Origin of the sequence: Nocardia jiangxiensis NBRC 101359, from assembly GCF_000308615.1 — a bacterium.
GTDB classification, from domain to species: Bacteria; Actinomycetota; Actinomycetes; order Mycobacteriales; family Mycobacteriaceae; genus Nocardia; species Nocardia jiangxiensis.
This window is the reverse complement of record NZ_BAGB01000041.1, coordinates 801,187-916,529: the sequence shown is the minus strand read 5'-3', so window position 1 is coordinate 916,529 and position 115,343 is coordinate 801,187. Positions and strand designations below refer to the sequence as shown.

Here is a 115,343-nt window from a genome sequence, read left to right as displayed (position 1 = left end):
GCCGTGGCCCGGTATGCCGACCCGGTTCCTCGACCGGAAGTCCGCCGCCGCTACCGACTGACCGCTCGCCGCCAGTGCGAGCTGTTGGTCGGTTCGTCACGGGTGAGAGCTGCTGGTAGGCCCGCCACGGGTGAGCTGCTGATCGGCCCGACACCGGTGAGAGCTGGTGGCCGGTCCACCACCGGTCGTCGCCGATCGCACGGTCGCAGCAGGTCCCGGCCGACCGCGCCCGCTGCGCCGGTGCGTGCGTTTCGGGCGAGGCGGATGTCGGACCCTGCTGCAATGATGTGGGCGTGTTGCAGCGCGAGATCGATGCGTACCTCGACCATCTGGCGGTCGAGCGCGGGGCCGCGCGCAACACGCTCAGCGCATACCGGCGTGACCTGGGGCGATACCGAGAATTCCTGACCACCAGGGGGATTGCCGGTCTCGGCGAGGTGACCGAGAGCGACATCGGCGATTTCACGGTATCGCTGCGGGCGGGTGCACACGGGTATCCGCCATTGGCGGCCAGCTCCGCGGCGCGAGGACTGGTGGCCGTGCGCGGACTGCATCGATTCGCCGCTGCCGAGGGCATCACCGCCGGAGATGTCGCCCACGCGGTCAAACCGCCTACGCCCGCCCGACGTCTCCCCAAAGCCCTTCCCTACGAACAGGTTTCGCGGCTGCTGGAGGCGGCGGGCGGTTCCGGTGCGGCCGACGGCGGCCCGCGTGGACTGCGCGATCGGGCATTGCTCGAGTTGCTGTACTCGACCGGTGCGCGCATCTCCGAGGCGATCGATCTGGACGTGGACGATATCGATGCCGCCGCCCGCGCGGTCGTCCTGCGCGGCAAGGGCGGTAAACAACGCATCGTCCCGATCGGCCGTCCCGCCCTGGAGGCGCTGGAGGGTTACCTCGTGCGCGGCCGCCCCGCACTCACCATGCGCGGCACCGGAAATCCCGCCCTGTTCTGTAATGCCCGCGGCGGCAGACTCTCTCGCCAGAGCGCCTGGCAGGTCCTACAGGACGCCGCCGAACGCGCAGGCATAGGCGCCGCGGTCTCCCCGCACACCCTGCGCCACTCCTTCGCCACCCACCTGCTCGACGGCGGCGCAGACGTCCGCGTCGTCCAGGAACTACTGGGCCACGCCTCGGTCACCACCACCCAGATCTACACCCTGGTCACCGTCAACACCCTCCACGAAGTCTGGGCCACAGCCCACCCCCGCGCCCGCTGACCACAACCCGGAAATAGCAGCTCATCGCCGATAACTCACATTCGATCACCCGAATCGGTCGTCGCAGCCCGCCCCCTCTGCAACAGTGGGCCTCTTGATCGAGTCGTTCACCCCACGCTGTCGCTCCGAGCGCGGCCAACCCGCAAACCACCTGCCGCCACAGGCTTCTCGGCGACGCCAACTTGCGTCGGCTCACCATTGCAGCAACGGCAATGCCAGCGCAACCGCCGATTTCGCAAGAACATCGGCAACTCACCGGGCACGCCCGAAAGGCGATCGGCCCCCAACCGCAGCCCCGAAGCTCGAGCCTCCGAGCACCCAACGGCCCGCGAACGCCTCGGAGAGGCCGACGTACCAACTGATTTCGCAAGAACATGGGTAACTCCCCGGGCACGCCCGAAAGGTGATCGGCTCCCAACTGCCGGCCCGAAGCCCGAGTCTTGGAGCACCCAACGACACGCTGAAGTCCCGGGGAGGCGGAACAGCGGTGTTGTGCTACGAGGCGGTAGCGTCTATGGAAGTGCTTAACGCGGCACACCCTGATGAAGATCGGCCCCGCAGCGCTGGGTGGGGCAATGCAGGACTTGTAAGGAGCAGCGGATATGACGACAGCCGGTGCGGGAGAACCGCATAGGGGAGCTGCGACAGACCCGCTTTCATACAACCGATCAGGATCGCGGATAGAGCATGCGGCCCGAACATTATGGGAGGCGAAGGATATCGTGGCGGACGGCACGGAAGTGGGACCGACCGGACGCCCGTTGCGCGACATACCGGAACCGCCGCCGGTGTCCCGCCACGGAGACGCGCTGGTCATCGCGATGTGCAACCAGAAGGGGGGCGTCGGCAAGACCACCTCGACGATCAATCTCGGCGCCGCGCTGGCCGAATACGGTCGCAAGGTGCTGCTGGTGGATCTGGATCCGCAGGGGGCGCTGTCCGCGGGTCTGGGCGTCGCGCACCACGATCTGGATCTGACCGTGCACAATCTGCTGGTCGGTGGCCGGGCCGGGGTCGACGACGTACTGATGTCCACGAAGGTCGAGGGGATGGATCTGCTGCCCAGCAACATCGATCTGTCCGCCGCGGAGATCCAGTTGGTCAACGAGGTCGGCCGGGAGCAGACCCTGGGTCGTGCGCTGGCGCCGTTGAACGATCGGTACGACTACGTCCTCATCGACTGCCAGCCGTCGCTGGGTCTGCTCACCGTCAATGCGCTGGCCTGCGCCGATGGTGTGGTCATTCCGATGGAGTGCGAATACTTCTCGCTGCGTGGCCTGGCCCTGCTCACCGACACCGTGGACAAGGTGCGGGACCGGCTGAACCAGCGGTTGAGCCTGTACGGCATCGTAGTGACCATGTTCGATGCGCGATTGCTGCACTCGCGGCAGGTGATGGCCCGAGTGGTGGAGGTCTTCGGGGATCTGGTGTACGACACGGTGATCAATCGGACCGTGCGGTTCCCGGACGCGAGTGTGGCCGGTGAACCGATCACCACCTGGGCGCCGAAATCCGGTGGCGCGGAGGCGTATCGGGCGATGGCACGGGAAGTCATTCACCGGTCGGGCCGGTGACCGCGGAACTGCCCACTGTTACGGATCCACCCGCTTCCGCTCAGGCGGGCCCCGAAGACGCCGGGGCCGCCGACAATCCGGACAGAACGAACGTCTTCCATCTGCGCCTGACCAATTTCGAGGGTCCCTTCGATCTGCTCCTGCAGCTGATCAGCCAGCGGCGGCTCGATGTCACCGAGGTCGCGCTGCACAAGGTCACCGACGAATTCATCGCGTACACCAAGGCGTTGACCTCGACGCTGAATGAGGATCGCACCCTGCGCGCGGACAAGATTCTCGATCTGACCACCGAGTTCCTCGTCGTGGCCGCCACTTTGCTGGATCTGAAGGCGGCGCGGTTGCTGCCCTCGGGAGAGGTCACCGACGCCGACGATCTGGAGCTGCTCGAGGCACGCGATCTGCTGTTCGCGCGGTTGCTGCAGTATCGGGCGTTCAAACAGGTCGCCGAGTTGCTGGGGGAGTTGGAAGCCGCAGCACTGCGGCGTTATCCGCGGGCGGTGTCGCTGGAGGATCGCTACCTGCAACTCCTGCCGGAGGTTACGCTGGGGGTCGACGCCGCCGGTTTCGCCGATATCGCCGCGGCGGCGTTCCGGCCACGTCCGGTGCCGAAGGTGGGTCTGGACCATCTGCACGCCCACGCGATCTCGGTCGCCGAGCAGGCCGCGATGGTGCTGGAGATGTTGCGTGCACGCGGAGCGGGCAATTGGACGACGTTCCACGAGATCTGCGTCGACTGCGAGCTGCCGGTGCAGATCGTCGCGAGATTCCTGGCGCTGTTGGAGCTGTACCGGGGCAAGACGATCGAATTCGACCAGCCCGATCCGCTGGGGCCCCTGGCGGTCAGCTGGATCGGCGATGCGGACGGTGCGCAGGCGGCGCAAGCGGTGACTATCGAAGAGGATTACGGGTGACGGTGACAGCGGGTACCGATGCGGCCGAGGACGGCGATGCTCGTGCGGCCGAGGACGACGGCGCGGTCGAGGAACAGTTCGGTGCGCGGTCGCTCGGCGAGGACGAATTCCGCTCGGCGCTCGAGGCGATGCTGTTGGTCGCGGACTCACCGGCATCGGTCGAACTGCTCGCCTCGGCCGTCGGCGATAGTGAGAAACGCGTCACGCAGGCGTTGCGGGAGATGTCGGCCGAGCTGACCGCCCGGGGCAGCGGCATAGACCTGAGATATGCCGGTGACGGCTGGCGTTACTACACGCGGACCGAATACGCGCCGTATGTCGAACGCATGCTGCTGGACGGTGCGCGGTCCAAACTGACCCGCGCCGCTTTGGAAACTCTCGCCGTCATCGCCTATCGTCAACCGGTTACGCGAGCACGGGTCAGCGCCGTGCGCGGGGTGAATGTCGACGGTGTGATTCGGACTCTGGTCGCCCGCGGGCTCATCGCCGAGTCGGGGACCGATACCGATACCAACGGGACCCTGTACGTCACGACCGAACTGTTCCTGGAACGGATCGGACTCGCGTCGCTGGCGGATCTCCCGCCGCTGGCGCCCCTGCTGCCGGGCGTCGACCTGATCGATGAGATCAACGAGAGTCTGGACACCGACCCCCGGTACACCAGGCTGAAGAAACCCGCCGAGTCGGATATCGACCTCGGCGCCGAGGATTGACAGGACAAAGTGAACACACCCGCTCGCCGAGATGGCACACCGGATCGTGACAGAGACAATCAACCGCCGCGCGGCCGGGCTCCCCGCGGTCGCGCGGGTGGCGCAGCCGACCGCGGGGGATATTCCAGGGGGGATCGTTCGGACCGCGGCGGCTCCTCGTCGGATCGCGGATCCGGACGCGGTGGCTACTCGCAGGATCGCGGGAGTAGCCGTGGCGGTTATTCGCAGGATCGCGGGAGTAGCCGTGGCGGTTATTCGCAGGATCGCGGGAGTAGCCGTGGCGGTTATTCGCAGGATCGCGGGAGCAGCCGTGGTGGCTACTCGCAGGATCGTGGGTCGAACCGCGGCGGCTATTCGGAGGATCGTGGCGGTCGCGGCGGCTATTCCTCGGAGCGAGGCTCCGGACGGGGTGGTTATTCGCAGGACCGTGACAGTCGCGGGGGTTATTCGCAGGACCGTGGTCGTGGCGGCTATTCGCAGGATCGCGGTGCCGGACGGGGTGGTCGTTCGCAGGACCGCGACAGTCGCGGCGGGTATTCGCAGGATCGCGGTGGACGTGGCGGCTACGGCGGCGGCCGTGGTTCCGCACAGGACCGCACCGGTGGTGGCTACTCCCAGGATCGCGGGCGCGGCAGTTATTCGCAGGGACGCCCGACCGGGAGCCGAGGCGGTTCCCAGGGCGAGCGCGGGGGCTTCGCGGGGCGCGGTCGCGCACCCGAGGCACTGCCGGGGCGCGGTGAGGAGCGTTCGATCGCCGGGCGCAATACCGCCGGCCGGATCGGCGGCGCGCGTCCGCTGACGCCGCAGCCCGCACCCAACCGCAAGCCGAAACCCGCGCCGCAGCGCAAGCAGCCCACCGTGCTCAGCTTCGCCAAGCCCGCCCGGCATCAGAACGTCGAGGCGGAGGAGCAGCAGGGCCCGAAGAAGCTGCCCTGGGGCGAGGGGGAGCGGCTGCAGAAGGTGCTCGCCAAGGCGGGCGTCGCCTCCCGCCGGGTCGCGGAGGAACTCATCGAGCAGGGCCGCATCGAGGTCGACGGCGTGATCGTGCGGGAACAGGGTCTGCGCATCGATCCTGATACCGCCGTGGTCCGGGTCGACGGCGTGCGGATCGTGGTGCGCGACGAACAGGTCTATCTGGCGCTGAACAAGCCCAAGGGCTTCCAGTCCACGATGTCCGACGAGTTCAACCGGCCGTGCGTCGGCGATATCGTCGCCGAACGGGTCATGGCCGGACAGCGGCTGTTCCACGTCGGCCGGCTCGACGCCGACACCGAGGGACTGCTGCTGCTCACCAACGACGGCGACCTCGCGCACCGGCTGATGCACCCCTCCTTCGAGGTGTCCAAGACGTATCTGGCGACCGTGGACGGCGAGGTGCAGCGCGATGTCGGCAAGCGCCTGCGCAAGGGCGTGGAACTCGACGACGGCCCGGCCACGGTCGACGAGTTCCAGGTGCTCGAGGTCGGCGAGGGCCGATCGCTGGTGAAAGTCGTTCTGCACGAAGGTCGCAAGCACATCGTGCGGCGGCTGCTGGACGCGATCGGCCATCCGGTGACCGCGCTGGTGCGCACACGGATCGGCCCGGTCGCGCTCGGTGACCAACGTCCCGGCACGCTGCGGGTGCTCGGACGCGACGAAATCGGCAAGCTCTACGAGGCGGTGGACCTGTGAACGGTGTGAAGATGTCGATCGAGATCGAGATTCCCGAACGCATGTCGGGTTCTGATTCGCTGGTCATCGCGATGGACGGCCCTTCGGGGACCGGCAAATCGAGTGTGTCCAGGCTGCTGGCCACCCGGCTGGGCGCTCGGTATCTCGACACCGGTGCGATGTACCGGGTCGCGACGCTGCACGCGCTGCGCGGCGACGTCGATCTGACCGATCCCGCGGCGATCGCGGTGGCGGTGAAGGATCTGCCGCTGGGGATCGGCACCGATCCGAGCCACGAGGTCATCGAACTCGACGACGTGGACGTGTCGGGGGAGATCCGCGGCGATGCGGTCACCAAGGCGGTCTCCGCGGTGTCGGCGGTGAGCGAGGTGCGTGAGCAGCTCGTCGCGCTGCAGCGCGAGATCACCGCTGCCGCAGGACGAATCGTGGTCGAGGGCCGCGATATCGGCACCGTGGTGCTGCCCGGTGCGGACGCCAAGATCTATCTGACCGCATCGGCCCCGGCCCGCGCGTATAGGCGCAATCAGCAGAACATCGCCGAGGGCCGCGGCGACGACTACGAGGCCGTGCTGGCCGATGTGCAGCGCCGGGACACCCTGGATTCCACCCGTGCGGTGTCCCCGCTGCGCCCGGCTTCGGACGCGGTCATCGTGGACACCAGCGAACTGACCCGCGAGCAGGTCATCGATGAGTTGTTCCAGGTTGTGGCGCAACAGATCTCGTCAGGAGGAGGGCGATGACCCTGCCGGACGCCGGTGCTGTCGGCTATGCCGCCGACGGTGTGTGGACCGACGAAGCCGATTGGCAGATCGCCGATCTCGAAGGTGACGTCGAGGGGCACGAGCATGTGCCGATGCCGACCGTGGCCGTGGTCGGCCGCCCGAACGTCGGCAAATCGACTCTGGTGAACCGCATCCTGGGTCGTCGCGAGGCCGTGGTGGAGGACGTTCCGGGCGTCACTCGCGACCGCGTCTCCTACGAGGCGTCCTGGGCGGGCCGGCGATTCCTGGTGCAGGACACCGGAGGCTGGGAGCCCGATGCCAAGGGCCTGCAGCAGTCGGTCGCGCGTCAGGCCGAACTGGCGATGCGGACCGCCGACGCGATCCTGCTCGTGGTCGACGTGACCACCGGCGCGACCGCCACCGACGAGGCGGCGGTGCGGGTGTTGCGCCGGTCGAAGACGCCCGTCGTGCTGGTCGTGAACAAGGTCGACGGCGAGAAGCTCGAGGCGGAGGCGGCCTCGCTGTGGTCGCTGGGACTCGGTGAGCCGCATATGGTCAGCGCCGCGCACGGTCGCGGCACCGGTGATCTGCTGGACGTGGTGCTCGAGGCGCTGCCCGAGACGCCGCGCGAGGATGTCGCGGCCCCCGGTTCCGGGCCCCGTCGTGTCGCGCTGGTCGGCAAGCCGAATGTCGGCAAGTCCAGTCTGCTGAACAAGTTGTCCGGCGACGAGCGTTCGGTGGTGCACGACGTGGCGGGCACGACCGTGGACCCGGTCGATTCGCTGGTCGAATTGGGCGGTAAGCCTTGGCGTTTCGTCGATACCGCGGGTTTGCGCCGCAAGGTGTCCAATGCCAGCGGCACCGAGTTCTACGCTTCGCTGCGTACGAAGTCGGCGATCGAGGCCGCGGAGGTGGCGGTCATGCTGATCGACGCCTCGCAGCCGATCACCGAGCAGGATCTGCGGGTGATCAGTATGGTCGCCGAGACCGGGCGGGCGCTGGTGTTGGCGTACAACAAGTGGGATCTGGTCGACGAGGATCGCCGCGAGCAGCTCGAACGCGAGATCGACCGGGAAATGGTGCAGGTGCCGTGGGCACAGCGGGTCAACATCTCCGCGCACACCGGCCGCGCGGTGCAGAAACTCGTTCCCGCCATGGAGACCGCCCTCGAGTCCTGGGACAAGCGCATCCCGACCGGTCGCTTGAACACCTGGCTCAAGGAAGTCGTCGCGGCCACCCCGCCGCCGATGCGCGGCGGGCGTCTGCCGCGCGTGCTGTTCGTCACCCAGGCGACCACGCGCCCGCCGACGTTCGTGCTGTTCACCACCGGATTCCTGGAGGCCGGGTACCGCCGGTTCCTGGAGCGCCGGCTCCGTGAGGAATTCGGTTTCGACGGTTCGCCGGTGCGGGTCTCGGTCCGCGTCCGCGAGAAGCGCGACCGCCGGAAGAAGTAGATTCCACCTCCGGTGGGCCGGGTCTCGGCCCACCGGAGGGTCTCATCTCCGCATTGGAACATGTCTGCTGTGGAACATGTTCGTACTCAACTATGCGCATTAAAACATGTGATTTCGGGATTTTCGGATCGGTGCGATCCGGTTGAGCGTGCGGGAAGAGCGCCCGGAGGAGGGGAGGGGGACGGGGATGGCCGGTTTTCCGGACAGGCCGGGTGGAGGCGAGGTACGTTCAATCCGCTTGTTACACAGTCGAATAAGGGATTGATATGTGGAGTATTGCGGTCCTTGCCGTGCTCAGCGCGGTGGCCATCGGCGTCGCGTTCGTGAAGTCGTTCCCGGAGAAGTGAATCCGCCGGGGGATCGATGGCCTGATCGCGGATGCGGGGGATTCGGCTGAGCGGCAGGGATTCTCGCGACGTCGATGCTGGAGCGGAAACGGTCAGAGGCTGAAGGCGATCGAGCGCAGGATGATCGCCGCGATGAACACCAGCGTGAAGGCCAGGTCGATCGACATGCCACCGGCCCGGATCGGCGGCAGGACGCGCCGCACCGGCGCGATGATCGGCTCGGTGCAGGAGTGGGCGATTCGACGTCCCTTCACCAGCCATTCCGCACTGGGCGAGGTGCTGAGCATCTGGATCCAGTCCAGCACCATGCGCACGAGCAGTACGAGGATGAACAGCGACAGCACATATCCGATGAGGGCTCCGATGAGGGCCATGACGAACTCCTTCGTGGTCGCGGGCCTGCTAACCGGTTTCAACGGCCGGCATCGGCCGAAAGTGTCCGCTTTGCGCTGTTCTCAGACGACTATCAGACTCGCACGTTCGATGCGATCGTGTCGAGGACGCCTGTGCGGCAGCGCGGGTCCCTAGGCGGCCAGGGTCAGCGGCAGACGTGCGGTGAGGGGTTTGCGCTCGAGTTCGGAGCGCAGGTCCTCGATCGGCAGGGAGTCGGTCGCGAATGCGCGGCGCAGCCGCCACACGCCCTGCAGATCCTTGCGTGCGGTGTCGACGATGTCGACCCGGCTGTCCGGATCGTCGACCCAGTCGACGGGCACCTCGTGGATGCGCAGACCGCACCGCTGGGCCAGCACCAGCAGTTCGGTGTCGAAGAACCATTCACCGTCCTGCACCACCGGCAGCAGCACCTGTGCGATATCCGAGCGCATCGCCTTGAATCCGCACTGGGCATCGGAGAAGTGCGCGCGCAGAGCGGCTTTGAGGATCAGGTTGTAGCTGCGGGAGATGAATTCCCGCTTCGGTCCGCGCACGACCCGCGACGCGGGATCCAGGCGGGTGCCGATCGCGATGTCCGAATGTCCCGAGACCAGCGGGGCCACCAGCGGGAGCAGTCCGTTCAGATCGGTGGACAGATCCACGTCCATGTAGGCGACCACCGCCGCGTCGGAGGCCAGCCACGCCGCGCGCAGGGCTCGGCCCCGTCCCTTGTGGTCCAGGTGGATGACCCGGACGTTGTCGAAGTCCGCGGCCAGTGCGTTCGCTGCCGCGAGGGTTCCGTCGGTGCTCGCGTTGTCGGCGATCGTGATGCGCGCCGAGAACGGAAAACCCTCGAGATGGGCCAGCAGTCGCCAGACACAGGTTCCGAGGCTGTGCTCCTCGTTGTAGACCGGGATCACGACGTCCAGTGTCGGGACGTGCGGGGTGGTGGCGGTCCGATCGGTGGGGTGCGGTGCAATCGCCATATCGCTCATGTCCACAAGATTGGTCCGCTCCGCTAGTGCGGGGCTTGGCGGCCGCTGTGAGGTCACTGTGGGCCGAATCGGGCGTGTCCTGCGAGTACTGCGGGCCGGGCGTTGCTCAGGGACCGAGGAGGAGCTCGAGCAGACGCTGACTCTCGTACAGGAGCATGAACAAGCCGTAGTAAATCGGGATCACCTCAGCATTGTGCCCGTTGACGGGGCTTATCGTGCAACGAACCGGAGATCGGACCCCAGCGGCGCAGCTCGCCGCGGGTGTGCTCACATGGGCTGACCGGATTCGAAATTGGAATGTTTCATTCACGTGCGGATTCCGGCGAGGCAGAATGCAGGCGACTGAGGAGGTTCGCTGTGGAAACCATCGTGTCCGTGACGGGCGGCAAGGTTCGAGGGGTCACCCGGGACGGCATCGCCACCTTTCTGGGGATCCCTTACGCGGCGGCGCCGATCGGGCCCGCGCGATTCGAACTGCCTGCGCGGGTACCGGATTGGGACGGTGTGCGCGATGCGCTGGAATACGGCGGGACCTGCGCGCAATCGCCCTATCCGAAGCCCATCCACGCGCTGCTGGGCAGCGACGGCATTCCCGGCGACGAATACCTGAACGTGAACGTCTGGACCCCCGAAGCGGGCGGGTCCGGGCTGCCGGTGCTGGTGTGGATCCACGGCGGCGCATTCGTGCGCGGGTCCAATGCGCGCCCGATCTACGACGGCGCATCCTTCGCCCGCGATGGCGTGGTGACGGTGTCGATCAACTATCGCCTCGGCATCTCCGGTTTCGCCGCGATACCGGACGCGCCGCTCAACCGCGGCCTGCACGATCAGGTGTTCGCCCTGCGGTGGGTGCAGGAGAACATCGCGGCATTCGGCGGAGATCCCGCCAATGTCACCGTCTTCGGGGAATCCGCGGGCGGGATGAGTATCGCCGCGCTGATCGCCTCGCCGCTGACCGACGGGCTGTTCCGTCGCGCGATCATCCAGAGCGGCAACGGGATCGGCATCGCCCGTGCCGAGGATGCCCGGCGGGTGGCCGCTGTTCTGGCGGACAAGGCCGGGATCGCACCGACCGCGGCGGCGTTCGGTGAGCTGGGGCCGGATCGGCTGCGGGCCGCGCAGGACGCCATGGCGCTGGAGCTGATGCAGGATCCGGATCCGGCGCGCTGGGGGGAGACCGTGATCAGTCACGGGTTGGGCGTGATGAGCCTGTTCCCGGTGATCGATGGCGAACTGGTCGAGGATCTGTCCAGCACTGTGCTTGCCGCGCAACCGGATCGGGCGGTGCCGTTGCTGATCGGCTGCACCGCGGAGGAATTCCGCTTCTTCACCGTGCCCGTGGGGCTGGCTGCGGGGATCACCGACGAGACGTTGCCGTTCGTGCTGCGCCGGTACGGTCTGGATCCCGAGCTGGCGCAGCTCTACGCGGCCAACCGGCCCGGGGCCTCGGCCGCGGACGTGTTCAATGCGATCGTCACCGATGTGGCGTTCCGAGAGGATTCGGTGCGCATCGCCGAATCCGTCGCGGCGGCCGGTCAACCGACGTACATGTACGAATTCGGCTGGCGTTCGGGCATCGAGGGGCTGGGCGCCTGCCACGTGCTGGAGGTGCCGTTCGTCTTCGACCGCCTGGATGCGGCGGTGAGCTTGACCGGGCCGAATCCGCCGCAGGCGCTGGCGGATCGGGTGCATCGGGCCTGGGTGGATTTCGCCACGCACGGTGATCCCGGCTGGTCGCGGTTCAGTGCCGCACATCGCGCGGTGCAGGTCTTCGACGATCCGGATTCGCCGGTGCGGGTGGATCCGCGCGCCGACGAGCTCGCCGCCGTGCGGGCCTGGCGCGATGCGCAACCGAGCTGACCGAATCGGCTGCCGGGGAACGCATCTCGTGCACAGGTGGGAGGAATGTCCGAGATCGCCGGTAAGGTGAGCGCCTCCACAGTGTGAAAGGAATGCGGTGCGTACACCTTTGCGGATGATTGTCCTGGGTCTGGCCCTCGTGGCCGGCGGTGCGAATGTGGTGGGGGTGGCTGCGGCCATTCCCACCGCCTCGCCGGTGGACGAGCCGGTCATCGTCGGAACCGACGGCAACGGGCAGAGCCGGTCGCTGTCCGTCGGACAGGAGTTGGCGGTGGCGCTGCCGGACAATCCGTCCTCGGGATACGTCTGGAAGCTGAGCCCGATCGATCAGGGCGTGCTGCATCAGGAGGGCGAACCGCAGTTCCGTTCGACCAACCCGATTCCCGGCGCGGCGGGCACCAGCGTGTGGACCTTCACCGCCGCGGGGCACGGTCACACCACCCTCCGCCTGGTGTCGGTGCGGGCGGGATCGGCTCCCGCGCAGACCTTCACCGAGAACATCACGGTGGGCTAGTCTTCCATTGCTGAATTCCATTGTGTGATAATGGGATTCGATGGCAACGAGACAGGCCGAATGTCATCGGGCCGTGCCGGGTGTCGATGGGTGAACACCCGGCACGGTTGCGGAGGGGGCGCTCAGGTGACGATGATGCGGGCTCGGGCCAGATTCTCGACCCGGGCATAGGGGCTCGAAGGGTCGCCGTCGGGGTGGGAGGCGATGCGTACGGTCACGAAATGTGTTCCGGGTTCGGTGAATACGTATTCCCGCTCGATGGTGACCGCCGTGTCGGGGGTGAATTCGCTGGTGTCGGTGAAGGTTCCGGTTCCGTCGAAATCCCAGGCGAGACACACGATCGTTCCCGCTCCGGGCGGGACCTGGGCGGTGGCTCGCAGCAGTACGCGCGCTCCGGCGGGGATCTCGGCGCGGTCCGTGCCGTCGGCGGTGAGGGTCGCGACGGGTTGGACCCCGAGCCGGTCACCGGCGCGTGCGGGCAAGTGCACCTGACCGTCCTGGACGGTGTATCGCGTGGTGGCCGCTGGTGGCCTGCCGGTTTCGACCCATGCGCTGAGCTGGTGCAATGCCTGACGTAGCACGCCGAGGTAGGTCACTGTCCGGGTGGGGTGCTCCTGCCGTTCGTCGTCGCCGTGCAGCGCGTGATCGACGTACCAGAGCCGGAAGTGCTCGTCGGTGCGGTCGCCGAGATGTTCGCGGACGCGGTTGCGGTACCAGTCGGCCTGCCAGGGGAACGCTTCGCGATCGAGCAGACAGGTACGGGGGAATCGCGGTGCTCGTCGATATCGGTGTACGGCGCGGCGAAGGTCGGGTCGATGTCCGGGGCCATGACGTCTCCTGGAGCTGAAAGCTGAGTGTAGATATGTAGAGAATGATCGATTCGAGTACCAGACTCCCACCGCAGGCTATCGCTGCACCCGGGACGAGCCGCGGAACGTATGCCAGGACCGCCGAGCGGCGCAGCACGATCACGCGGGCGGTGCTGGACCTCGTCCTGGAGAAGGGGCACGGCGGTGTGACCACGGCCGAGACCGCGGCGCGCGCAGATCAGCGAGGCGACGGTCCTCTATCACTTCCCGACCCGCGACCACCTGCTGGTGGCGGCGTTGCGGCTGGCGTTCGACGAGGACGACGAACGACTCTCCTCCGGGCAGCCCGATGTGGATCTGGACGGGTTGCGCCGCTACGTGATCGGCGGCGACCGGGAAGTCGCGCTGCTGTACACGATGCTCGCCGGGCACACCGGCACACCCGGTCATCCGGCCCGGGAGTTCTTCGCCGAGCACTATGCGCAGGCGCTGGAGCGCTGGAGCGCGATCATCGCCGCGCGTCAGCAGGCGGGCCTGGCGCATCCGGGGATCGACGCGGCCGAGGCGGCACGGCAGTTCCTGGCGGCGTGGACCGGATTGCGCACGCAGTGGCTGATCGATCCGGGCTTCGACCTCGGGGAGTCCGTCGTCACCGCGTTCCGGCGATTGACCGGTGAGAATGTGATGGATCTGCGGCGGGTTCTGCTGGATCCGGTCGGCGGATTGTGAGTCGTCCTGCCGGGCAGCGGGTTCGGCACGCATCCTTCGGGAAGATCACCCCGGGCCGCGCCCTCGGTGCGGGGATGCGAGGCTGAGGGCATGCGTGTTGCAGTGGCCAACAGGGGCGAGATCGCGGTCCGGATCGTGCGGACCGCTCGCGAATGCGGATATTCGACGCTGGTGCTGCACACCGCCGAGGAATCCGCCGCACTGCCCGCCCGGCTCGCCGACGAGGCGGTCGCACTGCCCGGCAGCGGCGCCGCGGCCTACCTGGACATCGCCGCGGTGGTGTCCGCGGCGGGCCGGGCGGGGTCCGGTGCTCTGGTGCATCCCGGATACGGATTCCTCAGTGAGAGCGCCGATTTCGCGACCGCCTGCGCGTCGGCCGGTCTCGTGTTCGTGGGGCCCTCGCCCGAGGTGTTGCGGATTTTCGGCGACAAGGTCGCCGCGCGGGCCGCGGCCGAGGCGACCGGAACCGCCGTACTGCCCGCCACCACCGCCGAAGCCGGGCTGGACGCGATCGCCGCGCTGCTGGCGGATCATCCGGACGGGGTGATGATCAAGGCGGCCGCGGGCGGTGGTGGCCGCGGCATGCGGTCGGTGCGCGATCCCGGCGAGCTCGCCGAGGCATACGGACGATGCCGCGCCGAGGCCCTGGCCGGATTCGGTGACGACGCCGTCTATGCCGAGGCGCTGGTGACCGGTGTGCGGCATGTGGAGGTGCAGATCGTCGCGGACGGGCAGCGCGCGGTCGCGCTCGGCGACCGGGACTGCAGTGTGCAGCGTCGTCGGCAGAAGGTGTTCGAAGTGGCGCCCGCGCCGAATCTGTCTGCGGCGCTGCGGGAACGGCTGCATCGCGATGCGGTGGCCATTGCGGAATCGGTGCGGTGCCGCGGGGTGATCACGGTCGAATTCCTGGTTCGCGGTGACGATGCGTGGTTCCTCGAGGTGAATCCGCGTCTGCAGGTGGAACATACGGTCACCGAGGAGGTGTGCGGGGTCGATCTGGTCGCGATCGGGTTCGAGCTCGCCCTCGGGCGGACGCTGGCGGATCTGGAACTGCCCGGGGCCGCGCCGCGCGGATTCGCGGTGCAGGCGCGGGTGAATGCCGAAATCGTCGGTGCGGGTGGTGATCTGCTGCCGAGCACCGGAATCCTGACCCAGTTCGGCGCGCCCACCGGCCCCGGGGTCCGGGTGGACACCGCGGCCTGTCCGGGGATGCGGCAGAGTGCGCGGTTCGATTCGCTGCTGGCCAAGATCATCACCCGAGGCTCGTCGTACCCGGCTGCGCTGCAACGGTGTTCGGATGCGCTCGCGGAGACGACCATTGCCGGGGTGGACACCAACGCCGCGGTGTTGCGTGCCGCGTTGGACGAACTGCCGCGCACCGAGTCGGTGGACACCTCCTGGTTCGAGCAGAACCTCGATCGATTGCTCTCCCGCGCAGCCGATTACGCGCCGCAACCACAGGTGCACGCTGCTGTGGCGACCGCGGTCGAGGCCGTGCTCGACGAGGACGAGCAGGCGCTGCGCAGTCCGATGGGCGCGACCGTGGTGAGTCTGGCCGCGCCCGGTTCCGTCCTGCCCGCCGGTGCGGAAGTGGCCGTGCTGGAGGCGATGAAGATGCAGCACGTGGTTCGCGCGGACACCTCGCTGCGGGTGCTGCGGCAACTGGTCGAGCCCGGTGATGTCGTCGATCCGCACGCGGCGCTGCTGAGTTGGATCGAGGCCGACCACGACGGTGCGGACGTCGCCGCCTCGGTGGTGGATCTGGACGCCGAGCGCGCCGATCTCGCCGAGGTACGGGCCCGGCACGAGAACACCTGTGACGCACATCGTCCCGCCGCCGTGGCCAAGCGGCACAAACTGGGTCGGCGCACGGCCCGGGAGAACATCGTCGACCTGGTCGACGCGGACAGCTTCATGGAATACGGCGCGCTCACCATCGCCGCGCAGCGCGCCCGGCGCAGTGCCGAGGACCTCATCGCCAACACCCCCGCCGACGGCCTCGTCGCCGGGGTCGCCACCGTCGACGCGGCCCGGTTCGGCGTGGATCGGGCGCGGGTGGTGGTGATGTCCTACGACTACACGGTGCTGGCGGGCACCCAGGGTGTGCGCAATCACGCCAAGACCGATCGGATGCTGCATCTGGCGCAGGAACAGCGGCTGCCGGTGGTGTTCTTCACCGAGGGCGGTGGCGGGCGGCCCGGCGACACCGACCACGGCTGCATCTCGATGCTGGATGTCACCACGTTCCGCGTGATGGGTGAGCTGTCCGGAAAGGTTCCGCTGATCGGCATCGTGTCCGGGCGCTGTTTCGCCGGAAACGCTGCGCTGCTGGGGATGTGCGACGTCGTGATCGCCACGCCCGATGCCAATATCGGCATGGGTGGGCCGGCCATGATCGAGGGCGGCGGGCTCGGGGTGTACGCGCCGGAGGACATCGGGCCGATCGAGGTGCAGCGCCGTAACGGGGTGGTGCACCTGGTCGCGGCCGACGAGGTCGAGGCGGTCGATCTGGCCCGCCGGTATCTGGCGTATTTCCAAGGGGCCGTGGACGACTGGGAGGCTCCGGATCCGCGGTTGGCGCGGCATGCGGTGCCGGAGAATCGGTTGCGCGCCTTCGAAATCCGGTCCGTGATCGAAGCCGTCGCGGACCGCCGATCGGTGCTGGAGTTGCGCCGCGACTGGGGCGTGGGCGTGGTCACCGCCCTGTGCCGGTTCGAGGGCCGTCCCTTCGGGCTGATCGCGAACGACTGCCACCACCTCGGCGGCGCGATCGACGCACCGGCCGCCGACAAACTCGGCGCATTCCTGCGGCTGTGCCAGGCCCACGGCCTGCCGATCGTATCTCTGTGTGACACACCGGGATTCATGGTCGGCCCCGAGGCGGAGAAGGATGCCACCGTCACCCGGTTCAGCCGCCTGTTCATCGACTCGGCCGCACTCACCGTCCCGTTCGGCACCGTCATCGTCCGCAAGGGCTACGGTCTGGGCGCACAGGCCATGGCCGCCGGGTCGTTCCGGGCGCCCCGCTTCGTGATCGCCTGGCCCACCGGGGAAATCGGCGGCATGGGTCTGGAAGGCGCGGTCCGCCTCGGCTTCGCCAAGGAACTGGCCGCCATCGAAGATCCCGAGGCTCGCCAATCCGCCTTCGACCACCTCGTGGCCGCCGCCTACGACAGCGGCAGAGCGCTCACCGCGGCCACCGTGGGCGAACTCGACGACGTCATCGACCCGGCCGACACCCGCCGCTGGATAGCCACCCTGCGCTGAGTTGCTGGACCGAGCGATCGCGTTCGGGGTTTCCAGGGGGCGGGGAAGCGTTTACCATCGCTACCTACTAAGTACTTAGTAAGTAGCGGAGGGATGCGGGATGAGCGGGGCCGCGGCTGTGACGGGCGGGCGGGTGCGTCGAGAGGATCGGCGTGCGCAGATCCTGGCGGAGGCCATTCGGATCATCGGGCGGCGGGGGTATTACGGGTTCAGCGTCCAGGAGTTGGCCGATGGGTGTGGGCTGACCGTGGCGGGGGTGCTGCATCACGTCGGGACCAAGGAGAAGTTGCTGATCGCGTTGTTGGAGGAACGGGATCGGCGCGATACCGAGGCGGTCATCGAGCAGCTCGAGCAGGAGCTCGGCAGAGCCCCGACCGTGGCGGACGCTCGACGAGCGTTGCGTACTGTCGTGGCGCGCAACCGGACTCAGCCCGAGATCGTGCGGCTGCACACGATGCTGCGCAGTGAATCGCTGTATCGCGAACATCCGGCCCACGAGTACTTCCGGAATCGTGAGACGCAAGTGCTCGATGCCTTCACCCGGCTGGTCGAGGGGCTCGGGTTGCCGGGTGAGCCGCGGTCGGTCGCGCGCCATCTCATCGCCACCATGACCGGCCTGGAAGAACAGTGGCTGCGTAGTCCTGACGACATCGACCTGGTCGCCGAATGGGATCAGGCCGTGGCTCGGATCCTGCCCGCCTCGTCGGAAGCCCGGATTCGGTGACATGCGGTCTCCCGTGATCGCATCGAGAGAAGGAGAACGCATGCGAGTGCACGACTTTCGTCCCGGCAGATGCCGGGATGCGTCTACCCGGACGGGGCTGCGTCGTCCCTGGGTGGTCGCGCTCCTGCTGATGGTGCTGGCGGTGGCGGCCGTGCCGCCGAGCGCGTCGGCGCAATCGCCGCGCCCGCCCGCTCGGGCGGGAAAGTGGCTGGTCGACGATCAGGGGCGGGTCATCTCGGTGCACGGGGTGAATCTGGTCCGCAAGACCGCGCCCTACTATCCGGCCAACTTCGGTGAGCAGGACGCCGCACTGCTGGCGAGTGAGGGATTCGACGCTGCCCGAATCGGTTTCATCTGGGAAGCGGTGGAACCGCGGCCGGGGGTGTACGACGACGCCTACATCCGGCGGATCGTCGCGCTCAACGATCTGCTCGCCGCGCACGGCATCCGCACGCTCGTCGATTTCCATCAGGACGGCTGGAGCCGCTCGGCGGGCATCTCCCAGCTCGGCAACAGCAGCGGTGACGGCGCTCCGCAGTGGGCCACCCTCGGTGCGGACCCGCGCAACGCCCAGGACGATTTTCAGGCATTCTGGGACGACAAAGCCGCCGCCGACGGAATCGGCATCCAAACCCATTTCGTGCACGCGTGGCAGCACGTGATCCGGATGCTGAACGCCGGTTCCGGCCGGGCGAACATCGTGGGACTGGACCCGTTCAACGAACCGTATGCGGGCAGCGGCTACTCGTGCGAGCCGTTCCTGGCCTCGTGCCCCGCATTCGAACAGGGTGCACTGGCACAGTTTTACGGGCGGGTGATCACCGCGCTGCGCGGCACCGGCGACACGCACGTGATCTTCCCCGAATCCGATCCGAACACCGATGGCAGCACCGCCCTTCCGGCGCTGCCGGATTCGGCCGTGGGCCACAACTTCCACGCCTACTGCTTCCCGGTACTGGGCGCGGGAATCATCGGCGCACCCACTCCGCCGGGTTTCGACGTGGTCTGCCCGCCGCAGGAGAATCAGGCCGTCGCGGTCAACGCCGCGCGGGTCGATCGCACCGCCGAACCGGGATTCCTGTCCGAATTCGGCGCGAGTGATGTGAACACCGACAACGCCCGACTGGTCGATCTGGCCGACGAGCACTTCTGGTCGTGGGCCTACTGGGCCTATTACGTCTACCACCCGCAGGACCCGGCGAACTCCGATACCCAGGGCCTGCTGGTCGACGAGAGCAAACCGGCCTCGCAGGCCAACGCGAAACAGGCCAAACTCGACGCCCTGGCCGTGCCGTGGGCGCGCGCCATCGCGGGCACACCGTCGAAGTACCACTTCGACCGCGCCACTTCGACGATGACGCTGACCTATTCGACCGCCGCCGCGGCCGGCACGCATCTCACCTCCGGCGCTCGGACCGAGATCTTCCTGCCGACGCGGCACTATCCGCGTGGCTACGACGTCCGGGTGAACGGGGGAACCGTGGTCTCCGCGCCAGGGGCGCAGCTCGTGCAGATCGCCGCCACTTCCGGTGCGGCCCATGATGTTTCGGCGACAGTTACGCGACGCTGATCAGCGTCTTCGGTGCGGCGGCAGCCTCGGCACGGTTGTCGAGGCTGCCGCCGCCCCACCGCTGCGTCAGTAATATGTCCGGCAACGGAATTCGATACGGCAAGCTGCCGAATAGAGGACAGGACAAGTGCACGATGGGATTTCGGCCGTGGTGAGGCCGCGCAGTCAGCGATCATCGGTCGCGCACGCCTGCCGCGCACTGCTGATCACGGTCACCGCCGGTGCGGTCGGACTCGCCGGTGCGCCACCGGTTCTCGCGGAGTCGACGGGCTGGGAGAGTTATGTTCCGGCACCGGCTCGACCGTTCGTGACGCCGGTCGCGGTGACCTCGGTCGCCGGAGACGTCCGCGATCCGCAGGCGCTCGTGCGTGGTTCGGGCACGACGACGCTGACCAGGGCGCCGGGTGGACCCGCACCGGTGCTGCTGCTGGACTACGGCCGCGAGGTCGGCGGCGCCCCGCATTTCCAGGCCACCGGGGTTACCGGTACGCCCACACTGCACACCGCCTACAGCGAGTCCCGACGCTGGTCCACCGGTCCCACCTCGGCACTGAGCGATTACGTCCTCGGGATCACGCCCACCGAACCGGGATACCGTCGCTGGAACCTCACCCCGCATCGGGCGATCTGACCTGGGCGCGCTGTGCGGTGCCGACTCCGCACGGCCCGATCGCGGTGTTCTGGAACAGATCCGGGAAGCAGCTGAGGGTGACCGTGACGGCACCACCTGACACCACCGGCACCCTGCAGATCCCCGGCAATGGCCGCGCTCCGATCGAAATCCATTCCGGCACATACTCGATACCATTGGGATGATCCGGACTCGCTTGTCGGACAAGTCGGCCGATTGCCCGCGGCGATCGGAATCCCCAGCGCGCGTGGTGGATCGGCGTCGAGTTCGGTCGGTAACGGCCGGGATGGCTGCTTCGAGCGGCCGGAAGCTCGGCAGTTGGCGACGGAGTCGTACCCGCTGTTCCTGCCGAGCGACGGGATCGACAGTGCCTGTCCCGGATCAGATTCTGGTGAGGAGTGCGCGGACGGCGTCGGCCACGGTGGTCGGATCCTCGTGGACCGGGGTGTGGCCGGTGTCGAGGAGGTGGAATTGCGCGTTCGGGAGGGCGGCGGCGAGGTCGCGGCCGTGCGCGGGGTCGCGGGCGCGGTCGTAGCGGCCGTGTAACACCATGGCGGGCTGGGTGATTCGGGGTAGGTCGGCGGTCAGATCGAGGTCCCGCTGACTGGTCAGGACGTCGAGGACCGCTTGCCGGTCGACGGTCGCGGCCCAGGCCAGCAGGTCGGCGCGCAGGTGCGGGTCGGGTGGGGTGTGGAACGAGCGGTCCAGGACCGCGGCGCGCAGTTCCTCGCCCCAGTCGTCCCGGACCCGGGTGAGGATGGCCTCGACGTCACCGTGGCCGCGCATCTGTGCGCCGGTGTCGGCCAGCACCAGTCCGCGCACCACCGACGGATGGGCGATCGCGAGATGTAGTGCGATGGCCCCGCCCGTGGAATGACCACAGACCAGGACCGGTTCGTGATGGGTGTGCTCGATGTAGCGGGCCAGTCGGCCGGAGATCGCCGGAATGTCCCACGGGCCGGGTTCGGTCAGCCAGGAATACGGATCCACGCGCGGGCGGCCCGCCAGCTCCTGTGCCAGTAGGTCGAACACCGTTGGCGAGCACAGTGTCCCGGGCACCGCCACCATGGTCACCGCATCGCTCATGATCGGCAGTTTACCGACCGTGGTTCGTGCGGTTACGCGCGCGAGCTGCGGTTATCCGTAAAACGGGGCGCGCCATCATGATTCGGCCGCGACCGGAGGATGTCAGGGCAGATGTAGCGGCGCGCAGGCGGGGAAGGTGACCGGGAGATCGGCGAGGGTGCGGTGCAGTGCACCCGGACGCCAGGTCAGGGCGTCGGCCGGAACCGCGAGCCGGATATCGGGCAGGATGTCGAGCAGTTGTTCGATCGCGGCCTCGGCGATCGGGTAGGCGATGTGCCGCGCCGGACAGCTGTGCGGGCCCACACCCCATGCGAGGTGCGAGCGGTTTCCGGTGTGGTAGCCGCCACCGACGTCGGGATCGTTGTTGCAGCCGGCCAGGCTGATCACGACCGGCTGGTGCGCGGGTAACCACACGCCATCGATGAGGATGGGGTGGCGCGGATAGGTGACGCTCGCGTTGGGCAGCGGCGGATCCTCGAACAGGACCTGATCCAGGGCGTCCCGGGTCAGCAGGGCGCCGCCGAGCAGGCCGTCGGCGAATCTGTCGTCGGTCATGATCAGGCGCAGCGCGTTGATCACCAGGCTCTGCAGCGGTCCCATACCCACGCCGTAGATGGCCAGGACCTGATGCAGCATCTCCAGTTCGTCGAACCGCGCGGGGTGCTGCACCATGCGGGTGGTGATGTCGTCACCGGGCTGGTTCTGCTTGAGCTGCACCAGTTCCTGCACCGCCTCGGCGAACAGCCGATTGCCCTCCTCGGCGTCGGCGTCGGCATCGAAGACCGCCGCGGTGGCCGCGGCCGCCTTCCGGCTGATCTCCGGGGGACAGCCCAGCAGTTTGTTGACGATCTCGAAGGACAGCGGCGTGGCGTACTGGCTCACCAGATCGGCCGAGCCGTCCGAACAGAACGAGTTGACCAGCGAGACGGCCGTTCGCTCCACGAAGGTGTGCAGTGCGTTGACATTCACCGCGTCCAGAGCGGCCGTCGTGGCGGCGCGATAACGCGCATGTTCGGCGCCCGCGGTGCGAGGTGCGGCGGGGCGATACTGCAACACCGGAAGTACCGGGCAATCGTGCGGAACATTCTGCTGCCACATTCGCGGATCGGACGGAAAGTGCTCGGGATCGTTGAGAATTCGCAGTGCGGTGCGATAGCCCACCACCAGTGTGGCCGGGACACCCGGAGCCAGTTCCACGGGCGCCAGGGAGCCGAAACGATTACGCATTTCGCGATATGCGCGGTGCGGATCGGCGCTGAACTCCGCGGAGTGCAAGCTCACCCGCTGATCGTCGAATGGCGTGGGCGGCGCGACCCGCTGCGCGGGATCCGTGGGTGTGGACAAGAAAACTACTCCAGAGCTCGGTCGGTAACTTCACAGCGCAGACAGCCCTGGCGGGCTCCGTGCCCGTTCGGCTGAGGGTAGCCTCAGCATAGCTCCGTATTCGTTAGCGAGCATCCGGAAGATCTTCGGGCCGAGGCAGTTCGCGCTTTTCTTCGGTGGAATGTATTGCGTCCGTTGAAAACTGGGGTCGATGGGAATGGAATTCACAGCCGATACACAGATGATGCTGGCCGCCTGCCAATTACGGCCCGCGGACTCGGCCGGATTCGAAGGTCTCGACGTCTAATCCGGACATGTCATACCGTGGAGTCTGGTCGGCAACCATGAACATGTCGTGCGGAGGTGGGTAGTCATGGGCAAACTTGACGGCAAGGTAGCGTTCATCACTGGGGCGGGGCGGGGCCAAGGACGCAGTCACGCGATTCGTTTCGCCCGCGAAGGCGCGGACATCATCGCGATCGATACGACCGAGTCGGTGGACAGCGTCCCCTATGCGTTGTCCGATGCCGACGATCTGGCCGAGACGGTGCGTGCGGTCGAGGCGACGGGGCGTCGGATCGTGGCCCGGGACGCCGATGTTCGGGACTACTCGGCCCTGGCGGACGCGGTTCGGGAAGGGGTGAGCGCGTTCGGGCGACTCGATATCGTCGTGGCCAACGCGGGTATCTCCAGTCCGGCGCCGACGCTGGAAATGAGTGAGCAGACCTGGCAGGACATGATCGATATCAACCTGACCGGAGTCTGGAAGTCGTTGAAAGCCTCCGTTCCGCACATCATCGAGGGCGGCCGCGGCGGTGCGGTGGTCATCACCAGCTCGCTGGCCGCCATGCACGCCAACGAGAACACCGCCCACTATTCGGCGTCCAAGGCCGGTCTGGTCATGCTGATGAAGGTGATGGCGAAAGAACTTGCCCCGCACGATATCCGGGTGAACACTGTGCATCCGACCACGGTGGCCACGGAGATGATTCTCAACGACGCCACCTATCACCTGTTCCGGCCGGATCTGGAGAATCCGGGGCGGTCCGATTTCGAGGAGGCCGCCCGCACCCTGAACCGGCTGCCGGTCGCGGCGCTGGAGCCGGAGGACATCACCGACACCGTGCTGCACCTGGTGTCCGACCAAGCGAAATTCGTCACCGGCACAGCGCAATTGATCGACGCCGGTGGAGCACTGTGATCGCTGCGTCGAGGAGTGTGCTCAGGCGCGAGGTTCGAGGTCCTCGGCGGCGCTGTTGAGGAAGCTGCGCGGCGCGGCGCCGTTGACGGTGTGATCACCGATCAACGCCGCCTTGTAGACGGCCGGATTGTGTGAGGACACCGTGCGAGCGTTGCGCCAGTGCCGATCCAGGGCGAGACCGGATTTCACGGCGCCGGCACTACCCGCGTCGAACAGATGCCAGATCGCCGCGCCCGCGAGTTCGGTGTTGACCACCTGGGTGGCCGCGGAATCCAGCAGAATGCGCTGTGCCTGCTGTGCCGAAGGGGCCGTGTGGAATTCGTCGAGCGCATCGGCCAGGAGCAGAACATTGGCGCGGGCGGTATAGGCCTTGCTCCATACTTCCCCGACGATCTGCAGCACCTGCGGATCACCGGACGGGTCGGGGGTGGAGGCCAGCGGGTAGGAACGGGTGCGGCCCCGCACCAGGGTGGCCAGATCGTCGGCGGCGGCCCGGGTGATGCCCGCCTGGGTGGCGGAGTGGACGAATTGGTAGAACGCCTCCATGTAGTCGTTTGCCAGCGGATTGCGATGGTGCAGAAGGTATTCCGGGTCGACGCGCACGTCGTCGAAGACGGCGGTGCCGCTGGCGGTCAGGCGCTGGCCGAAGCCGTCCCAATCGTCGACGATCGTGACGCCGGGAGCGTCGCGCGAGACGATCGCGGAGACGAATTCGCCCTTCTCACGCACGAGGACGTTCAGCCAGTTCGCGTACAGACTGCCGGTCGTGTAGTACTTGCGGCCGGTGAGCAGGTAGTGGTCGCCGGATCGGCGCAGTCCGGTGCTGAGTGTCGACAGATTCGTGGTGTTCAGCTCCGCCCCCGCCGGTCCGAAGAACTGGCCCGCCGCGGCGGCGCGCAGCAGCCTCTCGCGTGCCGGGCCCGGGGGAGTGAAACGCAGGATCTCGGTGAGTCCGAGGTGGCCGCGGAAGATCTGGGCCAGATTGGAGTCACCGGCCGCGATATCGATCAGCACCTCGGCGAGAACTCGCACGGGCGCTCCGGTGCCACCGAACTCCACCGGGACCCGCAGCGCTCCGGCCCCGGCGTCGAGCAGTTGCCGTAATTGCTCGGTCGGCAGGATGTGCTCGGCATCGCGAATCACCGACTCCGCGGCAAGATCTCGCGTCACGGCGGCGATCGCCGCCAATCGGCCGGGCAGTTCGTCGACAGCGGTCATCGGCCTCTCCGATCGTGTGCACAGCGGGCGGGAATCGGCGCATCGACCCGATGCCCCCACGAAAGATGTACTGGGCCAGAGATTTTGCGACAAGAAATATGTTCACGGTGGTCGCAAAGGTGGGACCGGGCAGCCGCGCGGCACACCATGAGAGGCGGACAGGGGGTCGCAGAACCCCGCTCACCGCTGCGAAGGACGTCATCCACGTGCCGGATATCGCTGCTGTCGAATCACCGTTGTTCCGCGTCGCCGACGAGGTCCGTGACGCGCTGATCCGGGGCCTGCCCGTGGTGGCCCTGGAGTCGAATGTGGTCGCCCACGGCTTCGGCCCGCCCGGCAACCTCGCCGTGGCGCGCGAGGTGGAACAGGCTGTGCGGACCGGTGGGGCGGTGCCCGCCACCATCGCCATCGCCGACGGGCAGTTCCTGATCGGTTGCAGTCCAGGCGAACTCGAGGCCATCGCCACCGCGGGCCGGAGCGCGGCCAAGGTGACCAGTCGTGACATCGCGGTGGCGCTGGCGAGTGGCTCACTCGGCGCGACATCGATCTCGGCGACCATGGCGATCGCCGATCGAGCCGGAATAGCCACGGTGGCCTCCGCGGGGCTGGGCGGTGTGCACCGCGGCGCGCAGACCAGCTTCGACATCTCCGCGGATCTGACCGAATTGGCGCGCACCCGGCTGATCGTGGTGTGCGCGGGAGTCAAGAAGATCCTGGACGCGGGGCTGACCCTGGAATTCCTGGAGACCCAGGGCACCCCGGTGATCGGCTACCGATCCGGTGAGTTCCCGGCGTTCTACTGCCGCGAGAGCGGTTTCCGCACCCAGGTGCGCTTGGACTCGCCGCGCGAGATCGCCGAGGTGGCCGGATTGCACCTGGAATTCGGTGGATCCGGATCCGTGCTGGTCACCCACCCGATTCCGGCGGCCGACGCGCTCGACGGCGACCGGATCGAGGCCGCGATCGGGCAGGCATTGGCCCGTGCCGAGCGCGAGCGGGTCACCGGTCCGGCCGTGACCACCTTCGTGCTGCGCGCGGTCGACGAGGTGACCGGCGGCGCCGCCGGGGCCGCGAATCGCGCGGTGCTGATCAGTACGGCCGCGGCCGCCGCCGAGATCGAATCCGCCCGTGCCGCTCTCGTACGAGGAGTTCCTGATGCCCGCTGAAATACATACTTCCGCAGTGCTGTTCGATCTGGACGGCACCCTGCTGGATACGCCCGGCGCTATCGCCGAGCAGTTCGTGCTGGCCGTCGAGGCCGTGACCGGGGTCGACCCGGGTGTCGGTGCGGCGCGCCGGCTGGTCGGGCGGCCACTGCTCGAGATGGCCGCCGAACTGTCCGGATCGTCTGTGGATTCGGTTACCGCGCAAACGGTTTCGGAGGAATACCTGACCCGGTACCGCGAGGTGATCGTGCCCGAGGCGGCCGATCTGTTGTTCCAGGGCGTGCTGGGCGGGCTGAGCCGTCTCGCCGATGCCGGGCTGGCGCTGGCGGTGGTGACCAGCAAGAAACATGCCAGCGCCGAACTGATTCTGGAGTCGGCAGGCATCCGTGATTCCTTCGCCGCCGTCGTCGGGGCCGACGATGTCGAATATCCCAAACCTCATCGCGCGAGCGGAGATCTGGCGCTGACCACACTCGGGCTGACCGAGATCGGGCCCGCGGGCGCGGTGGTCGGCGACACCGTGGCCGATATCGAATTGGGCCACGCGCTGGGCGCATTCACCGTAGGAGTGACCTACGGGGTGCACACCACTCACCAGATAGCTTCCGCCGCAACGGATCACGTGGCACACACCTTCGACGACGTGGTCGACACCCTACTCATTCGAAATCGAAAGCGAGCCAGGCCATGACCACCTGGACCCGTCCGGACATCGGACCGGTCGATCTCGACCGGTACCTCGACACCACCGTGTTCGTCCTGCCTCCCACGCCCGGTCTGATCGCCCTGCACACCCAGGCCCGTGATGCCACCGCCGGTCAGGAGCAGTTCGTCCGTGCCGCCGGGCGCATCATCCGGCTGCTGCTGGAAACCGCGCTGTCCCATCTGGATCACCAGCCGCATGCGGTGGCCACACCCACCGGCTTCGTCTTCGAGGGGGTGCGCGCGGTACAGCCGGAGTTGTACGCGGTGACGATTCCCCGGGCCGGGGACGCGCTGGAGATCGGGTTGCGCGAGATTCGGCCCGACGCCCGATTCGGCAAGATCCTGATTCAGCGCGACCCGGTCACCAAACACCCGACGCTGCTGTATCGCAAGCTGCCGCCGGATATCGCGGGTCGGCAGGTGCTGCTGCTCGATCCGACCATCGCCACCGGCGGCACCTTGCTGACCGCGATCAACGAGCTCGTGGCCGCCGGGGTGGAGGAGTCGGACATCCTCGTGGTGAACGTGCTGACCTGCCCCGAAGCCCTGGCCACGGTGCTGTCGCGACGGCCGGACATCCGGATCGTCACCTCGCACATCGACCGAACCCTGACCGATCAGGCATTCATGCAGCCGGGTATCGGCGACTTCGGCGACCGATATCACGGCACGGTCGCCACCGCGACCGACACGGCCTGAGGGGAAGCGTGCATACCGTGGACAATCTCGTCGATCTCTTCGCCGAACGCTTCGCCGCGACGCCGGATGCCGTTGCTTGCGTCGATGATCGGGAAATCCTGGACTATCGGCAGCTCGTGGCGCGCTCTGCCGCCGCGGCAGCGTCCCTGCGCGCGGCCGGGGTACGGCCGGGTGACACGGTGGGCGTGCTGCTGAATCCGTCGGTGCGGCTCGTCGTCGCGGTCTGGGCGATCCTGCGCGCCGGGGCCGCGTATCTGCCGCTGGCGGTGGATTATCCGGCCGAGCGGCTGGCGTACATGGCGAACGATGCCGAATCGACGCTGGTGCTCACCGACGCCGAGACCGACGAGCAGGCCCGGCGAATCCTGCCGTCACGGGCACGCACCCTGCGCGTGGACGCGCCGCACGCGGAACCGCCATCGGCACAGGCGAATTCGGTCGATCCTGCCGCTCCCGCCTATTCGATCTACACCTCCGGCACGACCGGCTCGCCCAAGGGCGTTGTCGTACCGCATCGGGCCATCGCCCATCAGCTCGGCTGGCTGCGCACCGAACTCGGACTCGGTCCCGGCGCGCGCGTCCTGCTGAAGACGCCGGTGAGTTTCGATGCCGCGCAATGGGAGCTGCTCGCCAACGCTGTCGGCGCGACGGTGGTCATCGCGCCCGCGGGTACCCACGCCCGTCCCGACGCGATTCTGGACCATGTTGTGCGACAGCGCATCACGATCCTGCAGTGCGTGCCCACCGTCTGGTCCGAACTGGCCGATGCGCCCGCCGCCGGTCGGAGCGACTCGCTGCGCACGATCGTCAGCGGCGGTGAGGCGTTGCCGGGTACGGTGGCGCGCCGAATGCGGGCGGCGTTCCCGCAGGCACGGGCGGTTAACCTCTACGGCCCTACCGAAACCACCATCAACGCGACGTGGTTCGATTTCACCGGCATCGATCCGGCGCGAACCGCGGTGGTTCCGATCGGCCGTCCCGTGGACGGCTGCCACCTGCTGGTGCTCGACGAGTCGGGTGCTGCGGCGGCCGAGGGCGAGTTGCTGATCGGCGGGATTCAGCTGGCCGACGGATACCGCAATCGTCCCGAGGTGACCGCCGAGCGATTCGTCCGGCGCGGAGCCGAACGCTGGTACCGCACAGGGGATCTGGTGCGCTACAACGCCGACGGCGACCTCGAGTTCCTGGGGCGCACCGACGATCAGGTGAAGGTCAACGGCCACCGCATCGAGACCAACGAGGTCCGATTCTGGATCGAATCGCATCACTGGGTTCGCGCGGCGGCGGTGGTGCCCTGGCAGAGCGCCCGCGGCACGACACAGCTGGCCGGATTCGTGGAACTCGATCCGGAACAGGCGCCGCTGATGGATCAGGGGGTCGCCGGTCGACATCACCGATCCAAATCGACTCGCACCCAGGTGACGGCCCAATTGTCGGATCTGGGGATCCGTCCGGTCGGCACGGAGCCGCACGTCGCGCTGCCGGGCGCCGAACCGACCGCCGAACAACGGCGGCGAGTGTTCGCCCGCAAGACCTATCGCACCTTCGATACCGCGCCGATCTCGCTCGAACACATCGAAGCGCTGCTGTTCCGGTGGCGGGAGATCGAACCGGTGCGCGGTGCGGGGGCGCCGGATCTCGCGGGACTGGGCCGACTGTTGCGCTGGTTCGGGCCGTTCCGCAGTCCGGATCGGTTGCTGCCCAAGTACTCCTACGCCTCGCCGGGTGCGTTGAACGCCACGCAGATCTACCTCGAGACCGGTGGACTGACCGGTATCGCGGCCGGGGTCTACTACTTCCATCCGTTGCGGCATGCGTTGTATCGGGTGGCGGACACCGCCCGGACCGATACACGATTACATCTGGTCGGCCTGCCGCAGGTGATCGAATCGGTCTACACCACCAACGTCCGGGAGGTGCTGCAGTTCGAGGCCGGACATCTGCTCGGGATGCTGGACGAGGTCGCAGCCGAATCAGGCTGGCAGGTGAGTTCGGTTGCCGTGGAACCGGTTTCCGGCGTCACCGAGGGGGTGGTGACCGCGTCGGTGCAGCTCGGCCATGCGCCGGAACCACAACCCGATTCGCCCGTCACCGCCTGGGTGCAGGTGCACGGCCGGCGCAGCCCGGATCGGCACGGAATCTACCGATTCACCGGTGCGGGAGCGAGTTTCGTCACCGAGCAGAAGATCGAACGCCGCCACGTGGTCGCGATCAATCAGCGCAGTTACGACGAATCCGGATTCGCGGTCCTGCTCACCACCACACCGCAGGCCGGATGGGCCGGATTCACCGCGCTCGGCCGGGCGTTGGCGCATCTGCAGCAGCTCGGCAGCCGGGCCGGCCTGGGCCTGATGTCGGCCGGTTATGCCTCGCTGACCGGCCGGGACCTGCCGTCGGCGCGACGGCTGGACGACATCCTGGGCCTGCGGTCGCTGAGTTATCTCGCGCTGGCCGGGCCGGTCTCCGAGCAGCAACTCGCCGCGACCGGAATGACCGAGGACACCGTGCACATGCGCGGGCCGGAGGAACTGCTCGCCGACGATCTGCGAGCGGTGCTGCCCGCGGCCATGGTTCCTGCGACGATTCATCTGCTGGACCGGATTCCGCTGTCGCGGAACGGGAAACAGGATCGCACCGCGCTGTCGCGGCTGGCGGCCGAACTCGTCGTCACCGAACGCGCGGTCGATCCGCCCGTCGGCGAGCGGGAGCGTGCCGTGGCGCGGGTGTGGTCGGAGGTGCTGGGCTACGAACCGGTCTATCGCGGTGACGATTTCTTCGCCCAGGGCGGCAATTCGATGTCGGCACTGCGCCTGATCCGGCTGCTGGCCGAACGTCTCGGGGTCACCCTCGCCGTGCAGGCCCTGTTCCGGCATCCGACCCTGGCCGAGTTGGCCGCCGCCACAGCGGAATCCGCGCCGTCGCGGGCGGACCGGCTGCAGCGGTTGGCCGGTACCGGCTCGGCGGTCGCGACCATCCTGTGGCCCGGACTGGGCGGCTACCCGATGAGCCTGCGCGCCCTGGCCGGTGAGCTGGCCCAGGACGGCCACACCGTGTACGGGATGCAGGCCCGCGGCCTGAACGCCGGTGAGCTTCCGCACCGCGATCTCGCCGCCCTGATCGCCGACGATCTGGAGGAGGTGCGGCGGATCCGGCCCAGCGGGCCGCTGCGGCTGGTCGGATACTCCTTCGGAGCCCGGATCGCCGCCGAGGTGGCCCAGCGCCTGAGCGCGGCGGGACGTTCGATCGAGGCGCTGGTCCTGATCGCCCCCGGCTCGCCGGTGCTGCCCGGACTGCCCGACGACGGCGAGGTCGATTACGCCGCACGATATTTCAAACGGGTCCTGGCCTCGGTGTTCACCGGCCGGATCGATCCGCTGTTCGGGACCGAACTCGACGCCGGGGTCACCACCCGCGAGCAGTTCCTCGATCTGATCACCGCGCGGGTTCCCGGGTTCGGGCGCGCGATGGCCGAACGGATCGTCGCGGTGGTCGAGCACACCTACCGGTTCCGGTCCGAACCCACCGGTATCGATCCGGATCTGCTGGACCGCAGCGTCTTTCTGCGGGCGCGCGGTGACGGACCGAGTTTCGCCGACATCCCGGTCGTGCCGCTGCGGGAGCGGATCCGGCCGGTGGGCAACCTGCCCTATCGCCACTACGAGATCGTGACCGCCGGTGCGCTCGACATCGCCGCCGCGGTTCTGGAACACCGGATGAGCCAGGAGTTGATACCGCATGCCGCACGTTGAGATCTCCCATTTCCCAGCAGAATTGGCCGAGCCGGTCAGACAGCGGCTCGAACAGGACCTGGTCGCCGCGGTGACGCGGGCGTTCGAGGTCCGTGCCGGTGCGGTGTCGATCGGTCTGGCGCCGGTCGATCCCGACGACTGGTCCGCGCGGATCTACCGGCCCTTGATCACCGACCGGGCGGACGGCGCCGCGCTGCTGCGATCGCCCGACTACTGATGACGGCTCCGGGCTCGGCTGCCGTGCGGCCGGTGACATTCGCGGCGCTGTTGGTCGTCGTCGGCGTGACCGCGCTGAACCTTCGGCCGGGCATCACCGCGGTGGGGCCGGTGCTCGACACGGTGACCGCGCACTACGGCGCGGGCGCGACTACGGCGGGAATCATCACCGCCGCACCGGTTTTCGCCTTCGCGATCACCAGCCTGCTCGCGCCGCTCGTGCTGTCCCGGACGTCCGTGCGGAACGAGCTGCTGGCCTCCCTCGCGCTGATCGGAATCGGGCTCGCGGTGCGGCCGTGGGCGGATCTGGCCGTGTTCGTGGGTGGCACCTTCCTCGCGGCGATCGGGGTCGGGCTGCTGGCGGTACTGCTGCCGGTCGTGGTGCGCGGCAGTGGTCGGACCGGAGTTCTGGTGGCCACCTTCACCACCGCGTTGCAGGCCGGTGCGGCAATCGGATTCGCCGCCGTGGTCCCGCTGACGCATGCGGTGGGCGGCTGGCGGTGGGCGCTGACGCTGTGGGCGCTGTTCGCGGCAGCGGGCGTCGTCGCGGTGTGGCGCTCGGGCCTGGGCATGGCGGAATCCCGCGCGGAAAGTGTTCGGCGAGAGGGGAATCCGATCGTCGTCCTGCGCCGAATGCGCAGTGCCGGGCTGGCCCTGTTCTTCGGTCTGCAGGCGATGGTCGCCTTCGTGGTGATCGGCTGGCTGCCCTCGGTGCTCGAGGACGCCGGAGTGAGCGCGAGCGCGGCGGGCGGATATCTGGGGCTGCTCACCTGCCTGGGTGTGCCGATCAGTCTGCTGGTGCCGCCGCTGGTCGCGGCCTCGGCGCATCCCGCGCGCTGGCTGGCCGGATTCAGCGTGTGCACGGTGGCGGGAGTGCTGGGGTTCCTGGTCGCCCCGGCCGCGGCTCCGCTGCTGTGGTCGCTGGTGCTCGGTGTGGGACTGTCGGTGTTCTCCCTGGCGCTGGCGGTGGTGACGGTGCGCGCGGGCAGCACCCCTCGGCCGATCGAATTCTCCAGTGCTGTACAGGGAGTCGGGTATCTGATCGCCGCCATCGGCCCGTATGCGGTCGGTGTGATCCGGCGATTCGCCGACGGCTGGGCGGTACCGCTGGGCGTGCTGCTGGCGATCGCGGTGCTGCAGACGATCGTCGGAGCCGCTTGTGGACGTGCCGTGGAAAGTACTGCGGCGGAACCGGATACGAACAGATCGGCTCGGACCGTTCCGGACGATCGAAAAGAGAGGCGGTGACCCGTGCCTGCCGATACCGTGGCGAGCGTTGCGGATCTGCTCGATGACCGTAGCCATCACATCGAATTCAACGGACATCTCACCAATCACGTCAAACACGCGGTGATCGCACTGGCCGAACTCGGTGCGCCCGAGGCGTTGATCCGCGACTACCACAAGAATTACGCACAGCTGACCGCGTACGGATTCCCGCTCGAACCCGCCCGCTCCTCGCCCGGGGTGATCTACTCCGGCAACTGGCGGGAATTCCTCGGGCAGCGAGTGCATTTCGCCGCCTACTGCGGATTCTTCGACGCGGAGATCGCCCGGCTCGGCACCACCGCAGCGGTGGCGCGCTACACGCCGGAACTGTTGCGCGGCTGGATCGGCGCGTTCACCCATGCCGCGATCCACCTCGGCTGGGCGGTGCACGCCGAACATCCCGGCATGATTGCCGAAGCCCTTGCCTACCTCGCGTTCTCGTTCGTTCCGGTGGTCGACGAGGCGCGTCCTCCGGCAGGTGAGCCTGCGGCGGGACCGTGGGACGCGCTGCTGGAGCTGAGCCGCAGCTGGGCCGAGGACGATACCTTCGGCACCACCGTGCGGAACGTCCTGTCGGACACCGACGCGGTGACCCGACTGCATCCCGAACTCAACCGCTCCGGACTGCAGGCCCGGGTCGCCGCCGTCGCACACAGCGGCATCGGCGAGCTGGCAGCCGAATCTGTCTGGGCGGCAACGCTACCCCCGCAGACACGCCAAGCCGAGGTGCGTCGCGCGGTCACCCTGCTGTATCTCGCCGAGCCCGGCGACTTCGTGGTGCTACACCTGATCACCTCCCTGTTCGCGGTCGAGGTGCTGGCCCGGACACTGGACTCCGAACCGGCCACCGCGCGGCTCTACGACCTGTACTGGGCGGGGGCGCGGATCATCTTGGCGGCCGAGCGGAAGATCCCGCAGCCGGAGAAACTGCGCGACCTCGCGGAGCTGTACCCGGAGAACGGCCGGGACCATTCGAATTCCGCCGCAGCCGAATTCGACGTCATCGCGCGTCGATCCTGGCTCGAGGAGGAGGAGCACAACCCCAAACTGGTCTTCGTCCTGCGGCAGTGGTGGAACCAGCTGGGCTGGAACGCCTACCGCCATGCCGCGGGGCAGTTCACCCGGACTCCGGAACTGCCGCCGAGTTTCGAAGAACCACCCACCGAATGAGCCTGCCCGCACCGCAATCCGATCGAATGAACAGGAAAATACCCGTGACCGAGGTGATCTCGACCGAACTGCAACGGCAGCTCGACAAACGATACGGCCCCGACGCCCCGCGCGCCGGGACGGTGGACAATCCCACGCTCGAGGTGCTGCTGCGGCACCGCACGGTGCGGCGCTTCCTGCCCGGCGTGATCGAGGAGAACGAGCTGGCGCTGATCCTCGCGGCGGCGCAATCGGCCTCGACCTCGGCCAACTTCCAGTTCACCAGCGTGGTGGTGATCGACGATCCGGCGGTGCGGGCCCGGCTGGCGGAGCTGGCCGGTAATCAGCAGCTGATCCTCGACGCGGCGGTATTCCTGGTCTGGGTGGCCGACTGGTCGCGCAATATCGCCCTCGCCCGCGAACACGGGCACACCATCGAAGCGACCGGATATCTCGACAGTGCGATATCCAGCATCGTCGATGTGACCCTGTCTGCCCAGAACGCCGCGGTCGCGGCCGAATCACTGGGCTACGGAATCACTTTCGTGGGCGCGCTGCGCAACAACATCGATGAGGTGATCGGACTGCTGCGCCTGCCGGAGTGGACCTTCCCGGTGTACGGGCTGGCGATCGGCATTCCCGATCCGGCGGACCCGGCCGACGTCAAACCGCGGTACGGACAGAACGTCGTTGTGCACCGCAATGTCTACACCCCGCCCGCCGAGGCCGATATCGCCGACTACCTCGACCGGATCAACGGCTACTACCGCGAACAGGAACTGCCCGAGGACTGGGTGAAGAACCGGCTGGCGGGCCGGATCTCGACCAAGGAGAGCCTGCACGGCCGACAGGGGATCCGAAACACCTTCCACCGCCAGGGTTTCGAGCTGAGATAAGGCCACAGGAGAACAACGATGCACAGAATCAGCCCCATCGCCCGGACCGTCGCGGTCATCGTGGCCGCGCTCCTGCTGACCGGGATCGCGGGCTGCGGCGCGGAGGCCACCGGCTCGGGCGAGGAGATCATCTACATCACCGATGCGCCCATCGGACAGAACGAATTCCTGCAACTGGGCAAGACCGGCACCGAGCAGGCCGCGCGAACGCTGGGTGCGACCGCCCGCACCTACGAGAGCACCGACGAGCAGTCCCGCCGCTCGAATCTGGAGGCGGCCGTGCAGCGGCATCCGGCCGCGATCGTGTTGATCACCTACGAATTCAACGATCTGGTGAGCGAATTCGCCGACAAGTATCCCGACCAGCAGTTCGTCCTGGTGGATGCCTGCCCGGACAAGATCCCGGCCAACCTGCGCTGCGGCACGTTCAAGGAGTACGAACCCTCCTATCTGCTGGGTGTGGAAGCGGGACTGCTGGACCGCAGCGGACACATCGGCACGGTCGCGGCGCGGGATTCGGCCTTCTTCCATCGCTGGTCCGACGCCTTCGCACTGGGTGCGCACAGCGTGAATCCGCGGGTGAGCGACACCCAGCTGTTCGTCGGCGGCGACAACGCGGTCGGCGATCCGGCACGCTCGAAAGAGCTGGCGCTCACCGCGATCCAGTCCGGCGTCGATCAGATCTACGGGGTGACCGGCGGCGGTAACGGGGGTGTGTTCGAGGCGGCCGCGCAGAGTCACGTGCTGGCCTACGGCGTGGACGTCGATCAGTGCCCGCAGCAGCCGGGCGTGGTGGTGGACAACGCGATCAAACGGGTCGACAAGGTGATACTCGACCTGCTGACCCTGATCCACCAGGGCAAACCCGGCGGAACCTCGACCGCGTTCGGGCTGGCCGAGGACGGCTCCACCATCACCAGCCTGACTCCGCAGGCAGCCGCGAGCGGCTGCGCGATTCTGCAGCATCCGGACGTGCTGGCACAGGTGCGCACCGCGCGCGCGGACATCATCGCGGGTCGGATCACGATTCCGCACGCGGACAAGTGAATTCGCGATGCAAACGCTGACACTGGACGCGATCACCAAACGGTTCGGCCCGGTCCTGGCCGACGACGCGATCTCGCTGACCGTGCGCAGCGGCCGGATACTCGGACTGATCGGCGAGAACGGCGCGGGCAAGTCGACGCTGGTCTCGATCCTGTACGGACTGCACCGGCCCGATTCCGGGCGCATCCTGATCGACGGGCGCGAGGTGCGGTTCCGGTCCCCCGGCGATGCCATCGCCCACGGACTGGGCATGGTGTTCCAGCATTTTCAGCTGTTCGCCGACATGTCGGTGCTGGAGAACGTGGTGTACGGCGCGGAGCCGGGGCGATGGGGAGTGCTGGACCGCAAGGGGGCCGCACGTCGGGTGGCGGCCCTGGCGGCAGAGTACGGGCTGGAGGTGCCGCTGGACGATCCGGTCGGCGCGCTGCCGGTCGGGGTGTTGCAGCGGGTGGAGATCCTCAAGGCGCTGTATCGCCGCGCCGAACTGTTGATCCTGGACGAGCCCACCGGCGTGCTGACGCCCCCGGAGACCCGCGCGCTGTTCCGCGTCCTGCGCACGCTGGCCGACCAGGGGCACGCGGTGCTGCTGATCACCCACAAACTCGACGAAATCGCCGCTGTCGCAGACGAAGTCGTGGTTCTGCGGGACGGTCGCCGAGTGTTCGACGCCGAGGTCGGCGCGACCACCCCGGCGGAACTGGCCCGGCATCTGACCGGGCGCGAGGTCGACCTGCGGCCACGCCGTGCGGTGCGCCCGCCCGGCGATCCCGTGCTGACCGTCGAGCACGTGGTCACCACGGGCGCCGGCCGGGCCGCGCTGGCCGGGGTGTCGCTGACCGTGCGCTCGGGGGAGATCGTCGGGGTCGCGGGTGTGGCGGGCAACGGCCAGGAGACGCTGGCCGCGATCGTCGCCGGAGCGCGCGTCCCGGATTCCGGCACGGTCACCCTCGGCGCTTGCGACGTCACCACCTGGGACAACGCCCGTCGCCGCGATGCCGCGCTGGCCCATATCCCCGAGGACCGCAACAGCGCGGGCGTCGCGCTGGACGCCAGTGTGATCACCAATCTGACCGCCGGATTCCATCGCCGCGCACCGCTGGGCGCACACGGCCTGGTGAGCCCGCGGGCCATGCGCGCGCATGCGCGAGAGCTGGTCGTGCGCTTCGGAATTCGGGTCGCCGACCCGACCGCGGCGGTGCGCGGACTGTCCGGGGGCAATGTGCAGAAACTGGTGGTGGCGCGCGAGCTGGCGCATCGGTCGCCGTTCCTGCTGGCCGAACAGCCCACGCGCGGAATCGATCTGGGCGCGATCGAATTCGTCTATCGGCAACTGGACGAGTACCGGTCCGACGGGGGAGCGGTGCTGCTGATCTCGAGCGAGCTGAGTGAACTACTGGCCCTGGCCGATCGGATCGTCGTGCTGACCGACGGGAGCATCGTCGGTGAATTCGCCGCTACCGACGCCGATCCCGAGCGGATCGGCGCATTGATGGCGGGTACGGCGATCGCGGCGGAACCGCTATGACCGTGGCGGCGGGCGTGGTGCGTCGGCTCCGGAATTCGGGGGCGAGCGTCGCGGACCGGACGGTCGCGGTGGTGGTGACCATCGTGGTGACCGCCGCGCTGTTCGCGCTCACCGGTCATGATCCGATCGCGGTGTACCGCAGCATGTTTCAGGGCGCGCTGGTAGGGCCTGGGCTGGTGACGACGGTGCAGCGGACCGTCGTGGTGGTGGGGCTGAGTCTGGGGTTGTCGTTCGCGTTCCGGGCAGGACAGTTCAATCTCGGTGCGAGCGGGCAGTTCGTCCTGGGCGGAGCGGCGGGTGCGGTGGTGGCGCTGTACTGCCCGGGGCCCGGCTGGGTGGTCGTGGTACTCGCGCTGGCTGCGGCGACGGTGGCGGGCGCGGTGCTGGCGGCAGTGCCCGCGGTGTTGTTCACCGGATTGTCCGCGCCGGTATTCGCGACCTCGTTGCTGCTGAACTATCCGGTGCTGTCGCTCACCTCGTATCTGATCACGGTCTGGTTGAAGGATCCGTCCTCCGATCTGGAAGCATCCCGGCCCATCTCGGTCGATCGGCGGATCCCCGCCCTCGCCCCGTCGCACTCGGGTTCGGGACAATTCCTGGAATCCGTTTTCGGACAACGGAATCTGCTGACGCTACTGGGTTCCGAACTGAACTGGTCGCTGCTGGTGGTCGCGGGGATCCTGGCCGTGGTCCTGGTGATCGAGCGACGCTCGGCACTGGGCTTCGAAACCGGGCTGATCGGGCTCAATCCGCGCATGGCCGCCGCGGTGGGCATCCGCACCGCCCGCGCGATCGTGCTGGCGCTGGCGCTCGGTGGTGCGATCGCTGGAGTGATGGGTGCGCTGGTGGTGCTCGGCTCGCACTATCGGCTGATCGATGGCGCGCTGGACGGCACCGGATACCCGATCACGGCCCTGCTGGTGGTCATGTTGGCGCGCAACAGCTCGATCGCGGTCGTGGTGGTCGGGTTCGCGTTCACTGCGATCGGCGTGGGCGGGCAGGAGGTGGAGCGGGATTACGGCCTGTCCTCGTACATGTCCACCGTCGTGCAGGCACTGGTCGTCTTCCTGGTGTCGATGCGCCTGACCACGTGGCGGCCGCGATGGGGCCGGGCCGGGACGCCGGTCGAAATGGTGGAATCGTGAACCTTCCGGGATTGCTGATCTCGTCCGCGGTGCTGGCCGCCGTGGTGCGCGGCCTGGTGCCGCTGGTACTGCTCGGGCTGGGCGGGCTGATCTGTCAGCGCGCCGGGGTGTTCAATGTCGCGCTGGAAGGTGTGCTGCTCACCGGCTGCTTCGCCGCGGTGGCGGGTAGTGCGTGGTCCGGTAGCGCACTGGTCGGGGTGCTCGCGGCAGCCGCGGCAGGAGTACTGGTCGCCTTCGCGCTCGCGGCCGGATCGGTTCGCCGTCGCGGTGATCCGCTCGTACTGGGCACCGCACTGAATATCGTGGTGTCCGGGCTGACCACCTTCCTGCTGCAGGCGATATTCCATGTGCGGGGCACTTACCAGCGCCCGGACCTGGCCCGGCTGCCGCACTGGTTCGCCGGGGTCTCGTTGCCGTGGATCGGTCCCGCCGCCGCCGCGCTCAGTCCGCTGGGATGCCTTGCGCTTCTCGCGGTTCCGGCCGTGCACGGATTCCTGCGGCACACGGTGCCGGGTATGCGATTGCGCGGTGTCGGCGCCGATGCCGCCGCCGCGGAATCACTCGGCATCCGCCCCGACCGCTACCGCTTCGCGGCCCTGCTCGTCGCGGGGCTGCTCGGCGGTCTGGCCGGAGCGGAATTGTCGTTGGGCGCGGTGGCCCTGTTCACCGAGAACATGTCGGCCGGTCGAGGCTGGGTCGTCGTGCTGGTCCTGCTGATCGCCGCTGGTCGCCTGCGCGTCCTGCTGCTGACTCTCGTCGTCTACGCCTATGCCCAGGCCGTCGGCTTCCGCCTGCAGACCGTCGGCCTGCCGATGCAATTATCCGACGCCGCACCGTATCTGGCGATGATCGCGGTACTCGTCCGCGCCGGTCTGCGCACTCGGTGGCGGAAATCCGCACCGGCACCGGCTGATTGAGCTACGTTGTCGACTGAGTGGTCCCGACGCCGATTCGGTGGGCGGGCACCCGGTGGGAGACCACGCCCGGACTCGGCCGAGCGGGACGGCATTGCGCCACATTGCTGAGCGTCGGGGAGTCGGTGGCGGTCTGCGACCATCTGGTCTCGCCCGGCTCGGCGGGGCTGTTCGCGGCGGCCATCGTGCAGAGCGGACGCTGCCAGTTGCAGGCAGCGACTATGCGGCCCGACTCGGCTGCGGTGCAACCGATCCCGCGATCGAGGCCCGGTGTCTGCGAGCCCTTCCGGTCGACAGGCTGGTCGCCACGCCACTGAACTACGTGACCTCCAGTGGTATCCCGACGCGCGGCCCGGTCACGGGTGAGCCGGTGCTGCCGGACAACCCCGTCACCGCGATACGCGCGGGCAGAGCCGCGAAGGTTCCGACGACGACTTCGCCTGTCCGGCAGTCACATTGGCCGAATCTCTGGCCAACGGCGGCCCGGTCTATCAATACGAATTCGACGACCGCACCGCCGCCGCACCGAAAACCTTTCCCGCGGGGACGACCCGCTGGGTGCCGCGCACACCTTCGAACTCCCTATCTGTTCGAGGTCACCGGACTTCCGAACCCGGCTACCGTGGCCCTGCAGAACCTGTCCGGCATGATGATCGCCTATTGGGCGGCATTCGTGAACTCCGGAAACCCGCACGTTCCGCACCGGGCCGACTGGCCACGCCGAATCGGCGACAAGGTTCTCACGCTGCGTCTCGAGGCACCGACCACAGCCACCGACTTCTCCGGTCAGCACCACTGCAAGGAGTGGCCCACGCGGGTGCCGTCCTGACGCCACGGCGACATTCGGGCTCGTGTCCGCTCACGGCTGACGAAACATACTGTCCTGCAACCGAATATCGGTATTCTGGGCCGTCTGCTCGGTGCACCGGCCCGGAATATTTTTCTCGGGAGTTTTCGAATATGCTCCGGGCCACCAGATTCGCCTGCCGATCAGCGCGAACAGCGCGGGGATGGCCACCGTGCGCACGACGAATGTGTCGAGCAGAATTCCCACGCCCACCACGATCCCCAGCTGGGTCAGCGTGATCAGCGGGAGAATCCCGAGCACCGCGAAGACCGCGGCCAGCACGATTCCGGCGCTGGTGATGACCCCGCCCGTGGCCGACACGGCGCGCACGATGCCACCGGTCACCCCGTGCCCCGCGGTCTCCTCGCGGGCGCGGGTGACCAGGAAGATCGTGTAGTCCACGCCCAGTGCCACCAGGAACAGGAAGGCGAACAGCGGCACATTCGTGTCCAGCGCCGGAAACCCGAAAACGTATGTGCTGAGCAGACTTCCGATGCCGAGCGCGGCCAGTGCGCTGATCACGGTGACCGCCACGAGCAGGATCGCGGCCGGGATCGCCCGCAGCAGTATCAGCAGCACCAGCAGGACGACCGCCAGGATGAGCGGCATGATCAGATATTGATCGTGCCGGGCGGCGTTCCGGGTGTCCAGGGCGACCGCATCGGATCCGCCGACCAGCGCTCCGGCATCGGGCACCGACGCCAGGGCGGTGCGCAGACGCGTCACGGCGGCGAAGGCCGAATCGGTGGCCGGCGCCGCATCCAACACCACCGACCAGCGGGTCATTCCGTTCGCCGAGCCGGCGGCCGATGTCGCCCGCACGACGCCCGCGGTGGAATTCAGCACCGACCGCACTCGCGGCGCGGCTCCGGTTCGCGCCAGCACGATCGTGGGATCGCTTGCACCGGAGGAGAAATGCTCGCTCACCACGCGCAGGCCGTCGACCGATTCGGCATGCACGCGGAACTGTTCGGACTGGGCGAGCCCGACATGGGTGAACGGCAGCGCACTGGCACAGGCGGCCGCGGCGATCAGGAAGACGGCCACGACCGTTTTCGGCCGCCGCACCACCTTCTCCGCGACGGCATGCCATGCGCCGGAGGCTGCCGTGTCGTGGCCGTCGACGCGAGGAATGAAGGGCCAGAACACTTTCCGTCCGAACAGCGCCAATGCCGGCGGCAGGGTGACCAGTACGAAGATCGCCGCGACCAGTAGCCCCAGGGCTCCGAAGGCGCCCAGACCGCGGGTATTGGGCAACAATGCCAGCAGCAGCGTCAGCAGGGCCAGCACCACGGTCAGGTTGCTGGCCAGGACCGCGGGCCCGGCTCGCCGCACCGCGATCCGCAGGGCCGCGCGATGGTCCGCGGTGCGATACAGCTCGTCGCGGTATCGGGACACCAGCAGCAGTGCGTAGTTCGTACCCGCGCCGAATACCAGCACGCTCGTGATTCCCGAGGTCGAGCCGTCGAACGTCAGACCGCTCACCTGGGCCAGGGCGTTCGCCGCCGCGGCCGCGACACGGTCGGCTATCGCGACGACCACCAGCGGGATCAGCCACAGCACGGGGGAGCGATACGTGCCGATCAGCAGCACCATCACCACGGCGGCGGTGACCGCGAGCAGCAGGGTGTTCGCCCCGGAGAAGGAGTCGGCGATATCCGCCCCGAACGCCGGTCCGCCGGTGATCCACAGGCGCAGGTCGGCCGGTGCGCCGTCGCGTACTGCTGTGCGCAACGCATCGATCCGGTCGGTGAGGGCGAATCCGGTCAGATCCGCGGGAATCGACGTCTGGCCGAAGGCGGCACGCTGGTCCTGCGACAGCTTCAGGTCCGGCCCGGCCGCACCGGCGCGCATCCTGGACAGGGCCGCGCCGGCGTGCGCCTGATCGTCGGCGGTCAGTACCGCGCCGTCGGCGCGGGCGACGATCAGAACCGCCGCCGCGGAATCCCCGCCGGGGAACTCCCGCAGCAAGCGCTGGACCTGTGCGGATTCGGCGTTGTCCGGCAACGAGTTCGGCGCCGACGTGCTCGAGCCGCTGCCCGAGAGGCCCAGCACCGCGCCCGCGACGATCAGCGCGGCCAGGAGTGCGAGCCATCCTCTGCGTCCGGAGACGATCTGTGCGTACCTGTCCCATCCACCCACGCCCCGAACTATTTCAGAAACTGAAATAATCTGCAAAGTCGGCCGTCGCGGGCGATTACGCTGTGTGCACCGCGCACGCCGACGACGGAAGGGAGACCGGGGTGGCAGAGGGCTCGACAGATGCGACACGCGATGAGCTCGAGGCGGCCATCGCCCGGGATATCCGGGCGCTCACCGCGGTGTCGGACCAGATCTCCCATCTGTTCGCACACTCGAATAATCTGCGACCCAACGACTTCCGCGCCCTCATGTACATCGCGACGGCCGATGCGGAGGGATCGCCGCTCACCGCGGGCGGGCTCGGCGCTCTGCTGGGCCTGTCCCCGGCCGCGATCACCTATCTCGTCGAGCGGCTGATCGAGTCCGGGCATATCGAACGCGAACCCGACGAGCTCGACAAACGCCGGGTCCTGCTGCATTACAGCGGCTACGGCATGACCGTGGCGGCGGGCTTCTTCACCCCCGTCAGCCTGCGAACCCGCAGTGCGATGGCCGACCTGCCCGACGCCGATCTGCGCACCGCGCACCGAGTCCTGGCCGCCATCGTCGGCGCGCTACGCGACCACAGCGCTGCGACCGCATCGGGTCCGGACCGTCCGGAGCAGGGGCGAGGGGACTAGGTACGCGGTCCGGACACTATCGCCAGACGGGTTGGTTGGTGAGGACATCGATGCGGACGTCGTCGTTGCGGGGAATGATGAACACGCGGTCGCGGCCGGGCTGCCATTGGTCCGGGATCACGAAGTAGGCGTCGGCGGAGCGGTCGAGCAGGCGGATGCCGCTGTAGTAGTGGTGGTATTTCTCGCCGGGGACGGTGAGTTCGTTGGTTTGTACGCCGGTGCCGTCGATGCCGAGCCGATCGACGCTCAGCAGCAGGAGCCGGGGTCTGGCGCCGAATCCGGACCCGACCAGCGCCCGAGCTGCGCCGGTGCCCTGCCGGTCCGCGTAGTTTCCGACCCACCACATCGCGCTGACGAATCCGATCACGAACAGCGAGACCAGAATTACCGCAGCGGTCGCCGAGAATTGTTGCCCAGGGCTGGATTTGGTGGCGGGGCAGCCGGGATTCGGTGCGGCCGAGGTCGTCTCCGATGGGTTCGCGGTGCGCAGGACGATGGCGTAGCAGAGCAGCACGCTGCCGATCATCAATGCGGCGGGCACGACATCGGGCCCGTAAGGCACCACCTTCCGCAGGATCGACCACGGGACGATATCGCCCGCGACCGCCAGCGGCACGGCGAGCATCAGCACGCCCGCCGTGAGGTTCGCCCCGAACCAGATGCGGAGCGCCAGTTGCGCGTGGCGGGTCGCGCGGGCGATCGCCGCCGGTAGCCGTCGCAGTGCCAGCGCGAGTATCAGAACCGTGGACGCGACGATGATCGGCCAGCAGGACGGGAGGAACGATCGGCGTACCAGGCCCGCCGTGGACAGACCCAGCATGTCCGAATCGACCCCGAAGTATCCGTAATAGGCGCGCGTATACACCGAACCGAAGTAGTACAGGATCGGGACGAGCACCGCCGCCTGCGATACCGCCACCCCCGTCATCGTCAGCGCCGACCGCAGCGGCGACCCCTGCTCCGGCATGGTCACCCGTGCGCGCTCGAACTCGTCGGGGGCGAGGTCGGTGATCTCCTCGAAGTCGTCGGCGGAGGCGTCGTGGTCGTTGTCGGCGTGGTGGTTGTCGTGGACGTCTCGGGCGACGAGTGTGCGGGCGGCAAGGTCGACAGTGTCGGCGGGCCCTGCGGCGGGGGCGGGATGATCGGGCCGGGTGTCGCGCTGAACAGCGGAGTCCGCGGCACCACTTGCACAGGCCCGCTGGGACCGTAGTCGGACGACACTCCGGCAGCCGGTCCGGACGTGGCCGAACCGGAGGGATTCATCGTCACCGCGGGCGGCGTGCCCGGCACACCGCCTTGGAAGCTGCACGACGTGATCAGCCCTACGATCGCCAGTTCGGTGGCGAATACTGCTGTGCCGGAGAAGATCTGCCCTCGCCCCCTCGGATACTCCTGTGCCCGTGAGCCGATTCTGTCACAGCGGACCCCATCGCACGTAACCTTTTTCACCGATCCCTGTGCCATCGGCAGAATCGCCGGTCTGCGTGGTCGTCCGCTGTGCCGGTGGCGGATCCGTCGCCGGAAATATCTACGGCCCGAAGGTGAGGGGCTCCTGCCGCATCCGAGGACTCGGCGCAGAGATCGCCCGGTTTGTCGGATCGTGATAGACAGGGTGCGGCACGGACGTCCTGGCGCAGTGCTGCGGCCCCGTGCGCCCATCGACCATCGCGCGAGCGGAAGCTCCTGGGGTGGAACATAATTCGAGAGGAGCAGGATGAGGACGGGTAGCGCAGTCGGTCGGACGATGCTCGCGGCGAGCGCCTTCGCGGCGGTGGTCGCGACCGGGATCGTTCCGGCGGCGACCAGTTCGGCCGGACTACCGGCATGCGCCGCGGCTCAGTTCGATCTGCGCATCCAGAAGCCCAAGGTGGACGATCCGGTGCGCCCTCATCAATTCGATGTGGTCCTGACCAACAAGGCGGCGGCGTGCACCGTCCAGGGGTTCCCGGGCGTGGATCTCACCGGACCGAAGGATCCGACCTTCGGCGCCACGTATTCGCTTCCCCGGCAAGCGGTTTCCGCGCAGCCGCTGACGGTTCAGCCCAGGAATGCGGTGGTGGCCATCCTGACCTATCAGCCCGGTGACTGGGTGCCCACCACGCTGGTCGTGACGCCTCCGGACACGATCACCCAGCTGCGCGTGCCGTGGCCGTCGGGCGTGGGCGTGGCCCGCCAGGACGGCGCCACCCATCCCGGCACGTACATCGGATCGCTCTCGCCCCTGTGAGTCCCGGCCCGGTCCCGAACCCCGGCAGCGCCGGGGTTCGGTTCGGATCGGCTCGATCGCAACCGTTGCCTGCTGATTGCTCGCCTTCGATCATGTAGTCCGAGCGCGCCGGTGGCCGACGCCGCGTGTGGGCGCCGCGCCGACACGGACGTGGTGCGAACGGGTGTGGATTCGACGGTTAGGACTCGAGCAAGTGGCACGTGAACTTCATCTGGCGGGATTTCTGATCGCGTCGAACGTCACCCATTCGCATGCCGCGTGGCGGCATCCCGGATCGGCGACGGACTATTTCGGGCCGGACTACTACCGCCGGGTGGCGCAGACGCTCGAACGCGGAAAGTTCGATTTCCTGTTCTTCGCGGATCTGCTCGCCACCCCGGTGCGTTTCGGCAACGACATCCGGGTGCCCATCGAACGCGGAACACAGGCGGCGGCCACGATCGATCCCTCGCTGGTGGCTGCGAGCCTGGCGAATGTCACCGAGAAGCTGGGCCTGGCGATCACGAAGTCGACCACCTATTTCCATCCCTACGAGGTCGCCCGGATCTTCGGGACGCTGGATCATCTGTCCCGGGGCCGGGTCGGGTGGAATGTCGTGACATCGTTGAATCAGGCCGAGGCGCACAATTTCGGCGTCGAGCAGCACCTCGGTCACGACGAGCGGTACGAGCGCGCGCAGGAATTCCTCGAGGTCGCCTTCAAGCTCTGGGGTAGCTGGGAGCGCGATGCGCTGGTGCAGGACAAGGTTTCCGGGCGATTCGCCGATCCGGACAAGGTACACACCGTCGACCACGCGGGCGAATGGTTCGCCACGCGTGGCCCGCTGACGGTTCCGCATTCGCCGCAGAGCCGCCCGGTGATCATCCAGGCCGGATCCTCGCCCACCGGACGGGATTTCGCCGCCCGATGGGCCGAGGCGATCTTCGAGATCGACCCGACCTCGGAGGGACGCAAGGCCTACTACGACGACATCAAATCGCGGGCATCCGATGCCGGGCGCAATCCCGACGATGTCAAGGTCTTCCCCGCCTTCGTGCCGTTCGTCGGGGAGACCGAGGCCATCGCGAAAGAGAAGCAGGCGTATCACAACGAGCTGGCCGATCCGATCTCCGGACTCATCACGTTGTCGGTGCACACCGACCACGATTTCTCGCAGTACGACCTCGACGCGCCCATCGAGGAGGTCACCGTTCCCGGTACCCAGGGATTGTTCGAGGTGGCGCACCGGTTGAGCGTCGAGAACAACCTCACGTTGCGCGACGTCGGCAAGCTCTACGCGCAGGGTGTGCTGCTTCCGCAGTTCGTCGGGACGCCGGAGCAGATCGCCGATCGCATCGAGGAGAGTTTCCACGGCGGTGAGGCCGACGGATTCATCATCTCGGCCGCTCAGGCTCCGGGAACCTTCGACGAGTTCGTCGACCTCGTGGTCCCCGAACTGCAGCGTCGCGGCCTGTTCCGCACCGACTACACCGGCACCACCCTGCGAGACCACCTCGGCCTGGGCCAGGCATCCCTGACGCCCGCCCCGCGCGCCGCCACCGTCGCCTGACCTACCGGCTCCTATCCGCTCAGGAATTCGGCGGTTTCCGGGTCGGCGGGCAGGAAGGTTTCCAGGGCCAGTTCGGAGACGGTGATATCGGTGGGTGTGTTGAAGGTGGCGATGATGGAGATGAAAGCCAATGTGCGGCCGTCGTTTTCCAGGAGCAGGGGCAGTGCGGGAGCGGCGGTGATCGGGGCCAGTTCCTCGCCGCAGTTCTGCGGCGGAGGGTACGACTCGACCTCGTCGTAGAGCGTGCGCAGTGGCGCGGAACGGGTCAGCGCCAGTTGGCGTTGCATCTGGTGCAGTAGATGTCCGCGCCACTGGGCGTAATTGCGGATGTGCGGGGCCATACCGTCGGGATGCAGGGTCAGGCGCATCGCGTTGGGCTTTTCCAGCAGCTCCGGAGCGACGTTCGAAAGCAGCAGCCCCACACCGTTGTTCGCCGCCATCACGTCGTAACCGCCGTCCAGGATCAGCGCCGGGAACGGCTCGTGCGCGGTGACCAGACGCTCCAGCCCGTTGCGCAACTCGCGCAATTGCGGGTCCCGCAGCGAATGCTCCGGGAAATGCGGTGCGTATCCGGCCGCGATCAGCAGCGTATTGCGTTCGCGCACCGGAACATCCAGGTGATCGGCCAGCCGCAGCACCATCTCGCGGCTGGGGCGCGAGCGGCCGGTCTCGATGAAGCTGATGTGCCGGGCCGAGGAGTCGGCCGCGAGCGCGAGGTCCAGCTGGCTCAACCGTCTGCGGTTGCGCCACTCGCGCAGCAGTGGGCCGACTCTCGGCGGGGCGGCGGTCATGGTGTGACCGTACCGCGCGGCCAGGCTCATCCGATCACGCCGGGACACGATCGAGGAAGCCGAGCACGCTGCTGATCCGTCCGTCGGTGTCCAGTACGACGACGTCCGAACCGGCCACCGGCGCGCTGCCGTCCGGCGCGATCAGCTCCCAACTGAACCGCGCGGTGTCGTGATGCCCGTCCACGACGCCGAGCGGGCGGAACACGAAGCCCGGGAACTGCTCGTGCACACCGGCGATGGCCGCGACCAACTGCTCGTGACCACGGACCTCGGTCAACGGATCGGTGTATTCCCCGTCTTCGATCCACGCCTTCGCCACCGCGTCGGCCAGTTCCGCCCCGCTGGCGTTCCATGCCGCGAAATACCGCTGGGCCGCATCGTCGTAAGTGCTCATCTCGAATTCTCCTTCTCGGGTCGTGAACCGAACGAACACAACCCTGCCGGAGCGCACGACGCTGCGCGATTACGCGGGAAGTAATGCCGGGCGCTTTTCCCGGCGCCCGGCCGAACCGTGTCGGAGTGATAGCCAGCGGTGCGAACGTGCTGGACAGGGCGGTTGCCGCCCTGCGAATCGCGCTGCGGCGACGTGCGCATCGTCGATCGAATCATGATCTCTCGCACAAAGATACGTACATCCGACGCTAAACTGATCCAAGCGGTGCGGGGCGGATCCGCGCTCGTATCGGATGGCTTGTTGCAATGGGGCTAGGACGCTGATGGACACTGCGGACGACCGGGAACCGGTCTATCGGCGGGCATCCATCGGTGATCTGGAAGCCATCGCGGCGCTCGAGGCCGAGATCTTCAGTGAACCCTATCTGCAGCTCATGCTGCGCCAGCTGTTCGAATTGCACGGCAGCCAGTGGCTGGTGGCCGAACTGGACGGCCTGGTGATCGGATATGCGCTCACGCTCGTCAGAGACCGGCGGTCACTGCTGTTCACCTACGCGGTGCACCGGCCGTTGCGGAACCGCGGTTTCGGCCGCGCGCTGCTGGACCATGCGATGCGGTGCTGTTCCGAGGCAGGTGCGAACGAGATGGAATTGACTGTGCGGCCGGACAATCAACCCGCGTTCAACATATTCAAGGCGGCGAATTTTCAATCCATCGGATACGACGACCAGTACTTCGGCCCGGGAGAGCCCCGTCGGGTCATGAAGCGTCGGCTCGAGCGCGGGTAGACTCGTCCGATGGGGGAGGATTCATCATTCGTCACCTCGGTCTCGGATCGGATCGACCGTCGCGCAGGGGATTACGCGCGCAGGATGAGCAAGCGCGAGATCACCGAGCCCGAGTTGCTGGACTGGGTCACTCGGTATGCCGACACGGTGCGCAAGAACCTGTCCGAACATATCGTGCAGCTACCGTCCAGCCAATCAGGAAATCTGCTTTTCGAGGATATGTACACGACCGCAGCGCGGTCCACGCCGGACGAGCCGGGCACGGTGACCTCGGGCAAGCGCCTGGCCGCACTGGTGGCAGCCGAGGCCGAGTTCGGCGGACCGCTGCGACTGGGGGAGCCGCAGAGTGTGCACCTCGCCGAGATCTACGAGTATCTGGGCGCGCTGTTCATCGAACTCCCGCTGCTGGCCAAGCTCGCCTACCAGCGGGCCAGCATGCTGTACCGGATCACCGAGGACATCGACGGGCAGGATCGTTGTGGTCTCGCGCTGGCCAAGGCTCGTACCCGTGCCGCACACGGCTGGTCGCGTGCCATCGGTCTGTTCTCGGATGTCTTGTGCGGCTACGGATATCGACCGTTCCGGCTGCTGGGCTGGGTGTTGGTGCAGCTGGTGGTGTTCACCGCCGTCGGCATCGGGGTGGCGGGCGCTTCGCTCGGGGACACGATCTACATGTGCGTGACCTGCTTCCTCAACCCGATCGGGCCCGGGGACCTCGCGCCGTTGCACGATGCCGCGCGGCCGTTGTTCGCGGTCGAGCCCTGGGCGGGCACAGTGTCCATGTCCGTGTTCTTCGCACTGTTGGTGCGCAAGTGGTTCCGGATGTGAAGCAAGCCCACGAGCGAACCGGACACGGTTCGCCTGGTGGGGGCTTCGAAGCTCTTGTGTGCCAACAGGGCCCGAATTGAGCCCATTGGGCGGATAATCAGGTAGGCATCGAGAAAATGCTCGTCCAGCGAAAGTCTGCTCCGGCCATGTTACTTCGCCTCACATCGCCGCCCGTGCTAATTTCGCCTCATATCGTCGCAGCGGGTATCGACCCGCCGTTGCGGCGCGGCCACGATGAGCGGTGAAGGGGACTGCGGTCGATGAGAATCCAGCCACGGCGGCAGATTTTGAATGTGTGGAGCTCGCTGCTGGCGGCATGCTACCGGGACGGTGAATGGATCTGGGGTGGGCTGGCCGGTTCGAACTCCATCAGTGACGCCGAGCAACTCTTGTGCATCCTGTACCCGGCGACCCAGATCGAGAGTTTCGCGTTACACGATCCCGACCGCATGGCCGATGACGTCCAGGAGGCGTTGAGTCCGCTGGGCCGACGTATCGGCCTGCGGATCGTCCAGGTGATGGACGACTATCTGCGCAAGTACGAATTGGACGGAAGGCCGATCTTCTCGGCCGACTCCTATCTGCGGTATCCCGAGGGCACTCCACCCGCCGACGAACAGCGAGCTCTCGATGTCGTCGACTCGTATTCGATGTCGCTCACGCTCTGCCTGGCCGGATTGCAGTTCCTGGGATCGCTCCGGACGGCGAGCAGCAGGCGAACCGAGAAACGGCTGGAAGAGATGCTCGAGCCGGTCGAGGAGCGCCTCAACCGGCGTCTGACCGGCGCAATGGTCGGACTGGTGCGCAGTTTCGTCGTGCGGTCGGTGGACCCGGCCACCGACGACGGCCAGGCGATGCTCAGCATGTTCAACCAGACCGAATCGGAGCCCGATGCCGTGGTGGCCGCGGTGGCTCGCAGACTCGAACGAGTGCGCAGCCGACTGCGCCGGGACGTCACGCTCACCAAAACGCCCGACAGCGATCTCGAGGACGAAGGTCTGCTGATCGAGTGTGGTTGGAGCTGGGGTGTGGTGCGTGATGCCCAGGAGATCGACTTCGTCGACATACCGCTGTCCTCGTCGAAGGGATGTGCGGCCGGGCGGCCGTACCTGTACTTCACCATCGTGGCGCTGGACGGTATCAACGACCTGACCCAGCCGCGCACCCGCGAGCTCGACCTCCTCGACGCCGAGCAGCGCCGACTCGCCGACGCACTGCAATTGCGCTGGGATCTGGCACAGCGCTACTGGTCGGCGATGGCCCGTTACGGCAGCGGTCGGTGGCCGCTGGAGGACATCCCCTGGCGTACCGCCGACGGGGAGGAATCCGACTATTTCAGTCTCTGCATGTCCGCGCTGTTGATCCAGGACCTCGTCGCCCGGGTGGCCAGCGACGATGATCTCACCAGGGCCACACCGATTTTCGACGAGCTGGCCCGCCGGGGCCGGATCACCAGTCGGCTGACCGTCAACGATCCCGCGCGGGATCTGCACGTTCCGGGAGTGTCGCTGGCACTTCAGGGCAGTGAAACCGTCGGCGACGGTCCGCGGCTGTCCTGGACGGTATCGGATTATGCGCCGATGTTGTTGAAGCGGACCCTGCAGGCCGCGCAGCTGTCCGGCACCCTCTCCACTCGTGACGAGTTGCTGGAGCTGGCACAAACGGCAATGAGTCATCTGGAACGACGGGCCTTCCAAGATGGCTCCGCCAAAGGGTTGTGGGACGACGCGGATCGATACTTCTCGGCGGAATGGCGAGGAAACGGCTCGGCCGAGGATTCGCCCGACGGGGCGCACGTGTCCTGGTACTTCACCGAGCGGATCATCGAATGCCTGGTCGCCGCGGAAAAGGCGTATCGGGATCCGCCGCTGCGCTCGCCCACCTCGGCGACCCGCTCGCTCGACCTGCTCAACGAGGCGGACCACCTGCTCAATCAGAGATTCCTGGAACTCAGCGAAAAAGACCACACACCGAATCGGTGGACATTGGAGAATATCGAGAAGAAGCTGTTGCGTGCCCGAGCGCTGATCGATGAGCGGCCCGGTACCGCGCACAGCCTCTGTGCCGACGCCCTGCGGGAACTGGACGAACTCGATTTCGCCACTCTCGACGCGATGAGGGGTGAGTGAATTGAGTGATCGAGAGCCATTGCTCGTTTTTTCGACGTCGGACAAGGGGGGTACCGGTCGTTCGGTGACGAGTTGTAATATTGCGTACCGGCTCAGTATTCAGGGCCGTAACGTCGCCTATCTCGATTTCGATTTCGGATCTCCGACCGCCGGTGCGCTGTTCGAGATCGACCGGATGGATCGTGGCACGACCGAGGGGAACGGTCTGCACAGGTACCTGACCGGAGAGAAATCCATCCCGGCGCAGTACGATATTCGCTCGGAAACCAAGCGCGCGGATCTTCGTGCACCGCGCCATCCCTATCGGTTGACGCTGTTTCCTGGGGATCGTGGTGGCGGCGAATTCGGTGCGACTCCGGACGTGGTCAAGCGATGCGTCGAAATTCTGGTGATCTGTAAACAGGAATTCGATGTCACATTCATCGATCTCAGCGCCGGCCGGTCGGCCGCCCTGGAACTCGTGCTCAGCGCCATGGCTGCCAAGCCCCTGAATGATACGGTGGCGCGGTGGCTCGTTTTCCACCGTTGGACACGTCAGCACATCCTGGCGGCGAACGGCCTGGTGCATGGGCCGAACGGCCTGCTGGAGAGTAGCGCGAAACTCGGTCACGACACGGGCCGGTTGCTCGATTCGATGCGATATGTGCGCACCGCAGTGCCCTCGACCAGTGAGGCGCAGCCCGGGGGCCAGGGCAGTGGCGCGCAGTGGGCGTGGCTGCGCAAGCAGAACGAGGCGCTCGAGGATCTGGCCCTGGCGAATCAGATGGGCAGTACGAGTGTCACCCTCGGCAAGACTCCGGTGGAACCGGTGCTGCAATGGCGGGAACAGGTGATCCTGGATGCCGACGTCGATGCGAAGATTGCCAACAGGGAAACTGTGAAGGCCTTTGCCGATCTCGCGGACGAGCTCGTCAACGACGATACCTGGACGCCGGAGGGGGTGTTCTGATCATGGAATTCGGCACTGAATACCGTGAGGCCACCGAAAAGGCCAGGATCGCCAATGTGGAATTGGCGCACGTGTCGATCGAAACCGGGCACTTCTACATGAAGGACCTGACCAACGGTACCGAACCGATCCGAACCCAGTTCCGGCGCGTGAAGAAGCTGGTCGACCTCTACACCGAGGCCACCAAGGCCGAGTTCGGTGATTCCGCGCGGTTGAGCACGTGCTTCCTGATCGACGACTACTTCAGCTCCAAAACCGATCCGACGGAAGTGCTGAAAAAAATTCTCGGAGTCGCCGACGAATGCGGGCTCGTCATCGACTACCTCGCGCGGGAGGCCGGTTGTTGGGAATCGCCGCAATATATCGATAAGCAGCGAACTGGGCACAATATCGCGCTCGCCGAGATGATCAGATCGTGGATCGTGGCCGAACCGGTGCCCACGACGACCGGCGGACGTCCGCCGGACGTGGAGTCCGGTTGGCTGTGTAACGGTCGGCGTTCCTCGGAATACGATTCGAAACAAGCCATGCAGCTGACGAAGTACCGGCCCTCGGAAGAGTTGGGGCGCAGGGTGCATTCGATATTCCTGGATGTCGAGATGTGGAGCGAGAGCATCGGTCAGGATGGCTCGCGGCGTACCCACTGGTCGTGTCCCTACCTGGCGTCGATCTGGCAGCTGCTGCGGCTGGGCATGGTGCGCTACGAGGGCGGCCCGGCCGTGCAGCCGCAGCCGCGCGGGAGCAGTTGGCCCGGAAGCTGGTGGGAGATGCCGGCGGTGGTGCAACTGAATCCGAAGGCTGCGCCGTTCGCCGCCTATCAGACGTTGTCCATTCTTCCGCAGAGTTATCTGAATATCGAACATGCGGTCCGGACGATTCTCGACCATGTGCACATCGACGAGGAACTCATGGCGCAGACCCTCGCACGCGGTGCGCGTGAGGGCGTCGAGATTCCGCGCGAACTGACCAGGCGTTTGCAGCATGTTTTCATCAACGAGGTCTCTGCGAGGCCCGCCGATGGGGCGTGATATGGCCGATGTGGATTCGAGTCCGAACCAGCCTCCCCTCGCTGTGTTCGGGGAGATCCAGACCTGTCTGCTGCCGTCCCGGCAGGTCCTCGACACTCCGGCGAGTGTCGAACTGCTGAGCGCGATGAAGTTCGGCAGTGCGGTGATCTCTCGGGAACGCCCTGTGCCCCTGGTGATCTCGCCGAATCGGCTCGAAGGCGTCGACTGCAATCTGGCCCAGTACCGCGCAGACCGGGCCGGAGGAAAGCGCGTGCATGTGATCGGCACCGTGGCCTCGCGGACGGTCGTGATCGGCGGCCGCGTTCTGCAGGGCTCGTCGCAGACCATGGTGATACGCGCACGGGGATCGGATCGACAGCCGTGGGCGCACTATCTGAGTCGGCCGGGGACCATCGAGGCGTTGAGCGGGTCCGCCTCCAGCGGTTCGTTGGTGGACGGCTATTTGCGCCCGACCGCCGAGGATCTGCTGGATCTGACCTCGATCTGCGGACGCATGTCGAATCTGACCCGCGTGGATCCGCGGCTCGATCAGCGGATTCCGTTCCGCCGCGCGGGTACCACGCGGTTGCGCTGGGCGGTCGAGGTGGGAGAGCCGTCGGAGCACGCGTTGCCCTTCTCCTTCCGGCTCGACGACGATACCGTCCGTTCGGTGCGAATCGTGTTGCCGCAGGAGCACATCGGCGAGGCACAACGTTTCTGCGAGGATCTCGCCACCCACGACTGGCTACTGACCACCATCGGCCGGGTGGCCGGGCGCTTCGGCGCGTTCGAAACGCAGCCTGATGCGCTGTTGGACGAATTGTCCCCGGTGCTGGACGAATTGGTGCCGCTGTGGATGCCGGGCGCGCACGCGTCGCCGCGATTGCGGCCGATCTGGGAGGGGCTCGAGTCCGACCCGGGCTTCACCCGGCAATGGACCGCGCGGGTGGGACAGTTGCGCGACCGGATGACCACCACGACATTGAAAGTGTTGCAGCACTCCAAGGCTCATCAGGCAGGTCTGGGAGGTCTGTAGTAGGTCTTCGGATTGTTGCGGTGATCGCCGACGCGAATGTGGTTAGAGTGGTGATACGCCGTCACGAGTGGTCGTCGGTGTGGGGAGGAAAGCGATGGCGGATGCGTTGTCGACCGTCACATTCCGACGAGCAGGTCGATGCGATCGTCGGGCAGTTGCCGGATCCGCCGAGCGATGAGCGATCTGCGGAGTCGCCGGGTCGCGCTGTTCATCGCCAACGACACCTTCTACTCGCGTTCCCTGTCACGGCTCTACGCACCGGTCTCGGACGCGCGAGCGCTGCGAAATCTGTTGCACGAACCGGAGATCGGTGGGTTCGAGCCTGCGGAGATACTCGTCAACGAATCCAAGATGGAGATCGAACGCGGCATCGAGCGGATGTTCCGCGGTGCGGGCCCGGAGGATCTGCTACTGCTCTACTACTCCGGGCACGGCATTCGCACCAGTCAGAATCTCTATCTCGCGGCCAGTAACACCGATGCGAATCTGCCCGGCAGTTCCGGGGTTTCGTCCGCATTCATCAAGGAGATGATTCGCGAATCGAATGCCGCGTCCAAGATCATCCTGCTGGACTGCTGTTACAGCGGCGCATTCCTGAGCGGTGACGCGCTCAAGGCCGGGGTGGATCTCGGCGACGGTGTCGGTGAACACCTGGCCACGGGCGAAGGAGTCTGCGTGCTCACCGCCTGCACCGGAGTACAGATCGCCGAGGACGGTATCCGTTCGGGCGCCGCGGATTCCATGCCGATGTCGACGTTCACCTCGGCCATCGTCAACGGCATCACCACCGGTTTGGCGGGCAACGGCTCGGGGCAGATCAGCACCCACAGCCTGTGGGCCTACGTCAAGGACGAGGTCCGGCGCCGCACGGATCGCCAGACGCCGGGCAACTACGGCCTGCTGAACGACGAGGTGTACATTGCACAGACTCGGCGCGGACCGGGGGCGGCCAACGGCGGCGACCGCGTCCTGCTCGGCAGTCTGCTCGGGCCGCTCGAACAGGTGCGGGATTCCGGGGTACGCGCGGAAAGCTGGTGGGGGACAAGTAAATTGTGCGTTCCGATCGGCCGCCAGCGTCGGCCGGACGGCGCGCCCGGCGATATCGTTCAGCTCGAATTCGCCGCTCCGGACCACGGATTGCTGATCGTCGGCCGCGCCGGCTCGGGCAAGAGCACGCTGCTGCGCACTCTCGTGGCCGCCTTGGCGCTGACTCATTCGACGGACGAGGTGTGCATCCACGTTCTGGATTCGAGTAATCGCCTGGGCTCGATGGGCGATCTGCCGCACGTCGCCGAGGTGGTCGGCGACGACCAGGCCGCGGCGGTGGAGAACATGCTGATCGGTGTGACCGAGGAGATCCTGAATCGGAAGAAGCTGTACCGCAGCCATCGTATCGATTCCCCAGGTCGGCTGCGTGCGGCCCGCAGCGGATTGACGGACGGTCCGGTACCCGATCTGTTCCTGATTCTGGACCGCTGGAACGATTTCGCGCTGTTGCCGGGCGTGGAGGAGAAGGTTCGACGTATCGCGGAGACCGGACCCGAATACGCCGTGCACGTGGTGGCGACCTGCCGGGACTGGGACGAGGTGCCGGACTGGGCGGCCCGGCTGCTCACGGTGCAGATCGAACTTCGACTGCACCGGTCCGGTGAATCCCGGGTCGCGGCGGATCGAGTACCCCGGCTCCCGGACGGGGCCGGATGGGCGCTGCACGGTGAGCATCCGTTCCGAATCGCGTTGCCCGACATCCGCGAACCGGCCGCGGATCCTGCCGAGCCGGACGATTCCGATGACGGCGCGTCCGAACTCGTGGACCTGTTCCGGGATCAGGGTGACCGCGCGCGGGCCGGTCAGGGTGCGGCAGGCCAGGAGCTCGAGGCGAAGTTCACCGACCTGTACGAGATCGACGATATCTCCGCGCCGGACACCGATCGCTGGTGGCGGTCCGGCGCCGGCGATCGCCGCTTGCGGGTGCCCATCGGCGTCGTCGGCCCGGACGAGCCGATCATGTTGGATCTCGAGCGGATCGCCGACGGCGGTACGGGCCCGCACGGTCTGGTCGCCGGTGCCACCGGAGCGGGGAAATCGGAGTTGCTGCGGACCATCGTGCTGGGTCTGGCATTGCGACACGGGCCGGAGCGAGTGAGCTTTCTGCTCGTCGGGGTCGACGATCGCGCCACCTTCGAGCCTTTGGCCTGTCTACCACATGTCGCCGGTCACGTCCGGGGTGCGAAACGGGATCTGTATCTGTTGCAGCGTCTGCAGGCGGTGCTCGCCGGCGAGATCACGGAGCGACAGCGCTACATCGGCGACGAGTGCCCGTACCGCACCATCGATGAGTACGAGGCTGCCCGCGCGGCCGGGGTGTCGTTGCCGGTGATGCCTGCGCTGGTGATCGTCATCGAGGAATTCATGGATCTGGTGGCGGGCACGTCGACATTCGCCGAGATGCTCGTGCGGATCGGGCGGCTGGGCCGGTCGCTGGGAATTCATCTGCTACTCGGCACTCAACGTCCCGACGAGTGGCAATTGCGTGATCTGGACAGCTACCTGTCGTATCGAATCGTGTTGCGCACGTTCTCCTTCGCGCAATCGAATCTGCTGCTGAAGACCGCCGCCGCCTACCATCTGCCCCGCATACCGGGGTACGGCTACCTCCGGACCTCGGGGGGAATCGCGACGCGTTTCCGCGCGGCCTTCGTCTCGGGCCCCGGGCCCGTGGGCGGCGCCGATCCCATCGATCGCCCGATGGTGGAGCTGCTGGCGCAGGCGCTCACCGGGCGCGCCCCGCGGGTGCGGCAGTTGTGGACCGATCCGCTGACCGAGTCGCCGACGGTCGGAATGCTTTTGCGGCAGTGGGACGGTGCCGCCGGTGCGGGGTTGCCGGGAGCGTTGCGGCTGCCACTCGGACTCGTCGATATCCCGGAGCGGCACCGTCTGGATGTGATGGTCGCCGACCTGGGCGGGGATTCCGGGCATCTGGCGATAGTCGGCGGCCCACGATCGGGCAAGTCGACCGTCCTGCGCACCTTGATCATGGCCGCTGCGGAGTTGTGTACGCCCGAGCAGGTGCAATTCTACTGTCTGGACCTCGGCGGCGCGCTGGCGGATCTGGCCGAGCTGCCGCATATCGGTGCGGTCGCCGGGCGGCAGGATACGGATGGGTTGCGCCGCATCGTCTTCGATGTGGCCGGACTCCTGGACCGCCGGGTGCGCCTGTTCGAGGACGTGCATATCGGCTCGTTGCGCGAATTCCGTTCCCACAAGGCCGATTCGACGGAGGTCGCCTCGCAAAACCCAGCGGTGGACGCGATTTCGGCAGACGCGCACGGTGATGTCTTCCTCGTCGTGGACGGCCTCGACGTCGTCCACCAGGATCATTCGGCGCTCGGGGGCGCCCTCTCGACCCTTGCCGCGACCGGGGCGCGATACGGAATTCATGTCGTGGTGACGCTGCCGCCGTGGACCCAGTTCGCCCTGCCGGACACCATCGGAACCCGGATCGAGTTGCGGCTCGGCGATCCCGCCGATTCCCGGCTGGACCGGGACGCCGCAGGCGAGGTGCCACCGAACCGTCCCGGCCGGGGTCTGGCGCCTGATAAACGACATCTTCTGGTCGCGCTGCCCAGGCTGGATGCCGACACCGCTGCGCACCGGCTGTCGGAGGGTGTGGCCGCGACGGTCCGCCGGATCCGCACCGAATACGGTGCGCGGCAAGCGCCCCGGGTGCTACCGCTGCCGCGGATGATTCACCGTGCGGAGGTCCAGCGGGCAGCGCGCGCCGCCGGTGTCGTACAGGATTCCGCGCACGTCGTCGTCGGACTCGGGGAACGCGAATTATCGCCCTTGGCAGTGGATTTCGCCGGTCATCCGCATCTGATGGCATTCGCCGACACCGGCTTCGGCAAGACCACACTCCTGCGCAACATCCTGCTCGGGCTGCTCGAGAACGCGACCCCGGAACAGGTCGGCATCCTGCTGGTGGACTACCAGGGCGCGCTGGTGCGTTCGGTGGACGGTGGCTCCGCGATCGTCGCCACTCCCGTGCCCACCGAAATGCGTGCGGAGGTCGAGCGGCTGCGCAGTCGTCTTCGCGATCGGATCGATGGGATCGAACCGGCGGGGCGGCGTGCTCGCGAGGGTGCGGCGGGGCCCGAACTCTACGTGATCGTCGACGACTACGACACGGTGGTCGCGGACGGTGCGGATCCGCTGGGGCCGCTGGAGGAATTTCTGCCGATGGCAGGTGACCTCGGGTTGCATCTGGTCATGACCCGGCGCGCGACCGGTCTGGACAAGGCGCTCGAGAGCGGAATACTCGGGTGCCTGAACAAACTTTCGACGCCGATCCTGATGATGCGCGCACCCGCCGAGGAGACCACGGCACTCACCGGTGATCTGAGCGCCGACACGCTCTCTCCCGGCCGCGGAATTCTGCGTACCCGATCACGGGAGCCGGAGCTGGTCCAGATCTCCTACTCGTCGTGACGCCTGTTGCCACTCGTGCCGAAACAGTTGTGGCTCAGGCCATTTCTCGCATCCGATCGGTGACTCAGGCGGGCTGGTCCAAGCGGACGTTCACCGTGACCGCGCCCTTCTCGTCCCGGGTGGTGACGGCGTGTCCGGTGCGGTCGCCCTCGCGCAGGTGCAGGGTGATGGGTGCGCCCTCGCCGAGGAAGTTGCGCCACCAGCTCTTCTTGTCGGGCATGGCGACGCCGATCACGATGTCGTCTCCGGTGCGCTGGTAGGCGATGGGGGTGCGGAAGGTCTTGCCGGAGCGTCGGCCGACATAGCTGATCTCGACCATGCTGCCGCTCATCCGCTCACCCAGCACGGGAAGCCGCATCAGGGCGACCATACCGTTGTTGAACCCTCGGACCAGCCCCTTGACGAGGCCGTTCGCACCAAGGCCGGTGGAACTCATCGCTATCCTCCCGATCGACGGATGACCGTTGTCACAGTAGCCGTTCGCGCGCCGGTGCGCCCGGTCGAGGCTTCCCGGTGTTGCGATCACGCGGAGGGAAATGATGGTCGCCGGGCGGCGGTGCGACGATCGTCGTGGTATGAGCCGCTTCGCAGTGGGGATCGAACTCGACGGCGCGGGATATCATCCCGCCGCGTGGCGCAGGTCGCGGGACGAACCCGCCGGGCTGCTGTCCGCGCGGACGCTGCAGGCGCGAGTGAGTGCCGCGGAGAACGCCGGATTCACCCTGGCCACCTTCGATGATTCGATCCTGCCGCCCGACGCCGGTCCGGCCGGACGGATCGATGCGCCGACCCGGGCGTCCTTCGTCGCCGCGACGACCAGCACACTCGGGCTGGTTCCGGCCGTGGCCACCACCTACGCCGAGCCATTCCACACCGCGTCCGCGCTTGCGACACTGGACTATTCGTCCCGTGGCCGAGCCGGGTGGCTGGCAACCGTTGATCCCGGTGCTGCGGCGGCCTGGGGGCGGGTGCCGCGCACCACAGGGGTCGAGGTGCGGCGCGAGCAGCGGGATTCGATCGAGGTGGCCCGTCGGCTCTGGGACTCCTGGGAGGATGACGCGGTGATCCGGGATTGGGGAAGCGGTCGATTCCTGGATCGGGATCGATTGCACTACATAGACTTCGAGGGCGAGACCTTCTCGGTGAAGGGCCCCGCGATCGTGCCCCGGCCGCCGCAGGGGCAGGTCGTGGTCTTCGCTCACAGTGCGACGGTGTTCGCTGACGAGTCCGGTCACGGCCCCGCGTCATCAGGGTCTGATCTCAACCCGGGGCAGTCGATATCCGGTTCGGGGACAGACTCTTTCGGATCCGCCGATGTCGTTCTGGTGACCGGAGTCGACCCCGACACAGCGATCTCGGCGGCCGAGCGCGCGGCGGGAGATGCGCTGGTGTTCGTCGACCTCGAGGTCGCCCTGGACACTCCGGACCACAGCGCCGCCGAGCGTCTGGCCGAGCTGGACTCGCATGCTGCCGTCGAACCCCGTGGCCGCCTGCATTTCTCGGGCTCGCCGGACGATCTGGTGCGTCTGCTGACCCGACTGTCCCGGCACGTCGACGGGGTTCGCCTGCATCCCGCCGTGATCGATGAGGATCTGCCGGTTCTGGCACGAGTGGTGCTTCCGGTGTTGTTTCGCACGGCGATCGCGCACCGGCCGGTTCCGGGTGCGACATTGCGGGCCAATCTCGGCCTGACGCGCCCGGCCAACCGATACGCGGAGGAGCAGCTGTGAGCCAGGACCGATTCCCGGACAAGAAGATTCATCTCGGCGTCTTCTTCCAGGGGGTCAACCACACGACGATCTGGTCCGATCCGAGCAGTGGTTCGCAGATCGACTTCGAGACCTTCCGCCGCATCGTCACGACCGCCGAACGTGGACTGTTCGACGCGTTCTTCCTCGGCGAGGGGCTGCGGCTGCGCGAACAGGACGGCAGGATCCTGGATCTGGACATCGCCGGGCGCCCCGACGCGATCAGCCAGTTGGCCGCCCTGGCCGGGATCACCCGCCACATCGGTCTGGTGGCGACGCAGAACATCACCTACAACGAGCCCGCCGATCTGGCGCGCAAGCTGTCCGGGCTGGATCTGCTCTCCGGCGGCCGGGCCGGGTGGAACGCGGTCACCACCGACAACGCGTGGACCGGAGCGAATTTCCGGCGCGGCGGGTTCGCGGATCATGCCCTGCGCTACGAGCGGGCCGGTGAATTCCTCAGTCTCGCACGGCAGATCTGGGATTCCTGGTCCGAGAACGCGATCGCGCCCTCGTCCCACAGCTCCGCATGGCTCACACCGGATTCGGTGCGCTCGGTTCGAGCCGATACCGACCACTTCCGGGTGTCGATCACCCCGACGCTCCCGCGCAGCCCGCAGGAACATCCGGTCATCTTCCAGGCCGGAGACTCCCCCGCGGGACGGGATTTCGCCGCCGCGCACGCCGAGGTCATCTTCTCCAGGCACGGAACCGATTTCGACGAGGCGTCGAACTTCGCCGACGACATCCGGGCCCGGCTGCGTGCCGCCGGACGCCCCGAGGACGACATCAAGATTCTGCCCGGAACCCAGATCGTGCTGGCGGAGAAGGAATCCGAGGTCCAGGACAAGGCTCGCTGGGTACTGGAGAGTCAGATCACCGGCCCCACGGCCCTGTCGCTGGTGGGTCAGGTCTGGGGCCTGGACCTGTCCGATCGCGATCCGGACGGCCCGCTACCTCCGGAAGATCCCACACCGTCCCCGATTTCGGGCACCCGAGGCGCGCAGCGCGACGGCCAGAACCGGATCGAGATCGCCCGCGCCTGGCGTGAGCTGGCCGAGGCTAGGAACCTCACCCTGCGGCAGGTCGCCATCGAAACCTCACACCGTTCGGGATTCGCGGGCACCCCCGGTCAGGTCGCCGACGAACTCACCCGCTGGGTGCGCCAGGGCGCCAGCGACGGCTTCAACATCTCGCCCTACCTGGTGCCGACCGGTCTGGACGAAATCGTGGACTGGTTGATACCCGAACTGCAGGAACGCAATTCGTACCGCACCGAGTACACCGGCAGTACGCTGCGCGAACACCTCGGATTGCGGCCGCCGCTCACCCGCCGGAGATGAAGTCCCGGGCCAACCTGCAGATAGGGGAAAATCCTCCGTCGCCACACTGCATGCCTTGCGGCACAAGGATGTCGGCACGGAGTGGTGAAGGCGGCGCCACGCCGGGGGTTAGGGTCAGCCCGTTCGGGGGCCTAGGCTGCGGGCGCGTTCTATGGCGTTGTCGACCATCGCCAGCGTGGGGCGCACCGATTCGAGTAATGCCGCGCCCGCTGGGGTGAGGCTGACCGATCGTGTCGTCCGGTCGAACAGGCGTACTCCCACATCGCGTTCGAGCTGCTGGATGATCCGGCTCAGCGCTTGCTGCGAGATGTACAGGCCGCGAGCGGCCGCCGAGTAGTTCAGCTTCTCGGCGACGGCCACGAAGTATCGCAGATGTTTCAGCTCCACACCCATATCGAGTCCGTGCAACGCACGAGGGGATTCGGCTATTTCCCGTGGGCGTTACGAGATGGGATCGATGTGGCCGGACCAGGGGCGTCGGGTGAATCGCCTGTGACGGCGCACGATCGGTTCGTCCGGGCGGTGATGAGATCTGTGCAACCGGGGTGCGCGTGGCGAGAGATGCGCTTAAAGTGGTTGGTGCGCAAGGGGTTTATCGGAGCGGTCGCGGGGGAACGTGCCAGCGGCATACGGAGACCACGCGACCGCCGTCGACGTGTTCGGCTCGGCCTCAGGCGTGATCGAACTCGTGGTTGAACACACCGTCGTGGAAGGCGTCGAGTTCATCTTGATCGAAGACGAGTTCGACTTCGGTGTGTGCCGCATCCGACGACGTTGTCATGATGCGGAAGATGTACATGCCGTCGGTGCGCCGGGTGACGTTCAGCGGTGAGCGGCCGCTGTCCCCGGCGCGCACGGCGGCCTGGTAGCTGTCGAACTGGGCATCGGTGAGCAGGAGCAGTTCACTGTCCGGCAGCGCCGTCGCCGCAGTGGTGGCGTCGGTGCTGCGCTTGTCGTCCCAGACGGCCGTCCACCCCTGCTTGCGGGCGATGCGGACGCAGTTCTGATTCGGGGAGCTGCGTGCGGCCTTGCGGAATTCGCCCACGGTGAAGGTAGGTAGCAGCGTCATCGGTGTCCCTTTCTACGGAGTAAAAACGCAGATACGCGGGACTAGCGGTCCCGCGTACCTACCAGGTGTATCTAACCCTTGTAACCAACCGCGGCGAAATTACACGGCCGCGCCGGATCCTGCGGGTCGCCGGGCTGCTCGGGCCGCCAGTCGGCCGCGTACACGATGCCCGGTTCGACCAGCTCGAAGCCCTCGTAGAAGGAGGCGAATTGTTCCCGGCTACGCATCGTCGCCGGATCGGAAGTCTCGCGGTACAGGTCGGCCAGGGCGGCCATCCGGGCGATGAGCTCCTCGGGCGCCTCGGTCATGGACGCATGGCTCATGGCCACGTAGCTGCCCGTCGGCAGGGCGTCCCGCAAGCGGGCCATCAGCTCCGCGGGGCGGTCGCTGTCCGGTACGAACGGCCATACGCTGACGATGAGCAGACCGATCGGTTCGTCGAAGTCGATCAGTCGTCGCGTGTCGGGATGATCCAGGATGACATCGGGCAGTCGCAGATCGGCCTCGATGATCGCGGTGTGGTCGAGCGCATGCTGCTCGGTCAGCAGTTCGTGGGCCCGGTTGACCGCCTCCAGGTCGTTGTCGACGTAGACCACCCGGCTCGCGGGATCCAGCGCCCCGGCGACCTCGTGGGTGTTGCCGACCGTCGGCAGGCCAGAGCCGATGTCCAGGAACTGCCGGATTCCTTGCGCGACCATGAATTTCGTGGCGCGCTGGAGGAACTCCCGGTTGTGATGGGCCATCACGTCGAGATAGGGGATGGCCTGGAACACCCTCTCCCCGAACACCTTGTCCACATCGAAGACGGCCTCGCCGGACAGGTAGTAGTGGTACATGCGCGCGGCCGAGGGGCGGGTCGCATCGATCTCACGTGATTCGAAGTCCTCGGCACTCATCGCGCTGCCTCCCGCGACTCGGGCGCGGCCGCCGGGGCCGGGGGACGGGCGTGTGCACACATGCTCTCTCCTCGTTGAGTGGTCGAATCTCGTTGAGTCGTCGAATTGTTCGCCGACAGGTTTGTCCGGCGAACTCGTGGTGGTGGATCTGCGCTTATGTGTTGTTGAACGTTTTGCGACGGAACGAGCGCGCGACGTGTTCGATGAACTGCCGCGAATCCTCGGCGCTCAGGGCTGCCGCGGACAGCCGTGACCACACGGCCTCGCGGGCGGTGACGGCCGGTTTGTCGTCGATATAGCGGATGTCGCCCTGACTTTCGACGATCGCCATGTCCAGATCACCGGCCGCGCCGGGGGAGGGCACGCGGATCAGGGTGAACCTGTCCTCGGCGCCCGCGCCCCGGGTGGTCACCGTGAAGGGCAGCACCTGGATCAGGATGTTGGCCCGTTTCGACAGTGCCAGAAGATGTTCCAGCTGCTCGACCATGACCGAACGTCCGCCGTATTCGCGGCGCAGGCACGATTCGGACAGGATCGCATGGAATTCCGGCGGGCGTTGCGCCAGCAGGATCTCCTGGCGCGCCAGCCTGGCCTGCACCGATTCCTCCACGGTGACCGCGTCGAGATCCGGGTCGGGGGTGGCCTCGGGTTCGTGCAGTGCGCGAATGTAGGACTCGCACTGCAGAAGTCCGGGCATGATCTCGGCCTCGGCCACCCGCAGCAGACCGGCATGAGTCTCCAGATCCACCAGCAGGCGTAGGTCGTCGACGTAAGCGCGGCGGTAGCCGGTATTCCAGAAGCCGCGTCGATGATTGTCGCGGCGAAGCTCTTTCAGCGATTCGAGATAGGTCTCGTCGGTGAAGCCGAGCTCGGCGGCCAGGCGTTCGAGATCGCCGACGCCGATCGAACCCGTGCCGACGATCAGCATGGCGATACGGCTCTGGCTGGTCTCGATGATCTTCGCGGCTTCGCTCTGGCTGACCCCGGCGGTGCTGAGCATGTGCTCGATCTCGCGGCCCAGCAGCAGTTTTCGTGCCGTGCGTAATCGTGTACCCATGGCGCATCGGCGCACCGGCGGAGCGCCTGAAACTCCTTCCGCGGCAACCACTTCCGGGGCCGAATGCAATCTTGCTGTAGCCCTCGCGTGATAATCACGCTAACATCTATCACGTTCAGATTATCATGTTTTCGGTATCACGGATGGTCTTGCCGGCCACCGGGATACGCCTCGGCGGAGGGGGAGTCGGATGACGACGACCACGCAAATGCGTTCGGCACCTTGTCGATTCGGCGACGGGCGAGTATGTCGTGATGTCCCGGGTGAACTGACCGATCCCCTCGCGCGCCGAATCCTCGGCGTCGAACACGCGCTCACGTGCGCACGATGGGTCGATGCCGTGGCGTACCTCTCCGCAGGTCTGGACGACGACTGATATGGACATTTCACTGTGGCCGGCCGGTTGGCCGCACGAGGCCCCCGAGGGGCAGTTGACCGTCAGCGAGGCGCATCTGACGATGCAGCGGCATCGAGGCTGCCTGCGCGAGGAATGCCCGCGTAAGGGCGCCGCGTACCGCACGCTCGTCGAGGCCGGGCGGATCCGGCCCGATTCCACGCGCGAGCGCTGAAACGACTTCGCCCGCAACATGATCGGATAACACCCGAACCGTGATCGGATTCGGCCGGGTGCCCGGCGCCCGCCCCCTCGAGGCGGGCGCCGGACTACTCGTCAGCTCCCGTAGGTGCGGGCGACCAGAGCCGAGCGCAGATACCACAGGCCGCTGGCCTGCGTGGGATCGAAACCGGTCAGCTGCCCGATCCGCTTGAGGCGGTAGTCGACCGTGTTGGTGTGCACGTGCAGCAGCCGGGCGGTGCGCTGGCGGTTGAGGTTGTGCGCGATATGGGTCTGCAGGGTGTCGAGCAGTTCGGCGTGCTCGTCCAGCGGATCCAGGAGTGAGCCGAGATATTCGCGGCCCGGACCCGGCCGGGTCAGCTGATACTCCAGAGCCAGATCGTCGAATCGGTACAGTCCCGGCACCGACTGCAACCGTTGCACCATGTCCAGCAGCTGATGCGCCTGATCGGCGGCGGTGGGGATCTCCGCGGACGTGGTGGTGACGACCGCGGCGGTGACCGGAACCCGGGCGGCGTGCGAGAGTCGGCCGACGAGCTTCTCCAGGCCCTCGTCGTCGAACTGCTCGGCCGGAATCAGCAGAGTGCCGCCGTCCACCGACAGCAGCGACAACAGGGATTCGCCACAGCGCAAGGCCAATTCGGCCTGCACGCGCCGAAGTTTGCGCCGTGCCACCACTTTCGAGTCCAGCATCGGGCTGGCCTCCTCGGGATGCGGCGGAATCGCCACGGCGATGACGCGGTACCGCTCGGCGATCTCGATCCCGCATTCGCGGGCCATCGTCGAGGTCGGATGCCCGCCCAGCAGCGCCGAGGTGAGTGTGTGCACCGCGGTGTGATGTTCGCTCACGACCGCCTTGAGCTCGCGGACGTAGGCCACCGAGACAGCGGTGGTCATCGTGTCGAGCATCTCCACCACGCGCTTGGCCCCGTCCACGAGGTTCTCGTAGTCGGCGGTGTTCAGGGTGAGCATCGGTTCGCTTCCGGCCTCGGCGCCGAGCGACTGATGCCGCACCGCCGCGCCCGTGACCAGATCCAGGCCGATCTTGAAACCCTCGTGGATGGCGTGATGGATGGTGTTGATGGGTACGCCCTCGCGTGCCCACTGACCGGCGGCGTCCTCGAGCCGCTCGGTCTTGGCGCGCACGTCCTTGCCGTCCAGCATGCTGACAGCCAGCTCCAGACAGGTGCGCGTGATGGTGGTGACGTCGCCGTAGATCGCGTCGCCGGGTAATGTCCCGCACGGTGCTACGTTTTCGACGAAGTGGCCCACCATCTGTCGCGATAGCGCCCAGACGTCCTTGAGCGGAAGCGACATCGGTCGCCCCGACATGGTCAGGCCCGGCCGGTCCGGAGTGGTGACAGACATTGGCGAACTCCCTTCCACCCCCGCGTTACTGCCCTGCCATGTCACCGTAATTGTTTCGAGATTCCGTATGGCAGTTTTCCTGCACCATCGTGATGTTTGGGAATGTGGTACTGCGCGTTCATAGTGATTGATCACAGTACTGGCCGGTAATCGAGGGTTCGGCGGCGTTCGCGGCGAGTACGGCCATGCACTGCGGTTGATCTTGGTGATCTGCGCCGCATTCTCGGTGTTCGCGGAACTCGGGCGGGTAACCCGGGCGTTGCCTCGACGGTGCCACGCCGTTGTGGCGATGGTGCCGCACTCTGTCCGGGTACACGGTGAGGCGGCGGTATGAACGATCACACCCGCGGGACGGCCGGGCGACGCCTGGCCACGCTACTACGGTTCGCGGCGGCGGTCCTGACACTCGCGGCCGTTCCGGTACTGGCGCCGGTGTCCGCCGGCGCGGCACAGGTTCCGGCCTCCTCGGCGGACGGATCGCATATCGATCACACGGTGAGCGTCGATGCCCGGCGGGCCACGGTCTACGTGTACTCCGCGGCGATGAACCGGGTGATCGCGCTGGATGTCATCCGCGCGGCCGATACCAGCGTCCCGCGGCCCACGCTGTATCTGCTGGACGGCGCCGAGGACGGGATCGGCTGGGGCGGCAAGGAGACCTCCTGGGAGACCCAGACCGATCTGATCCCGTTCACGGCGGACAAGAACGTCAATGTGGTCACCGTGCTCGACGGCCGGTACTCCTACTACACCGACTGGCAGGCCGACGATCCGGTGTTGGGGCGCAACAAGTGGACCACCTTCCTGACCCGCGAACTGCCGCCGATCATCGATGCCGCGTACGGCGCGTCGGGGCGCAATGCCATTGCGGGCGTATCGATGTCGGCGACCTCGGCCCTGGCGCTGGCCGAGGCCGCACCCGGTTTGTACGGGGCCGTGGGCTCGTTCAGCGGATGTGCGCAGACCAGCACCGATCCCGGTCGACGCTATGTGCAGGCCGTGGTCGCCTCCGGCGGCGGTAATCCGTGGAACATGTGGGGTCCGGACGGCTCGCCCGGCTGGGCGGCCAACGATCCGTCCACCGATGCGAACCTGACCCGGTTACGCGGGGTGGACCTGTACCTCAGTGCGGGCACCGGCGGCCCGGATGTGGCCGGGGTGACTCCGCCCGCGGGCGGGATGCTGGAGTCGGTGGTGGCGAACTGCACGCGCAGGTTGCAGGCCTCGACCACCCGGTTGGGTATACCGGCAACCTTCCAGTACGTGCCCGGCGGTCAACACTCGTGGCCCTACTGGCAGCAGTCGCTGCATGCGGCCTGGCCCGGATTCGCGCGCGCTTTGGGCATCTGACGGGCCCGGATCATGTCCTCGGGCGAGGACTCGGCCCATCCGGGGCACCGTTCGTGTCGAATACCTGATCAGATGTTCGGCGGGTGCGGCAGCTGATGCCGCACCCGCATCCGCGCCACAACCGGCGCATATCACCCTCGCGAGACGGAAAGGTCCCCGGCAATGATTCCGCATTTCCTCGATCTGCTCGGCTCCACGATCTCCACCTTCCTCACCAAGCTACTGCTGCCCTGAAACTGCTCGGCCGGGGCGGGGTTGTCCTGCCCGCGACGGGGGAGTCGATCCACTGGAATACCGTGTACCGCGGTCGAATTCGAGCTATCGGCCAGCAGCCTCGGGTCCATCGTCACTTCGATCGACCCGAAAAAGCCGGAGCCGCCCGAACATTCATCACGCTGGTCGCTGGAATGTCTTGTCGCGGATCGGTCTTGTCGCGGACTCGTCGACCCCGTCCCCGGCCGTCATGTCGATACTGTGCAACACCCAGCGATTCGGCCCCGCGGCTTTGGCCCGATACAACCCCGCATCAGCGGCATCGAGCAGTTTTTCCGCGTCCGCTCCGGATACCGGTGTGACCACCGCGCCGATACATGCCGAAATGGTGAGTCGATGTTCGTCGACCGGTATCGGTTCGTCCAGCGCGCCCAGTAGCGCCTCCGCGACCGCCGTGACCCTCGTCGCATCGCACGGCGGCGGGAGTAGAACGACGAATTCGTCCCCACCGACCCGGGCCAGGGTCGCATCTCCGATTCGTTCGGCCAATCGCGTCGCCACGGCGACGAGCAGCCGATCTCCGACGCCGTGGCCGTACGTGTCGTTGACGGTTTTGAATCCGTCCAGATCGATGAAGCCCAATCCGATTCGATCGTCCGGATCGGCGTCGGCGATGATCCGCGACAACGTTTCCACCAGCTGACGCCGATTGGACAGCCCGGTCAGCGGATCGTGCCGTGCCTGGCGATGCAATTCGGCCTGCAGTTCGCGGCGCTGGGTGGTGTCCTCACCGACCACCAGCAGATAGGCCGCGCGCCCTGCCGATGCCGGAACCAGTGTGATCGCCCAGGACACCCAGCCGCCGGTCTCGTCGGAGCGCAGATACCGCACTTCCAGCCGCACCGTGCCGGACCCGGCGTCCATGAGCTCGTCGAAGACGCGCGATTGCACCTGGTCGTGATCGTCCGGATGCACCAGATCCCACACCGGTAGTCCGCGCAATTCCGGCAGGGGACGGTCCAGCATGGCGGCCAGTGCGGGATTGGCCTCGACGACCCGGCCGTTGGTATCGCCGATTCCGATGGCGATCGCGGCGTTGTCGAATACGACGCGGAATCGGGCTTCGGCGGCGATACGGGCATCGGACATCGCCCCTTGCAGCATCTCCTGATGCCGTGCGCGGATGGCGAGTAATTCGTCGGTGTACCCGCGCGCCATCTCGCCCAGGACCGGAATCAACCGTTCCTCGTGCGGGCCGATCAATCCGATGAGTCGGCTCAGCACGCGGGCCGAACGGGACAGTACCTGCGGATCGGTCAGATTCGCGTGCACCAATGCGGCGCCGACCGCAGCGGCGTCCTGGGGGTTGAAGAATTCGCAGGTGAGCGTGCCGATCAATCGATCGAGCAGATCGGCGAGCAGTTGTTCGAGTTCGCGGTCGGACATAGGTACGAAACCGGTATCGACGACCGCGTCACGCCACCGGCGGGCGAGTTCCGCGATGCGATGATCTCGTGTCAAACCCACCCCCGCTCGATCCGACGCTGCGACTTGCGGGAACGGCGTGGCGCCGCACCGGAATCCCAGGCTACCGGAAACCATCGAGCCCCGGCGGTCGCGTGACCACCGGGGCTCGGGAGAAACGTCGAGCGTAGGACTACTTGTTGGCTTTGTGATAAGCGGCGACGATCTCGGAGGAAATTCGCCCGCGAGCCGACACGTTGTAGCCGTGTTTCTTGGCCCATTCCCTGATGGCGACGGTTTGCTCGCGATCCGCGGCCGACTTCGAGCGCGAGGTGCTGCCCGCCTTCAGCCGACCGACCTTGCGGGCCTTATCCGTCCAGGCTTCGAGTGAGCCCCGCAGCTTGCCGGCATTCAACGTGGACAGATCGATTTCGTAGGCCACACCATCGATCGAGAACTGTACGGTTTCATCCGCTTTGGACTTCCCGTCGTAATCGTCGATGAGTGTGACTGTGACCTTCTTGGCCATCACTGAGCCCTTTCGCGCGGACACGGATCAACTCGGATTGCATATACCGTACCGCATTACCGGTGAATGCAGCGAATCCGGCGCTATTCGGCGCGTTTGCGGTACCGGAATGCGGCTAAAGGTATTGAACAATCCCGCGGTGCTGGAATTGTCCGGGGTGTGGGCATTCGGATATGTGAATCCTGTGAGCCCTCACCATCGTGACGCCGCGCGACGATGCGGATGCCCAATGTTCGCCGCTGTTCCGGGATGGGACCACGGCGGTGGTCCCACGCGTGCGGGATATTTGCCGAATGCGGTATTCGGGGGCGAGAGGGTGGTGCCGAGATCAGTGTTCGAGCAGTCGCTGCAACAGCGGAATCGCGGTGAGCAGCGCATCCTGGTCCGCGCGGGTCAGTTCGGTAGCCATCGCCTGGGCCAGCCAGTCCTCCTTGGCGCTGCGCGCGGCGGCGAGTTGCTGTCCGGCCGTGTCGGTGATCGATAGCAGTACCTGCCGCTGATCGGTCGGATGCGGACTCCGGGAGACCAGACCGCGTTCCTCGAGTGCGGCCAGGGTGACCCGCATCGACTGCGGTCGGACGTTCTCCGCGCGGGCCAGCGCGGCCACGGTCGCGGGACCGTCCCGGTACAGCCGGCTCAGGACCACACCTTGGGACGGGGTGACCTCCATGCTCGAGTGCGCCGCCCGCAGTCTGCGCAGGATACGGCTGAGAGCGACCCGCAGATCGGCGGCCGATTCGGCCAGTTCACTCGCGGATCGGGCGTCGGTCGGCGCGATGGCGTCCTGCGGTTCCTCGGTCACGAATCCAGTATGAAATACGGTGTTCGGCCCGCGAACGACAGCGGCCGGGCGGCCCACCGCACAGTGCGATGGGCCGCCCGGCCGCCACGCGGTCGATCCGGGTCGGTGATTCGATTGCCGAGCGGCCTACCCGCCGATCTGCTGAACGATCTTGACCGCGACCAGGATGACCGCGAGGGCCAGATAGCCGCGCAGGGCGATCATGCCCGCCATCCGCAACGGCGAGAAGTTCGGGCGTTCGAGGGTTTCCAGCGCCGGGGTGCGCCAGGCGTCGCGATCGGCCGCCAGGATCGACCTGCGCTCCTGCCGGGACAGCGGCGTGGAGTCCAGCTCTTCGACCTGGTCGGGGTCCAGGCCGCCCAGCTCCGCGGCGGTTCGCTCGATGCCGCGGCGTTCGCCGCGCTGCCGGGTGACCGCGAGGCAGACTCCGCCGAGCAGCCCGATCGCCGCGCCCGCGCCGAATCCGAGCTCGAGGCTCGCGGTGGACAGGTGCGGGAAGAAGGTCGCCGCGGTCAGGGCCAGCGACAGCAGTACCAGCGCCCACACGATGATGCCCGCGACGATGTTCTGCCGGGTGGTGTTGACCCACGGCCCCAGTACCGCTCTGTCATTGCACAGCAGAACCAGGAACACCGTGGCCGAGGGCAGTAGCACACCGGCCAGGGCCTGCACGCCCTGGGTCAGCAGGCCCAGCACGTGGTCGGGGCTGAACGCCACCGCAGCGGCGGCGGCCAGCAGCAGCGCGTATCCGATGTAGAAGGCCGGGGCCTCGCTCATCTTCCAGTGCAGCGAGTGCCGTTTGCCGAGCGTGTCGCCCAGGGTGTACGTGGTCGCCAGACCGACGGCATTCGCGCCGATCAGTGATGCGTCCAGCAGCAGGATCGCGAACAAGGCCCCGACCGTGCTGCCCAGATGCGCGGACAGTCCGTGCGCGACGGCTCCGGCATCGGAGAACGCACCCCGATCGGCCGGGCCCAGACCGAAGGCGGCGGCCGCCATGATCGCGACCGCACCGATCATCACCACGACGATTCCGACCCAGAGGTCCACTCGCTCATAACGGATCCAGCGCGGGGTGATGCGCTTGTCGACGATGTTGGACTGCTGGAAGAACAACTGCCAGGGTGCGACGGTGGTGCCGACGATGGCGACGATGATCAGCAGCAGAGTCGAGTTCAGCCCGCCCGGGAACGACGGCAGCAGGCCGCGCACCGTGGCCGATGCGCTCGGGTGCACCATGAACGCCAGCGGGAACATCATGACGTTGATCGCGATGAGCGTGAACAGGAACCGCTCCCAGCGCCGGAACGAACCGCCCGCGACGACCGCGAACAGCAGTACCGCGGCCACCGGCACCGATACCCACCTGGGCAGCCCGAAGTAGCCGAGAGCCATTGAGACACCGATGAATTCGGTGACAATGGTCAGCGCGTTGACGATGAAAAGATCGCCGACGCTGAACGCGCCCCAGAACTTGCCGAACCGCGCGAAGATCAACCGCGCGTGGCCGACCCCGGCGACCGCGCCGAGCCGCACCACCATCTCCTGGTTGACGTACAGCACCGGAATGAGCAGTACGAGTGTCCACATCAGGGCCATGCCGTAGTTCTGCCCCGCCTGCGCGTAGGTGGCCATACCTCCGGCGTCGTTGTCACCGACCATCACGATGAGGCCGGGGCCGATGACGGCGAGCAGCATCCGGAACCGCTGCCGGCGGCTGCGTCCCTCGGCGGTGTCGTGCTGGCGGATGGTGCCCAGCGCGCCGACGATATCGCCGACGTGTGCGCTGTCGAGCACGGCGGTCGAGGAGTCGGCCGGTACCGGCGCGGTGCCGGCGCGGCGGGGCGCGCCGTTGGAGAAGAAGGCCATGGCCTTTCCTCCCTTCCTGAAATATGTTGTTGTACTGCGTATTTCGCGGCCGTGACGTCGATGGCAGGACGCGCGGTGGCCCGGCTCGGGCGACGTCTACCGGTGGTTGGTGTGGCCGCCGAGGGATGCGGTGACGACCGCGGGCGGGATGTGTGCGAGATGCAGGTTGTGCCGCTCCTGCGGCGTGAGGTCGTAGCGCGCGCGGATGCGGCGAACCGACTCGCCGAGGATGCTCCGGAAGGCGGTGCGGCGGGGGGAGGTGATGGTGCGGATCATGGCGTGCTCCTTGCGGAATTTCAACCGCCGCAAGGGAATCCGGGCAGACCTGGACGCACGGAGACGTGCATCGGCTCGACCGCGCGGAAGGATCCGCGGGGATGCCGATGACTGATCTACATGTCGCTCAGGCCGCGAGGAAGTTGCAGCAAGTTGGGAACGAAACGGGTTTTCGACCCGGACTCGGATACGGACTATCGCCGGATTTCATCTCGTCCCTCACCTCCTTGCTGCCAGGACGCACGCGCACGTCGTTGTTCGATCGTCTGCACCACGATGGCCAAAGGGAGAAGCCCTGCCCGAAACGGCGAGGCGGCACCCCTCTCGTCAGAGCTTCGGCACTGTACGACGTATCCCGGACCGGGAAGCCACTTCGGATCACCCCTTAATCCGGGAAGATCTGTCCTAACCCTGGGCGTCTCTCGACGTCGTCGGATCAGTGGCCTGTGTTCGTACAGGAGCCTCGCCTAGCGAGGTGCTGACCCGGAAATATTCGACTCTTCGACTCGAGAAGTCAAGTCGGCCGGGCTGTGACGGCGGGATTTCGACGCCCTTGCATACATAGTGATGTGTGCATATTATCGCAGGAGAAAGATCGTCTACGCCGGAAGGAGACCAGGATGGGGGCCGCGCACGCGGGGCACGGGCACGACCACGCGCACAGTCATGTGCATGCGAATTCCGAAAGCGATCGGCGGTGGCTCGCCGCAGCGCTGGCGGTGATCGCGGCGTTCATGCTCGCCGAGGTGTTCGTCGGTGTTGCGGCAGGTTCGCTGGCACTGCTCTCCGACGCTGCGCACATGCTGACCGATGCCGCCTCCATCGCATTGGCGCTCTGGGCGATCCGCCTGGCCGCGCGACCGGCCGCCGGACGGATGACCTTCGGCTGGAAACGCGTCGAGATTCTCTCGGCGCAGGCCAACGGGATCACCCTGCTGCTGCTGTCGGTGTGGCTGGCCTACGAGGCGGTCCGCCGCCTGCTGTATCCGCCCGAGGTGACCGGCGGCCTCGTGCTCGGCACGGCGCTGGTCGGGGTTGTGGTGAATCTCCTTGCGACATGGATGATTTCGCGCGCCAACCGGACCAGTCTCAATGTCGAGGGCGCCTATCAGCACATCGTCACCGACCTGTTCGCCTTCATCGCGACCGCGGTCGCCGGTGTGGTCATCGTGCTGACCGGATTCGTCCGCGCCGATGCCATCGCGACGCTGGTGGTCGTCGCGCTGATGCTGCGAGCCGGTGTCTCCCTGGTGCGCGCCTCGAGCCGGATCTTCCTCGAAGCCGCTCCCGCAGACCTGGATCCGACCGAGATCGGGCAGGCGATGGCGGCCCGCGATGGTGTGGTCGAGGTGCACGATCTGCACATCTGGGAGATAACCTCGGGTTCGCCAGCGCTGTCGGCCCATGTTCTCGTGGAGGCCGGGCGGGACTGCCACGCCGTGCGCGAGGATCTGGCGCACTGGCTCGATGACGAGCATCACATCGCCCATGCCACATTGCAGGTCGAGCATGCGCGTCCCGAACTGATCGCCCTCGGCGCGCCGCCCGAGTCGCAGTGCGCCGATGCGCACGGGCAGCCACATCCGAGCCCGAAGGCGTTGCGCCACTGATCTATTCGGCGCGGCGGTGATCCGTCGCGGCGAGCTGGCATCCGAACGTTCCGCGCTCGGGCGCCGATATCCGGCGACCGGTGCGTCCAGGCTCGCCGCCCTCGTCGAGTCGGCGATCGGCGCGGGAGCATACTGGCTGCCGTGGGATGGATCGAGACGCCGCTGACCATGCAGTCCGTATTCGAATCCTGGCGCTGGGACACCTCGACGGTTGTGGTGACCGCCGCGCTGGGGGCCGGATACTGGGCGGCTCGCGCCCGCGCGGCACGTCGCGGCACGGTGATTCCCGGCGGGCGGCTGGCGGCCTTCGGGCTGATGGGCCTGGCGATCTGGCTGCTGAGCGGGATCAGTGTCGTCGGGGTCTATTCCGACACGTTGATGTGGGTGCGGGCACTGCAGACCCTGCTGCTGCTGTACGTGGTGCCGTTCGGGCTGGCCAGCGGACGTCCGCTCACGGTGTTGCGGGAGGCACTGGGCCCGGACGGTCAGGCCCGGCTCGACCGGATCCTGGAATCGACCATCGCCCGTGCGGTGACCTTCCCGCTCGCGCCGTCACTGGCGATGCTGGCCGTGCCGTGGTTGCTGTTCCTGAGTCCCTGGTACGAGATCGTGCTGCGACACGGCGCAGCGGACGCGGTCACCCGAATCGTGCTGGTGGTCATCGGATTCGTCTACTTCTACTCGCGACTGCAGACCGATCCGGTGCCGCACCGCTATTCGCAGGGCTTGTCGCTGTTGATCACGATCTTCGAATCGCTCGCCGACGGCGTCCTCGGCATCGTGCTGTGGTGGGGGCCGCTGGTGGCGCTCGACTACTACACCGAGGTCGGGCGGACCTGGGGACCGGATCTGCGGATGGATCAGACCATCGCCGCGGGCATCATCTGGGTGCTCGGCGATGTGCTGGGGCTGCCGTATCTGCTGGCGCTGATGCGTTCGTGGGCCTCGGACGAGCGGCGCAAGGCCGCCGAGGTGGATGCCGAACTCGATGCGGCCGAGGCCGCCGCCGCGCCCGCGGCACCCGCCCGGCGGCAGAAATTCAGCCGATCCGGTCCCCAGGCCGCGGGAGCCGACGCGGTGCAGAGCGGGTTGTGGTGGGAGAACGATCCGCAGTTGCGGCAGCGCTTCGGCCGCTGAAACGCGAACTGCCGTGCCACCGAAGTGGCACGGCAGGCGTTGGGGCGACCTCAGATCTTGCGGATGACGGTGACGACCTTGCCCAGGATCTGCGCGTCGTTACCCGGAATCGGTTCGAAATGCGGGTTGTGCGGCATCAGCCAGACGTCCTTACCGGTGCGCTTGAACGTCTTGACGGTGGCTTCGCCCTCGATCATCGCCGCGACGATATCGCCGTTGTCCGCCACGTTCTGCTGACGCACCACGACCCAGTCGCCGTCGCAGATCGCCGCGTCGACCATCGACTCACCGACGACCTTCAGCAAGAACAGCGAACCCTCGCCGACCAGCTCGCGGGGGAGCGGGAATACGTCCTCCACCGCCTGCTCGGCCAGGATCGGGCCACCGGCGGCGATCCGGCCCAGCACCGGGACGTAGGTCGGGGTCGGCTGATCGCCGGACTCGGATTCGCTCGGCACCGCGTGCAGTGTGGTCACGCCGGTGACCGCGCGCATCGCCGTCTCGTCGAGGCCGCGCACGTCCACCGCGCGGGGACGGTTCGGGTCGCGGCGCAGATAGCCCTTGCGTTCGAGGGCGCGCAGCTGATGGGCGACCGAGGATGTCGAGGTCAAACCGACCGCATCGCCGATCTCGCGGATGCTCGGCGGATAACCGCGCTCGGCGACCGAGGTGCGGATGACCTCCAGCACCTTGCGCTGGCGGGCGGTGAGATCCGTTCCGGTGCCGGGTGATTCGGCGCTCTCGTCGGCGCCGACGGGACCGGCCGTGTCGTCGCGGTCCTCGGCTCTGCGCTCGTTCACGACCGCACCTCGCCGATGCTCGGTCGGGCGTGCGCGATGCGCGCGGTGTCCGTGGTTGCCTCGCTGCGCTCACTCACGGTCGTGGTCCTCCCGTTCATGGGTGTGCTTCGTCCTCCTCGGGTCGTGCGCCGACGCTCGGCCACCGCGTCGGTCTGATCCGCTCGTACCGGCCTGCGCCGGATCGCGTGCTCCGAATGTAGTCCGGTCTCGGCCAGGTTTCAAACATCTGTTCGACGCATGTCGCGGATGGTGGTGACTTTGTCGGTGGCGCGTGGTAGAAATCGAACATCAGTTCTTCGAACACATGATCGAAAACCGGAAATCGATCCAGCACACCGCCCCCCGGAGGTCCGTCCGATGCGCACCACGATCAGCGAAATCGAAATCACCGCAAGCGATTCGGGGCTCGACGCCGTAATGCCCGGTCACCGGCCACGCGCGGCCGGAGTGCGCAGCCGGGAGGTGCGCGCCGGGCGATTACGCACCGCCCGACCGCCCTCCGGGGGCATGCGATACGACCGGCCGCGGGTCCGGTTCGCCGAGACGCCGCATCCGCAGGCCCGGGTCGAGCAGGCGCGGATCGGATTCGCGGCGTTGGCGCTGGCCGCTCTGCTCAGTGCGCTGGCGGTCGGCGGTCTGCTCGGGATCGCTCAGTTGCGCGCGGGTGCGGTGTCGAGTCCGACGACGACGGTCGTCCAGGTGCACGAGGGCGAGCCGCTGGCGGAGGTCGCGGTGCGGGTGGCGCCCGGGGTTCCGGTGCGCGAGACGGTCGATCGGATCGTGCAGCTCAACTCGCTACAGGGCACGCAGGTTGCCGCGGGCGGGACACTGATCGTGCCGACATCCGGGCGGTAGTGTTCCATGGGCGGTGGCGGCGTCGACTCCGCATCCGAACCCTGGCGGGCCGACAGGTATCCTCGACAGTGCTGTGTAGATACAGCATGGCTATGGACGACTGCAGGCATCGACGAAGGAACTCGGATGCATTGCCCATACTGTCGGCACCCGGACTCCAGGGTGGTCGACTCGCGTGAGGCCGAGGAAGGCACCGCCATCAGGCGCCGTCGTGCCTGCCCGCAATGTGGGCGGCGGTTCACCACCGTCGAGAACGCCATTCTGTCGGTGGTCAAACGTAGCGGGGTGACCGAGCCGTTCAGCCGGGAGAAGGTGATCCGCGGCGTGCGGCGTGCCTGCCAGGGCCGTGAGGTCGACGACGATGCGCTCAACCTGCTCGCTCAGCAGGTCGAGGATGCGGTGCGCGCCACGGGATCTCCGGAGGTCCCCAGTCACGAGGTCGGCCTGGCGATCCTGGGTCCGCTGCGCGACCTGGACGAGGTCGCCTACCTACGCTTCGCCTCGGTCTACCGATCCTTCAGCTCCGCAGACGATTTCGAACACGAGATCGCCGATCTGCGCCGCCGTCGCGCCGAACAGGCGCGCGAGGAGGAGCCGGTTCCCGCGGGCAAGGACTGAACCCGCGGCGGATTACTTCTCCAACAACGCTTTCAGGGCGTTCAAGTCGCGTCGCACCCAGTCGCTGTCCGTGTCGAACTGCTCGTCGTCCACGTCGGGCAGCCGAAACAGAGTGAACGCGATGGTCGTTCCGTCGCCGTTGCGCATCGCGCGCAGCGGGATGTGCACCACGGATCCGTCCGGCAATCGGACCTGGTGATCGGCCACCCCATATGCGTTGGGCGGGCTGAATCGAACGAAGGCCGTCCCCTGCGGGGCGGCTGCGATCCACTCGCCGGGCTCCGCGCCGGTACTCGGCGAGCATGGTTCGATACCGGACGACAGACCGGTCGCCCAGCGCGGAAAATTGAGTGGCTCGGCGAGGAAATCCGCGACCTCGTCGAACGATCGGTCGATGTCGATGGTGATAGTGCGCACCGGATAGGTCACCGCACCACGATACGTCGGTGCCGGTCCGTCGCCGGGGGGATGTGAGCCCGGCCCGACCATTACCGAACCGGTCCACGGCAGGGCGATCACACTCGAGTTGTGCCACCTCGAGTGTGATCCGCCGAGGGTCGGATGCACCCTGAGGGGCGGTGCTGTCACGAGCCGGGGCGGTGGCAGTTTCCGGGCGACGCGAGCTATCTCAGTGTGTGCGGCGGGTGACCGGTGTGGTGCGGACCGTGGTGATGGCTCGTTCGATTCGCTTGGCCGACACCGGATATGGCGTGCCGAGTTGCTGAGCGAAGAGACTGACGCGCAGTTCCTCGATCATCCACCAGATTTCGGTGACGTCGCGGCCCGTGCGGCGTGCCTCGGGGAGTGCCTCGAGCAGGCGCTGGTAGGCGGCGTGCACGCGGTCGAGTTCGGCCATGCCCTGGCGGTCGCGGTTCGCCGAGGCGGGGAGCGCCGCCAGACGCGACGCCGCGGCCTGCAGGTAGCGGGGCAGCTCACGCAGGCGAGCACTGCCGAATTCGGTGACGAATCCGGCGAAAACCAGGTCGTCGAGCTGATGGCGGACATCCTCGGCGATCTCGCGATCGGCGGTGCCGGCCAGCGCGCTGCGCACGTGGTGGGCCTGAGTCAGGACCGGGACCACCAGACGCACGATGCGGGCCACCGCCGCGCCGAACTGCGGGCGGATCCGCTCGACCAATGCCGTGAATTCCTCGGGAGCCCGGACCGGGCCGCCGTTCTCGGCGATCAGCTCGTCCGCGGCGCAGGCCCGGCAATCCTCGATCAACGCGTCCAGCGAGCCGGACGGATTCTGGCTCAGCGCAAGGCGATCGGTGGGGGACAGCCCGGCGGTGGCCGCGCGAGCCGAGGCGGGCAGTTGATTCAACAGCAGTACGCGGGTGCCGGTGCGCATGGCGGCGGCCTGTGCGGCCGGCGAGGCCAGCACCCGCACCGCGACGCCCGCACCCTCGGGAACCAGCGCCGGATAGCCGGTGATGGTCTGCCCGCCCACCTCCCGGCGGACCGACGGTGGCAGCGCGCCCAGCGATTCGGAGGTCCACACCGTGGCCGCGGGGCGTTCGGCGGCGGCGGTGGCCCGCGCGACGGATTTCGAGACCTGGTCGGACAGCCGGTTCTTCAGCGCTGCCAGATCCTTGTCGCGGTCCACCACGGTGCCGTCGGGGGCGGTGGCGGCGAAGGTCATCCGCAGATGGTCCGGTAGCGCCGCGGGATTCAGGTCCGCGGGCCGGACGGTGAACGAACCGAGCCGGGACAGTTCCCGGGCCAGCCCGGTCCGCAGCGGTTCGGCGCGCGGGGTGAGCTGCGCCAGGGCCGCGCGAGCGAAGTCGGGCGCCGGAACCACGCTGCGGCGCAGATGTTTCGGAAGCGTCTTGATCCATGCCGCCGCGAGGTCCTCGCGCATACCGGGCACCAGCCAGTCGAAGCCGACCGCCCGGATGTGCGCGAGCTGGGCGACCGGGATGTGCGCGGTGACACCGTCGTCGGCCTGCCCGGGTTCGAACTGGTAGGTGAGCGGGAAACTCAGCTCGCCCTGCCGCCAGCTGTCCGGGTACGCGGCCGGATCCAGCACGGCCGCATCGTCGTTCACCACCGTCGACGCGGTGAAATCCAGCAGGTTCGGATTCTCGCGTCGCTGTGTGCGCCACCAGCTGTCGAAATGCCGGACCGATACGATGTCCGCGGGAATCCGCTCGTCGTAGAAGTCGAACAGCACCTGATCGTCGACCAGGATGTCGCGTCGGCGCGCTCGATGTTCCAGATCGGCCACGTCCTCCAGCAATTCGCGATTGCGGGCGAAGAATTCGTGCCGGGTCTGCCATTCGCCCTGGACGAGGGCATGTCTGATGAACAACTCGCGGGACAGTTCGGGGTCGATGCGGCCGAAATCCACGCGCCGCTGCACGACCAGCGGAATTCCGTACAGCGTCACCCGTTCGTACGCCGCGGCCGCGCCCCGTTTGGTGGACCAGTGTGGTTCGGAATACGTGCGTTTGACCAGATCACCGGCCAGTCGCTCGGCCCATTCCGGCTCGATCCGTGCCGCGGTGCGCCCCCACAGCCGCGAGGTCTCCACCAGTTCGGCCGCCATCACCCACCGCGGCGGCTTCTTCGCCAGCGACGATCCGGGGAAGATCATGAACTTGGCATTGCGCGCCCCGAGGAACTCTCGCGTCTCCGCCTCACGCACCCCGATATGCGACAGCATGCCCGCCAACAGCGCCTGATGAATCGATGTCACATCCCACGGCAACCCATCCGATTCCGGCGCGCTCGCAGGCGGTGCATCCGCCTGCCCGGCGCGCTGCACGGCGGCCCGTTCACGCCCGGATTCGGCTGGGCCGTTCCCGGATTCGCGCCTGCTGCCAGATCGGCCGCGACGACCTGAGCCGCCGCCGCGCTCCTGGGATGCGGATTCGTCACCGCGGGAACGAGATCCGCGGCCTCGTGCGGCTCCGTCGTTTCCTCCGGCCTGGTCGTCAGGCTGCGTTCTGCGCCCGTTGCGGGTGGATTCGGCTCGGTCGGAACGGGATTCACCGTTGCTGGACCGCTTGTCGTTCCCGCGCCCGGCCTCGGATGCGAAGTGCTGGTCTCGTTCGGACGGCTTGCCGCGTTCGGCTGCCCGATCTCGCCCCGGGGTAGCGGCTCCCGCACCCCGCTGGTCTCGAGCACCGGATATTGTTGCGATGCCGTCGGATTCGGCACTGGGACGATCGGTGTCCGGATGCCAGCCCAGGCTGCGGGTGATGGTGCGGAGTTGGCCCTGCAGGTCCTGCCATTCGCGGATGCGCAGGTAGTGCAGGAACTCGTCGCGGCACATGCGGCGGAACTGGTTGGAGGACAGTGCCTTTCGCTGTTCTCGCAGGTAGTCCCAGAGGCGCAGGTAGGACAGGAAGTCCGAGCCCTCGACGGTGAAACGAGCGTGTTGGGCGTCGGCGGCCTGCTGATGGTCGACCGGACGTTCGCGCACGTCCTGGATGGACAGGGCGGCCACGATGATGAGCACCTCGGCCAGGCAGCCGCCGCGCTGTGCCTCGACCAGCATCCGCGCCATCCGCGGATCCACCGGGATCTGAGCCATTTCGCGGCCGATCGAGGTCAGCGCCAGGGCCGTGCCTGATGCCGAGCCCGCGCGGCCTCGATCCTCGCGGTGGGTCAGCGCGCCGAGTTCCTCGAGCAGCGCGATACCGTCGCGGATGGCGCGGGAATCGGGTGGCTCGACGAACGGGAAGCTCTCGATATCGCCCAGTCCCAGGGCGGTCATCTGCAGAATGACCGCGGCCAGATTGGTGCGCAGGATCTCCGGCTCGGTGAATCTCGGACGGGATTCGAAATCGTCCTCGGAATACAACCGGATCGCGATGCCGTCCGCGACACGGCCGCATCGGCCCGACCGCTGCCGTGCCGAAGCCTGGGAAATCGGTTCGATCGGCAGTCGTTGCACCTTGGTGCGCAACGAATATCGCGAGATACGCGCGGTGCCCGGATCGATGACGTAGCGAATGCCCGGTACGGTCAGCGAGGTCTCCGCGACATTGGTCGCCAGCACCACGCGCCGCCCGGTGTGCGGTTCGAACACCCGATGCTGCTCGGCCGCCGACAACCGAGCGAACAGCGGCAGGATCTCGGTCCGCGGCAGCCGCATATCGCGCAATGTGTCGGCGGCATCACGGATTTCGCGTTCCCCGGACAGGAACACCAGGATGTCCCCGTCACCCTCGGCGAGCAGTTCGCGCACCGCGTCGCCGATGGCGTCGGTCGGATCCCGGTCCACGATCTCGGTGTCCTCGTCGTCGAGATCCTCCGAGGTGACCGGAATTTCGAGCGACAGCGGCCGGTACCGCACCTCCACCGGAAACGACCGCCCGGACACTTCCACGATCGGCGCGGCCGTGCCCGAGTCCGCGGGGCCCGCACCGTCGTTCCGACGCAGTTGGGATTCCCCGGCGTCGTGGGACTCGGTCTCGTGCCGATTCGCTTGCTGCGCTGTCGAATCGGGGTCCGGGCTCGCAGTGCCCTCGGCGGTCGATGCCGCACCGTCGACGGAATCCTCACGGCTGGAAGGAGTCTGCGTGCCGAAATGCCGGGCGAACAGCTCCGGATCGATGGTGGCCGAGGTGATGATGACCTTGAGGTCCGGGCGCTTGGGCAGTAGCTGTTTCAGATAGCCGAGCAGGAAATCGATGTTGAGGCTGCGTTCGTGCGCCTCGTCGATGATGATCGTGTCGTAGCGGCGCAGCATGCGGTCGCGCTGGATCTCGGCGAGCAGGATGCCGTCGGTCATCAGTTTGACCAGGGTGCGGTCGGAGGCCTGATCGGTGAAGCGGACCGTATAGCCGACCACGTCGCCGAGTTCGGTGCCCAGCTCCTGAGCGATGCGTTCGGCCACGGTGCGGGCGGCGAGGCGACGCGGCTGGGTGTGGCCGATCGTGCCGCGGATGCCGCGGCCCAGCTCCAGGCAGATCTTCGGGATCTGGGTGGTCTTGCCCGAACCGGTCTCACCGGCGATGACGACCACCTGATGTGCCGCGATGGCCGCGGCGATGTCGTCGCGGCGCGCCGAGACTGGCAGCTGTTCGGGATAACGGATCTGCGGAACGGCAGCGCGGCGGGCCGCGATACGGCCCTCGGCGGCGGTGATCTCGTTCTCGATTTCGGCGAGGTCGCCGCCACGGGCCTTGTCGAGCCGTCGCCGTAACCGGTGTTCGTCGCGGATCGAGAGTTCGGCCAGGCGGGTACGGAGCTCGCGTGGTGTGGCGGCGGTCCTGGTCATTGCACCCTCCAGCCTAGCGAATTCACCACCCCGGTCCGCCACCGGTTATCGGGTGCGGCCGGTCGGGGCCATGATCACGCCCGGGAGCGTTCGCACTGCTCGCGCCGGTGGCGGTACCCGCAGGTAGTCTGGCCTCGCGCGGGTGGCGGTGAGGGAAGGCCCCCGGCGGTGCGGACGAGAGGAGCCAGACATGGGATCGCTGTGGCACGGATTCGCCGATATGGGCGCGGTCGAACGGGACGGCGCCTTCGTGGTGGCGCGTGGCGAAGGGGCCTACATCTGGGATCAGGCCGGTACCCGCTACCTCGATGCCACAGCCGGGCTCTGGTTCACCAACGTCGGCCACGGTCGTCGCGAGATCGCCGATGCGGTGGCCGCGCAGCTGTCGTCCCTGGCGCACTATTCCAATTTCGGCGACATCACCGCACCGGTGACGCAGGAGCTGGCCGAACGTCTCGGCGAGCTGGCTCCGGTGCCCGGCAGCAAGATCATGTTCACCTCCGGTGGCTCCGATTCGGTCGACACCGCCGCCAAATTGGCACGCCGCTATTGGCACGAGACGGGCAGGCCCGACAAGACCCTGATCGTCGGCCGGCGGCTCGCTTACCACGGAATGCATTACGCCGGAACGGCTCTGGGCGGTATCGCGCCGAACCGCGCCGGATACGGCGAACTGGTCCCGGACGCCCGGACCGTCGAATGGGATGACGCCAAATCCCTGGCGGCGCTGATCGAGGAGGTCGGCGCGGACCGCATCGCCGCGTTCTTCTGCGAGCCGATCATCGGTGCGGGCGGGGTGTACCTGCCGCCGGAGGGCTATCTGGCCGAGGTGCGGCGCATCTGCTGGGAGAACGACATCCTGTTCGTCGCCGACGAGGTCGTCACCGGATTCGGCCGCATCGGCGGATCCTGGTTCGCCTCCACGCGTTTCGGGCTCGAGCCCGATATGATGACCACGGCCAAGGGGCTGACCTCCGGCTATCTGCCGATGGGTGCGGTCTTCGCCGCACCTCGGGTGGCAGAGCCGTTCTTCTCCGGCGACGTCTGGTTCCGGCACGGCTACACCTACGGCGGCCACGCCGGTGCGGCCGCCGCCGCCATGGCCAACCTGGATATTCTCGAGCGTGAGAATCTGATCGACGCCAGTAAGAATCTGGAATCGCTACTGCACGAACACTTCTCGCCGCTGGCGGCACATCCTCGCGTGGCCGAGGTGCGGAGCGGTCTGGGCGCGGTCGCCGCGGTGCAGATGGCCGATCCGGCCGACGGGCCCGCGATGGTGAAAGCCCTTCGCGCGCAGGGTGTTTCCGGACGTGCGGCCGGTCAGGGCGCACTGCAGATCTCGCCGAGCTTCGTCATCACCGAACAGCAGGTGGCGGAGCTGGCGGCGGCGTTCGGACGAGCCCTGCGCTGAGGTCCGCGCGGCGGCTACCACACCGGATGCCCGGATGAAAGGGTGCCGTTGACCCGTCGCGGGATGCGAGCATGGAACGAGGCGTGCTCGCGTCGCGGGAAGGCGGTGGGGTGTGGGTGGTTTCGTGGCGCAATATCCGGTGCTGCGCTGGGGGATCGCAGCGGGCTTCGTCATCGCGGCGGTGCTGGTCGCGGGCAGGCTTCCGGTCTTCGCACACGGCGTGGTCGGTGGTGCCTCGCGTCCGGTCGCCGATCACGAATCCGATGCCGCACATCTGCTGATGTGCCTGGTCATGCTGGCGATGCTGGTCTTCCCGATGGTCGCCGCGCCGGATGCGCTGCGCGGCGTGCTCACCGCGATGACGGTGGTGTACGCGGCGGTCCTGGCCGCGCGGGTGTGGGCCTGGCGCAACGGTGACTGCGCGCCCGCGAGGGCCGCGACGATCGGTTATCACCTGATAGCGGCCACGGCGATGCTGTGGTCGATGTCCGGGCACGGCATGAGCATGAGTATGGATCGCCCGCCCGCCGGATCGTCCGTCCCGATGCTGGTGTTCGCGGCGCTGTTCGTCCTGGACGCCGTGCTGATGTTCGTTCCGGGTCCGATATCGGTGCTGCGCCATACGAGCGGACATGCGATGACCCCGGCCGCGGTGATTCCGCACGTGGTGATGGATCTGGGCACCGCGTACATGCTCGCCGCGGCGGCGCTGCACTGAATCCTGCCGTCTCGGGATCGCGCACGGCCTCGTGAAAACGCCGATGGCCGCGTACTCGACGAGTACGCGGCCATCGCGAGATGTGCTGCGGCGCTGGGACGCCCGCGGTATCAGACCTCGGCCGAGGCCAGTGCCCGGGTGGACTGCACCGCCTGCCCGACGCCCGCCACGATCGCCGCCGCGCGCAGCGCCTCGAAGATCACTTCACGGGAGACGCCCGCCTCGCGCAGGGTGTTCTCGTGCGCTTCCAGGCAGTGCTGGCAGCCGTTGATCGAGGAGACCGCGAAGGACCACAGCTCGAAATCGGCCTTGTCCACACCCGGATTGCCGATGATGTTCATCCGCAGTCCGGCGCGCAGATCGTCGTACCGGCCCTCCAGGAACGCCTTGCCTCGGTAGAACACGTTGTTCATGCCCATGATCGAGGCAGCGCCCAGGGCGGCGTTGTACGCCTCCGCGGACAACGTGTCGGCGGCCTCGTCGGCGATCTCGCGTAGCGTCACCGCCGAGCGAGTGGCCGCCGCCGAGGCCAGCAGGGTGCCCCACAACTGCTGTTCGCTGAGCACGGTCGAGCGCGCGATGGACGACAGGTTGAGCTTGAGGTCCTTGGCGTACTCGGGGAGCGAGTTCTTCAGGTTCTCGACGGTCACAGCTGGTAACTCCTTCGGTTCTCGCGTCAGACGCTGGCGCTCATGAGCTCGCCGGCCGCGATGGTCGGGTCGCCCTTCTTCCAGTTGCACGCGCACAGTTCGTCGGACTGCAGTGCGTCGAGCACGCGCAGCACCTCGTCCACGTTGCGGCCCACCGAACCGGCGGTGACCGAGACGAACTGGACCTCGTTGTTCGGGTCGACGATGAACGTCGCGCGGTCGGCGACGCCGTCGGCGTTGAGAACGCCGGTGGCCGTGACCAGTTCGCGCTTGAGGTCCGAGAGGATCGGGAACGGGAGGGTCTTGAGATCCTCGTGCTGGGCACGCCACTGGAAGTGCACGAACTCGTTGTCGACCGAGGCGCCGAGCACCTGGGCGTCACGGTCGGCGAACTCCTCGTTCAGCTTGCCGAACGCTGCGATCTCGGTGGGGCACACGAACGTGAAGTCCTTGGGCCAGAAGAACACCACGCGCCACTTGCCGGCGTGGTCGTCGCTGCTGACCTGGGTGAAGTAGTCGTCGGGCTGCTTCGCGTCGACCTTGGACAGGTCACCGCCGATCACTGCGGTGAGGTTGTACGCCGGGAACTGGTCGCCGATGGTCAGCAGAGCCATGCTGTCTCCTTCGTCCTTCGTTGTCGGGATTGCCGTGCGGAAGTGTTCGCTGTGATCTTGCCCGCGGCGGGGCAAAAGGTAAACGTGATCAGTCGCACTATACTGATAGGCGTGACTGATCAGACTTATCAGCCCACCCTGTCACAGCTGCGTGCGTTCGTGGCGATCGCCGAGTATCGCCACTTCGGCACGGCGGCTGCGCGATTGAGCGTGAGCCAGCCCACGTTATCGCAGTCGCTCGCATCGCTGGAAAACGGCCTGAAACTGCAACTGATCGAACGCAGTACGCGCCGGGTTCTGGTGACCGCGGCGGGCAAACGCCTGCTGCCGCAAGCGATGGCGACGCTCGAGGCAGCCGATCGGTTCATCGCCTCCGCGGTCGGCGACGGACTCGGCGGCACGCTGCGGTTGGGCATCATTCCCACGGTTGCGCCGTATGTGCTGCCGGCCGTACTGCCCGAACTGCGGCACCGATTCCCGGCGATGGTGCCGCACGTCATCGAGGATCAGACCGCACGCCTGCTCGACGGGCTGCGCAGCGGCGTGCTGGACGTGGCGCTGCTCGCACTGCCGTCCGACACCGGCGGGATGGTCGAAATCCCGCTCTACAGTGAGGAATTCGTCCTGGTGGTGCCCGAAGGGCACGAATTGTCCGGGCGCGGCGGGCTCTCGCCCGCCGCGCTGGACGAACTGCCGCTGCTGCTGCTGGACGAGGGACACTGCCTGCGGGACCAGACCCTGGACCTGTGTCGTGCCCAGGACGTGCGTCCCGGGCCGGTCGGGGACACCCGGGCCGCTTCGCTGTCGACGGTCGTGCAGTGTGTCGCAGGCGGTTTGGGCGTCACACTCATCCCGGAGATGGCCGTTGCGGCCGAAACCGCCCGTGGCGCACTACAGATCGCCCGATTCGCCGCCCCTGCCCCGGGGCGCACGCTCGGGCTGGTGTTCCGCGGATCGACCGCGCGCACCGAGGATTACGAACAGCTCGCCGAGGTGATTCGCACGCACCGGCCGGTGTGATCATCTTCGACCGAACCGCCCGCCCGAGTGTCCTCGCGCACAAATCCGCGCCGATGCCTGGTGCCGAGGGCCGATACGATTGACCGGCAGGGGAGCGTCTGGGACGCTCTCGGCGTGCGGATTCATCATCTCAACTGCGGCAGCATGGCACTGGGTACCGTCGATCACTGTCTGCTGATCGAGACCGGGGCCGGACTGGTTCTGGTTGACACCGGATTCGGTCTCGGTTGCGTGCGCGATCCGGGCACGATGGTGGGCCCGAGTCGTTTCGTCCTCGGTCTCGAACTTGCCGAGCACGAAACGGCGTTCCGTCAGATCCAGGGGCTGGGGTACGACCCCGCCGATGTCCGCCACATCGTGCTCACTCACCTGGATTTCGATCACGCGGGCGGACTCTCGGACTTCCCGGAGGCGACCGTACATGTGCACGGCCCGGAATTCCGGGCCGCGACCGCGCGTCGGACGTTCTCCGAGCGGACCCGATATCGGGCGCAGCAGTGGGCGCACGGTCCGCGGTGGATGGTGAACGAAATCGACGGCGGCGAGGAGTGGTTCGGCTTCCGCGCGGTGCGCGATCTGCCCGGTGTGCCGCCGCAGATTCTGGTGGTGCCGTTGCACGGTCACACCCGCGGACACGTCGGCGTCGCGATCGATACGGGCCGGGGATGGTTGTTGCACGCGGGCGATGCCTTCGGCGTCGGCAGCGAAATCGATCCGGCACAACCACATACGCCGTTGTTGTGGCGGCTGTACGAGCTGGCCGCGGTGGCCGGAATGCCCTACCGCGACAACCGCCGTCGGCTGTTGGAATTGAACCGCGCACACGGTGCCGATATCACCATTTTCAGTGCTCACGACGGGGAAGCGTTCACCCGCCTGACGTCCTCGACGGTGCGGCCCACGCAATGGCGCGGTGGCGAATCTGGAGCGTGAGTCAGTTCACCACCCCCAATATCATGTTTCCGGCGCGTCGATGAGGCACCATGGGTACATGACACGTAATGCGCCCCAGCTCGATTCCGACGTGCCGGTCGCGCGCCCAGATCAAATCGCGCGAATTGTCGCGGCGTTGGCCGCGCTCGATACTCCGGCACCGCAAATAACTAGCGAACTCACCGGCGGTACTCGAATCCGCCTCGCGTACCGCGTTCTGCCCGACGGGCGGGTCGAACGCGGACTCGCGTGACGGAAGGCGGCGCGCGCGGCCCCGCCGGGCCGCGTGGCGATACCGCTGCGCCCGCGGGCCGATTGAGTTCGCTGGCGCCGCAGGCGGACACGTTGTTCGCCTATGGCACGTTGCAGTTCGGTCCGGTGCTCGAGGAACTGCTCGGGCGGGTGCCCGAGGCGGATCTCGGCGTGGCTCGCGACCGGCGAGTGGCAGCGTTACCGAAACGTGCCTATCCGGGCCTGGTCGCCGAACCGGGCCGCATGGCCTCCGGATTGGTGCTGCAAGGGCTCACCCCGGCGGACTGGGAGATCATCGACGCGTTCGAGGATGCGCAGTACGAGCTGCGACCGGTCCGCGTGATCGGCCGGGAGGAACCGGTGCCGACCTACGTGTGGACCGATGTCGTCGCCGAGCGCGACTGGCACCCCGAGGAATTCGCCGCCGACCACCTGCACGGGTACACCACCCTGTGCGCCCGGTGGCGCGCCGAATTCGGCCGCCGCACCCGGTGAGAGCGCAGTCACACTCGGGGTTGCACGCTGCATAATCGGTGCCCAGTCGCAGTATTGGAAACTGTGCAGGATGCTCAGTTGTGGATGCGAAGGTTGTTCATTTCGCGCTGCGGGGACAGTATGACGGCGTCGAATGCTCAATCTAGGCCGCGCCGGATCGGTGCCGGCCGGACGGGTGGAACTGATGACCGAGCTCGCCGATCGCGAACTGATCCCAGCACCGTACGACCTCGCCGACCGTTATCGAGTCGGCGCGGGAACCGTCGTCCTGACCGGAGTTCAGGCGATCGCGCGGCAGTTGGTGGAACAGCACGTCCGGGATCTGCGTGCGGGCAGACGGGTGGGCACCTTCGTCTCCGGATATCAGGGCTCGCCGCTGGGCGGGGTGGACCGGATGCTGGGCGAGATGCCCGAGGTATTGGCCGAGCACGATATCCATTTCGTGCCCGGTGTGAACGAGGAACTCGCGGCCACCTCGGTCTGGGGCTCGCAGGCCGATCTGCCCGCGGGGAATTCCACGCACGACGGGGTCGTCGGGGTCTGGTACGGCAAGGGACCCGGACTCGATCGCGCCACCGATGCGCTGCGACACGCGACGGTGTACGGCGTCAATTCCCGGGGTGGGGTATTGCTGCTGGTCGGTGACGATCCCGCGGCGAAGTCCTCCACCGTGCCCGCGGCCTCGGAACGGTCCCTGGCCGCGATGAACATTCCGGTGCTGTTCCCGCGCAACGCGGGTGAGATCGTCACGATGGGGCTGCACGGTGTGGCGTTGTCGCGGGCCTCGGGGTGTCCGGTGGCGCTGAAGATCGTCGCCGACGTGGCCGACGGCGCGTGGACGGTGCCCGCGACGATCGGCGAGATCGATATCGTCGTCCCCGAAATGTCCTGGGAGGGTGAGCCGTTCACCTACCGGCAGCGGCCGATGGGCGCGCCCGCGGACAGCCTGCTCGCCGAGGCCGATCTGCACGGTCCGCGCTGGGCGACCGTCCTGGCCTACAGCACGCTCAACGATCTGGACGTCATCGAGGTGAATCCCGAACGCGCCGAGATCGGTATCGCGGCAACCGGAACCGCCTACGACGCGATGCATCAGGCCCTGGCCGATCTCGGCGTGGACGATGCGGCGCTGCAGCGAGCGGGGGTGCGGCTGCTGCGCATCGGAATGCCGTATCCGCTTGCCCCCGAACGGGTCCGCGAGTTCGCCTCGGGACTGTCCCGGTTGATCGTGGTGGAGGACAAGACCGCCTTCGTCGAGACACAGATTCGCGAGATCCTGTACGGCACAGCGGACGCCCCGCAGATTCTCGGCAAACGCGATGCCGCGGGACTTCCGCTGTTCGCTTCCGATGGTGAACTCACCACCGGACGGATCCTGTCGCCGCTGCGCCGCGTGCTGGACGGCCACCTGGACTTGAAACGTCCACTGCCACAACCGCTGTCCCTGTCGGTCCTGCCCGCCAGACGCGCCGCCTATTTCTGCAGTGGTTGTCCGCACAACCGCTCGACGGCGGTGCCGGAAGGTTCCCTGGCCGGCGGCGGAATCGGCTGTCACACCCTGGTGACCATGTCCGACCGCACGGACAGCAAGGTGGTCGGGCTGACCCAGATGGGCGGGGAGGGCGCGCAGTGGATCGGGCAGGCTCCGTTCACCGATGTGCCGCATCTGTTCCAGAACATCGGCGACGGAACATATTTCCACTCCGGTCAGCTGGCCGTGCAGGCATGTATCGCCGCAGGGGTGAACATCACCTACAAGCTGCTCTACAACGATGTGGTCGCGATGACCGGAGCGCAGGATGCCGAAGGGGCACTGGCGGTTCCGCGGCTGACGCACAAACTCCTCGATGAGGGGGTGCGGCAGATCGTCGTGTGCGCCGACGAACCGGACAAGTACCGTAAACGCGACCTCGCACCGGGAACCCTGCTGTGGCATCGGGATCGGCTGGACGAGGCACAGCGGATGCTGCGCGAGGTCCCCGGCGTCACGGTGCTGATCTACGACCAGCACTGCGCCGCCGACGCCCGCCGCAAGCGCAAGCGCGGCGCACTGCCGGTGCGGCGCACCCGAGTGGTCATCAACGAGGCGGTCTGTGAGGGCTGCGGCGACTGCGGGGTCCAGAGCAACTGCCTGTCGGTGCAGCCGGTGGACACCGAATTCGGCCGCAAGACCCGGATCGATCAGACCTCCTGCAATACCGATTACAGCTGTCTGAAGGGCGACTGCCCGTCCTTCGTCACGGTGGAGGCGCCCGAACCGGGCCGCGCGTCGTCCCGGAAGGCGCAGCGCCGCAAGCAGGTTCGGCCCGAACCACCGACACTGCCCGAGGTTCGCGTCGAGTCGCCGAACGTCACACAGAATGTCCTGCTGGCCGGAATCGGCGGTACCGGGATCGTGACCGTCAACCAGGTCCTGGCCACCGCCGCCATGCGCGCCGGATATCAGGTCGCGGGCCTGGATCAGATCGGGTTGAGCCAGAAGGCCGGTCCGGTGGTGTCCCATATGCGTTTCGCGACGACCGCGCTCGAGCCGTCCAACCGGCTCACGCCCGGCTCGGCGGACTGCATTCTGGCCTTCGATCTGCTCGCCGCGGCCGATGCGAAGAATCTGGCCTACGGGTCGGCGGAGGAGACGATCTCGGTGGCGTCGACCAGCCGGACGCCCACCGGTGCGATGGTGTATGATGCCGCGGTCCGGTATCCGGAGACCGAGAATCTGCTCGGGCGGCTGTCCGGGGCATCACGCTCGGTGAGCTCGTTCGACGCCCTGGCTGCCGCACAGACGCTGTTCGGCAATGCCACGGCGGCCAACTTCCTGCTGGTCGGCGCGGCATATCAGGTCGGTGGGCTGCGGCTGCCCGCCGCGGCGATCGAGGAGGCCATCGAGATCAACGGCGTCGCGGTCGCCGCCAATATCGCGGCGTTCCGGTGGGGTCGCGCGGCGGTGGCGCGTCCCGACGAATTCGCGGCCGCGACCGCACCTCGGTCCGGTGGCCGCATCGCACCGCAGGCTTCTGCGGAGCTTCTGGCCGGGCTGAGCGTGACCGGTGAGACCCGGCGTCTGGTCGAGCGGCGCGCGGGCGAGCTCATCGGGTTCGGTGGCGTACGCGTGGCCCGCGAGTACCTCGCACTCGTACAACGGGTGTGGGAATCCGAGCGCGCGGTCACCGACCGCACCGAATTCAGTGAGCAGGTCGCGCGCGGGCTGTACAAGCTCACCGCCTACAAGGACGAGTACGAGGTCGCTCGTCGCCTCACCGACCCGGGCTTCCTCGACGAGGTCGCCGCCGCTGTCCCCGACGGCGCGAACCTGACCTACCGGCTGCATCCGCCCATCCTGCGCGCCCTGGGCCGCACCGAGAAGATCGGCCTGGGCCCCCGCAGCCATGTGGCCCTGCGCCTGCTGGCCAAGGCGAAGCGCCTGCGCGGCACCGCATTCGACCCCTTCGGGTACGCGCATGTCCGCCGCGTCGAACGTGCCCTGCTCGCGCACTACACGGAGATGATCGACACGCTGGCCGGAACCTTGTCCCGCGACTACGACCGCGCCGTCGAGGCCGCGGCCCTGCCGGATGTGATCCGCGGCTACGAGCAGATCAAGCTCGCGAACGTCGAGACCTACCGTGATCGCCTGCGGGAGTTGGGCATCGAGCCGCCCGCCCTGCCGTGAGCGGTCGGCCGTTCCGTCGCGATCGTTGTCCGTGTCGGCTCGGACGGGGCGGGATAGAGTGTGCGGGAACCGCGTACGCGGTGAACGAGGGAGGGCGCCGATGTCGGCAGTGGTGTTCATCGTTGCGACGCGTCGCGGCGACGCGGAAGAGTTGGACCAGCTAGCAGGCGAACTTGGCGAGGATCTGCGCGAGATCGGCGGGCTGGCCGTCGGCGCGGTCACAGCGTCGGGGGAGTCGGGGACGAAATCCGATGTGGCGTTGCAGATCGGGCAGTTGGCGGTGTCGAGCGGAGCGCTCGGCACCGTCGCCTGGATGATTCGGGACGTGGTCATCCGATTCCTGGATCGCACCCGCGCGGATTCGATCACGATTCGCAACGGAGATCTCGAGGTGGTGGTCGAACGCCCCTCCGATAAGCAGGTCGACGGTCTGATCGAGCGATTGCGCGACGTCCTGCGCGATGACTAGCCCGACCGGTCGCAGACTGGCCCTGTTCGTCGCCAACGACACGTTCCACTCGCCGGGTATTCCCAGGCTGCATGCGCCGGTGTCGGATGCGACCCAGCTGCGCGAGTTGTTGCGCGATCCGGAGATCGGCGCCTTCGCCCCGGCGGAGATACTCGTCAACGAGTCGAAAGCCGAGATCGAACGCGGCATCGAGCGCCTGTTCCGCGGTGCGGGGCCCGAGGACGTCGTCCTGTTCTACTTCTCCGGCCACGGCATCCGCACGCGCCACAACCTCTATCTGGCGACCAGCAATACCGACACCCAGCTGATCAGCAGTTCGGCGGTATCGGCGTCGTTCATCAAGGAACTCATCCGGGAGTCCGCGGCCGCGGCGAAGATCATCCTGCTGGACTGCTGTTACAGCGGGGCATTCCTGGGTGGTGATGTGATCAAGGCCCAGCCCACGGTCGACGACGTCGGGCACGAGCTGGCCGCGGGGGAGGGCATCTGCGTGCTGACCGCGGCCACGGCCGTGCAGGTCGCCGGGGACGGCGGCGCGGAGCGGTCGGCGCCGCTGTCCGTGTTCACCTCCGCGGTCGTCAAGGGAATCGCGACCGGCCTGGCCGACAACGGCACCGGCGTGATCAACACGCACAGCTTGTGGAGCTACGTCAGTGCGGAGGTGCGCGGCCGGACCAGTCGGCAGACGCCCAGTCACTACGGAGTGTTGCAGGAGGAGGTGCATATCGCCCGGACCCGCCGCAGACTCCCCCTCCCCGATATCCGGGACCTGCCCGCCGAGGCGGCCGTGTTGCCCGAGATGACCGATGGCGCAGCGGATCTGGTCACCCGGGTCGCCCTCGCGCATCGGGGCGAGGGGGCCGTACCCGTACCCGTGCCCGGCGCGGGCCTGGACGGCGACAATGATTTCGCGGCGCTGTACCGGATCACCGATCCCGCCGATCCGGAACTCGGCCACCGGTGGCAGCCGAAGAACGGATCCGACCGGCTCAGGATTCCCGTCGGGATCGACAGCGCCGGCCGGCCGGTGCTGCTGGATTTCAAGCAGGCCGCCGAGGAGGGGTGGGGCCGCACGGATTGCTCATCGGCGCAACGGGTTCGGGCAAGTCGGAGATGTTGCGGACGATCGTCCTCGGGCTCGCGCTGGAACACTCTCCCGAACAGGTGAACTTCCTGCTGGTCGAATACAAGGGCGACGCAACGTTCGGTGGTTTCGCCGGACTCCTGCACCTCGGTGGATACATCGGCGACCTGTCCGCGGATCTGTCGCTCGTGCAGGCCCTGGAGGAAGCTCTCACCGGCGAGCTCGACCGACGCCGGGAACTGTTGCGCGCCACCGGAAACTTCGCCTCCATCCAGCAGTACGAACAGGCGCGTGCCGCGGGGGTGTCACTGGATCCGATGCCCGAGCTGTTCGTGATCATCGACGAGTTCAGCGAGTTGCTGTCCCAGACGCCGGAGTTCATCAGCGTGCTGACGGCGACCGGCCGCCTGGGTCGTTCGGTCGGCATCCATCTGTTGCTCGCCAGCCAGCGGCTGGACGAGGTATCGCTGTGAAGCCTCGACGCCCACCTGTCCTACCGCATTGCTCTGAAGACCTACTCGCTCAACGAATCGCGGGCCGTGCTGGACGCACCGCTCGCCTATCATGCCGAGCATCCCGGGGAGCGGATATCTGAAGGCGCATCCGTCTGCCGAGCTGGTTCGATTCGTCGCCGCCTACGGTTCGACTGCTCGTGCAAGGAATTTGCGAGTCGAACACCCCCGATCAGGCGAAGATCGTGCTGGTGGATCTGAGGCGGACCATGCTCGGAGAGGTGCAGTCGGAACATCTGTCCGGCTATGCGACGACCGCACCGAACCTCGCCAAGATGCTGAACGAGCTGGTCTCATTGCTCGGCAAGCGGTTCCCCGGAGAAAATGTGACGCCGCAGCAACTGCGTGACCGTTCCTGGTGGACCGGACCGGAGGTGTATGTGGTCATCGATGACTACGACCTGGTCGTCACCACCTCGGAGAATCCGGTGGCAGCGGTCCGAGAGTTGCTGCCGCACGGACGCGATATCGGCTTCCATCTGATCATCGCCCGGCGCAGCGGGGGAGCGGGCCGCGCCCTGTACGAACCGGTGCTCGCCTCGCTGCGGGACCTCGGCTCGACCGGCCTGATCATGAGTGGGAGCCGTGACGAAGGTGCGCTGCTCGCATCGATCAAACCCACGCCCATGCCCCCTGGACGCGGCATGCTCGTCGATCGCAGGCGTGCGGAGCTCATCCAGACCGCCTGGACACCACCGCCTGAATAGCCGGATGCGGCGGGACGGCTCTCAGAATCCTCGCCGTTCACGGGGTACGAGCAGGCACAGCAGGGCGACGACCAAGCCGCCGCCCACCGCGTACAACCCCCAGGTACCGCTGAACAGAGTGTGGTAGTCGGTGCGGATCTGGCTGTCGAACGAGCTGTCCAGACGCCAGGCCAGCACCCCGAGGGAGGCCAGGCCGACCAGGACACCCAGCCACCCCAGCAGGCGTGAGCCGAACAGGGTGGTCAGCAGGAGCACCGCGGCGACCGCCAGCAGAACCACCGCGAGCGAGGTCTGCAGGGTGACCGACTGAGCCTGGATCTGATCGAGGCTGCGACCGGCGGGGAACCCGTCGCGTAGTTCGGTGAGCGGCACATGACGGGCCTCGACCGTGCCGATGAGCGGTCCGAAGGTTCCCACCGCCACCGCGACAGCACAAACCAGCAGCAGGAGATGGACGAAAGTGCGCATACTCCAGGGTATTGCGAACCGGGTGATTTCGCCGCCAACTCGAACAGGTCGACTCGGCGAGCAGCACGTGAACAGATGGCGGATACGCCTGCGCCCCGACCGACAGCGCGTGGTGTGATCCCGCGGAATCCGACGCGCCCCGCCGAATGGTCCGGCGGGGCTCAGCTCGTATTCGGTTGTGCGACAGTCTCAGCCGACGCCCACCGGCGACCGCAGCGCATGCGGTTCGATCGCGCCGCGAATCAATGCGCGCTCGTCGACCGTCTCGGCGCGGTACGGCAGTCGCGCCAGGGTCTCGGTCATCTTCGCCACCGGATCATCGATCACCTTCGGCGTGCCGAACAGGAAGGTCCACTCGTGCTCGTCGCTGACGTACGGCACGACCGTGGGGAACAGGTCGTGGAACCGGGCCCAGGAACGCTCGAGCGTCTCGTTGCGCCACATGGTCTGACAACCCGCTTGGACGGCCAGTACACCGCCCTCGGACAGCAGCGCGCGACATCGCTGGAGGAACTCGTCCTCGTACAACCGGTTGTGCTGTGCTTCCCCGACCCGCTCGTCGGGCAGATCGATGCAGATCAGGTCGTATCGCACGCCCGCCGCCTCGGCCTCGGCCAGGAAGTCCCAGCCATCGGCGAAGTGCATCTTGATCGGGCCCGACTGCGCGACCGCCTCGGCCAGATCCGCCGGAGAGTATCCGTACGGGAGGTGCTCGGCGCACAACTCCACCTCTTGCCGGTCGATATCGACGTGATCGACGATCGACGCGCCCGCGGCCACGGACATCTGCGAGGCGACGCCCTCGCCGGAACCGACGATCAGCACCCGATCCAGCTTCTCGGCCAGCGCGTACCCCGGGACGAGCATCGCCTCGTGATAGGTCAGCTGGGAGAACTCGGTGGATTGGCGGTCGTCGTCGGAGAACAGGCTCACGCCCTGCTCGGTGCGCGCGATCACCATGTGCTGGAACGGAGTTCGGGTGTCGACGATCACGTCGTGCAGATTCCACACCCGGGTCGTGCCGGGGCCGACCGGCTCGTGGATACGCCGGCCGCCGCGCCCGCGCCGGATCACCTCGGTGTGCACCGACGCGGGGGCGAGCTCCTGCTGCAGCAACTCCACCGCCGCGGTCGCGCCCGCACCGATACTTCCGCAGGTGAACACGTCGACGAAGATGTCGCCGGATTCCGGATAGGTGTGAATGGACGCATGGGATTCGGACAGCAGCGCCAGCACCGTGACCCCCTGCGGGTCGAACTTCTTGTGCACCACATCGCAGATGGTCACCCCCGCGGCGACCAACGATTTTCGAAGGGCTGCTTCGAGGCGTTCGAGATCGTCACAAAGGGCCGTGTCGACACCACCGAACTCGGCCAGCACATGCCAGCCGGTGAATTCTGCCGTCATTGCTGAACTCACTCTCGCTCAGCGCCCATGACATGAACAGTCAAAGGCGGAAAACCGTTGAAGGACACCGACGAATAGCTCGCCGTATATGCGCCGGCATCGAGGATCCGAACGGGATCGCCGGCTCGCAGCGTGGTCGGGAGAAGGACCCGCGTGCGTTGATAGAGTACGTCGTCCCCGTCGCAGGTCGGACCGGCAATCACCGCCTCGTCCGCTGCGTCTCCGTCTCGTGAGGTCACGATCCGGTAGGCGATGTACTCGTTCTCGGTCTCGGCCATTCCGTTGTAGCGGCCGATGTCGAGGTATACCCAGCGCCGCCCGTCCGGCGCGATGCGCACGTTGACGACCTCGGCGTGGATCACTCCGGCGCTGCCCACCAGGGCGCGGCCGGGCTCCACGACGACGTCGGTGTGCTCGGGGAGGTGGCGTGCGGCCGTCTCGGCGATCACCGCACCCAGCTCGGACAGCTCCGGCGCCGGATCGGCGTACGAAATCGGCAGTCCGCCACCGATGTTCACCGATCGCACCGGAATGTCCTTGACCGCCAACGCTTCCGTGATCGCGGCGGCCTGTTCGATGCCGATCCGCCAGGCGGACGGATCGAGCTGCTGTGAGCCGACGTGGAAGTAGGGGCCCACCGGCACGAGCCCGAGATCGCGGGCGCGTACCAGCAGCCGCACCGCTTCACCCGGTGCGCAGCCGAATTTCGTGCCGAACGGCGTGCGGGACTGCGGCGTCGAGGCCAGGAACCGGCACTCCACCTCCGCGCCCGGCGCGTACTCGCTGATCCGGGTCAGATCGTCCTCGGTGTCGAAGGCGTAGCGGCGCACGCCCGTGGCGTAGGCCGCCGCGATATGGGCGGCCTTCTTGATCGGGTTGCCGTAGTTCAGCACCGCGGGATCCACGCCGAGCTCGAGGCACTGCTCGATCTCACCGATACTGGCGACATCGAACTCCGCGCCTTCGGCGGCGAGCAGCCGGATGATCTCCGGCATGGGAGATGCCTTGACCGCGAACCGAATTCGCGTCGGATGACGGTCCCCCAGGCCGCTCAGTGCGGATCGCAGCGCGCGGAAATTGTCGCGTACGCGGGAGAGATCGATGACGAGGCAGGGCGACTCGGGCACGTGTGGACCGAACAATCTGAGGGAACTCTCTTTCTTCCGGGCAGCAGCCTCCCACGGCGGACAGCGAGCGAGAGCGTATCAGCGGGAGGCGGTAGAAAACGAACTGGAGCGAGGTCGCCTTGATCACGTGCCCGCGGGTGCGGCGGCGGGCTGTGCGGTACTCATCCCGCACTCACCGTGACCTCGTCGAACACCACCTCGCCGGCGGCATCGGAGGCGGGCAGATCGACCACGGCATCGATCGACCAGCCGTGGTCACCGGCCGGGTCGGCGAGCACCTGGCGCACCCGCCACAGATCCGGCCGCTGTTCGATCTGGAACAGCCGCGGCCCGCGCGCTTCCGGACCGGTGCCGATCTCGTCGTACTCGGCGAAATAGGGGTCCAGTTCGGCTTCCCAGTCCGGGCCGTCGTCCAGGTCGTCCAGGGCCGCCCAGCGGCCCAGGGCCGCCAGCTCCACGCGGCGGAACATGGCGTTGCGCACCAGAACTCGGAAGGCGCGCTCGTTCGCGGAGATCGGCCGGACCGTCTCCGAACCGAACGCCAGCTGCTCGGAATCGTTCTCCGCACCCGGGTTGGTGAGCTGCTCCCACTCGTCCAGCAGACTCGAATCGACCTGGCGCACAAGCTCACCCAGCCATTCGGTGAGATCCTCGAGCTCCTCGGTACGGGCGGATTCGGGCACCGTGCGGCGCAGCGCGCGATAGGCGTCGGCCAGATAGCGCAGTACCACGCCCTCGGAGCGAGCCAGCTCGTAGTTGCTCACCAGTTCGGCGAAAGTCAGTGAGCGCTCGATCATTTCGCGCACGACGGACTTCGGCGAGGGAGTGAACTCCGACACCCACGGATGACCGCCACGATAGGTCTCGAAGGCGGGCTCGATCAGTTCGGCCAGCGGTTTGGGCCAGGTGACCTCTTCGAGCAGTTCCATCCGTTCGTCGTATTCGATGCCGTCGGCCTTCATCTCCGCGATGGCCTCGCCGCGCGCCTTGTGCTGCTGGGCCATCAGCAGCTGGCGCGGATCCTCCAGCGTGGACTCGATGATCGAGACCACGTCGAGGGTGTAGGTGGGCGAGGCGTCGTCCAGCAGATCCAGCGCGGCCAGGGCGAACGGCGAGAGCGGCTGATCGAGGGCGAAATCGCGCTGCAGATCGACGGTCAGGCGTGCGCGCCGGCCGAGCGCATCGGGTTCGTCGAGTTGCTGCACCACTCCAGCATCGCGCAGGGCACGGTACAGGCGAATGGCCTTGACGATATGTTTGCGCTGCGCCGGGCGGGGCTCGTGATTGTCCTCGAGCAGATGCCGCATCGCGTCGAAACAGTTGCCGGGCCGGGCGATGACGTTGAGCAGCATCGCATTGGTGACCTGGAACCGCGACACCATCGGTTCGGGCTGGGCGGCGACCAATCGATCGAAGGTCTCCTCCGACCAGGACACGAAGCCCTCCGGCGGTTTGCGCAGCTGTACCCGGCGCTGTTTCTTGGGGTCGTCGCCCGCCTTGGCGCGCAGGCGCGCGTTCTCCACCTCGTGCTCGGGGGCCTGCACCACGACCGTGCCCATGGTGTCGTATCCGGCGCGACCGGCGCGTCCGGCGATCTGATGGAACTCGCGGGATTTGAGCCGACGTGTGCGCACCCCGTCGAATTTGGTCAGGCCGGTCAGCAGGACGGTGCGGATCGGCACGTTGATGCCGACGCCGAGAGTGTCGGTGCCGCACACCACTTTCAGCAGACCTTCCTGGGCCAGCCGCTCCACCAGGCGCCGGTATTTCGGCAGCATTCCGGCATGATGGACGCCGATCCCGTGCCGGATCAGCCGAGAAAGCGTCTTGCCGAAGCCGGTGGCGAACCGGAATCCGCCCAGCGCCTCGGCGATCGCCTCCTTCTCCGCCTTCGAGGCGAAGTTGACGCTGGTGAGCGCCTGGGCGCGTTCCAGAGCGGCGGCCTGGGTGAAGTGCACGACGTACACCGGCGCCTGACTCGTGGTGACCAGATCCTCCAGAGTTTCGGTGATCGGCGTGCGCACGTACGAGAACATCAGGGGCACAGGGCGTTCCGTGCCGCTGACGATCGCGGTCGGGCGTGCGGTGCGGCGGTGCAGATCGTTCGCGAAGAAGTCGACCTCGCCCAGAGTGGCCGACATGAGCAGGAATTGGGCCCGCGGCAGTTCGAGTAGCGGCACCTGCCACGCCCAGCCGCGATCCGGATCGGCGTAGAAATGGAATTCGTCCATCACCACCTGGCCGACGTCGGCATTCGCGCCTTCGCGCAGCGCCAGATTCGCCAGGATCTCCGCGGTCGCGCAGATGATCGGCGCATCCGGATTCACCGCGGCGTCACCGGTGACCATGCCGACCCGATCCGCGCCGAACACCTCGCACAGGGCGAAGAACTTCTCGCTGACCAGGGCCTTGATCGGTGCGGTGTAATAGCTGCGCTGCCCGGTGTTCAGCGCCGCGAAGTGCGCGCCGATGGCAACCATGGACTTACCGGAGCCGGTCGGGGTCGACAGGATCACGTTGGCCCCGGTCATCAACTCCAGCAGCGCTTCCTCCTGCGCCGGATACAGCGTCAGGCCCTGGTCTGAGGCCCAGCCGGAGAACGACTCGAACAGCCAATCGGGATCCACGTCGGGCACGGCACGGTCGGGGATCAGTTCGGACAGCTGCACTGTGCCCATTCTGCCTCCGCCCGCGTCCGCCACACGCACGGCCCCCGAGGGATGCCGTCGGGCCAGGACGCGGCGGTTATCCGCTCAGCGCGGGTCGCCGTTCTCGGGGGTGTCCGAATCGCCGAATCCGGACTGCTCGGCCAGGAAACGCTCGAATTCCGCGCCCAGTTCTTCACCGGTCGGCAGATCGGCATCGCTGGCCAACAGGCTGGACTGCCGCTCCTGCGCGGTGACGAAACTGTCGTACTGCCGCTCGAGCGCCTGAACGACCGTCTCCACCTCGGTATTACCCGCGATGTGCTCGTTCACCTGCTCGCGCACCCGTGCCGCGGACTCGCCCAGCGCCGCCAGCGGCAGATCCAGGCCTGCGTTGTCGGCGACGTTCTCCAGCAGCGTCTGCGCGGCCTCGGGATAGGCGGTCTGCGCCAGATAATGCGGGACGTGGACCGAGAATCCGATCGATTCGTGGCCGTGCTGGGCCATCCGGAACTCGAGCAGCGACGAGGCGCTGCCCGGCACCTGCAACTCGCCCGGCCAGCGCTGATGCTCACCGATCAGGTCGCGGTCGCTGGCATGTGCGGTGACGCCGAGCGGGCGGGTGTGCGGGATCGCCATCGGGATCGCGCTCAGGCCGATCGTGCGGCGCACCCCGAGCTGTTCGGCCAGCAGCCGCACCGCGGTCACGAACTTCTCCCAGCGCAGGTCCGGCTCCAGCCCGGCCAACAGCAGGAACGGGGTGCCCGCGGTGTCCTTCACGGCCCACAGGGTCAGCTCCGGCTCGGCGTAATCGGAGAAGTGGTCGGTCTTGAACGTCATCAGCGGACGGCGCGAGCGATAGTCCAGCAGCTCGTCCACATCGAAGGAGGCCACCAGTTCCGCCTCGAGACTCTCCCGCAGATGGGTGGTCGCCAGACGTACCGCATGGCCCGCGTCGGTGAAGCCTTCCAGGCCGTGTACCAGCACCGGACCCGCACCGTCGTCGGCAGACAGCTGCGGAGCGGGGAACTCCAGTTCGTACATTCGCGACTCGTAGTCCTCCATCGCTTACTCCTTCCTGGGTGGTCCGCCACAACCGGTCGGCGGCGGGGCGGTGGCGAACCGTGCGCCGCCTGCCGATGTGGTCTCCGTCGGACCACCTTCCATTGTCCCTCATACCGTTCCGGGGCGACGCCGTCGGTCTCGCTTCGCGAGGCCATGCCTGCCTGACAACATGCCGGCGGGCGATCTCATTCCGCGATCGTGCGCCGGATCTCGGTTTCGTCGGATCAATCCGGTCCGTGCTGCGTCACGATCGCGCACACCCTCGGCGCGCCCCCGGCGTGGCGGCACGGACCGGGTGCGAGCATTGGGCATAGTGTGCCGAGTGAACGTGCCGGAGGCTCCGGATCCGCGACCGCGCCGATTCGGGCGCGGCGGCGTCGCCGGGTGCGCGGTGCTGGGGTTGCTGCTGACCGCGTGCGGCTCGACGGTCTCCGGCCATCCCGATGCCGAATCGCAGCAGGCCACGGTGATCAGGCATATCGCCGCGGATCTCGGATCGATGCTGCCGACGGCCGCACAGTTTCCCGACACGTACCCACCCGTGGTGTTGTCCGGCTCGGATGCCCTCGGCGCCGATGCGGATCTGCGCGGCATTCCCTCCGGTGCGACGGTCGATCCGCCGGGCTGTGCCGACTCGCCCCCGACCGATCCGCAGCGGATCGCGGCGACGGTCGGTACCGACGACGACACCCGCGCGAGCATCACCGTGGAGCTGATCCGCACCACCGACCCGCTCGCGCGCCTGCGCACCCTGCTGCAGCAGTGCGGGACGGTGCGTGCGCAGCACGGGCCGATCACCAATACCGTTGTCACCCAATTGGATCCGGCCGCACCGGTGAATGCCGACGATTCGCTCGCCTGGCGTCGCACGGTGAGTGGTCAGCGGGGCGGTCCGGGGCTGACCCGCTCGATGCGCACCCTCGCGGCGCAGATCGGCGATGTCCGAATCATCGCCACCTACCTGACCTTCGGCGACGACAAACCCGATATGACGGCGCTGGACCAGGTGTTCACCGCGACGGTGCAGGACGTCGGCAAGCGCTGACACGGCACGCGCCCAGCCTGCCCCGGCCCGGACCGTAGCAGACGGCTCCGACAGGAAACGGGTTCCAGGCGACCCGGCCGACGGTGTGGTGCACAGGTTCGACAGTTCTCCCCAGACCTGGTGAACGCCCAGGTCGTCGACGTTTCGCGGAGTCTGCCGTAGGTCATCGTCGGATGCATGACGACCGCCATCGAACCCACACCGGCCGACGACGAGTTCACCGGGACCCCGGCCGAATCGCCTGCTGATCCCGCTCGGGGCGCGAGCCGCGAGCGGCCCGCCTTGCGGGCCGACGATCCGTGCGAATGCATTGCCGCGGTACCCGCTCTGCTCGGATTCGTCCCGCGCCGATCGCTCGTGGTGTATCTGCTGCGTCGACCGCCGGGCGGGGCCGGTTCGGCGGCGCTGAGTGCGGTGGCACGCCATGATCTGGAGCCGCCCGGCCGTGGCGGCTGGGCGCGGCTGGCCACCCAGCTGACCGCACTGTGCGTGCGGGAGAACACCCTCGCCGTGCTGGCCCTGATCGTCGACGATCGCGCCGGTGCACCTCATTCGGGCAAGCCGGGTGTGCGGTCGGGCCGACATCGCTACCTGGTGCGTGCCCTCGAACGGGCATTGGCCGCCGAGCGCATCGCACTGGACGAGGTGTGGGCGGTTCGCGAACTCGCCGCCGGACAGCCGTGGTGGGCCGTCGCGGATCCCGAGGTCGGCGGAGTGCAATCCGATCCGGCCGCCTCGCCGATCGCCCTGGCCGAGGCCGTGGACGGCTATCGGATCAAGGCCTCGCGCGAGGATCTGGAAAGCCTGGTCGCCGTGGACGCACAACTGTGCGCGGAGGTTCGGCCGGAGGTGGACCGGGCAGGAATACTCGCGGGGCAGCGATTCCGGACCGCGATCTTCCGCGACGAGTTGGATCGCTACCGGCGGTCCCTGCTGAACCGGGTTCTCGATCGGGTGGCGGCACTGGCCTCCGACGGCACCGTGGATGCCCGGGCTCTCGCGGAAACGGCTGTCGCACTGCGAGATCCGACCGTGCGTGACGCGGCGTTCGCGCTGGCGGGCGGCCTTCGGGCCGAGGCCGCCGCGCGACTGTGGGCACAACTGTGCCGAGTACTGACCGGGTCGGACCGAGCCGAGGCGGCCACCCTGTTCGGTTACAGCGCCTACACCCGGGGCGACGGCGTGCTCGCCGGAATCGCCCTGCGAGCAGCGCTGGAATCGGATCCCGACCACACCGTCGCCCGGCTCCTGGATACCGCGCTGGGTACGGGCATGCCGCCGCACGAGGTTCGCAAACTCGCCTACAGCGGCCGCGCCAAGGCTGCCGAATTGGGGGTCGAGTTCGACCTGCGGGCCGATTGGCTACAGCCGTGAGGGGCGCGGGTGGTTCGGGTGCGGTGCTATCGGGCGCTGTGTGCGCGGTCGCCCAGGGACTGCAGGAAAGCCCAAGCGTCGGTGACGATCTCGTCGAGATCGTTGTGCTCCGGCTGCCAGCCCAACTCGGCGATGGCGCGCTCGCTCGACGCGATCAGGACCGCGGGATCACCCGCGCGACGCGCGGTGTCGACCGAGGCGATCTCCCGCCCGGTGACCCGCTCGCAGGCCGAGATGACCTGGCGCACAGAGAAACCTGTCCCACTGCCGAGGTTGAAGATGCGATGCTCGCCCGGCCGGGACTGCGCGAGCGCCAGCAGATGGGCCTGCGCCAGATCCCGGATGTGGATGTAATCGCGCACCGCGGTGCCGTCGTCGGTCGGGTAGTCGGTGCCGAAGACCGAGATCGACTTGCGGTGGCCCAGGGCGGTCTGCAGTACGAGGGGGATGAGATGCGTTTCCACGACACGGTTCTCGCCGAGCCCGCCGTAGGCGCCGGCGACGTTGAAATAGCGCAGACTCGTCGCGGCGAGTCCGTGCGCCACCGCGTAGGAGGTGATGGCGTGGTCGATCGCGAGCTTGGACGCACCGTAGGGATTGGTCGGCCGAGCCGGGGCGGCCTCGGTGATCGGCACCTGCTCGGGCTCGCCGTACACCGCTGCGGTGGAGGAGAACACCAGCCGTGGGGTTTCGGACCGGCGGATCGCCTCGAGCAGGGCGAGTGTCTTGACGACATTGCCGTGCCAGTACTTCTCCGGTTTCTGCACCGACTCACCGACCAGCGATTGCGCGGCGAAATGCAGGACACCGTCGAAGGATTCGGACTCGACGAGTTCCACGCCGACGGTGGCGATATCACCGTCGACGAATTTCGCACCGCTGGGTACGCCCTCGGCATTGCCGGTGGACAGATCGTCGACCACGACCACGTCGTGACCGTCCTCGATCAGGACCTGGGCGCAGACGCCGCCGACATAGCCCGCGCCTCCGGTGACCAGAAGTTTCATATTTCAGACCAGCCTCACCTGGATGGCGTGCGCCATCTCGTCCGACAATTCGAATCCACCATGACCGGGCACCGAGATGACCACCACACCCGGCCGGGTCTCGACGGTGACGCGGGCATCGGGCACCACGCCCACCTCGCGGAGCTGACCGATGACCTCCGGATCGGTCTGGATGTGCTCGGACAGGCGCCGCACCACCACCGCGACGATCTGTCCGGGCGGCAGATCCGACAGCCGGATCAGCTTCTCCTCGGACGAACCCGCGGCGAGCACACCCAACTCGTCCAGGCCCGGAATCGGGTTGCCGTACGGGGAAGTGGTGGGGTTGTCGAGTACCTCGACCAGACGGCGCTCGACGTCCTCGCTCATCACGTGTTCCCAGCGGCACGCCTCGGCGTGCACGTTCTGCCAGTCCAGCCCGATGACGTCCACCAGGAGCCGCTCGGCCAAGCGGTGCTTGCGCATCACCGCGACCGCCATGGACCGGCCCTTGTCGGTCAGCTCGAGGTGGCGGTCACCCGCGACCAGCAGCAGCCCGTCGCGTTCCATGCGGGCAACTGTCTGGCTCACCGTCGGGCCGCTCTGCTCGAGGCGTTCGGCGATGCGTGCGCGCAGTGGTGTGACACCCTCCTCCTCGAGGTCGTAAATGGTACGGAGATACATCTCCGTGGTGTCGACCAGATCCTTCACCTGTTACCCCTTCGTCGGCAAAGATTCTACCCACGCGCGGTCGCGGATTGGTGCGCGAGGATATTCGGCTTGTGCTGCGGAAACGCCGGGCTACCCGGGCACGGCCCGACAACGGCGGAACCCGGCGCGCCGCACTGCCTAGCATTTGTACTGCATAGCAACGACAAAAAGGGTTCGTCCCTTCCCGTGTTCGGTTGTGGGTCACAGCACGGCGACCCGGCGCAGAGGTGCATTAGCGTGACATTCATGGCAAGCGCACTGCCCGACGACCCGGCGGTCGTGTGGACCGATCGGTTCCTGGATTACACCTGGACTCCGGAACATCCGATGAAACCGGCTCGGCTGCAATTCACCATGGCGCTCGCGCGGGGCCTCGGTCTGCTGGAGGGCGTCGAGACGCTCGCGCCCTCGACCGCGGACGAGACGGATCTGCTGCGGATCCATACCCCCGCCTACCTGGACGCGGTCCGCCACGCCGTGCCCGCCGCGCCGGGCGTCCCGCCGCCGAGCACCGCGCCGTACGGGCTGGGGACACAGGACAATCCCGTGTTCCCGCACATGCACGAGGCGGCGTCGGTGATCGTCGGCGGCACACTGGCCGCGGCGGGTGAGATCGCCGCGGGCCGTACCCACCGGGCGGTGAGCATCGGCGGTGGTATGCATCACGCGATGGCCGACTCGGCCGCGGGGTTCTGCGTCTACAACGATGTGGCCGTGGCCATCTCGTGGTTGCTGGACCACGGTTTCGATCGCATCGCCTATGTCGATGTCGACGTCCATCACGGCGACGGCGTGCAGCGTGCCTTCTACGGCGATCCGCGGGTGCTGACCATCTCGATCCACCAGCATCCGGCGACGCTGTGGCCCAATACCGGCTGGCCCGAGGAGACCGGCGCGGGTGCGGCCGAGGGCGCGGCGATCAACCTCGCTCTGCTGCCCGGCACCCGGGACGCTCAGTGGCTGCGCGGATTTCACGCCGTCGTGCCCGGCGCGCTGGCCGCCTTCCGGCCGCAGTTGCTGATCAGCCAATGCGGTGTCGACACCCACCGCGAGGACCCGCTGGCGGATCTGGAGCTGAGCGTCGACGGGCAGCGCGCGGCGTTCCGCGCGATGCGCGCCTGGGCCGACGAATATGCGCAGGGGCGCTGGCTCGCGGTCGGTGGAGGGGGATACGGCCTGATCCGGGTGGTGCCGCGGGCCTGGACCCATCTGCTGGCCGTGGTGCTGGACCGCGATATCGATCCGGCGACCGAGATCCCCGCGGACTGGCTCGCCCAGGTGCGGGCCTACGCGCCCGCGGTGGAACCGCCGCGCACCATGGGCGACGGGATCGTGCCGGACTTCACCCGTTGGGACGGTCCGGGCGGTGCACCCGATTCCGGTGACGCGCGCGCCGACCGGGCACAGCGCGCGGTGGACACCGCCGTACTGGCCACGCGTCGGGCAGCGTTCCCGCTGCTGGGCCTGGATCCGGAGGACCCTCGTGACTGACACCGAGCACACCCCGCCCCCGCCCGCCTGGCTCGCCGAATTCGGGCCCGACACACCGCAGAGTCCGCCGCCCCCGCCGCAACACTGGCTCGCCGATGTGCTCGCCTCGGACGGCGGCGTGGTGCGGCTGCGCCCGATCACCCCCGACGACGCCGCGGCGATGGAGGAATTCCATGCGCGCCTGTCCGACCGGACCCGCTATCTGCGCTACTTCGGCCCTTATCCGCGGATGACACCCAAGGATCTGTACCGGACCACGCATGTGGACTATCACGACCGGGTCGGCCTGGCGATCGAACTGGGTGAGGTGATCATCGCGGTCGGCCGCTACGAACTGCTCTCGGATCGGGAGGGGCCGCGCGCGGCGGAGGTGGCGTTCGTGGTCGCCGACGCGCATCAGGGCCGCGGCCTGGGCTCGATTCTGCTCGAACATCTCGCCGGTGCGGCGGCGGAGAACGATATCGAGACCTTCGTCGCGGAAGTCCTCGCCGAGAACAACACAATGGTGACGGTCTTCCGGGACGCCGGATATCAGATGCAACGCAGCCGGGACGGGTCGGTCCTGCATCTGGAATTCGCCATCGATCCCACCGAAGCGCTGCTGTCGGTGCGTGATTCGCGCGAACGCGCCTCGGAGGCCCGCAGCGTCGGCAATCTGCTGCACCCGAAGTCGATCGCGGTCATCGGCGCCACCCCGTCCGCGGGCCGGGTCGGTGGTGCGGTGCTGGCGAATCTGCTGTCCGGGGTGTTCCAGGGCCCGGTCTTCCCGGTGAACCCGAATCGCAGCTCGGTGCGCGGCGTGCGGGCGTACAACACCGTGCGCGACATCCCGGACGAGGTGGATCTGGCCGTGGTCGCGGTGCCGTCCGCGGAGATCTCTTCCGTGCTCGACGACTGTATGGCCAAGGGAGTCAAGGGGCTCGTGGTGCTGACCGCCGGCTTCTCCGAGACCGGTCCGGCGGGCTATGCCGCCGAACGCGATCTGGTGGCCGCGGCCCGCGGACACGGTATGCGGGTGGTGGGCCCGAGCGCGCTCGGCATCGCCAACACCGATCCGGCTGTTTCGCTGAACGCCACGCTGGCCTCGGTCATGCCGGGGCGCGGGCGGGTCGGATTCTTCTGCCAGTCCGGGCCGCTGGGCGCCGCGATCCTCGGTGAGGCCGCCGCGCGACGGCTCGGGTTGTCCACCTTCGTCTCGGCGGGTAACCGGGCCGATGTCTCCGGCAACGATCTGCTGCAGTACTGGGACAGTGACCCGGATACCGATGTGGTGCTGCTGTATCTGGAGACGTTCGGCAACCCGCGCAAGTTCTCCAGGATCGCGCGGCGGGTCGCGCGCACGAAACCTATCGTGGCCGTGAGCAGCGGCCGCAACGCCACCCGCACCACGCCGCCATCCTTGCTGGAACGCTCGGTGGAGCGAGATCTGTTCGCGCAGGCGGGGATCGTGCAGGTCGATACGATCTCCGAACTGTTCGACTGCGCGATGCTGCTGGCCTATCAACCGCTGCCCGCCGGGCCGCGCCTGGCGGTGATCGGCAACAGCGCCGCTCTGGGTTGGCTGGCGGTGGACGCGGCCCGTGGCGCCGAGCTCGAGGTGCGCGATCCGGTGGATCTCGGGCCGCAGGCCGGACCCGAGGATTTCCTCACGGCCGTGGCGGCTGCCGTGGCCTCCGAACAGGTCGACGCGGTGATCGTGATCTTCGCGCCGCCCGTGCCGACGGCAGTGCCCGCCTACGCCGAAGCGATTCGATCGGGTGCCGAATCCGCCGTCGCCAAGCCGGTGCTGACCACGTTCGTCGCCGATCACGGGATGCCGAATCTGCTCGCCAGCCGGGGAACCGGCGGTGTGGTCAGGAGCGGGTCCATCCCTTCCTATCCGGACCCCGAACGCGCGGCGCGGGCGCTGGGCCGCGTGCAGCGTTATGCCGAGTGGCGCAACACGCCCGTCTCGACGACCCGGCGACCCGCGGGTCTGGATACCGAACGCGCGCGAAATCTGGTGGAGCAGTGGATGGTCCGCTCGCCCGAGGGGGACTGGCTCGGCGATCTCGAGGCTGTGCAACTGCTGGACTGCTACGGCATCGGAATCGTCGAGTTCCGTGAGGTTCGCGATGCCGCCGCGGCGGAGGCGGCGGCCGAGGAACTCGGCTATCCGGTCGCGGCGAAGGCCACCGGTGAATTGTGGCGGAACCGTTCGGATCTCAATGGTGTGCGACTGGATTTGTGGCGGCCCTCGGCGGTGCAGCGTGCCTACGCCGACCTGGCCGAGGTGTCGGGCAATGCGGTCGTGCACATTCAGCGGATGGCCACCAAGGGAGTCGGCTGTGTGTTGCGCGTCCAGGACGATCCGTCGTTCGGATCGGTGATCAGCTTCGGATTGTCCGGCACGATCATCGATCTGCTGGGCGACCGCGTCTATCGTGCCCTTCCGCTCTCGGAGGGGGAATCGATCGCACTCATCGATGCCCCGCGCGCCGCCCCGCTGTTGGAAGGCAGAACCGGAGTGTCGGGCAGGACCATCGGCGAACCGGTGGACAAGAGCGCCCTGTCCGAACTGGCGCAACGTATTTCGGCGATGTGCGATGACCTGCCGGAGGTGCGCGAGCTGGCGATCGAGCCGATTCTGGCCTCACCGGAGGGTGCTGCGGTCCTGTACGGCCGCGTCCGCATCGGGCCCGAGCCCAACCACTTCGATATCGGTCCGCGTCGCCTGGGATGAGTGCGGCGCCGACCGAGGGCCGGTGTGGTGATCAGGCCGGGCAGGTCAGGTCCCGGACATCCGGCGTCGAAGGTTCCGTCGCCGAGGGTGACGGGAACGAGTTGCGGAAGGTGAAGGCGTATTCGGTCGGGCCTTGTGCACGCAGGTGGGTGATGCGCTGCTCGGCCTCGGCCACGGTCGGCAGCCGGCCGGCCGGCACCCACCACAGCGCCTGGTACGCCTCGGACATGGTCTCGAACCAGGTCCGGCGCTGACGCATGATCCGCACGTGGTCGCTGCGGTAGACGAATTCGGTCAGCGAGGTCATCGAGGACCAGACGCTCATATTGACGATCAGCCGGTCGTCGTCGAGGAGCCGGATGGCGGTCGCGTCACCGTCCTCGGTCTGCAATCGCCAGACGAAACCGGGTGCGGCATCGGCGAGCGCGTTGATCTCGTCCAGGGCGGCGACGAACCCGGACAGGCGTGCGGAGGTGAGTGGTTCGAGCGGCAGGGCGATGTTCACTTGGGCGAGGTGATGGCCGGACATTCCACGAGCGTAACCCAGAAGTGAGGAGATCTTCTCAGTATGGTGATTGTTCGATGCTCGGGGCCCGGCGAGGTGGCGACGGTCGGGCAGTGGTCGATACTGGAGCCCATGCGCGAAGATCAGATCGAAACTGCCACTGCGCCGCTGCGGGACGATATCCGCTTCCTGGGAGCGATCCTGGGAGAGACGATCAGAGGTCACGAAGGGCCCGAGGTCTTCGATCTCATCGAACGGGTCCGGGTCGAGGCATTCCGGGTCCGGCGATCGGAGGTGGAACGCAGCGCGGTCGCGGATATGGTGCGCGACACCGATATTCGTACCGCGCTCCCGTTGATCCGGGCGTTCAGCCACTTCCTGCTGCTGGCCAATCTGGCCGAGGATCTGCAACGTGACCGGCGTCGCGCGGTGCACGCGGCGGCCGGGGAGCCGCCACAGGAGTCCAGCCTCGCGGCCACCTATCGCAAACTCGACGCCGCGCGCCCCGACGGCGCGCTGGTCGCCGATCTGCTCGACGATGCGGTGATGTCACCGGTCATCACCGCACATCCGACCGAGACCCGCCGCCGGACCGTGTTCGACGTGCAGTCCCGCATCACCGATCTGATGCGGCAGCGACAGCGCTACACCGAGAGCGAACCGCAGTACGCGGAACTGGAGACCAAACTGCGCCGCCAGGTGCTCACCCTGTGGCGCAGCGCGCTGATTCGTCTGGCGCGCTTGCGGATTCAGGACGAGATCGAGGTCGGCCTGCGCTACTACGACTTGACGCTGCTCGAGGTGATGCCGCGGATCAACGCCGATGTGCGCGCCGCGCTGCGCGCCCGCTGGCCGGAGTACTCGCTGCTGCGCCGCCCGGTCCTGCGTCCGGGCTCGTGGATCGGCGGCGATCGGGACGGCAATCCGAACGTCACCGGCGAGGTGGTGCACCGCGCCACCCATCGCGCCGGTGCGGTGGCTCTCGGGCACTATCTGACCGAATTGGTCGGCCTGGAGAAGACGCTGTCGCTGTCGGCGCGCCTGGCGGCGGTGACCGATGATCTCGCCCGCCTGGCCGAGACATCGTTCGACGATTCGCCGCAGCGCGCGGACGAGCCGTATCGCCGTGCCGTGCGCGGCATCCGAATTCGGCTGACCGCCACCGCACGTCGCGCGCTGGGTGAGATCCCCGCCGACGGCGTCGACATCGACGCACTCGACGCCGAGGTCGAGCCCTATGCCAGCGCTCAGGATCTGCTGAACGATCTGGCCGTGGTGGACGCCTCGCTGCGCGCCTCCGGCGACGGTCTGCTCGCCGACGACCGGCTGGCCGCGCTGCGCGGTGCGGTCGAGACGTTCGGATTTCACCTGCAGGGCCTGGATATGCGGCAGAACTCCGAGACACACGAGCAGGTGATCGCCGAATTGCTGGCCTGGGCCGGAGTCCACGCCGATTATGCGAGCCTGCCCGAGGATCGTCGCGTGGAGTTGCTGGCGGCGGAACTCGGCACTCGCCGCCCGTTGCTGGGGCCCGGTGCACGGCTGAGCGATCTGGCCGCCAAGGAACTGGGCGTGCTGCGCGCGGCCAAGGCCGCCCTGGACGATCTGGGCCCGGATACCGTGCCCAACTACATCATCAGCATGTGCACCTCGGTCAGCGACCTGCTCGAGGCCGCGTTGCTGTTGAAGGAGGCCGGAATCCTCGATCCCGGCGATGCGGACACCCCGCCGAGCAGTCCGGCGGGGGTGGTGCCGCTGTTCGAGACCATCGAGGATCTGCGTCAGGGTGCGCAGACCCTCGTCGCGGCGCTGGAGGTTCCGGCTTATCACCGGCTGGTGGCCGCCCGAGGTATGCGGCAGGAGGTCATGCTCGGCTACTCCGATTCCAACAAGGACGGCGGATATCTGGCCGCGAACTGGGCGCTGTACCGGGCCGAGCTGGATCTGGTGGAGGCCGCGCGCAAGACCGGAATTCGGTTGCGGCTGTTCCACGGTCGTGGCGGCACGGTCGGTCGTGGCGGAGGTCGCAGCTACGACGCGATCCTCGCGCAGCCGGCCGGGGCGGTGCGCGGTTCGCTGCGGCTCACCGAACAGGGTGAGGTGATCTCCACCAAGTACGCGGAGCAGGGCACCGCCTACCGCAACCTGGAAGCGCTGGTCGCGGGCACGTTGGAGTCGACGCTGCTGGATGTGGAGGGTCTGGGGGCCGACGCCGAACCGGCCTACGAGCTGTTCGACGAACTGGCCGAGCTGGCCCGGCAGGCGTATGCGCGGCTGGTGCACGAGACGCCCGGTTTCGTGGAGTACTTCCGCGCCTCGACGCCGATCGCCGAGGTCGGGGATCTCAATCTGGGCAGTCGCCCCGCCTCGCGCAAACCGACCAGCTCGGTCAGCGATCTGCGGGCGATCCCGTGGGTGATGGCGTGGAGTCAGTCGCGGGTGATGCTGCCGGGCTGGTACGGCACCGGCGCCGCGATCGAGCAGTGGGCAGGTGAGGACCCCGAGCGGATGGCGGTCCTGGCCGATCTGTACCGCCGCTGGCCGTTCTTCCGGACCGTGATGTCGAACCTCGCCCAGGTGATGGCCAAGGCCGATCTGGACATCGCCGCCCACTATGCCGAACTGGTCGAGGACGACACGTTGCGCGAGAAGATCTTCGGCATGATCCGGGACGAATTCGACCGCACCGTTCGCATGCACGCGGCCGTCACCGGCAGCGACCACCTGCTGGCCGACAACCCCGCCCTGGCCGAATCCATCCGCAACCGTTTCCCCTATCTCGAACCGCTCAACCAGATGCAGGTCGAGCTGCTGCGCCGCCGTCGCGCCGGAGACGATTCCGAACTCGTCGAACGCGGCATCCTGCTCACGATGAACGGCCTCGCCACAGCACTGCGGAATTCGGGGTAGCGGATCGTCGCCGGCGGCCACACTCGGGTTGCCCGCGATCGATGGACGTGCCGAGGGGCATTCTGCGATCGGCCGATGTCGACGTAATCCCTTGCCGCACTGTAAAGTACGGCCTTCGGTTCCGATGGACACCGGAATTTTCTGCTGCGCTGTTGGTTCGTGGCGTAGGCGACGATTGCGGATACCTCGTCGATCAGCGCCCGAACCGTGCTACTTCGCCATAGATCGGTAGGTTATTTCCTACGTTTGACAGGTAGGAAATAACCTACCTATAGTGGCGAATATGGCTCAGCAGGTCGATCATGCGAATGCGGATCGGGTGTTCGCGGCGTTGGCGAACCCCACCCGGCGGGAGA

At 67.4% G+C, this 115,343-nt stretch carries 96 protein-coding genes, 4 pseudogenes and 1 riboswitch (2 of these 101 only partly in view); of the genes and pseudogenes, 65 read left to right on the top strand and 35 right to left on the bottom strand.

What is annotated here, in order from left to right:
- From ON40_RS18325 to der, 8 genes are all read left to right on the top strand, one after another.
- A protein-coding gene (locus tag ON40_RS18325) for an NUDIX domain-containing protein (RefSeq protein ID WP_040823901.1) crosses the window boundary here: on the top strand, positions 1 to 61 show its 3' end. 590 nt of this gene lie to the left of the window's left edge; only the last 61 of its 651 coding nucleotides appear in the window; its start codon lies off the left edge, out of view; the stop codon is at positions 59 to 61.
- Positions 62 to 293: 232 nt separating this feature from the next.
- Positions 294 to 1,220 carry a site-specific tyrosine recombinase XerD gene (gene xerD / locus ON40_RS18320; RefSeq protein WP_040824606.1) on the top strand — a complete coding sequence of 309 codons (927 nt, stop codon included), beginning with the start codon at positions 294 to 296 and terminating at the stop codon, positions 1,218 to 1,220.
- A 602-nt stretch (positions 1,221 to 1,822) separates the two neighbouring features.
- Entirely contained in the window at positions 1,823 to 2,794 is a 972-nt protein-coding gene (locus ON40_RS18315; RefSeq protein ID WP_169541873.1) for a ParA family protein, read from the top strand.
- Positions 2,791 to 3,705 (top strand): segregation and condensation protein A, encoded by a 915-nt coding sequence (locus ON40_RS18310; protein WP_040823898.1) that lies wholly within the window; start codon positions 2,791 to 2,793, stop codon positions 3,703 to 3,705. The genes ON40_RS18315 and ON40_RS18310 overlap by 4 nt, the downstream gene beginning before the upstream one ends.
- A gap of 2 nt (positions 3,706 to 3,707) precedes the next feature.
- Positions 3,708 to 4,418 (top strand): SMC-Scp complex subunit ScpB, encoded by a 711-nt coding sequence (gene scpB / locus ON40_RS18305; protein WP_051193274.1) that lies wholly within the window; start codon positions 3,708 to 3,710, stop codon positions 4,416 to 4,418.
- A 9-nt stretch (positions 4,419 to 4,427) separates the two neighbouring features.
- Entirely contained in the window at positions 4,428 to 6,089 is a 1,662-nt protein-coding gene (locus tag ON40_RS56090; protein WP_169541872.1) for a pseudouridine synthase, read from the top strand.
- An 11-nt stretch (positions 6,090 to 6,100) separates the two neighbouring features.
- Positions 6,101 to 6,829, top strand: a complete 729-nt coding sequence (gene cmk, locus ON40_RS18295; RefSeq protein ID WP_245567855.1) for a (d)CMP kinase — start codon at positions 6,101 to 6,103, stop codon at positions 6,827 to 6,829.
- Positions 6,826 to 8,265 carry a ribosome biogenesis GTPase Der gene (gene der / locus ON40_RS18290; protein WP_040823896.1) on the top strand — a complete coding sequence of 480 codons (1,440 nt, stop codon included), beginning with the start codon at positions 6,826 to 6,828 and terminating at the stop codon, positions 8,263 to 8,265. Before cmk ends, der begins: the two co-directional genes overlap by 4 nt.
- 439 nt (positions 8,266 to 8,704) lie before the next feature.
- On the opposite strand, the gene ON40_RS18285 is transcribed toward der, so the two are convergent.
- Together ON40_RS18285 and ON40_RS18280 are read right to left on the bottom strand one after the other, a co-directional pair.
- The gene (locus ON40_RS18285) at positions 8,705 to 8,986 is read right to left on the bottom strand and encodes a YggT family protein (protein WP_040823893.1); all 282 of its coding nucleotides are present in this window, start codon (positions 8,984 to 8,986) and stop codon (positions 8,705 to 8,707) included.
- Between the two features lie 168 nt (positions 8,987 to 9,154).
- A pseudogene (locus ON40_RS18280) lies at positions 9,155 to 9,970 on the bottom strand (dolichyl-phosphate beta-glucosyltransferase); the annotation flags it as partial.
- Positions 9,971 to 10,336: 366 nt separating this feature from the next.
- Between ON40_RS18280 and ON40_RS18275 the strand changes: the two are divergent.
- Both ON40_RS18275 and ON40_RS18270 read left to right on the top strand, forming a co-directional pair.
- Positions 10,337 to 11,839 (top strand): carboxylesterase/lipase family protein, encoded by a 1,503-nt coding sequence (locus tag ON40_RS18275; RefSeq protein WP_040823891.1) that lies wholly within the window; start codon positions 10,337 to 10,339, stop codon positions 11,837 to 11,839.
- A gap of 97 nt (positions 11,840 to 11,936) precedes the next feature.
- A complete protein-coding gene (locus ON40_RS18270; RefSeq protein WP_157186331.1) occupies positions 11,937 to 12,353 on the top strand; it encodes a protease inhibitor I42 family protein in 417 nt (138 codons plus the stop codon).
- A 122-nt stretch (positions 12,354 to 12,475) separates the two neighbouring features.
- Here the strand turns inward: ON40_RS18270 and ON40_RS18265 are convergent, their stop codons facing one another.
- Positions 12,476 to 12,949, bottom strand: a complete 474-nt coding sequence (locus tag ON40_RS18265; protein WP_040823885.1) for a hypothetical protein — start codon at positions 12,947 to 12,949, stop codon at positions 12,476 to 12,478.
- A 501-nt stretch (positions 12,950 to 13,450) separates the two neighbouring features.
- On the opposite strand from ON40_RS18265, the gene ON40_RS18255 reads away from it, so the two are divergent.
- The 6 genes from ON40_RS18255 (at position 13,451) to ON40_RS56085 (ending at position 20,268) form a co-directional block, all read left to right on the top strand.
- Positions 13,451 to 13,891 (top strand): hypothetical protein, encoded by a 441-nt coding sequence (locus tag ON40_RS18255; RefSeq protein WP_218008809.1) that lies wholly within the window; start codon positions 13,451 to 13,453, stop codon positions 13,889 to 13,891.
- Between the two features lie 90 nt (positions 13,892 to 13,981).
- Positions 13,982 to 17,158 (top strand): acetyl-CoA carboxylase family protein, encoded by a 3,177-nt coding sequence (locus tag ON40_RS18250; RefSeq protein WP_040823878.1) that lies wholly within the window; start codon positions 13,982 to 13,984, stop codon positions 17,156 to 17,158.
- A 100-nt stretch (positions 17,159 to 17,258) separates the two neighbouring features.
- Entirely contained in the window at positions 17,259 to 17,882 is a 624-nt protein-coding gene (locus tag ON40_RS18245) for a TetR/AcrR family transcriptional regulator (protein ID WP_051193224.1), read from the top strand.
- A gap of 40 nt (positions 17,883 to 17,922) precedes the next feature.
- Entirely contained in the window at positions 17,923 to 19,452 is a 1,530-nt protein-coding gene (locus ON40_RS18240; protein ID WP_157186330.1) for a cellulase family glycosylhydrolase, read from the top strand.
- A gap of 127 nt (positions 19,453 to 19,579) precedes the next feature.
- Positions 19,580 to 20,083, top strand: a complete 504-nt coding sequence (locus tag ON40_RS54675; RefSeq protein WP_040823872.1) for a hypothetical protein — start codon at positions 19,580 to 19,582, stop codon at positions 20,081 to 20,083.
- Positions 20,084 to 20,100: 17 nt separating this feature from the next.
- The gene (locus tag ON40_RS56085; protein WP_373281921.1) at positions 20,101 to 20,268 is read left to right on the top strand and encodes an alpha-L-rhamnosidase C-terminal domain-containing protein; all 168 of its coding nucleotides are present in this window, start codon (positions 20,101 to 20,103) and stop codon (positions 20,266 to 20,268) included.
- Positions 20,269 to 20,464: 196 nt separating this feature from the next.
- On the opposite strand, the gene ON40_RS18230 is transcribed toward ON40_RS56085, so the two are convergent.
- The gene (locus ON40_RS18230; protein WP_218008808.1) at positions 20,465 to 21,169 is read right to left on the bottom strand and encodes an alpha/beta fold hydrolase; all 705 of its coding nucleotides are present in this window, start codon (positions 21,167 to 21,169) and stop codon (positions 20,465 to 20,467) included.
- Between the two features lie 102 nt (positions 21,170 to 21,271).
- Positions 21,272 to 22,513: a cytochrome P450 family protein gene (locus ON40_RS18225; RefSeq protein WP_051193223.1), complete on the bottom strand. Its 1,242-nt coding sequence runs from the start codon at positions 22,511 to 22,513 to the stop codon at positions 21,272 to 21,274.
- A gap of 352 nt (positions 22,514 to 22,865) precedes the next feature.
- Here ON40_RS18225 and ON40_RS18220 point away from each other — a divergent pair, with 352 nt between their 5' ends.
- The gene (locus ON40_RS18220; protein ID WP_040823870.1) at positions 22,866 to 23,693 is read left to right on the top strand and encodes a mycofactocin-coupled SDR family oxidoreductase; all 828 of its coding nucleotides are present in this window, start codon (positions 22,866 to 22,868) and stop codon (positions 23,691 to 23,693) included.
- A gap of 21 nt (positions 23,694 to 23,714) precedes the next feature.
- Here the strand turns inward: ON40_RS18220 and ON40_RS18215 are convergent, their stop codons facing one another.
- A complete protein-coding gene (locus tag ON40_RS18215) occupies positions 23,715 to 24,911 on the bottom strand; it encodes an acyl-CoA dehydrogenase family protein (protein WP_040823867.1) in 1,197 nt (398 codons plus the stop codon).
- Between the two features lie 206 nt (positions 24,912 to 25,117).
- Between ON40_RS18215 and ON40_RS18210 the strand changes: the two genes are divergently transcribed.
- From ON40_RS18210 to ON40_RS55860, 13 genes are all read left to right on the top strand, one after another.
- Positions 25,118 to 26,077: a pseudouridine-5'-phosphate glycosidase gene (locus ON40_RS18210; protein WP_218008807.1), complete on the top strand. Its 960-nt coding sequence runs from the start codon at positions 25,118 to 25,120 to the stop codon at positions 26,075 to 26,077.
- Positions 26,067 to 26,768, top strand: coding sequence for an HAD family hydrolase (locus ON40_RS18205; RefSeq protein ID WP_157186328.1), 702 nt, complete (start codon positions 26,067 to 26,069; stop codon positions 26,766 to 26,768). Before ON40_RS18210 ends, ON40_RS18205 begins: the two co-directional genes overlap by 11 nt.
- Positions 26,765 to 27,481 (top strand): uracil phosphoribosyltransferase, encoded by a 717-nt coding sequence (gene upp, locus ON40_RS18200; RefSeq protein ID WP_218008806.1) that lies wholly within the window; start codon positions 26,765 to 26,767, stop codon positions 27,479 to 27,481. The genes ON40_RS18205 and upp overlap by 4 nt, the downstream gene beginning before the upstream one ends.
- 17 nt (positions 27,482 to 27,498) lie before the next feature.
- On the top strand, positions 27,499 to 31,230 hold the full coding sequence (locus ON40_RS18195) for a non-ribosomal peptide synthetase (protein ID WP_157186327.1): 3,732 nt from the start codon (positions 27,499 to 27,501) through the stop codon (positions 31,228 to 31,230).
- Positions 31,217 to 31,447 carry a tautomerase family protein gene (locus ON40_RS18190; RefSeq protein ID WP_040823864.1) on the top strand — a complete coding sequence of 77 codons (231 nt, stop codon included), beginning with the start codon at positions 31,217 to 31,219 and terminating at the stop codon, positions 31,445 to 31,447. The genes ON40_RS18195 and ON40_RS18190 overlap by 14 nt, the downstream gene beginning before the upstream one ends.
- Entirely contained in the window at positions 31,447 to 32,694 is a 1,248-nt protein-coding gene (locus ON40_RS18185) for an MFS transporter (RefSeq protein WP_051193220.1), read from the top strand. Before ON40_RS18190 ends, ON40_RS18185 begins: the two co-directional genes overlap by 1 nt.
- Before the next feature lie 3 nt (positions 32,695 to 32,697).
- Positions 32,698 to 33,885, top strand: coding sequence for a questin oxidase family protein (locus tag ON40_RS18180; protein WP_051193219.1), 1,188 nt, complete (start codon positions 32,698 to 32,700; stop codon positions 33,883 to 33,885).
- Between the two features lie 44 nt (positions 33,886 to 33,929).
- Positions 33,930 to 34,760, top strand: a complete 831-nt coding sequence (locus ON40_RS18175) for a nitroreductase family protein (protein WP_051193218.1) — start codon at positions 33,930 to 33,932, stop codon at positions 34,758 to 34,760.
- Positions 34,761 to 34,778: 18 nt separating this feature from the next.
- Entirely contained in the window at positions 34,779 to 35,807 is a 1,029-nt protein-coding gene (locus tag ON40_RS18170) for a BMP family ABC transporter substrate-binding protein (RefSeq protein ID WP_040823861.1), read from the top strand.
- Between the two features lie 7 nt (positions 35,808 to 35,814).
- Positions 35,815 to 37,332, top strand: coding sequence for an ABC transporter ATP-binding protein (locus ON40_RS18165; protein ID WP_040823859.1), 1,518 nt, complete (start codon positions 35,815 to 35,817; stop codon positions 37,330 to 37,332).
- Positions 37,329 to 38,477 (top strand): ABC transporter permease, encoded by a 1,149-nt coding sequence (locus ON40_RS18160; protein ID WP_040823857.1) that lies wholly within the window; start codon positions 37,329 to 37,331, stop codon positions 38,475 to 38,477. The genes ON40_RS18165 and ON40_RS18160 overlap by 4 nt, the downstream gene beginning before the upstream one ends.
- Positions 38,474 to 39,394, top strand: a complete 921-nt coding sequence (locus ON40_RS18155) for an ABC transporter permease subunit (RefSeq protein WP_157186326.1) — start codon at positions 38,474 to 38,476, stop codon at positions 39,392 to 39,394. Before ON40_RS18160 ends, ON40_RS18155 begins: the two co-directional genes overlap by 4 nt.
- A 619-nt stretch (positions 39,395 to 40,013) precedes the next feature.
- Positions 40,014 to 40,220 carry a carboxylesterase family protein gene (locus tag ON40_RS55860; protein ID WP_040823853.1) on the top strand — a complete coding sequence of 69 codons (207 nt, stop codon included), beginning with the start codon at positions 40,014 to 40,016 and terminating at the stop codon, positions 40,218 to 40,220.
- Positions 40,221 to 40,250: 30 nt separating this feature from the next.
- On the opposite strand, the gene ON40_RS18145 is transcribed toward ON40_RS55860, so the two are convergent.
- A complete protein-coding gene (locus tag ON40_RS18145; RefSeq protein ID WP_063713028.1) occupies positions 40,251 to 42,380 on the bottom strand; it encodes an MMPL family transporter in 2,130 nt (709 codons plus the stop codon).
- A gap of 101 nt (positions 42,381 to 42,481) precedes the next feature.
- On the opposite strand from ON40_RS18145, the gene ON40_RS18140 reads away from it, so the two are divergent.
- Positions 42,482 to 43,000 carry a MarR family winged helix-turn-helix transcriptional regulator gene (locus ON40_RS18140; protein WP_040824565.1) on the top strand — a complete coding sequence of 173 codons (519 nt, stop codon included), beginning with the start codon at positions 42,482 to 42,484 and terminating at the stop codon, positions 42,998 to 43,000.
- 16 nt (positions 43,001 to 43,016) lie between these two features.
- On the opposite strand, the gene ON40_RS18135 is transcribed toward ON40_RS18140, so the two are convergent.
- Complete coding sequence (locus tag ON40_RS18135; RefSeq protein WP_040823850.1) at positions 43,017 to 44,309, bottom strand: hypothetical protein; 1,293 nt, start codon at positions 44,307 to 44,309, stop codon at positions 43,017 to 43,019.
- 405 nt (positions 44,310 to 44,714) lie between these two features.
- Between ON40_RS18135 and ON40_RS18130 the strand changes: the two genes are divergently transcribed.
- The gene (locus ON40_RS18130) at positions 44,715 to 45,227 is read left to right on the top strand and encodes a DUF4232 domain-containing protein (protein ID WP_063713027.1); all 513 of its coding nucleotides are present in this window, start codon (positions 44,715 to 44,717) and stop codon (positions 45,225 to 45,227) included.
- Between the two features lie 193 nt (positions 45,228 to 45,420).
- Entirely contained in the window at positions 45,421 to 46,776 is a 1,356-nt protein-coding gene (locus tag ON40_RS18125) for an LLM class flavin-dependent oxidoreductase (protein ID WP_040823845.1), read from the top strand.
- Positions 46,777 to 46,787: 11 nt separating this feature from the next.
- On the opposite strand, the gene ON40_RS18120 is transcribed toward ON40_RS18125, so the two are convergent.
- On the bottom strand, positions 46,788 to 47,567 hold the full coding sequence (locus ON40_RS18120) for a helix-turn-helix domain-containing protein (RefSeq protein ID WP_040824563.1): 780 nt from the start codon (positions 47,565 to 47,567) through the stop codon (positions 46,788 to 46,790).
- A 34-nt stretch (positions 47,568 to 47,601) separates the two neighbouring features.
- Positions 47,602 to 47,961: a nuclear transport factor 2 family protein gene (locus tag ON40_RS18115; RefSeq protein ID WP_040824561.1), complete on the bottom strand. Its 360-nt coding sequence runs from the start codon at positions 47,959 to 47,961 to the stop codon at positions 47,602 to 47,604.
- 322 nt (positions 47,962 to 48,283) lie between these two features.
- Here ON40_RS18115 and ON40_RS18110 point away from each other — a divergent pair, with 322 nt between their 5' ends.
- The 7 genes from ON40_RS18110 to eccCb all read left to right on the top strand — a co-directional run bounded on the left by ON40_RS18110 (position 48,284) and on the right by eccCb (position 59,185).
- Positions 48,284 to 48,748 (top strand): GNAT family N-acetyltransferase, encoded by a 465-nt coding sequence (locus ON40_RS18110; protein ID WP_040823842.1) that lies wholly within the window; start codon positions 48,284 to 48,286, stop codon positions 48,746 to 48,748.
- A gap of 9 nt (positions 48,749 to 48,757) precedes the next feature.
- Positions 48,758 to 49,576: a two pore domain potassium channel family protein gene (locus tag ON40_RS18105; RefSeq protein ID WP_040823840.1), complete on the top strand. Its 819-nt coding sequence runs from the start codon at positions 48,758 to 48,760 to the stop codon at positions 49,574 to 49,576.
- A gap of 260 nt (positions 49,577 to 49,836) precedes the next feature.
- The gene (locus ON40_RS18100; protein ID WP_040823837.1) at positions 49,837 to 51,705 is read left to right on the top strand and encodes an SCO2524 family protein; all 1,869 of its coding nucleotides are present in this window, start codon (positions 49,837 to 49,839) and stop codon (positions 51,703 to 51,705) included.
- Positions 51,698 to 52,654 (top strand): SCO2523 family variant P-loop protein, encoded by a 957-nt coding sequence (locus ON40_RS18095; RefSeq protein ID WP_281033043.1) that lies wholly within the window; start codon positions 51,698 to 51,700, stop codon positions 52,652 to 52,654. The genes ON40_RS18100 and ON40_RS18095 overlap by 8 nt, the downstream gene beginning before the upstream one ends.
- Positions 52,655 to 52,656: 2 nt before the next feature.
- Entirely contained in the window at positions 52,657 to 53,682 is a 1,026-nt protein-coding gene (locus ON40_RS18090; RefSeq protein ID WP_040823835.1) for an SCO2522 family protein, read from the top strand.
- A 1-nt stretch (position 53,683) separates the two neighbouring features.
- Entirely contained in the window at positions 53,684 to 54,697 is a 1,014-nt protein-coding gene (locus ON40_RS18085; RefSeq protein WP_040823832.1) for an SCO2521 family protein, read from the top strand.
- A 174-nt stretch (positions 54,698 to 54,871) separates the two neighbouring features.
- Positions 54,872 to 59,185 carry a type VII secretion protein EccCb gene (eccCb, locus tag ON40_RS48210; protein WP_051193216.1) on the top strand — a complete coding sequence of 1,438 codons (4,314 nt, stop codon included), beginning with the start codon at positions 54,872 to 54,874 and terminating at the stop codon, positions 59,183 to 59,185.
- 64 nt (positions 59,186 to 59,249) lie between these two features.
- Here the strand turns inward: eccCb and ON40_RS18075 are convergent, their stop codons facing one another.
- A complete protein-coding gene (locus ON40_RS18075; protein WP_051193215.1) occupies positions 59,250 to 59,621 on the bottom strand; it encodes a hypothetical protein in 372 nt (123 codons plus the stop codon).
- A 139-nt stretch (positions 59,622 to 59,760) separates the two neighbouring features.
- On the opposite strand from ON40_RS18075, the gene ON40_RS18070 reads away from it, so the two are divergent.
- Together ON40_RS18070 and ON40_RS18065 are read left to right on the top strand one after the other, a co-directional pair.
- A complete protein-coding gene (locus ON40_RS18070) occupies positions 59,761 to 60,915 on the top strand; it encodes an LLM class flavin-dependent oxidoreductase (RefSeq protein WP_040824551.1) in 1,155 nt (384 codons plus the stop codon).
- On the top strand, positions 60,912 to 62,276 hold the full coding sequence (locus ON40_RS18065; protein ID WP_040823830.1) for an NtaA/DmoA family FMN-dependent monooxygenase: 1,365 nt from the start codon (positions 60,912 to 60,914) through the stop codon (positions 62,274 to 62,276). The genes ON40_RS18070 and ON40_RS18065 overlap by 4 nt, the downstream gene beginning before the upstream one ends.
- A gap of 114 nt (positions 62,277 to 62,390) precedes the next feature.
- Here ON40_RS18065 and ON40_RS18060 read toward each other — a convergent pair whose 3' ends face one another.
- The 4 genes from ON40_RS18060 to ON40_RS18045 all read right to left on the bottom strand — a co-directional run bounded on the left by ON40_RS18060 (position 62,391) and on the right by ON40_RS18045 (position 65,298).
- Positions 62,391 to 62,669: a LysR family transcriptional regulator gene (locus ON40_RS18060; protein ID WP_040823828.1), complete on the bottom strand. Its 279-nt coding sequence runs from the start codon at positions 62,667 to 62,669 to the stop codon at positions 62,391 to 62,393.
- A gap of 277 nt (positions 62,670 to 62,946) precedes the next feature.
- Entirely contained in the window at positions 62,947 to 63,345 is a 399-nt protein-coding gene (locus ON40_RS18055) for a hypothetical protein (RefSeq protein WP_157186323.1), read from the bottom strand.
- A gap of 71 nt (positions 63,346 to 63,416) precedes the next feature.
- Entirely contained in the window at positions 63,417 to 64,241 is an 825-nt protein-coding gene (locus ON40_RS18050) for an SAM-dependent methyltransferase (protein WP_040823823.1), read from the bottom strand.
- A gap of 154 nt (positions 64,242 to 64,395) precedes the next feature.
- Positions 64,396 to 65,298 (bottom strand): helix-turn-helix domain-containing protein, encoded by a 903-nt coding sequence (locus ON40_RS18045; protein WP_040823821.1) that lies wholly within the window; start codon positions 65,296 to 65,298, stop codon positions 64,396 to 64,398.
- 377 nt (positions 65,299 to 65,675) lie between these two features.
- Between ON40_RS18045 and ON40_RS18040 the strand changes: the two genes are divergently transcribed.
- Entirely contained in the window at positions 65,676 to 65,867 is a 192-nt protein-coding gene (locus tag ON40_RS18040) for a hypothetical protein (protein WP_040823819.1), read from the top strand.
- 101 nt (positions 65,868 to 65,968) lie between these two features.
- On the opposite strand, the gene ON40_RS18035 is transcribed toward ON40_RS18040, so the two are convergent.
- Positions 65,969 to 67,240 (bottom strand): PucR family transcriptional regulator, encoded by a 1,272-nt coding sequence (locus ON40_RS18035; protein ID WP_040823815.1) that lies wholly within the window; start codon positions 67,238 to 67,240, stop codon positions 65,969 to 65,971.
- Positions 67,241 to 67,570: 330 nt separating this feature from the next.
- On the opposite strand from ON40_RS18035, the gene ON40_RS18030 reads away from it, so the two are divergent.
- Entirely contained in the window at positions 67,571 to 68,590 is a 1,020-nt protein-coding gene (locus tag ON40_RS18030) for an alpha/beta hydrolase (RefSeq protein WP_083895709.1), read from the top strand.
- Between the two features lie 390 nt (positions 68,591 to 68,980).
- Here ON40_RS18030 and ON40_RS18020 read toward each other — a convergent pair whose 3' ends face one another.
- The 5 genes from ON40_RS18020 to ON40_RS18000 all read right to left on the bottom strand — a co-directional run bounded on the left by ON40_RS18020 (position 68,981) and on the right by ON40_RS18000 (position 73,743).
- The gene (locus ON40_RS18020) at positions 68,981 to 70,330 is read right to left on the bottom strand and encodes a sensor domain-containing diguanylate cyclase (protein ID WP_051193214.1); all 1,350 of its coding nucleotides are present in this window, start codon (positions 70,328 to 70,330) and stop codon (positions 68,981 to 68,983) included.
- A 130-nt stretch (positions 70,331 to 70,460) separates the two neighbouring features.
- A complete protein-coding gene (locus ON40_RS18015) occupies positions 70,461 to 70,796 on the bottom strand; it encodes a histone-like nucleoid-structuring protein Lsr2 (protein ID WP_040823809.1) in 336 nt (111 codons plus the stop codon).
- 328 nt (positions 70,797 to 71,124) lie between these two features.
- On the bottom strand, positions 71,125 to 71,598 hold the full coding sequence (locus tag ON40_RS18010) for a MarR family winged helix-turn-helix transcriptional regulator (RefSeq protein WP_218008805.1): 474 nt from the start codon (positions 71,596 to 71,598) through the stop codon (positions 71,125 to 71,127).
- Between the two features lie 126 nt (positions 71,599 to 71,724).
- Positions 71,725 to 73,467 carry an NRAMP family divalent metal transporter gene (locus ON40_RS18005; RefSeq protein ID WP_040823807.1) on the bottom strand — a complete coding sequence of 581 codons (1,743 nt, stop codon included), beginning with the start codon at positions 73,465 to 73,467 and terminating at the stop codon, positions 71,725 to 71,727.
- A 96-nt stretch (positions 73,468 to 73,563) separates the two neighbouring features.
- Positions 73,564 to 73,743, bottom strand: a complete 180-nt coding sequence (locus tag ON40_RS18000; RefSeq protein WP_157186322.1) for a hypothetical protein — start codon at positions 73,741 to 73,743, stop codon at positions 73,564 to 73,566.
- A 312-nt stretch (positions 73,744 to 74,055) separates the two neighbouring features.
- Positions 74,056 to 74,225: riboswitch (M-box (ykoK) riboswitch) on the bottom strand.
- A 138-nt stretch (positions 74,226 to 74,363) separates the two neighbouring features.
- On the opposite strand from ON40_RS18000, the gene ON40_RS17995 reads away from it, so the two are divergent.
- Together ON40_RS17995 and ON40_RS17990 are read left to right on the top strand one after the other, a co-directional pair.
- Complete coding sequence (locus ON40_RS17995; RefSeq protein WP_040823802.1) at positions 74,364 to 75,353, top strand: cation diffusion facilitator family transporter; 990 nt, start codon at positions 74,364 to 74,366, stop codon at positions 75,351 to 75,353.
- Positions 75,354 to 75,521: 168 nt separating this feature from the next.
- Positions 75,522 to 76,490 carry a cytochrome c oxidase assembly protein gene (locus ON40_RS17990; protein WP_040823800.1) on the top strand — a complete coding sequence of 323 codons (969 nt, stop codon included), beginning with the start codon at positions 75,522 to 75,524 and terminating at the stop codon, positions 76,488 to 76,490.
- Between the two features lie 50 nt (positions 76,491 to 76,540).
- On the opposite strand, the gene lexA is transcribed toward ON40_RS17990, so the two are convergent.
- Entirely contained in the window at positions 76,541 to 77,179 is a 639-nt protein-coding gene (lexA, locus tag ON40_RS17985; RefSeq protein ID WP_051193270.1) for a transcriptional repressor LexA, read from the bottom strand.
- A 468-nt stretch (positions 77,180 to 77,647) separates the two neighbouring features.
- On the opposite strand from lexA, the gene ON40_RS48205 reads away from it, so the two are divergent.
- Both ON40_RS48205 and nrdR read left to right on the top strand, forming a co-directional pair.
- A complete protein-coding gene (locus ON40_RS48205; RefSeq protein WP_051193213.1) occupies positions 77,648 to 78,145 on the top strand; it encodes a hypothetical protein in 498 nt (165 codons plus the stop codon).
- Between the two features lie 126 nt (positions 78,146 to 78,271).
- Complete coding sequence (nrdR, locus tag ON40_RS17970) at positions 78,272 to 78,763, top strand: transcriptional regulator NrdR (RefSeq protein WP_040823795.1); 492 nt, start codon at positions 78,272 to 78,274, stop codon at positions 78,761 to 78,763.
- A gap of 12 nt (positions 78,764 to 78,775) precedes the next feature.
- Here nrdR and ON40_RS17965 read toward each other — a convergent pair whose 3' ends face one another.
- The 3 genes and pseudogenes from ON40_RS17965 to ON40_RS56575 all read right to left on the bottom strand — a co-directional run.
- Positions 78,776 to 79,192, bottom strand: a complete 417-nt coding sequence (locus tag ON40_RS17965; RefSeq protein ID WP_040824541.1) for a polyketide cyclase — start codon at positions 79,190 to 79,192, stop codon at positions 78,776 to 78,778.
- A gap of 199 nt (positions 79,193 to 79,391) precedes the next feature.
- A complete protein-coding gene (gene hrpA / locus ON40_RS49930; protein ID WP_373281926.1) occupies positions 79,392 to 83,861 on the bottom strand; it encodes an ATP-dependent RNA helicase HrpA in 4,470 nt (1,489 codons plus the stop codon).
- Positions 83,838 to 83,993: pseudogene (locus ON40_RS56575) on the bottom strand (hypothetical protein); the annotation flags it as partial. The gene hrpA and the pseudogene ON40_RS56575, both read right to left, overlap by 24 nt.
- Before the next feature lie 190 nt (positions 83,994 to 84,183).
- Here ON40_RS56575 and ON40_RS17955 point away from each other — a divergent pair.
- A complete protein-coding gene (locus ON40_RS17955) occupies positions 84,184 to 85,407 on the top strand; it encodes an aminotransferase family protein (protein WP_040823792.1) in 1,224 nt (407 codons plus the stop codon).
- 112 nt (positions 85,408 to 85,519) lie between these two features.
- Positions 85,520 to 86,125, top strand: a complete 606-nt coding sequence (locus ON40_RS17950) for a DUF5134 domain-containing protein (RefSeq protein WP_040823790.1) — start codon at positions 85,520 to 85,522, stop codon at positions 86,123 to 86,125.
- 110 nt (positions 86,126 to 86,235) lie between these two features.
- On the opposite strand, the gene ON40_RS17945 is transcribed toward ON40_RS17950, so the two are convergent.
- Positions 86,236 to 86,775 carry an alkyl hydroperoxide reductase gene (locus ON40_RS17945; protein ID WP_040823787.1) on the bottom strand — a complete coding sequence of 180 codons (540 nt, stop codon included), beginning with the start codon at positions 86,773 to 86,775 and terminating at the stop codon, positions 86,236 to 86,238.
- A 26-nt stretch (positions 86,776 to 86,801) separates the two neighbouring features.
- Complete coding sequence (locus tag ON40_RS17940; protein ID WP_040823786.1) at positions 86,802 to 87,389, bottom strand: peroxiredoxin; 588 nt, start codon at positions 87,387 to 87,389, stop codon at positions 86,802 to 86,804.
- Between the two features lie 111 nt (positions 87,390 to 87,500).
- Between ON40_RS17940 and ON40_RS17935 the strand changes: the two genes are divergently transcribed.
- The 9 genes and pseudogenes from ON40_RS17935 to ON40_RS56495 all read left to right on the top strand — a co-directional run bounded on the left by ON40_RS17935 (position 87,501) and on the right by ON40_RS56495 (position 96,531).
- Entirely contained in the window at positions 87,501 to 88,409 is a 909-nt protein-coding gene (locus tag ON40_RS17935) for a hydrogen peroxide-inducible genes activator (protein WP_040823783.1), read from the top strand.
- A 144-nt stretch (positions 88,410 to 88,553) separates the two neighbouring features.
- Positions 88,554 to 89,342, top strand: a complete 789-nt coding sequence (locus tag ON40_RS17930) for an MBL fold metallo-hydrolase (protein ID WP_235748295.1) — start codon at positions 88,554 to 88,556, stop codon at positions 89,340 to 89,342.
- Between the two features lie 58 nt (positions 89,343 to 89,400).
- Entirely contained in the window at positions 89,401 to 89,595 is a 195-nt protein-coding gene (locus ON40_RS53240) for a hypothetical protein (RefSeq protein ID WP_040823778.1), read from the top strand.
- A complete protein-coding gene (locus tag ON40_RS17920) occupies positions 89,592 to 90,089 on the top strand; it encodes a gamma-glutamylcyclotransferase family protein (protein WP_051193211.1) in 498 nt (165 codons plus the stop codon). The genes ON40_RS53240 and ON40_RS17920 overlap by 4 nt, the downstream gene beginning before the upstream one ends.
- 184 nt (positions 90,090 to 90,273) lie before the next feature.
- Positions 90,274 to 93,759, top strand: coding sequence for an indolepyruvate ferredoxin oxidoreductase family protein (locus tag ON40_RS17915; protein WP_040824536.1), 3,486 nt, complete (start codon positions 90,274 to 90,276; stop codon positions 93,757 to 93,759).
- 100 nt (positions 93,760 to 93,859) lie between these two features.
- The gene (locus ON40_RS17910; protein WP_040823777.1) at positions 93,860 to 94,228 is read left to right on the top strand and encodes a hypothetical protein; all 369 of its coding nucleotides are present in this window, start codon (positions 93,860 to 93,862) and stop codon (positions 94,226 to 94,228) included.
- Positions 94,221 to 94,916 (top strand): annotated as a pseudogene (locus tag ON40_RS56080) (caspase family protein); the annotation flags it as partial. The gene ON40_RS17910 and the pseudogene ON40_RS56080, both read left to right, overlap by 8 nt.
- Before the next feature lie 288 nt (positions 94,917 to 95,204).
- A pseudogene (locus ON40_RS56500) lies at positions 95,205 to 95,957 on the top strand (FtsK/SpoIIIE domain-containing protein); the annotation flags it as partial.
- Positions 95,958 to 95,964: 7 nt separating this feature from the next.
- Positions 95,965 to 96,531 (top strand): hypothetical protein, encoded by a 567-nt coding sequence (locus ON40_RS56495; protein WP_040823772.1) that lies wholly within the window; start codon positions 95,965 to 95,967, stop codon positions 96,529 to 96,531.
- Between the two features lie 21 nt (positions 96,532 to 96,552).
- On the opposite strand, the gene ON40_RS17890 is transcribed toward ON40_RS56495, so the two are convergent.
- The 5 genes from ON40_RS17890 to ON40_RS17870 all read right to left on the bottom strand — a co-directional run bounded on the left by ON40_RS17890 (position 96,553) and on the right by ON40_RS17870 (position 103,243).
- Positions 96,553 to 96,999 (bottom strand): hypothetical protein, encoded by a 447-nt coding sequence (locus ON40_RS17890; RefSeq protein ID WP_040823770.1) that lies wholly within the window; start codon positions 96,997 to 96,999, stop codon positions 96,553 to 96,555.
- 189 nt (positions 97,000 to 97,188) lie between these two features.
- The gene (gene speD, locus ON40_RS17885; RefSeq protein WP_040823768.1) at positions 97,189 to 98,406 is read right to left on the bottom strand and encodes an adenosylmethionine decarboxylase; all 1,218 of its coding nucleotides are present in this window, start codon (positions 98,404 to 98,406) and stop codon (positions 97,189 to 97,191) included.
- A gap of 8 nt (positions 98,407 to 98,414) precedes the next feature.
- Complete coding sequence (locus ON40_RS17880) at positions 98,415 to 99,533, bottom strand: type III PLP-dependent enzyme (RefSeq protein ID WP_040823766.1); 1,119 nt, start codon at positions 99,531 to 99,533, stop codon at positions 98,415 to 98,417.
- A gap of 161 nt (positions 99,534 to 99,694) precedes the next feature.
- Positions 99,695 to 102,202 carry a DEAD/DEAH box helicase gene (locus ON40_RS17875; RefSeq protein WP_040824534.1) on the bottom strand — a complete coding sequence of 836 codons (2,508 nt, stop codon included), beginning with the start codon at positions 102,200 to 102,202 and terminating at the stop codon, positions 99,695 to 99,697.
- A gap of 84 nt (positions 102,203 to 102,286) precedes the next feature.
- Positions 102,287 to 103,243 carry a proteasome assembly chaperone family protein gene (locus tag ON40_RS17870; RefSeq protein WP_040823764.1) on the bottom strand — a complete coding sequence of 319 codons (957 nt, stop codon included), beginning with the start codon at positions 103,241 to 103,243 and terminating at the stop codon, positions 102,287 to 102,289.
- A gap of 322 nt (positions 103,244 to 103,565) precedes the next feature.
- Between ON40_RS17870 and ON40_RS17865 the strand changes: the two genes are divergently transcribed.
- Together ON40_RS17865 and ON40_RS17860 are read left to right on the top strand one after the other, a co-directional pair.
- Positions 103,566 to 104,288, top strand: a complete 723-nt coding sequence (locus ON40_RS17865; protein WP_245567852.1) for a sensor domain-containing protein — start codon at positions 103,566 to 103,568, stop codon at positions 104,286 to 104,288.
- Between the two features lie 177 nt (positions 104,289 to 104,465).
- On the top strand, positions 104,466 to 105,662 hold the full coding sequence (locus ON40_RS17860; RefSeq protein ID WP_051193210.1) for a DUF4192 domain-containing protein: 1,197 nt from the start codon (positions 104,466 to 104,468) through the stop codon (positions 105,660 to 105,662).
- 26 nt (positions 105,663 to 105,688) lie between these two features.
- Here the strand turns inward: ON40_RS17860 and galE are convergent, their stop codons facing one another.
- Entirely contained in the window at positions 105,689 to 106,669 is a 981-nt protein-coding gene (gene galE / locus ON40_RS17855) for a UDP-glucose 4-epimerase GalE (RefSeq protein ID WP_040823763.1), read from the bottom strand.
- Between the two features lie 3 nt (positions 106,670 to 106,672).
- Entirely contained in the window at positions 106,673 to 107,359 is a 687-nt protein-coding gene (locus ON40_RS17850; protein WP_040823761.1) for an iron-dependent transcriptional repressor DtxR, read from the bottom strand.
- Positions 107,360 to 107,605: 246 nt separating this feature from the next.
- Here ON40_RS17850 and ON40_RS17845 point away from each other — a divergent pair, with 246 nt between their 5' ends.
- Together ON40_RS17845 and ON40_RS17840 are read left to right on the top strand one after the other, a co-directional pair.
- Positions 107,606 to 108,850 (top strand): acetoin utilization protein AcuC, encoded by a 1,245-nt coding sequence (locus tag ON40_RS17845; protein WP_085997728.1) that lies wholly within the window; start codon positions 107,606 to 107,608, stop codon positions 108,848 to 108,850.
- Between the two features lie 97 nt (positions 108,851 to 108,947).
- On the top strand, positions 108,948 to 111,572 hold the full coding sequence (locus tag ON40_RS17840) for a bifunctional acetate--CoA ligase family protein/GNAT family N-acetyltransferase (protein ID WP_245567869.1): 2,625 nt from the start codon (positions 108,948 to 108,950) through the stop codon (positions 111,570 to 111,572).
- Between the two features lie 31 nt (positions 111,573 to 111,603).
- Here ON40_RS17840 and ON40_RS17835 read toward each other — a convergent pair whose 3' ends face one another.
- Entirely contained in the window at positions 111,604 to 112,101 is a 498-nt protein-coding gene (locus ON40_RS17835) for a DUF3291 domain-containing protein (protein ID WP_040823759.1), read from the bottom strand.
- A 108-nt stretch (positions 112,102 to 112,209) separates the two neighbouring features.
- Here ON40_RS17835 and ppc point away from each other — a divergent pair, with 108 nt between their 5' ends.
- Together ppc and ON40_RS17825 are read left to right on the top strand one after the other, a co-directional pair.
- Entirely contained in the window at positions 112,210 to 114,987 is a 2,778-nt protein-coding gene (ppc, locus tag ON40_RS17830) for a phosphoenolpyruvate carboxylase (protein WP_040824519.1), read from the top strand.
- A 283-nt stretch (positions 114,988 to 115,270) separates the two neighbouring features.
- Positions 115,271 to 115,343, top strand: the 5' end (the start) of a protein-coding gene (locus ON40_RS17825) for an ArsR/SmtB family transcription factor (RefSeq protein ID WP_040823757.1). The gene runs 290 nt beyond the window's last position; 73 of the gene's 363 nt are visible here — the first part of the coding sequence; its start codon is at positions 115,271 to 115,273; its stop codon lies off the right edge, out of view.

Coding starts and splice junctions, on each gene's coding strand:
- ON40_RS18315 (WP_169541873.1), top strand. CDS start 1,823: ATGACGACAGCCGGTGCGGGAGAACCGCATAGGGGAGCTGCGACAGAC.
- cmk (WP_245567855.1), top strand. CDS start 6,101: ATGTCGATCGAGATCGAGATTCCCGAACGCATGTCGGGTTCTGATTCG.
- der (WP_040823896.1), top strand. CDS start 6,826: ATGACCCTGCCGGACGCCGGTGCTGTCGGCTATGCCGCCGACGGTGTG.
- ON40_RS18285 (WP_040823893.1), bottom strand. CDS start 8,986: ATGGCCCTCATCGGAGCCCTCATCGGATATGTGCTGTCGCTGTTCATC.
- ON40_RS18250 (WP_040823878.1), top strand. CDS start 13,982: ATGCGTGTTGCAGTGGCCAACAGGGGCGAGATCGCGGTCCGGATCGTG.
- ON40_RS18245 (WP_051193224.1), top strand. CDS start 17,259: ATGAGCGGGGCCGCGGCTGTGACGGGCGGGCGGGTGCGTCGAGAGGAT.
- ON40_RS18240 (WP_157186330.1), top strand. CDS start 17,923: ATGCGAGTGCACGACTTTCGTCCCGGCAGATGCCGGGATGCGTCTACC.
- ON40_RS18230 (WP_218008808.1), bottom strand. CDS start 21,169: ATGAGCGATGCGGTGACCATGGTGGCGGTGCCCGGGACACTGTGCTCG.
- ON40_RS18220 (WP_040823870.1), top strand. CDS start 22,866: ATGGGCAAACTTGACGGCAAGGTAGCGTTCATCACTGGGGCGGGGCGG.
- ON40_RS18215 (WP_040823867.1), bottom strand. CDS start 24,911: ATGACCGCTGTCGACGAACTGCCCGGCCGATTGGCGGCGATCGCCGCC.
- ON40_RS18205 (WP_157186328.1), top strand. CDS start 26,067: ATGCCCGCTGAAATACATACTTCCGCAGTGCTGTTCGATCTGGACGGC.
- upp (WP_218008806.1), top strand. CDS start 26,765: ATGACCACCTGGACCCGTCCGGACATCGGACCGGTCGATCTCGACCGG.
- ON40_RS18190 (WP_040823864.1), top strand. CDS start 31,217: ATGCCGCACGTTGAGATCTCCCATTTCCCAGCAGAATTGGCCGAGCCG.
- ON40_RS18185 (WP_051193220.1), top strand. CDS start 31,447: ATGACGGCTCCGGGCTCGGCTGCCGTGCGGCCGGTGACATTCGCGGCG.
- ON40_RS18170 (WP_040823861.1), top strand. CDS start 34,779: ATGCACAGAATCAGCCCCATCGCCCGGACCGTCGCGGTCATCGTGGCC.
- ON40_RS18165 (WP_040823859.1), top strand. CDS start 35,815: ATGCAAACGCTGACACTGGACGCGATCACCAAACGGTTCGGCCCGGTC.
- ON40_RS18160 (WP_040823857.1), top strand. CDS start 37,329: ATGACCGTGGCGGCGGGCGTGGTGCGTCGGCTCCGGAATTCGGGGGCG.
- ON40_RS18130 (WP_063713027.1), top strand. CDS start 44,715: ATGAGGACGGGTAGCGCAGTCGGTCGGACGATGCTCGCGGCGAGCGCC.
- ON40_RS18120 (WP_040824563.1), bottom strand. CDS start 47,567: ATGACCGCCGCCCCGCCGAGAGTCGGCCCACTGCTGCGCGAGTGGCGC.
- ON40_RS18115 (WP_040824561.1), bottom strand. CDS start 47,961: ATGAGCACTTACGACGATGCGGCCCAGCGGTATTTCGCGGCATGGAAC.
- ON40_RS18110 (WP_040823842.1), top strand. CDS start 48,284: ATGGACACTGCGGACGACCGGGAACCGGTCTATCGGCGGGCATCCATC.
- ON40_RS18105 (WP_040823840.1), top strand. CDS start 48,758: ATGGGGGAGGATTCATCATTCGTCACCTCGGTCTCGGATCGGATCGAC.
- ON40_RS18100 (WP_040823837.1), top strand. CDS start 49,837: ATGAGAATCCAGCCACGGCGGCAGATTTTGAATGTGTGGAGCTCGCTG.
- ON40_RS18090 (WP_040823835.1), top strand. CDS start 52,657: ATGGAATTCGGCACTGAATACCGTGAGGCCACCGAAAAGGCCAGGATC.
- ON40_RS18085 (WP_040823832.1), top strand. CDS start 53,684: ATGGCCGATGTGGATTCGAGTCCGAACCAGCCTCCCCTCGCTGTGTTC.
- eccCb (WP_051193216.1), top strand. CDS start 54,872: ATGAGCGATCTGCGGAGTCGCCGGGTCGCGCTGTTCATCGCCAACGAC.
- ON40_RS18075 (WP_051193215.1), bottom strand. CDS start 59,621: ATGAGTTCCACCGGCCTTGGTGCGAACGGCCTCGTCAAGGGGCTGGTC.
- ON40_RS18070 (WP_040824551.1), top strand. CDS start 59,761: ATGAGCCGCTTCGCAGTGGGGATCGAACTCGACGGCGCGGGATATCAT.
- ON40_RS18060 (WP_040823828.1), bottom strand. CDS start 62,669: ATGGGTGTGGAGCTGAAACATCTGCGATACTTCGTGGCCGTCGCCGAG.
- ON40_RS18055 (WP_157186323.1), bottom strand. CDS start 63,345: ATGACGCTGCTACCTACCTTCACCGTGGGCGAATTCCGCAAGGCCGCA.
- ON40_RS18050 (WP_040823823.1), bottom strand. CDS start 64,241: ATGAGTGCCGAGGACTTCGAATCACGTGAGATCGATGCGACCCGCCCC.
- ON40_RS18045 (WP_040823821.1), bottom strand. CDS start 65,298: ATGGGTACACGATTACGCACGGCACGAAAACTGCTGCTGGGCCGCGAG.
- ON40_RS18040 (WP_040823819.1), top strand. CDS start 65,676: ATGGACATTTCACTGTGGCCGGCCGGTTGGCCGCACGAGGCCCCCGAG.
- ON40_RS18035 (WP_040823815.1), bottom strand. CDS start 67,240: ATGTCTGTCACCACTCCGGACCGGCCGGGCCTGACCATGTCGGGGCGA.
- ON40_RS18030 (WP_083895709.1), top strand. CDS start 67,571: ATGAACGATCACACCCGCGGGACGGCCGGGCGACGCCTGGCCACGCTA.
- ON40_RS18015 (WP_040823809.1), bottom strand. CDS start 70,796: ATGGCCAAGAAGGTCACAGTCACACTCATCGACGATTACGACGGGAAG.
- ON40_RS18005 (WP_040823807.1), bottom strand. CDS start 73,467: ATGGCCTTCTTCTCCAACGGCGCGCCCCGCCGCGCCGGCACCGCGCCG.
- ON40_RS18000 (WP_157186322.1), bottom strand. CDS start 73,743: ATGATCCGCACCATCACCTCCCCCCGCCGCACCGCCTTCCGGAGCATC.
- ON40_RS17995 (WP_040823802.1), top strand. CDS start 74,364: ATGGGGGCCGCGCACGCGGGGCACGGGCACGACCACGCGCACAGTCAT.
- ON40_RS17990 (WP_040823800.1), top strand. CDS start 75,522: ATGCAGTCCGTATTCGAATCCTGGCGCTGGGACACCTCGACGGTTGTG.
- ON40_RS48205 (WP_051193213.1), top strand. CDS start 77,648: ATGCGCACCACGATCAGCGAAATCGAAATCACCGCAAGCGATTCGGGG.
- nrdR (WP_040823795.1), top strand. CDS start 78,272: ATGCATTGCCCATACTGTCGGCACCCGGACTCCAGGGTGGTCGACTCG.
- ON40_RS17955 (WP_040823792.1), top strand. CDS start 84,184: ATGGGATCGCTGTGGCACGGATTCGCCGATATGGGCGCGGTCGAACGG.
- ON40_RS17940 (WP_040823786.1), bottom strand. CDS start 87,389: ATGGCTCTGCTGACCATCGGCGACCAGTTCCCGGCGTACAACCTCACC.
- ON40_RS17930 (WP_235748295.1), top strand. CDS start 88,554: ATGGCACTGGGTACCGTCGATCACTGTCTGCTGATCGAGACCGGGGCC.
- ON40_RS53240 (WP_040823778.1), top strand. CDS start 89,401: ATGACACGTAATGCGCCCCAGCTCGATTCCGACGTGCCGGTCGCGCGC.
- ON40_RS17915 (WP_040824536.1), top strand. CDS start 90,274: ATGACCGAGCTCGCCGATCGCGAACTGATCCCAGCACCGTACGACCTC.
- ON40_RS17910 (WP_040823777.1), top strand. CDS start 93,860: ATGTCGGCAGTGGTGTTCATCGTTGCGACGCGTCGCGGCGACGCGGAA.
- ON40_RS17890 (WP_040823770.1), bottom strand. CDS start 96,999: ATGCGCACTTTCGTCCATCTCCTGCTGCTGGTTTGTGCTGTCGCGGTG.
- speD (WP_040823768.1), bottom strand. CDS start 98,406: ATGACGGCAGAATTCACCGGCTGGCATGTGCTGGCCGAGTTCGGTGGT.
- ON40_RS17870 (WP_040823764.1), bottom strand. CDS start 103,243: ATGGAGGACTACGAGTCGCGAATGTACGAACTGGAGTTCCCCGCTCCG.
- ON40_RS17860 (WP_051193210.1), top strand. CDS start 104,466: ATGACGACCGCCATCGAACCCACACCGGCCGACGACGAGTTCACCGGG.
- galE (WP_040823763.1), bottom strand. CDS start 106,669: ATGAAACTTCTGGTCACCGGAGGCGCGGGCTATGTCGGCGGCGTCTGC.
- ON40_RS17845 (WP_085997728.1), top strand. CDS start 107,606: ATGGCAAGCGCACTGCCCGACGACCCGGCGGTCGTGTGGACCGATCGG.
- ON40_RS17835 (WP_040823759.1), bottom strand. CDS start 112,101: ATGTCCGGCCATCACCTCGCCCAAGTGAACATCGCCCTGCCGCTCGAA.
- ppc (WP_040824519.1), top strand. CDS start 112,210: ATGCGCGAAGATCAGATCGAAACTGCCACTGCGCCGCTGCGGGACGAT.